General features: G+C 63.9%; 83 protein-coding genes and 7 pseudogenes. 47 read left to right on the top strand and 43 right to left on the bottom strand.

Annotated features, from left to right (window positions below):
• The 4 genes and pseudogenes from FFS60_RS15020 to FFS60_RS15035 all read right to left on the bottom strand — a co-directional run.
• Nucleotides 1-1,652: pseudogene (locus FFS60_RS15020) on the bottom strand (glycine dehydrogenase (aminomethyl-transferring)); the annotation flags it as partial.
• 12 nt (nt 1,653-1,664) lie between these two features.
• On the bottom strand, nt 1,665-2,042 hold the full coding sequence (gene gcvH / locus FFS60_RS15025; protein ID WP_137822412.1) for a glycine cleavage system protein GcvH: 378 nt from the start codon (nt 2,040-2,042) through the stop codon (nt 1,665-1,667).
• Between the two features lie 316 nt (nt 2,043-2,358).
• A complete protein-coding gene (locus tag FFS60_RS15030; RefSeq protein ID WP_028626742.1) occupies nt 2,359-3,885 on the bottom strand; it encodes a sigma-54-dependent transcriptional regulator in 1,527 nt (508 codons plus the stop codon).
• The gene (locus FFS60_RS15035; protein WP_028626741.1) at nt 3,885-4,820 is read right to left on the bottom strand and encodes a LysR family transcriptional regulator; all 936 of its coding nucleotides are present in this window, start codon (nt 4,818-4,820) and stop codon (nt 3,885-3,887) included. The genes FFS60_RS15030 and FFS60_RS15035 overlap by 1 nt, the downstream gene beginning before the upstream one ends.
• Nucleotides 4,821-4,978: 158 nt before the next feature.
• Between FFS60_RS15035 and speB the strand changes: the two genes are divergently transcribed.
• Nucleotides 4,979-5,953: an agmatinase gene (gene speB / locus FFS60_RS15040; RefSeq protein WP_028626740.1), complete on the top strand. Its 975-nt coding sequence runs from the start codon at nt 4,979-4,981 to the stop codon at nt 5,951-5,953.
• A 167-nt stretch (nt 5,954-6,120) separates the two neighbouring features.
• Here speB and FFS60_RS15045 read toward each other — a convergent pair whose 3' ends face one another.
• Nucleotides 6,121-6,879 carry an SDR family NAD(P)-dependent oxidoreductase gene (locus FFS60_RS15045; RefSeq protein WP_028626739.1) on the bottom strand — a complete coding sequence of 253 codons (759 nt, stop codon included), beginning with the start codon at nt 6,877-6,879 and terminating at the stop codon, nt 6,121-6,123.
• A 128-nt stretch (nt 6,880-7,007) separates the two neighbouring features.
• Here FFS60_RS15045 and FFS60_RS15050 point away from each other — a divergent pair.
• From FFS60_RS15050 to FFS60_RS15075, 6 genes and pseudogenes are all read left to right on the top strand, one after another.
• Nucleotides 7,008-7,118 (top strand): annotated as a pseudogene (locus tag FFS60_RS15050) (LysR family transcriptional regulator); the annotation flags it as partial.
• Nucleotides 7,119-7,303: 185 nt separating this feature from the next.
• The gene (locus FFS60_RS15055; protein WP_137822413.1) at nt 7,304-8,434 is read left to right on the top strand and encodes a PilT/PilU family type 4a pilus ATPase; all 1,131 of its coding nucleotides are present in this window, start codon (nt 7,304-7,306) and stop codon (nt 8,432-8,434) included.
• A gap of 198 nt (nt 8,435-8,632) precedes the next feature.
• Nucleotides 8,633-9,139, top strand: coding sequence for a cytochrome C (locus tag FFS60_RS15060; protein ID WP_171016528.1), 507 nt, complete (start codon nt 8,633-8,635; stop codon nt 9,137-9,139).
• 277 nt (nt 9,140-9,416) lie between these two features.
• On the top strand, nt 9,417-9,626 hold the full coding sequence (locus FFS60_RS15065) for a cold-shock protein (protein ID WP_028626730.1): 210 nt from the start codon (nt 9,417-9,419) through the stop codon (nt 9,624-9,626).
• Between the two features lie 93 nt (nt 9,627-9,719).
• Nucleotides 9,720-9,899, top strand: a complete 180-nt coding sequence (locus tag FFS60_RS15070; protein WP_028626729.1) for a hypothetical protein — start codon at nt 9,720-9,722, stop codon at nt 9,897-9,899.
• A 189-nt stretch (nt 9,900-10,088) separates the two neighbouring features.
• On the top strand, nt 10,089-10,643 hold the full coding sequence (locus tag FFS60_RS15075) for a hypothetical protein (RefSeq protein ID WP_028626728.1): 555 nt from the start codon (nt 10,089-10,091) through the stop codon (nt 10,641-10,643).
• Between the two features lie 46 nt (nt 10,644-10,689).
• Here the strand turns inward: FFS60_RS15075 and FFS60_RS15080 are convergent, their stop codons facing one another.
• Nucleotides 10,690-11,628 (bottom strand): LysR substrate-binding domain-containing protein, encoded by a 939-nt coding sequence (locus tag FFS60_RS15080; RefSeq protein WP_137822414.1) that lies wholly within the window; start codon nt 11,626-11,628, stop codon nt 10,690-10,692.
• 128 nt (nt 11,629-11,756) lie between these two features.
• Here FFS60_RS15080 and FFS60_RS15085 point away from each other — a divergent pair, with 128 nt between their 5' ends.
• The gene (locus tag FFS60_RS15085; protein WP_137822415.1) at nt 11,757-12,692 is read left to right on the top strand and encodes a DMT family transporter; all 936 of its coding nucleotides are present in this window, start codon (nt 11,757-11,759) and stop codon (nt 12,690-12,692) included.
• Nucleotides 12,693-12,895: 203 nt separating this feature from the next.
• On the opposite strand, the gene FFS60_RS15090 is transcribed toward FFS60_RS15085, so the two are convergent.
• The gene (locus tag FFS60_RS15090; protein WP_137822416.1) at nt 12,896-13,810 is read right to left on the bottom strand and encodes a c-type cytochrome domain-containing protein; all 915 of its coding nucleotides are present in this window, start codon (nt 13,808-13,810) and stop codon (nt 12,896-12,898) included.
• Between the two features lie 285 nt (nt 13,811-14,095).
• Between FFS60_RS15090 and FFS60_RS15095 the strand changes: the two genes are divergently transcribed.
• Nucleotides 14,096-14,422, top strand: a complete 327-nt coding sequence (locus tag FFS60_RS15095) for a hypothetical protein (protein ID WP_028626724.1) — start codon at nt 14,096-14,098, stop codon at nt 14,420-14,422.
• A gap of 46 nt (nt 14,423-14,468) precedes the next feature.
• On the opposite strand, the gene FFS60_RS15100 is transcribed toward FFS60_RS15095, so the two are convergent.
• Nucleotides 14,469-14,729 carry a DUF3509 domain-containing protein gene (locus FFS60_RS15100; RefSeq protein WP_137822417.1) on the bottom strand — a complete coding sequence of 87 codons (261 nt, stop codon included), beginning with the start codon at nt 14,727-14,729 and terminating at the stop codon, nt 14,469-14,471.
• A gap of 266 nt (nt 14,730-14,995) precedes the next feature.
• A complete protein-coding gene (locus tag FFS60_RS15105) occupies nt 14,996-15,832 on the bottom strand; it encodes a S1 RNA-binding domain-containing protein (RefSeq protein WP_028626722.1) in 837 nt (278 codons plus the stop codon).
• A 273-nt stretch (nt 15,833-16,105) separates the two neighbouring features.
• Between FFS60_RS15105 and FFS60_RS15110 the strand changes: the two genes are divergently transcribed.
• On the top strand, nt 16,106-18,436 hold the full coding sequence (locus FFS60_RS15110) for an LTA synthase family protein (protein WP_137822418.1): 2,331 nt from the start codon (nt 16,106-16,108) through the stop codon (nt 18,434-18,436).
• An 87-nt stretch (nt 18,437-18,523) separates the two neighbouring features.
• Here the strand turns inward: FFS60_RS15110 and FFS60_RS15115 are convergent, their stop codons facing one another.
• The gene (locus FFS60_RS15115; RefSeq protein ID WP_051246342.1) at nt 18,524-19,204 is read right to left on the bottom strand and encodes a TetR/AcrR family transcriptional regulator; all 681 of its coding nucleotides are present in this window, start codon (nt 19,202-19,204) and stop codon (nt 18,524-18,526) included.
• Between the two features lie 82 nt (nt 19,205-19,286).
• Here FFS60_RS15115 and FFS60_RS15120 point away from each other — a divergent pair, with 82 nt between their 5' ends.
• Nucleotides 19,287-19,520 carry a DUF2855 family protein gene (locus FFS60_RS15120; RefSeq protein WP_028626720.1) on the top strand — a complete coding sequence of 78 codons (234 nt, stop codon included), beginning with the start codon at nt 19,287-19,289 and terminating at the stop codon, nt 19,518-19,520.
• A gap of 194 nt (nt 19,521-19,714) precedes the next feature.
• Here FFS60_RS15120 and FFS60_RS15125 read toward each other — a convergent pair whose 3' ends face one another.
• Both FFS60_RS15125 and FFS60_RS15130 read right to left on the bottom strand, forming a co-directional pair.
• The gene (locus FFS60_RS15125) at nt 19,715-21,007 is read right to left on the bottom strand and encodes a phospholipase (protein WP_137822419.1); all 1,293 of its coding nucleotides are present in this window, start codon (nt 21,005-21,007) and stop codon (nt 19,715-19,717) included.
• 183 nt (nt 21,008-21,190) lie between these two features.
• Complete coding sequence (locus FFS60_RS15130; RefSeq protein WP_371926431.1) at nt 21,191-22,228, bottom strand: haloacid dehalogenase-like hydrolase; 1,038 nt, start codon at nt 22,226-22,228, stop codon at nt 21,191-21,193.
• Between the two features lie 237 nt (nt 22,229-22,465).
• Between FFS60_RS15130 and FFS60_RS15135 the strand changes: the two genes are divergently transcribed.
• Nucleotides 22,466-23,443 (top strand): zinc-dependent alcohol dehydrogenase family protein, encoded by a 978-nt coding sequence (locus tag FFS60_RS15135; protein WP_028626717.1) that lies wholly within the window; start codon nt 22,466-22,468, stop codon nt 23,441-23,443.
• Between the two features lie 283 nt (nt 23,444-23,726).
• On the opposite strand, the gene FFS60_RS15140 is transcribed toward FFS60_RS15135, so the two are convergent.
• Together FFS60_RS15140 and FFS60_RS15145 are read right to left on the bottom strand one after the other, a co-directional pair.
• The gene (locus tag FFS60_RS15140; RefSeq protein ID WP_028626716.1) at nt 23,727-24,014 is read right to left on the bottom strand and encodes a DUF1294 domain-containing protein; all 288 of its coding nucleotides are present in this window, start codon (nt 24,012-24,014) and stop codon (nt 23,727-23,729) included.
• A 3-nt stretch (nt 24,015-24,017) separates the two neighbouring features.
• A complete protein-coding gene (locus FFS60_RS15145) occupies nt 24,018-25,349 on the bottom strand; it encodes a DEAD/DEAH box helicase (protein ID WP_028626715.1) in 1,332 nt (443 codons plus the stop codon).
• A gap of 137 nt (nt 25,350-25,486) precedes the next feature.
• Here FFS60_RS15145 and FFS60_RS15150 point away from each other — a divergent pair, with 137 nt between their 5' ends.
• Nucleotides 25,487-26,032 (top strand): dihydrofolate reductase family protein, encoded by a 546-nt coding sequence (locus FFS60_RS15150; RefSeq protein WP_028626714.1) that lies wholly within the window; start codon nt 25,487-25,489, stop codon nt 26,030-26,032.
• Nucleotides 26,029-26,433: an NUDIX domain-containing protein gene (locus tag FFS60_RS15155; RefSeq protein ID WP_137822421.1), complete on the top strand. Its 405-nt coding sequence runs from the start codon at nt 26,029-26,031 to the stop codon at nt 26,431-26,433. The genes FFS60_RS15150 and FFS60_RS15155 overlap by 4 nt, the downstream gene beginning before the upstream one ends.
• Here the strand turns inward: FFS60_RS15155 and rarD are convergent.
• From rarD to FFS60_RS15170, 3 genes are all read right to left on the bottom strand, one after another.
• On the bottom strand, nt 26,401-27,297 hold the full coding sequence (gene rarD / locus FFS60_RS15160) for an EamA family transporter RarD (protein WP_028626712.1): 897 nt from the start codon (nt 27,295-27,297) through the stop codon (nt 26,401-26,403). The two genes, FFS60_RS15155 and rarD, sit on opposite strands and share 33 nt — an antisense overlap.
• Before the next feature lie 411 nt (nt 27,298-27,708).
• Nucleotides 27,709-28,308: an FMN-dependent NADH-azoreductase gene (locus tag FFS60_RS15165; RefSeq protein WP_137822422.1), complete on the bottom strand. Its 600-nt coding sequence runs from the start codon at nt 28,306-28,308 to the stop codon at nt 27,709-27,711.
• A 161-nt stretch (nt 28,309-28,469) separates the two neighbouring features.
• Nucleotides 28,470-28,784: a hypothetical protein gene (locus FFS60_RS15170; RefSeq protein WP_028626710.1), complete on the bottom strand. Its 315-nt coding sequence runs from the start codon at nt 28,782-28,784 to the stop codon at nt 28,470-28,472.
• 109 nt (nt 28,785-28,893) lie between these two features.
• Between FFS60_RS15170 and FFS60_RS15175 the strand changes: the two genes are divergently transcribed.
• The 5 genes from FFS60_RS15175 to FFS60_RS15195 all read left to right on the top strand — a co-directional run bounded on the left by FFS60_RS15175 (nt 28,894) and on the right by FFS60_RS15195 (nt 33,701).
• On the top strand, nt 28,894-29,820 hold the full coding sequence (locus tag FFS60_RS15175; RefSeq protein WP_028626709.1) for a LysR family transcriptional regulator: 927 nt from the start codon (nt 28,894-28,896) through the stop codon (nt 29,818-29,820).
• A 13-nt stretch (nt 29,821-29,833) separates the two neighbouring features.
• The gene (locus FFS60_RS15180) at nt 29,834-30,643 is read left to right on the top strand and encodes an alpha/beta fold hydrolase (RefSeq protein ID WP_028626708.1); all 810 of its coding nucleotides are present in this window, start codon (nt 29,834-29,836) and stop codon (nt 30,641-30,643) included.
• Complete coding sequence (locus FFS60_RS15185; RefSeq protein WP_137822423.1) at nt 30,637-31,191, top strand: peptidylprolyl isomerase; 555 nt, start codon at nt 30,637-30,639, stop codon at nt 31,189-31,191. The genes FFS60_RS15180 and FFS60_RS15185 overlap by 7 nt, the downstream gene beginning before the upstream one ends.
• A gap of 57 nt (nt 31,192-31,248) precedes the next feature.
• Entirely contained in the window at nt 31,249-33,081 is a 1,833-nt protein-coding gene (locus FFS60_RS15190) for an ABC transporter ATP-binding protein (protein WP_137822424.1), read from the top strand.
• 335 nt (nt 33,082-33,416) lie between these two features.
• Nucleotides 33,417-33,701 carry a DUF2790 domain-containing protein gene (locus tag FFS60_RS15195; RefSeq protein WP_137822425.1) on the top strand — a complete coding sequence of 95 codons (285 nt, stop codon included), beginning with the start codon at nt 33,417-33,419 and terminating at the stop codon, nt 33,699-33,701.
• Here FFS60_RS15195 and FFS60_RS15200 read toward each other — a convergent pair whose 3' ends face one another.
• The 5 genes from FFS60_RS15200 to FFS60_RS15210 form a co-directional block, all read right to left on the bottom strand.
• A complete protein-coding gene (locus FFS60_RS15200; protein ID WP_137822426.1) occupies nt 33,702-34,829 on the bottom strand; it encodes a GNAT family N-acetyltransferase in 1,128 nt (375 codons plus the stop codon). It lies immediately after the preceding gene.
• A 103-nt stretch (nt 34,830-34,932) separates the two neighbouring features.
• Nucleotides 34,933-35,049, bottom strand: a complete 117-nt coding sequence (ccoM, locus tag FFS60_RS29250; RefSeq protein ID WP_028626703.1) for a cytochrome c oxidase subunit CcoM — start codon at nt 35,047-35,049, stop codon at nt 34,933-34,935.
• Nucleotides 35,050-35,326: 277 nt separating this feature from the next.
• Nucleotides 35,327-35,491, bottom strand: coding sequence for a hypothetical protein (locus FFS60_RS28695; protein ID WP_169338765.1), 165 nt, complete (start codon nt 35,489-35,491; stop codon nt 35,327-35,329).
• Nucleotides 35,488-36,084, bottom strand: a complete 597-nt coding sequence (locus FFS60_RS15205) for an alpha-ketoglutarate-dependent dioxygenase AlkB (RefSeq protein WP_137822427.1) — start codon at nt 36,082-36,084, stop codon at nt 35,488-35,490. The genes FFS60_RS28695 and FFS60_RS15205 overlap by 4 nt, the downstream gene beginning before the upstream one ends.
• A gap of 41 nt (nt 36,085-36,125) precedes the next feature.
• Nucleotides 36,126-36,422, bottom strand: coding sequence for a hypothetical protein (locus tag FFS60_RS15210; RefSeq protein WP_028626701.1), 297 nt, complete (start codon nt 36,420-36,422; stop codon nt 36,126-36,128).
• 155 nt (nt 36,423-36,577) lie between these two features.
• On the opposite strand from FFS60_RS15210, the gene rapA reads away from it, so the two are divergent.
• Nucleotides 36,578-39,427: an RNA polymerase-associated protein RapA gene (gene rapA, locus FFS60_RS15215; RefSeq protein WP_137822428.1), complete on the top strand. Its 2,850-nt coding sequence runs from the start codon at nt 36,578-36,580 to the stop codon at nt 39,425-39,427.
• Between the two features lie 165 nt (nt 39,428-39,592).
• Here the strand turns inward: rapA and FFS60_RS15220 are convergent, their stop codons facing one another.
• Nucleotides 39,593-40,918: an MFS transporter gene (locus tag FFS60_RS15220; RefSeq protein WP_137822429.1), complete on the bottom strand. Its 1,326-nt coding sequence runs from the start codon at nt 40,916-40,918 to the stop codon at nt 39,593-39,595.
• Between the two features lie 284 nt (nt 40,919-41,202).
• On the opposite strand from FFS60_RS15220, the gene FFS60_RS15225 reads away from it, so the two are divergent.
• Nucleotides 41,203-43,404: a bifunctional diguanylate cyclase/phosphodiesterase gene (locus FFS60_RS15225; RefSeq protein WP_137822430.1), complete on the top strand. Its 2,202-nt coding sequence runs from the start codon at nt 41,203-41,205 to the stop codon at nt 43,402-43,404.
• 9 nt (nt 43,405-43,413) lie between these two features.
• On the opposite strand, the gene mnmH is transcribed toward FFS60_RS15225, so the two are convergent.
• Genes mnmH through FFS60_RS15245 form a run of 4 tightly spaced genes read right to left on the bottom strand, consistent with a single transcriptional unit; the run spans nt 43,414 to nt 47,279 of the window.
• Nucleotides 43,414-44,520, bottom strand: coding sequence for a tRNA 2-selenouridine(34) synthase MnmH (gene mnmH / locus FFS60_RS15230; RefSeq protein WP_137822431.1), 1,107 nt, complete (start codon nt 44,518-44,520; stop codon nt 43,414-43,416).
• The gene (gene selD / locus FFS60_RS15235) at nt 44,520-45,554 is read right to left on the bottom strand and encodes a selenide, water dikinase SelD (protein WP_028626696.1); all 1,035 of its coding nucleotides are present in this window, start codon (nt 45,552-45,554) and stop codon (nt 44,520-44,522) included. The genes mnmH and selD overlap by 1 nt, the downstream gene beginning before the upstream one ends.
• Nucleotides 45,555-45,606: 52 nt before the next feature.
• Nucleotides 45,607-46,392 carry a hydroxypyruvate isomerase family protein gene (locus tag FFS60_RS15240; RefSeq protein ID WP_137822432.1) on the bottom strand — a complete coding sequence of 262 codons (786 nt, stop codon included), beginning with the start codon at nt 46,390-46,392 and terminating at the stop codon, nt 45,607-45,609.
• Nucleotides 46,392-47,279 carry an NAD(P)-dependent oxidoreductase gene (locus tag FFS60_RS15245; protein WP_137822433.1) on the bottom strand — a complete coding sequence of 296 codons (888 nt, stop codon included), beginning with the start codon at nt 47,277-47,279 and terminating at the stop codon, nt 46,392-46,394. The genes FFS60_RS15240 and FFS60_RS15245 overlap by 1 nt, the downstream gene beginning before the upstream one ends.
• 125 nt (nt 47,280-47,404) lie before the next feature.
• On the opposite strand from FFS60_RS15245, the gene FFS60_RS15250 reads away from it, so the two are divergent.
• Genes FFS60_RS15250 through phnE form a run of 4 tightly spaced genes read left to right on the top strand, consistent with a single transcriptional unit; the run spans nt 47,405 to nt 50,641 of the window.
• Nucleotides 47,405-48,256, top strand: a complete 852-nt coding sequence (locus tag FFS60_RS15250; RefSeq protein ID WP_028626693.1) for a putative selenate ABC transporter substrate-binding protein — start codon at nt 47,405-47,407, stop codon at nt 48,254-48,256.
• The gene (locus FFS60_RS15255; protein ID WP_028626692.1) at nt 48,253-49,059 is read left to right on the top strand and encodes a phosphonate ABC transporter ATP-binding protein; all 807 of its coding nucleotides are present in this window, start codon (nt 48,253-48,255) and stop codon (nt 49,057-49,059) included. The genes FFS60_RS15250 and FFS60_RS15255 overlap by 4 nt, the downstream gene beginning before the upstream one ends.
• A complete protein-coding gene (locus FFS60_RS15260; protein ID WP_137822434.1) occupies nt 49,053-49,880 on the top strand; it encodes an ABC transporter permease in 828 nt (275 codons plus the stop codon). The genes FFS60_RS15255 and FFS60_RS15260 overlap by 7 nt, the downstream gene beginning before the upstream one ends.
• Entirely contained in the window at nt 49,877-50,641 is a 765-nt protein-coding gene (phnE, locus tag FFS60_RS15265) for a phosphonate ABC transporter, permease protein PhnE (protein ID WP_137822435.1), read from the top strand. Before FFS60_RS15260 ends, phnE begins: the two co-directional genes overlap by 4 nt.
• Nucleotides 50,642-50,787: 146 nt before the next feature.
• Here phnE and FFS60_RS15270 read toward each other — a convergent pair whose 3' ends face one another.
• Both FFS60_RS15270 and FFS60_RS15275 read right to left on the bottom strand, forming a co-directional pair.
• A complete protein-coding gene (locus FFS60_RS15270) occupies nt 50,788-51,156 on the bottom strand; it encodes a DUF5064 family protein (RefSeq protein WP_028626689.1) in 369 nt (122 codons plus the stop codon).
• 149 nt (nt 51,157-51,305) lie between these two features.
• Nucleotides 51,306-51,623 (bottom strand): DUF2288 domain-containing protein, encoded by a 318-nt coding sequence (locus tag FFS60_RS15275; RefSeq protein WP_028626688.1) that lies wholly within the window; start codon nt 51,621-51,623, stop codon nt 51,306-51,308.
• Nucleotides 51,624-51,926: 303 nt separating this feature from the next.
• Here FFS60_RS15275 and FFS60_RS15280 point away from each other — a divergent pair, with 303 nt between their 5' ends.
• The 7 genes from FFS60_RS15280 to FFS60_RS15310 all read left to right on the top strand — a co-directional run bounded on the left by FFS60_RS15280 (nt 51,927) and on the right by FFS60_RS15310 (nt 59,416).
• Nucleotides 51,927-53,048, top strand: coding sequence for a branched-chain amino acid ABC transporter substrate-binding protein (locus tag FFS60_RS15280; protein ID WP_028626687.1), 1,122 nt, complete (start codon nt 51,927-51,929; stop codon nt 53,046-53,048).
• A 115-nt stretch (nt 53,049-53,163) separates the two neighbouring features.
• Entirely contained in the window at nt 53,164-54,087 is a 924-nt protein-coding gene (gene livH, locus FFS60_RS15285) for a high-affinity branched-chain amino acid ABC transporter permease LivH (protein ID WP_028626686.1), read from the top strand.
• Nucleotides 54,084-55,340: a high-affinity branched-chain amino acid ABC transporter permease LivM gene (locus FFS60_RS15290; protein ID WP_028626685.1), complete on the top strand. Its 1,257-nt coding sequence runs from the start codon at nt 54,084-54,086 to the stop codon at nt 55,338-55,340. Before livH ends, FFS60_RS15290 begins: the two co-directional genes overlap by 4 nt.
• The gene (gene livG, locus FFS60_RS15295) at nt 55,337-56,104 is read left to right on the top strand and encodes a high-affinity branched-chain amino acid ABC transporter ATP-binding protein LivG (RefSeq protein ID WP_137822436.1); all 768 of its coding nucleotides are present in this window, start codon (nt 55,337-55,339) and stop codon (nt 56,102-56,104) included. The genes FFS60_RS15290 and livG overlap by 4 nt, the downstream gene beginning before the upstream one ends.
• 3 nt (nt 56,105-56,107) lie before the next feature.
• Entirely contained in the window at nt 56,108-56,809 is a 702-nt protein-coding gene (locus FFS60_RS15300; RefSeq protein ID WP_137822437.1) for an ABC transporter ATP-binding protein, read from the top strand.
• 532 nt (nt 56,810-57,341) lie between these two features.
• The gene (locus tag FFS60_RS15305; RefSeq protein ID WP_137822438.1) at nt 57,342-57,635 is read left to right on the top strand and encodes a hypothetical protein; all 294 of its coding nucleotides are present in this window, start codon (nt 57,342-57,344) and stop codon (nt 57,633-57,635) included.
• Between the two features lie 167 nt (nt 57,636-57,802).
• Nucleotides 57,803-59,416 (top strand): FMN-binding glutamate synthase family protein, encoded by a 1,614-nt coding sequence (locus FFS60_RS15310; RefSeq protein WP_028626681.1) that lies wholly within the window; start codon nt 57,803-57,805, stop codon nt 59,414-59,416.
• Nucleotides 59,417-59,463: 47 nt separating this feature from the next.
• Here the strand turns inward: FFS60_RS15310 and FFS60_RS15315 are convergent, their stop codons facing one another.
• A complete protein-coding gene (locus tag FFS60_RS15315) occupies nt 59,464-60,246 on the bottom strand; it encodes an SDR family oxidoreductase (RefSeq protein ID WP_028626680.1) in 783 nt (260 codons plus the stop codon).
• Between the two features lie 126 nt (nt 60,247-60,372).
• A complete protein-coding gene (locus FFS60_RS15320; protein WP_028626679.1) occupies nt 60,373-61,836 on the bottom strand; it encodes an aldehyde dehydrogenase family protein in 1,464 nt (487 codons plus the stop codon).
• 159 nt (nt 61,837-61,995) lie between these two features.
• Between FFS60_RS15320 and FFS60_RS15325 the strand changes: the two genes are divergently transcribed.
• Together FFS60_RS15325 and FFS60_RS15330 are read left to right on the top strand one after the other, a co-directional pair.
• Nucleotides 61,996-62,877, top strand: a complete 882-nt coding sequence (locus FFS60_RS15325; RefSeq protein WP_137822439.1) for a LysR substrate-binding domain-containing protein — start codon at nt 61,996-61,998, stop codon at nt 62,875-62,877.
• Nucleotides 62,878-62,995: 118 nt separating this feature from the next.
• The gene (locus tag FFS60_RS15330; RefSeq protein ID WP_028626677.1) at nt 62,996-63,277 is read left to right on the top strand and encodes a peptidylprolyl isomerase; all 282 of its coding nucleotides are present in this window, start codon (nt 62,996-62,998) and stop codon (nt 63,275-63,277) included.
• 367 nt (nt 63,278-63,644) lie between these two features.
• Here FFS60_RS15330 and FFS60_RS28870 read toward each other — a convergent pair.
• Nucleotides 63,645-63,929, bottom strand: a pseudogene (locus tag FFS60_RS28870) (hypothetical protein); the annotation flags it as partial.
• Nucleotides 63,930-64,165: 236 nt separating this feature from the next.
• On the opposite strand from FFS60_RS28870, the gene FFS60_RS15340 reads away from it, so the two are divergent.
• Nucleotides 64,166-64,378 carry a DUF4287 domain-containing protein gene (locus FFS60_RS15340; RefSeq protein WP_137822440.1) on the top strand — a complete coding sequence of 71 codons (213 nt, stop codon included), beginning with the start codon at nt 64,166-64,168 and terminating at the stop codon, nt 64,376-64,378.
• Nucleotides 64,379-64,726: 348 nt separating this feature from the next.
• Here the strand turns inward: FFS60_RS15340 and FFS60_RS15345 are convergent.
• The 3 genes and pseudogenes from FFS60_RS15345 to FFS60_RS15355 form a co-directional block, all read right to left on the bottom strand.
• Nucleotides 64,727-64,915: pseudogene (locus tag FFS60_RS15345) on the bottom strand (hypothetical protein); the annotation flags it as partial.
• A 112-nt stretch (nt 64,916-65,027) separates the two neighbouring features.
• Nucleotides 65,028-66,236: an MFS transporter gene (locus tag FFS60_RS15350; RefSeq protein WP_137822441.1), complete on the bottom strand. Its 1,209-nt coding sequence runs from the start codon at nt 66,234-66,236 to the stop codon at nt 65,028-65,030.
• 12 nt (nt 66,237-66,248) lie between these two features.
• Nucleotides 66,249-66,875, bottom strand: coding sequence for an isochorismatase family cysteine hydrolase (locus FFS60_RS15355; protein WP_137822442.1), 627 nt, complete (start codon nt 66,873-66,875; stop codon nt 66,249-66,251).
• Between the two features lie 219 nt (nt 66,876-67,094).
• Here FFS60_RS15355 and FFS60_RS15360 point away from each other — a divergent pair, with 219 nt between their 5' ends.
• The gene (locus FFS60_RS15360; RefSeq protein ID WP_137822443.1) at nt 67,095-67,592 is read left to right on the top strand and encodes a helix-turn-helix domain-containing protein; all 498 of its coding nucleotides are present in this window, start codon (nt 67,095-67,097) and stop codon (nt 67,590-67,592) included.
• 144 nt (nt 67,593-67,736) lie between these two features.
• Here the strand turns inward: FFS60_RS15360 and FFS60_RS15365 are convergent, their stop codons facing one another.
• Nucleotides 67,737-68,108 carry a hypothetical protein gene (locus tag FFS60_RS15365; RefSeq protein ID WP_137822444.1) on the bottom strand — a complete coding sequence of 124 codons (372 nt, stop codon included), beginning with the start codon at nt 68,106-68,108 and terminating at the stop codon, nt 67,737-67,739.
• A 555-nt stretch (nt 68,109-68,663) separates the two neighbouring features.
• On the opposite strand from FFS60_RS15365, the gene FFS60_RS15370 reads away from it, so the two are divergent.
• Nucleotides 68,664-68,960, top strand: a complete 297-nt coding sequence (locus tag FFS60_RS15370) for a hypothetical protein (RefSeq protein ID WP_051246340.1) — start codon at nt 68,664-68,666, stop codon at nt 68,958-68,960.
• A 475-nt stretch (nt 68,961-69,435) separates the two neighbouring features.
• On the opposite strand, the gene FFS60_RS15375 is transcribed toward FFS60_RS15370, so the two are convergent.
• Nucleotides 69,436-69,885 (bottom strand): hypothetical protein, encoded by a 450-nt coding sequence (locus FFS60_RS15375; protein WP_036996738.1) that lies wholly within the window; start codon nt 69,883-69,885, stop codon nt 69,436-69,438.
• Nucleotides 69,886-69,989: 104 nt separating this feature from the next.
• The gene (locus FFS60_RS15380) at nt 69,990-70,343 is read right to left on the bottom strand and encodes a hypothetical protein (RefSeq protein WP_256658094.1); all 354 of its coding nucleotides are present in this window, start codon (nt 70,341-70,343) and stop codon (nt 69,990-69,992) included.
• 213 nt (nt 70,344-70,556) lie between these two features.
• On the opposite strand from FFS60_RS15380, the pseudogene FFS60_RS29065 reads away from it, so the two are divergent.
• The 5 genes and pseudogenes from FFS60_RS29065 to FFS60_RS15400 all read left to right on the top strand — a co-directional run.
• Nucleotides 70,557-70,655, top strand: a pseudogene (locus FFS60_RS29065) (integrase); the annotation flags it as partial.
• Between the two features lie 149 nt (nt 70,656-70,804).
• A complete protein-coding gene (locus tag FFS60_RS15390; protein ID WP_028626673.1) occupies nt 70,805-71,488 on the top strand; it encodes a DJ-1/PfpI family protein in 684 nt (227 codons plus the stop codon).
• A 154-nt stretch (nt 71,489-71,642) separates the two neighbouring features.
• Nucleotides 71,643-71,819: a hypothetical protein gene (locus FFS60_RS28875; RefSeq protein WP_218570600.1), complete on the top strand. Its 177-nt coding sequence runs from the start codon at nt 71,643-71,645 to the stop codon at nt 71,817-71,819.
• Between the two features lie 18 nt (nt 71,820-71,837).
• Nucleotides 71,838-72,251, top strand: a pseudogene (locus FFS60_RS29440) (M20/M25/M40 family metallo-hydrolase); the annotation flags it as partial.
• Nucleotides 72,252-72,541: 290 nt separating this feature from the next.
• Nucleotides 72,542-73,453, top strand: a complete 912-nt coding sequence (locus FFS60_RS15400; RefSeq protein WP_245586463.1) for a GlxA family transcriptional regulator — start codon at nt 72,542-72,544, stop codon at nt 73,451-73,453.
• An 819-nt stretch (nt 73,454-74,272) separates the two neighbouring features.
• Here FFS60_RS15400 and FFS60_RS15405 read toward each other — a convergent pair.
• Complete coding sequence (locus FFS60_RS15405; protein ID WP_137822447.1) at nt 74,273-74,479, bottom strand: hypothetical protein; 207 nt, start codon at nt 74,477-74,479, stop codon at nt 74,273-74,275.
• A 576-nt stretch (nt 74,480-75,055) separates the two neighbouring features.
• On the opposite strand from FFS60_RS15405, the gene FFS60_RS15410 reads away from it, so the two are divergent.
• On the top strand, nt 75,056-75,712 hold the full coding sequence (locus FFS60_RS15410) for a hypothetical protein (protein ID WP_028626669.1): 657 nt from the start codon (nt 75,056-75,058) through the stop codon (nt 75,710-75,712).
• An 87-nt stretch (nt 75,713-75,799) separates the two neighbouring features.
• Here the strand turns inward: FFS60_RS15410 and FFS60_RS15415 are convergent, their stop codons facing one another.
• Nucleotides 75,800-76,696: a DUF2950 domain-containing protein gene (locus tag FFS60_RS15415; RefSeq protein WP_137822448.1), complete on the bottom strand. Its 897-nt coding sequence runs from the start codon at nt 76,694-76,696 to the stop codon at nt 75,800-75,802.
• Nucleotides 76,697-76,709: 13 nt separating this feature from the next.
• Complete coding sequence (locus FFS60_RS15420) at nt 76,710-78,218, bottom strand: DUF3300 domain-containing protein (protein WP_137822449.1); 1,509 nt, start codon at nt 78,216-78,218, stop codon at nt 76,710-76,712.
• A 219-nt stretch (nt 78,219-78,437) separates the two neighbouring features.
• Between FFS60_RS15420 and FFS60_RS15425 the strand changes: the two genes are divergently transcribed.
• From FFS60_RS15425 to FFS60_RS15440, 4 genes and pseudogenes are all read left to right on the top strand, one after another.
• Nucleotides 78,438-80,180, top strand: coding sequence for a copper resistance system multicopper oxidase (locus FFS60_RS15425; RefSeq protein ID WP_137822450.1), 1,743 nt, complete (start codon nt 78,438-78,440; stop codon nt 80,178-80,180).
• An 11-nt stretch (nt 80,181-80,191) separates the two neighbouring features.
• Nucleotides 80,192-80,464: a hypothetical protein gene (locus tag FFS60_RS15430; RefSeq protein ID WP_051246338.1), complete on the top strand. Its 273-nt coding sequence runs from the start codon at nt 80,192-80,194 to the stop codon at nt 80,462-80,464.
• Entirely contained in the window at nt 80,454-81,359 is a 906-nt protein-coding gene (locus FFS60_RS15435; RefSeq protein ID WP_137822451.1) for a copper resistance protein B, read from the top strand. Before FFS60_RS15430 ends, FFS60_RS15435 begins: the two co-directional genes overlap by 11 nt.
• Before the next feature lie 10 nt (nt 81,360-81,369).
• A pseudogene (locus FFS60_RS15440) lies at nt 81,370-81,972 on the top strand (cytochrome c); the annotation flags it as partial.
• 87 nt (nt 81,973-82,059) lie between these two features.
• Here FFS60_RS15440 and FFS60_RS15445 read toward each other — a convergent pair.
• Together FFS60_RS15445 and FFS60_RS15450 are read right to left on the bottom strand one after the other, a co-directional pair.
• A complete protein-coding gene (locus FFS60_RS15445; RefSeq protein WP_028626662.1) occupies nt 82,060-83,556 on the bottom strand; it encodes a TolC family protein in 1,497 nt (498 codons plus the stop codon).
• A gap of 51 nt (nt 83,557-83,607) precedes the next feature.
• On the bottom strand, nt 83,608-93,870 hold a 10,263-nt coding region (locus tag FFS60_RS15450), incomplete at its 5' end, for an Ig-like domain-containing protein (protein WP_137822452.1).

Here is a 93,870-nt window from a genome sequence, read left to right on the forward strand (position 1 = left end):
TCCAGCTCGGTGGTCAGCTCCAGGTAGCCCTGGGACTGCTCGGCCGGCGCGAAGGGGTGCAGGGCGCCGAACTCGGCCCAGGTCACCGGAATCATCTCGCTGGCAGCGTTCAGTTTCATGGTGCAGGAACCCAGCGGGATCATGGTCCGGTCCAGCGCCAGGTCCTTGTCCGCCAGCTTGCGCAGGTAGCGCATCAGCTCGGTTTCCGAGTGGTAGCGGTTGAACACCTCATGCTCGAGGAAGCGCGATTCGCGCAGCAGATCCAGCGGCAGGAAGTCGCCCGTGCGGGCCGCCAGTTCGGCGAAGTCCGGCAGGTCCTGGCCCTGGCTGGCGAATACTCCCCAGAGCGCCTCGATGCTGGCCTGGTCGCAGGTTTCATCCAGGGAGATGCCCACGCGAAGCTCATCCACAACCCGCAGGTTGATCCGCGCGGCTTGGGCGGCCCCCTGCACCTCGCCCACCGGGCGGGCGGTGACGACGCTGAGGGTGTCGAAAAAGTGATGCTGCTCGACCTTCTGGCCCAGTTGCACCAGGCCCTGGGCCAGGATGGCGGTGAGACGGTGCACACGCCGGGCGATGCCGGCCAGGCCCTGCGGGCCGTGGTAGACGGCGTACATGCTGGCGATGTTGGCCAGCAGCACCTGGGCGGTGCAGATGTTGCTGGTGGCCTTCTCGCGGCGGATGTGCTGCTCGCGGGTCTGCATGGCCAGGCGCAGGGCCGGCTTGCCGTGGCGGTCGATGGACACGCCGACCAGGCGGCCGGGCATGTCGCGCTTGAAGGTGTCGCGGGTGGCGAAGTAGGCCGCGTGCGGACCGCCGAAGCCCAGCGGCACGCCGAAGCGCTGGGCGCTGCCCAGCACCAGGTCGGCGCCGAACTCGCCGGGCGGGGTGAGCAGGGTCAGGGCCAACAGGTCGGCGGCCACGGCCACCAGCGCGCCGGCCCCATGGGCGCGTTGCACCAGGGCACGATGGTCCGGCACATGGCCTGTGCTGGCGGGGTATTGCAGCAGCAGGCCGAAGTAGCCGGACAGGTCATCCAGCCCGGCCTCGTCACCAATGACCACCTCGATGCCCAGCGGCTCGGCGCGGGTGCGCAGCACATCGAGGGTCTGCGGATGGCAATGGCTGGAGGCGAAGAACGCCGGTGCCTTGTTCTTGGCCAGGCGCTTGCAGAAGGTCATGGCCTCGGCGGCAGCGGTGGCTTCATCCAGCAGGGAGGCGTTGGCGATCTCCATGCCGGTGAGGTCGCTGACCAGGGTCTGGAAGTTCAGCAGGGCTTCCAGGCGGCCCTGGGAAATTTCTGGTTGGTACGGGGTGTAGGCGGTGTACCAGGCCGGGTTTTCCAGCAGGTTGCGCAGGATCGGCGTCGGCGTGTGGCAGGGGTAGTAACCCTGGCCGATGTGGTTGCGGAAAATCTGGTTCTTCGCGGCGATAGCCTTGATCGCCGCAAGCGCCTCGGCCTCGCCCTGCCCGGCCGGCAGGTCGAGCACGCTGGTGCCCTTGATGCTGTCGGGAATGACGCTGGCGATCAGCGCGTCCAGCGAGGCATGGCCGGTCAGCGCCAGCATGGTGGTGATATCCGCGTCACGCGGACCGATATGGCGGGCAACGAACTCGTTGTCGGTGCCCAAGGAAAGATGTGATCTGGTCATGGCGGCCCCGGCTCAGGCGTTGTCGGCGAGAAAACGGTCATAGGCGGCCTGGTCCATCAGCCCGGCGAACGCTTCGGGATTGTCCGGGCGGATGCGGAAGAACCAGCCGTCGTCCATGGGCGCCTCGTTGACCAGCTCGGGGTTGTCGGCCAGGGCCTGGTTCACCTCGATCACCTCGCCGGTCAGCGGCATGGTGATATTGCTGGCAGCCTTCACCGACTCCAGCACCGCAACTTCCTGCCCCTCGTCGTAGCGACCGGCATCCGGCAGCTGCACGAAAACCACATCCCCCAGGGCCTCCTGGGCGAAGCTGGTAATGCCGACGGTCAGTTCACCGGAGGCTTCAACGCGCAGCCATTCGTGCTCGGGAGTAAAACGCAGCGTGCTCATGGATCGTCCTCTTGTTATCAGGTGGGGGCCCGAGCGTTGTGTGGGCTCGGCTGACTGAACAAGAGCAAGGGCGATGCCAGTTTATAAAAACACTTATAAATCAAATGCTTAAATTATTATTCATGGCATGCCTTCGCCACATCGGAACGATATCGCTCCACTTTCTTATGGAGCATCGATCGGCCTGGATGGCGCAAAGCCCCGAGAATCAGGGCCTTGAAGCAAATGGAGCGAAATCGCTCCAGCGGAACGTAATCGAACCGCGGCCCCTGCCGGCACGGAGCCGCCAGGTCATTCGCGCCTCACAGAGAACCACTCAGCCACGCGAGATACCGTACTTGCGCAGCCGTTGGCCGATGGCTGTGTGGGAGGTATTCAGCCGTACAGCCAGCTGCCGCGTGGAGGGATAGGCCGCATAGAGGCGCTGCAGCAGGTTCTTCTCGAAGCCCTGGACAGCCTCCTCCAGGCTGGTCACGTCCAGCGGGTCGCCCTGCTGGGGATTGAGGGCGGTGCCGGCCAGTTCCAGGCTGTCGCAGTCGATCAGCTCGCCTTCGCTGATGGCTGCGGCGCGGAAGATCACGTTCTGCAGCTGGCGCACGTTGCCCGACCAGCGATTGCCCAGCAGCACCGGGTAGGTGGCCGGGGCCAGGCGGCAAGGCGGGCGCTGGATCTGCGCGCAGGCCTGGCGCAGGAAGTGCTCGGCCAGCAGGAGGATGTCCTGCCCGCGCTCGCGCAGGGGCGGCACCATCAGGTTGAGCACATTGAGGCGGTAGTAGAGGTCTTCGCGGAAGCTGCCCTCCGCCACCATGCGCTCCAGGTTGCGGTGAGTGGCGCAGAGCACGCGCACGTTCACCTGTACTTCGCGGTCGCCACCGACACGGCGGAAGCAGCCGTCGCTGAGAAAGCGCAACAGCTTGGCCTGCAGGTAAGGCGACATCTCCCCCACTTCATCGAGAAACACCGTGCCGCTGTCGGCCAGTTCCAGCAACCCCGGCTTGCCGCCGCGCTGGGCGCCGGTGAAGGCGCCGGCCGAATAACCGAACAGCTCGCTCTCGGCCAGGCTTTCCGGCAGTGCTGCGCAGTTGAGCGCGAGGAAGGGGGCGTCGCGGCGCGCGCTCATGGCGTGACAGGCGCGGGCCACCAATTCCTTGCCGGTGCCGGTTTCGCCCTGGATAAGCAGCGGCGCGTCCAGACTGGCCACCTTGCGCAGCCGCGCCTTGAGCGCTTTCAGCTCGGCCGACTTGCCCAGCAGCGCGTCCAGCCCCTCGGCATGGTCGTGGTGCAGAGACGCCAAGCGCTCGCCGATCCGGCTCGGCGGGTAGAGGGTCAGCAGGCCGCCCACCAGGGCATCCGTTCCGCCGCTGATGGGCGTGGCATCCAGCAACAGGGCCTGGCCCTGGAAGCTCACCTCGCACATGGGCAGGCGGAAGCCCTTGTCGATCAGGGTCTGCGCCAGGTTCGCCTCGGCGAACAGGCTGGACAACGGTTCCCCGGCCGGCTCGCGGCCATAGAGCCCGACCAGGGCCGGATTGGCCAGCAGCACATGGCCGCCGGGGTCCACCGCCAGCACCGGGTCGCTCACCGCGGCAAGCAAGGCATCCAGCTGCAAGTGCCGGCGCTGGCCGGGGAGGATGTCGACAAGCTCCACGGCCCGCACGCCATCCACTCGCAACAGGGCGTCGTAGAGTTCGTCCAGCACGGCCTGTGACAAGGCCGGTGCGTCGATGTAGACGTTGGGCGGGATCATCTCCACCGCGTCCAGGTTGAGGTTGCGCGCGCCCAGCAACGCCAGGACTTCCTGGGTAATGCCGACGCGATCGATGAAGGTGACGTGGATTCGCATTACTGGCCCCGGTCGATCTTGTTCTGCGCCGCGAGGGTGCGGGCGCCATTCAGCAGTTCATCGAGGAAGGCGCGCAAGATCATGGGCGCCACCACCCCGCGTCGGGTGATCGTCTCGAAGGCGGAGAGCAGTTGCAGACGGCCAGGCCCCAGGTGTTCCAGGTCGCCCGCCTCCACCCATTGCCGCGCGTAGTGCTCGGGCAGGAAGCCGGCATAGGCCCCCGAGAGAATCAGCATGGCCTGGGCCTCGACGTTGTCGACCGTGGCAGCGGCCTTTTCCACACCCAAGGCCTGAAGGTCGCGCTGCTGCAGGTAACCACGCGCCACCACGCGGCTGGCGGCGATGCGCTCCAGCAGATCCACCTTGGGCGCAGTGATGCCGAACAGCGCGTGGTTGCGGCCGCAGTAGAAGCCATGGCTTTCCTGGTACAGCGGCGAATAGGACAACCCCGGCACGCGAAACGGGAAATGCCCCACCGCCAGGTGCAGGCGACCATCCAGCACCCGTTCTTCCAGCTCGGCCGGAGTGCCGATGTAAACGTGCAGGTGAACGTCGTGGCCGCGCTGGACGAAACGCTGGGTGGTCGCTTTCAGTGGGCAGGCCGGGTCGGTGATGGTGGTGTCGATCACCCCGAGGTTGAGGGTGCCGCTGACCTGACGCTTGAGCACATCGGCATCCACGCAGAAGTCCTCCACCGCGCCCAGCAGGCGCAGGGTGGCCTCGTGTATCGCCTGGCCCTGCTCGGTCAGGCGGAAGCCGCTGCGCCCACGTTCGCAGAGCTTGACCCCGAGCCGCGTCTCCAGGTGCGCCATCTGCTCACTGATGGTGGATTGGGCAACGTTGAGGGCGGCCTGGGCAGCCGAGAATCCCCCGCACTTGACGATGGTGTTGAAGACTCTGAGCAGCTTCAGGTCCACGTCGTGCAATTGAATCATCCTGCACCTCACAGGCAAGGGATTACATCGGTTATGACGATTTGCGCATCGCATCATCGTCATTTTTCAAGGCGCAGGTAAAGCCCAGGATAAGGCCATGGTCGAGGTGCGAGCACCCTGCCGGTCACCCTACAAGAACAACGTGGAGTCGCCTGAACATGTCCAGCAACAGCTATGAAAACGGTCGCCTGAATCTGCCCTTCGTCGGCCATTGCACCTTCGCCAAGTCGCCCGTCTGCACCGACTGGGACGCCCTGAACGCGGACGTTGCCGTGCTTGGCGCGCCCAACGACATGGGGACCCAATGGCGCTCCGGCGCGCGTTTCGGACCGCGCGGCATTCGCGAGGCATCCACCCTGTTCTCCTTCGGCCACAGCGGCGCCTACGACTTCGAGGACGACGTGATGTACCTCCAGCAGGAGGATGTGCGGATCGTCGACGTGGGTGATGCCGACATCGTTCATACCGATATGAATACCAGCAACGCCAACATCGAGTTTGCCGTGCGCAAGCTGCTGGAAGCCGGCGCCATGCCAGTGGTGCTGGGCGGCGACCACTCGGTGCACGCGCCGGTGATGAAGGCCTTCGAGGGTCGTGGCCCCATCCATATCATTCACTTCGACGCCCACCTGGACTTCGTCGACGAACGCCACGGCGTACGATTCGGCCACGGCAACCCGCTGCGCCGCGCGTCGGAGATGGATCACATCGTCGGCATGACCCAGATGGGTATCCGCAACGTGTCCTCCTCCAACCGCAGCGACTACAACGCCGCTCGCGAAGCCGGCTCGAAGATTCTCTCGGTGCGCGACGTGCGCAAGCTTGGCCGCGATGGCGTGCTGGACCTGATTCCCGAGTGCGAGTCCTACTACATCACCATCGACATCGACGGCTTCGACCCCTCCATCGCCCCCGGCACCGGCACGCCGAGCCATGGCGGCTTCCAGTACTACGAGGTGCTGGAAATCATCCAGGGCTTGGCCAACCGCAGCCAGGGACGCATTGTCGGCATGGACCTGGTGGAAGTAGCCCCCGCCTACGACCCGACCGGCATGACCTCGATCCTGGCGGCGCAGCTGCTGATGAACAGCATCGGCTTCGTCTTCCATGCCCGGAAGCAAGCCAAGGGGTGAAGCGGAACAAGGTGCAATGCGCCACGAGTCCCCTCCTCTCCCATCGGGAGGGGGCTGGGCGCGAGGGATACTGCGCTTCACGGACTTCCGTGGGCAGGACTGCGTCCTGCTTGGCGATTGAAATCGCCCCTACAGATGCAATCGCCGTCTACGGAATGCGTTAGCCGCTATAGGAACATGCCGCCCGACGCCTCCACCCGCTGGCCGTTGATCCAGCGGCCGGCGTCGGAGAGCAGCATGGCCACCGCGGCGCCGATGTCTTCCGGCAAGCCGACGCGCCCCAGGGCGGTGTTGCTGGCAATGAAGGCATTCACCTCGGAGTTGTCGCGCACCACGCCACCGCCGAAATCGGTCTCGATGGCGCCGGGGGCCAGCACATTCACTGAGATACCACGGGCGCCCAGCTCCTTGGCCTGGTAGCGGGTCAGCACTTCCATTCCGCCCTTCATTGCCGCGTAGGCGGCGTAGCCCGGCAGGGCGAAGCGCGCGAGGCCGGTAGAGATATTGAGGATGCGCCCACCGTCGGCAATCAGCGGCAACAGCTTCTGGGTGAGGAAGAACGGGCCCTTGAGCTGGACGTTCACCAGGTGGTCGAACTGCTCTTCAGTGGTTTCGGCGAAGCTGGCGCGGATGCCGATACCAGCGTTGTTCACCAGGAAGTCGAAGCTGTCGCGGCCAAATTCGTTCTTCAGCAAGCGGCCCAGACTGGTGACGAAGTCGTCGAAAGTGCCGCTCTTGCTCACGTCCAGCTGCAGCATCGCAGCGTGGCCACCGAGGTCCAGGATTTCCCGGCTGAGGGATTCGGCGTCCTCCAGCTTGCTGTGATAGGTGCCGATGATGTCGATGCCCTGGGCAGCCAGGTGCTGCGCCATGCTCTTGCCAAGGCCGCGGCTGGCGCCGGTGATGAGTGCGATCTTGCGGGTCATAGCTGTGCTCCTGGTGACAGGTGGGGAAGTGGTGAGGCGCTTATTGTCCGGATTAAGTGCGATAAAGAGGCTGATCTCGGAAGCACTGATCGGCACATTCGAACAATCCGGAAAGAGGCACCGCACGGATGAACAAGCTGGAGCTACTGAGAACCTTCGTACGGGTCAGCGAACTGTCAAGTTTCACCCAGGCCGCCGACAGCCTCGGCCTGCCCCGCTCCACCGTATCCGACCAGGTGCTGCCCCTGGCGGTCCCCCTGCTCTATGCCCACCGCCGCCTGCCACAACGGGTGCGCGCCTTCATGGATTGGCTGGAGGGACTGATCGACCTGGAGGTGCGGCACGACCACAAAAACGATTGATGGGCATCAGGTCAGTCGCCGGCCGCCGCTGCTAGGCTTTCCATCGCCAACGAGGAGCCACGATGAACAACTCGACCACCCACCCTGACCGTGATGTGTTTCCCCTGCTCCAACTTTTGCACGACCGGGGCGGTTCCGACCTGTTCCTGAGCGTGGGTGCCATGCCTCATCTCAAGGTGGAAGGACGCAGCATGCCGGTCGGTGACCAGCCGCTGAAATCTGGCGAAGTGCAAATGATGGCCTATCAACTGATGACCCAGAAGCAAGTTGCCGAGTTCGAGCGCGAGCTTGAAATGAACTTCGCGGTCAGCATCCAGAACAACGGGCGCTTCCGCATCAACGTGTACTACCAGCGCGGAGAGGTTTCGATGGTAGTACGGTTGATCAAAAGCGAGATTCCCGGCATCGAAGCATTGGGCCTGCCCGCCCTTCTGGAGAAGTTGGTGGTGCAGGATCGCGGCCTGATCCTGGTTATCGGGGCCGCCGGCTCCGGCAAGTCGACCACCTTGGCGGCGATGCTGGATTATCGAAATCGCCATCGCGATGGCCACATCGTCTGCATCGAAGACCCGATCGAGTTCCTTCATTCGCATCAGCGCTCGATCATCGACCAGCGGGAAGTCGGCCTGGACACTCACAGCTTTTCCGACGCCTTGCGCAATGTGCTGCGAGAAGCGCCCGATGTGATCATGCTCGGGGAAATACGCGACCTGGAAACCATGCAGCATGCCCTGCATTACGCCGAGACCGGGCATCTCTGCCTGGCCACCCTCCACGGCACGAGCAGCAGTCATGCGATTGAACGCATCTCCCGCTTCTTCCCCGACGAGGCACGGCGACAAGTGCTGGCCGACCTGTCGCAGAACCTGCTGGCGATGATCGGCCAGCGCCTGGTTCCGGGCCTTGCCCAGAAGCGCGTAGCCGCCGTGGAGTTGATGCTGGGTACGCCTTACATCAAGGACCTGATCCTGCGGGATCAACTGGACGATCTGAAGTCGGCTACTGAGCGAGCCCTGGAACAAGGCATGCAGACGTTCGACCAGCACCTCTTCGCCCTGTTCGAGGCGGGTCGCATCACCCTGACCGACGCACTCAAGTTCGCCGACTCGCGTACCGACCTCGGGCTGCGCATCAAGCTCGAGCGCGGATTCAGCGCCGCGGACTCCGACCTGAAAGTACTGCGTGATAGCTAGACGAATGCGTCATTCGACGTAGGTGCAGCGATAGCGGCCATCGTGCTCGTCATCGCCAGCCACCGGGCCCTGCTCCTGGGGGCGGTCCAGCCGAGGTAGCCGACGCGTTGACGCGCATCAATCCGCTGGCCCACGGCTCGACCGGCCGTCTTATGGGCTATGTTTTTCCAGGTCTCCATCTTCCCTGTGGATGCCACCATGACCCCGAAATCCGTCACCCCACAGGACGCTCCAGGCGCATTGGATGCGCGTTGTTTCACCCTCCTCCCCGCCCTGCTTTTGCTGCTGGCCACTCCCGCCCTGGCCGAGAGCGACGATGTGGCGCGCGGGCGTTATCTGATTCAGATTTCCGGCTGCAACGACTGCCATACGGCAGGATGGATGGAGTCGGCCGGCCAGGTGCCGGAGGATCGCTGGTTGACGGGCAGCCCGTTGGGCTGGCGAGGCCCCTGGGGTACCACCTATGCCTCGAACCTGCGACTGGTGGCGCACAACCTGACAGAGCCGCAATGGCTGGAGCACGCCCGCCGGGAATGGCGGCCGCCGATGCCCTGGTTCAACCTGCGCAAGATGGAAGATGACGACCTCATCGCCATCTATCGCTATGTCCGCCACCTCGGCGCAGCGGGTGAAATGGCACCAGCCTACCTGCCACCGGACAAGACGCCGCAGATGCCCTATGCGGTATTTCCAGGCGTGAAGTGACGAAGTGCGTCCTGTGCCAGTGCGAATCCGTTCGTCGGCGAGCCACCGTGCCGTGGCTCGCGCTTGACCTTCGGCGACCTGATCGGACGGCCGGCGAATAAAAGGTTAGGCATTCCTCGAAAGCACAGGTATTGTGTCGAGCGCTGTGATGCATGTGTCACCGGGAAACGGTCTGTACTTTAGCGGTCCCCTCTTCATCGGTTGCCGACTCTCTGCACTCAGTGACAGGCTGGAACGATCCAGCCCAGCAATAACTCAGTTTCTAGGAGACATTCCAATGTCCGAGCGCCAAACCGGCACCGTCAAGTGGTTCAACGATGAAAAGGGCTACGGCTTCATTACCACCGATAACGGTCCCGATCTGTTCGTTCACTACCGTTCTATCCAAAGCGCCGGCTTCAAAAGCCTGAAGGAAGGCCAGAAGGTCTCCTTCGTAGCTGTGCAGGGCCAAAAAGGCATGCAAGCCGACGAAGTGCAAGTGCTGTAAGCACGAGCCGAAAAAGAACCGGCCTTCGGGCCGGTTTTTTTTTCAGTGGTTTCAGATGGCCTCTTCCGGGCCACTACGTACAGAGAAAGTGAAATGCGCATCAAGACCTCCCACAGCAGCACCCCCAAGCCGCCGGCAGCCACCACTAGCAGCGAAGCCCTGGAAGCTCAGATTGCTGCCTTCCTGAACAAGGGTGGCGAGATCCAGGAAATCGCCAAAGGCGTGAGCGCCCAGGTGGCACCGAGCCGCCATATCCGCATCGGTAACAAGTAAGACCCTCCTGGCGCCCCTGGGCGGACAGGTGCAAGACCTGCCGCCCGGCGCCATCGCTCCGTCCTGCCAATGGGCGGATGCCACGTGCTGAAAGACTCACCGGACTAAACTCCCACGCAGGCCGACAGCGGCCGGAACTGGGGGTAATAGCCGGAGGGGGCCCGGCGCCAGCCAGATGGGAGGTGTCCCATGCAGCGGCACTACTACATCAGCGACAACCTGAAAGACCTGGAAAGGGTCGAAGACGAGCTCGAGGCCCTGGGCATCGACCACGAGCAGATCCATGTGCTCAGCGAACGCGACGCCGACGTCGAGCATTACCATCTTCATGATGTTTCCTCCGTGATGAAGCGCGACATGGTGCATTCCGGGCTGATCGGTGTCGGCATCGGCCTGGCCCTGGCAGCCCTTGTGATGCTGGTAGCCTGGCTCAGCGGCTGGACCGGCACGGCAGCGGGCTGGATTCCCTTCATCTTCCTGGCCATCGCATTGTTCGGTTTCAGCGTCTGGGAAGGCAGCCTGTTCGGCATACAGACGCCGAACGCCGTGGTGAAACGCTTCAAGCCCACGCTGGACGAAGGCAAGCATGTGTTCTTCGTCGACGTGAAGCCGACGCAGGAGCCCATCCTCGCCCGCGTCGTCAGTCATCACCCGATGCTCCGGACCGCAGGCACCGGCCAGGCCACACCGGATTGGGCCGAGGGCCTGCAACACCGGCTGCATCAGTGGCGCAAGATGATGTAACCCCGCCTGGCGGCGGCGGATGCAACGCCTGGCGTCATCCGCCGCTTCAACTCCTCCCCACACTGCCCTGCCCCGGCACAGTGCTGGCGCGGGCTTCGGCCATCAGCCAGTCGATGAGACGGCGCACCTTCTCCGCCGGAGGCGACCTGCGGCTCCACGCAAGACGATAGGCCCAGGGCGTCGACAGGCGGCAGCGTTCGCCGAAAGGCAGCACCAGCCGACCGTTGTCGATGTCGTCACAGGCCAGTGCGGTTGATCCCAGGGCGAAGCCCTGGCCGCTCACAGCGCCCTGGATGGCGTGGCCGATCAGGCCGAAACGCATCCCGCCTTTCGTCGGTCCCGGCTCGCCCACGTAGGTGGCGAACCAGTCCTCCCAGCTCGGCAGGTGGAGGTTGGCGGTGTTCTTCCAGTGGGTGTGGATCAGTCGCGCACCCAGCATGTCCCGTGGTTCGCGTACCGCGCCGAACTGCTCCAGATAACTCGGGCTGCACACCGGGAAGAACTCCTCGAGAAACAGCAGCTCGCTGGCCGGCATGGGCGCATCGGTGGCGGTGAAGCGAATGGCCAGTGTCGCCTCGCCGCGCTCCAGGTCCACCAGTTGCTCGGTGGCTTCCAGGCTGAGGGTGATGTCCGGGTTGATTGCGGCGAACTGATTGAGCCGACGCATCAGCCAGTGGCTGGCAATGGAAGGTGCGCAGGTGATGTGGATGGGGCCTTCGTCCTGGCCACGCAGTTCGTCGGCGCCACGGGTGAGCAACTCGAAGGCCTGGGTGACGGTGGCCGCCAGGCGACGACCATTGTCATTGAGCGTGACGGTGTTGCGCGTGCGGTCGAACAGACTCACGCCCAGCTCGCCTTCCAGCAGGCGGATCTGTCGGCTCACGGCTCCCGGGGTCACGGATAGTTCCTGGGCGGCTTCGGTGAAGTTACGGCTGCGGGCGGCGACCTCGAAGGTGCGCAGGGCGATGAGTGACGGGAGACGCATGGCAGGTTCGCTTTGAGTTCAAGTCAAAGCATGATGACAAATCATCGTTTGAATGCAAGGCGGTCGAGGACCGATCCTGCCACCCATTGGCGGCCTCTGCCGCGCCCCTCTGCCTTGCGAGTCGAACGATGAAACCCTCCCGCCTTCCCCTGGACTGGTTCGCCTGTGGACTGATGTTCGTCCTCTGCATCTGCTGGGGTTTCCAGCAGGTGGCGATCAAGCTGACCCTGGATGACGTGCCGTCCATCCTGCAGCTGGCCATCCGCTCCGGCGGTGCGGCCCTGGTGCTGGGCGCCCTGGTGCTGTGGAAAGAGGGTCGTGGCGCTTTCACCGATGGCACCCTGCTGCCGGGCATCGCCGTTGGCACGTTGTTCGCCCTGGAATTCTTGTTCATCGGTGAAGGGCTGAACCACACCAGCGCCTCGCACCTGTCGGTGTTCCTCTACACCGCGCCCATGTTCGCCGCCCTCGGACTGCACCTTATGTTGCCCGAGGAACGTCTCTCGCCCGTCCAGTGGCTGGGGGTGCTGGTGGCGTTCGGTGGTATCGCCACCGCCTTCCTCGGCCAACCCGCCGGCGCGCCCGGCAATGTGCTGCTGGGCGACGCCTATGCCCTGTGCGGCGCCCTGGCCTGGGGTGCCACTACGCTGGTGATCCGCGGCTCATCGCTCTCCGAGGCCAACCCGGTGAAGACCCTGTTCTACCAGTTGTTCGGCGCAGTCCTGCTGCTGACGGTGGTGGCCTTCAGCACCGGCAAGACCGACATGCAGCTGACTCAAAAGGCCGTGATCAGCCTCGCCTTCCAGGTGGTGGTGATCGCCCTGGTGAGCTACCTCGCCTGGTTCTGGCTGCTGCGTCGCTACCTGGCTACGCGCCTGTCGGTGCTGTCCTTCATGACCCCGTTGTTCGGTGTCACCTTCGGTGTGCTGGTGCTGGGGGAGACAATCGACACGTCCTTCGCCATCGGCGCCACCCTGGTGCTGGGAGGCATCGTCCTGGTCAGCGGCGCCGAGCTGCTGCGTGGCCGCCAGCAACGCAAGGTGCTCGCCCCTTCCGAGGCCTGATCGGGCTCTTCTAGCCTCGCGCTTCTCCCGCTAAGTGAGGGAAGCACGTTGAGAGCGCTATTCCCGGGATTGCGCCTGCTGCCATTGACGGCGACGGCACAGGTCTGTCGCCTGGATGGTACGACCAGCTCCTCAGCCCTAAGGCCGTCGCAGGAAGAGCGGTTGCCGTAACGCTTAACAATGGGAAAGCGGCTCCCCCCCGATCAACGCCGGCGGATTCGTTCCACCAGCACCCTGCCGTCCGCCCCCCAGCGCCCACGCACTTCCACGTAGTCCCCCACATCGGGCGACTTGTCGATGCGCGTGCCGGGACCGACCACCAGCTGCAACGAGTCAAGGGTCCAGCCCTCTCCCAACACCCCCTGCAACCGCACCCGCGCGCCAACCGGGCTGGGCGACGGCTGACCGTTGGCGTCGCGAGCTCCCTGATCGATCCAGTCCACGATCAGCTGGATTTCCTCGTCGCTGAGAAAGGGTGGACCGTCGTAAGGCATCTGCGGCCGCGACTGGCCACGGATGCGGCGCACCAGTTCACTGGCACCCGCGGCACCCGGTACCACCCGCACACGTTCGTCGCGGTCGAGGATGGCGGAATACGCGTTCAGCAACAGGCCCTCTGGAGCCGAGCCCATCAGACCGTAAGGGGAATGGCACTTCACGCAGCGACTGGCAAAGATCGCCGCGACATGTTCATAGGTCACCGGCTGTCCCGCTGGCGGGCGTTGCAGCGGCAACGCCGAGAGGGTGGCGTCGGCAGGCTGGCTACCGGCCTGCAGGCCACCCGCGATCCAGCGCTCGAACAGCGCGATCTCGGCGTCACTGAGAAAGGGCGGCCCGGTCATGGGCATACGCGGCTGACTCTGCCCTTTGAGGCGCCGGATCAACTCGCTGTCCGACGGGTCGCCGCGCGCTACCACCTGGCGGCGGATACTGCCTTTGAGCAGTTCATCGAGACTGGTCAAGCGCAAGCCAAGCGGTGCCGCTTCGCCGGCGTGGCACATCACGCAGCGTGCCTGAAGGATCGGCCGGATATCGTCGAAGCTCACGTCCTGCGCCATGCCCAGCGCTGGTACCAGGAGCAGCGAGCACAGTTTGACCCGCGCCAGGACTTTGCCCATTTCGACTCTGCCTCCAGTGTGGGTTGCCTCGCTAAGCCTAGTGAAACAACTCAAACTGCGTAGTCTCGCGGAACCCCTCTGCAATCCGCCGGTCAGTCTATTCGAGGCCGGCGGATGCCGACCCCAGGCCCCGGGTTCCTTACAGTCGCCGCTGTGGGCCCCGGGGCTTTCTTATGAGCGCAACGTCAGAAACGTCCGCACACAGAATCGCCGCGCGGGCGTGTTTCCTCGGCGCCTGCTGTAAGCAATGATGGCCGCCGCGTGTCGCAACTGGAGAATCACTGCATGAAACCTGTCCCCCGCCTCACCGCCCTGCTGCTTAGTGCCGGCCTGTTGGCCAGCCTCGCGGGCTGCGACCTGGCCGAGGAGTCGGCCAACAAGCTGGCGGAGAAAGCCGAGTCAGCCGCCCAGGAGATCGCCCGGGAAGCCATCGGCGAAGCGGTCAACGAGCTGAACAAGAAAGTGGACGAAGCCCAGGCTTCGGCCAAGGAACTGCTGGGAGAACAACAGCAGAAAGACGAGGCGCGCGATGAGCCACCGCGTACGCCATCGAACAAGGAAGGGGAAAAGGAAGGGGACGCCATGCTGCCACCTTCCGGAATCGAAACCTGATCGTTCAAGTCTCCGGCCGCGACGTCCCAGTCGCGGCCAACCCGCCTCAGGCGCGCAGATAGCGCGGCAAAGGCTTCCGATGCAACACCTTCAGCGACTCCACCGGCGGCACTTCACCCTGCTCCAGCGCCAGGTCGCGCTTGAGCGTACTGACCAGCCAATCCAGCTGTACCGTCGCCGCCACCACGCGCTGAAAGAATTTTCCCTCGCGTTCCAGCGTCAAGACGAAACCACCATCGGGCCGAGGTTTGGTACTGAGTTCGTATTCCGGAAAGGCGCTGATCAGCTTGTCGAAATCCAGATCCATGTCTTCTCTCCTAGAAAAATGATTGCTCCTGCACCCCACTTGCAGCGTGCATGCCGGACCTAAGACAACTGAAATCCCAAATAAATCAGTCTGTTACATTTTTTTTGAACAAGTTTTTCCATGCATTGCGCACGATTCGGCCATTCGCCAGCGTGCAATTTGCAAGGCCAACACAATGCAAAGCCCCCGTCTGGAGCAACTCCAGAATCGGGGGCTTTGTATTCAAGGCCGCGCGGGACGTGGCCTGAGGGGATTTCAGTGGCGGCTCAGACGAGCTCGATGCGGTCGTCTTCGATGCGGATAAGTCCCTGCTTGAAAAGGCCGCCAATGGCCTTCTTGAAGTTGCCCTTGCTGACCCCGAAACGCTGGCTGATGACCTCCGGCGGACTCTTGTCGGACAGGTTGAGTACGCCGCCTTCCGCACGCAGCGCGGCAAGGATCTGCTCCCCCACGCCACTCACTGCCTCTGCGCCCTGCGGTTGCAGGCTCAGGCTGATCTTGCCGTCGGGACGAATTTCCTTGATGTAGCCCTTCTCGCGCATGCCATTACGCAGGAACTTGAAGACTTCGTTCTTGTGAATCAGGCCCCAGTGCTGGCCGTTGATGATGGCCTTGAAGCCCAGGTCGGTCTTCTCCACCACCAGCAGGTCCACCTCCTGGCCCGTCTTGTATCGCGGTGGAGTGGTGTCCAGGTAGCGGTCCAGGCGAGCGGTGGCGGTGATGCGCCGGGTGCGCTTGTCGAGGTAGACATGCACCACGCAGTAGTCGCCTACCTGCAGCGGGCGCTTCTCTTCCGAGTGCGGCAGCAACAGGTCCTTGGGCAGGCCCCAGTCGAGGAACAGGCCAACGCGGTTGATTTCCACCACTTTGAGGCTGGCAAAGCCGCCGACCTGCACCTTGGGTTTGAGGGTGGTAGCCAGCGGACGGTCTTCGCTGTCCAGATAAAGGAAGACGTTCAGCCAGTCCCCGACTTCGCTGGGCTCATCCTTTGGCACATATCGATTGGGCAGCAGGATCTCACCATCCGGACCGCCGTCCAGGTACAGGCCGAAGTCGGTGTGCTTGACCACCTGAAGTGAATTGAACCGCCCGATAAGTGCCATCTTCGCTACCTCTGTATGTCGAGGCGGCATTCTACCTGCTGGCCGGTTGGCGAACCACGAGCATCCGTAGATTGCGGCGGCGCTCCGTGAAGCCAGGCAAACGCACCTTTCATCGGCGATTGAGGCACAAAAAGGCGCCTGAATTTTCATTCTGCAAAACTGTCTACTGGCCGCTAGCACAACGATGTTTCAGAATCGTGTCGTCGCAAGTGCGACCTCCATGTATTCCGGCATCACTCGACGGATTCTCACTGTCACATCTCAGGAGTTCCTGTGCGCCCATTCAGCCAATGGCTGTCGCAGTCCCTATCGCTCGCAACGCTTGGCGTGCTCTTCCTGGTGATTCCCCTCGCCAGCCGCTACTGGCTGGGTTGGTCAAATCCCTTCGGCTACCTGTCCGACCTCGCTTTTGGCAGTTTCCTGCTCGCATTGCTCTATGGCCGTTCGCTCTGGCTGGCGCTGCCACTGATGCTGCTCTGGTGCGTGATGATCCTGGGCAATGCCGAACTGGTCGGCGCAGTTGGCCGGATGCCGGAACCGGGTGATCTCAAGTACCTGCTCGACCCGCAGTTCGTCAGTCACTCCACCCAGGGCGGCGGCATTGCCCACCCCTACCTGGGCATCACCCTTGGCGCCAGCGTGCTGGCCTGCCTGCTGTGGTGGCGCCGCCGGCATCGCCCGCTGAACTGGAAATGGTTCGCCGCGCCGGCCGCCCTGTTGATGGGGCACGTCACCCTGCAGTCCGTGCAGCCCAGCGACGCCGACCAATGGCAACAGTTCAACCTGCCCCACAAGCTGATGGCCAGCGCCGTGAACAGCGGCCAACTGGCGGTCGAAGACTGGCTCGATGGCGACCAGCCCGATACGCCACCGGACATCGCCGGCCTGGCACGCCTGGACCTCGACGGCATGCCCCTGCTCCAAGGCCCCGGCCGCGCACGCAATGTGCTGGTGATTGCCCTGGAAGGCATCCCCGGCGCCTACATCGCCGCCAACCGGGCGGCAATCAACAGCAGCTACCAGGACTCGCTGATGCCCAAGCTCAGTGCCTGGGCCGAACGCGCCATGACCACGCCCGATTACGTGCTGCACAGCCACCAGACCATCCGTGGCCTGTACGCCATGCTCTGCGGCGACTACAGCAAGCTGGACTCGGGCACGCCCAAGGGACTGGAACTGCTGCACAACCCGGCCCGCTCCAAGGCCTGCCTGCCCTCGCAGATGCATCAGCAAGGCTTCAGCACCCATTTCCTTCAGGGCGCCGGACTGCGCTTCATGGCGAAAGACAAAATCATGCCGCAGATGGGATTCGACAAGACCCGCGGGCGTGACTGGTTCCCCAACAAGGCCTACCTGGAATTTCCCTGGGGCATGGACGACAAGGCCTTCTTCGAAGGTGCGCAGACCTACGTGAAGCAGCTGCGCCAGCAGAAGAAGCCCTGGATGCTCACCTTGCTCACAGTCGGCACCCACCAGCCCTACTCCGCTCCGACCGAGTACCTGATGCGCTATCCGGACGCCAAGAAGGCTGCCATCGCCTACCTGGATGACGCAGTAGATACCTTCCTCATCGGCCTTGAAAAACAGGGCGTACTGAAAAACACCCTGGTGATCGTCACTTCTGATGAATCCCACGGCATCGAGAATGTCCGCCTCGCCTCAGCCTGGGGCTTCAACCTGGTGCTGGCCCCCGAGCAGGCCTCGCTGCCACCCATCAAGAGCGGCGTCTATGGCCACGTCGACCTGACCACCTCGATCCTCGACTACTTCGGCTACCGGGTACCGCAGAACCTGTCTGGCCGCTCGCTGTTCCGCGACTACGCCAGCGGCCGCGAGATGATGTCCTATACCAACGGCAAGCTGCGCTACCACGACGGCAAGGACACGTTCACCGAATGCGACTTCCGCCAGGTCTGCCGGCGTTACCAAAGCGAAGGTTTCATTGCCGACGAAGCGCGCTACCTGGGCAGCGACAGCGGCAAGAAGGCCCGACTGGTTGCCCAGCGCGCCATGCTCCTGGACCAGTCACTGCAGGGCGGCACCCTGGGTCAGGAGTACCAGTTCGCCACGCGTGAACGCATCCGCCTGAAGGAAAAAGCCAAGGATGACTGGGCTGACAATCTGATCGGCGCACAGTACATGGAACTGCCGAAGCACAGCCGCACCAGTGTGCAGATGACCATCAAGGTGCTGCGCATGGACAAGCAAGGTGCCCAGCTGCGGCTGAAGGCCAAGGAGTTCGAGCGCGACGTGGCCCTGCCGATTCCGGAGATGCCACTGCTGAAACAAGGCAAGCCGCTGAAGGTCAACTTCGCCTTTGACAACCCCGAAGCGCGCAAGGCTTTCTCCTTCCACCTGCTCGCCGAAGGCCGTGGTGTGATCGAAATCAGCGATTTCCGAGTCACCACTGAACCGCTACCGCCCCCTGCCGTGGCCGCCGACAGCGGTCAGGTGGCGCAGAAGCGCCCACTGCACCCCATCACCACCCTCTTTGGCCTGCTGGCCCGCCAACAGGACGCCGTGGAGGGCGACCTGGAGAATCCGGGTGAAGAGCGTGCTGTGCTGCCGGAAAACACCGAGTTGAAGCTGCAGCAGTATCACTGAGCCCTGCTGATTCCCAGGAACGAAATCGATCGCGATGGGCGGCCACGCCGCCCCATCGCTCCTGCGGACCGGCGATTGAGCGGGGGTCTAACCCTTAAGGTTCAAGGAGGGCGGTGACTTCAGGGCGTCCGCTGCGCGTGCAAGCTCCATGAGGATGCGTGCGCAGCATAGTTCCTCCATCTCCAGCAACCAGGCCTCGACCTGTTGTCCGGATAACTGGGCGGTCAGTCCGTAGCGGCGTCCGCCCCAGACGGCGATAAAAAGCGCATCGATGCTCTCCGGACGCGGCTGGCGCGGCAGGTCGGCGCACGCGGCCACCGCCTCGCGCCACTTGCCGGCCAGTTCCTGATACACCCGCTGGTGGTGCCAGGGCTCGGCGATGGCACGCTCCAGTTCCAGGAGTTCGGCATCGAAGAAAGGCCGCGCCTGTTCATCCAGCTGCCCGCAGGACAATCGCACCAGACGTCGTACTCGGGTTTGCCAGTCGAGTCCGGTGGCCAGAACCACCTCGCGCTCCAGACGCTGCATCAAGAGCTCGACCTGATGGCGAATGTAGCCGGAGAGCAAGGCTTCCTTGCTGGGAAAGTAGTCATAGAGGGTACCCACCGCGACGCCCGTTTCCAGGGCCACTGCACGGGTGGTCACGCCACTCCAGCCGCGCTGGCGGAGAATCCGAACAAAGGCGTCGAAGATGGCTTCCACCGTGAAACGGGCACGTGCCTGGGTGGGGCGCTTGAGCGGTTTGTTGCGGGGCTTTGCAGGTTGCATGGGGACCTCTGCCGGTTTCCGAACCCGCGGTGCGGGAGCCCTTGTTAGCCTGTTCCGACCTCTTCCACAGCCGGAGCCGGAAATGCCAAACCGCAGCACAGTATCACGTCTTTTCACCCGTAAGGACGCCCTCCATCAGACCCGTCTGGTGTGCCAGGAAACGAGCCTTGAAGCCGCCGAGGGCAAGATTGTCCTGCGCCTGGACCTCTTCTCCCTGACCACCAACAACATCACCTACGCCGTCTTCGGCGACTCCATGCAGTACTGGCAATTCTTCCCCACCGGAGAGGAAGGCTGGGGCCACATTCCGGTGTAGTGGGGCCCGGAACAGGTCAGCCGGCACATTGGCGAAGGGCTGCTGGATTTCTACCAGCAGGTCAGCCGACCGCCCCGCCCCTGGCCAAGCGTGGTGGAAGGCCAGGGTTACGAAGCGGCGCAGGCCCTGATCGCCGACCTTTTCCACGGCCGGGTGGCCGCAGACGAAGGTCATGTGATCCGTCTCTGAGAGGTTCAGGGCAAAGTGGCCCGCGTGGCGTTGCGGCTGTGAGCGCCAAAATGGCGGATCAGCCGCACCAGCGCCTGGTTGAGCTGGACGTCCTCGGGCAACGGTGCGAGCTGGTTGCCCTGGCTGAAGCCACTTTGCGCCTGCCCCCCAGCCAGCCAGTGGCCGATGCGAGCGTCGAAGTCGTCCGCGGCATCGTAGGACTCCTGTGACACCACCCTTCGCAGGGACTCGCCATCAAAGGGTGGATAGTCACCGTCCGTGCGGTTGTCGGCGTAGGCGCGCAACAGCGGGCTGTCGTTGCTGCCTTCCCGCAGCAGCTTGCGCAGCCAGTCGGCCTGGTACTGCTCCACCTCGGTGTGCCGGTTAGCCACCTGTTCGATAGCCGCCAGCTTGTCGCTGTCCAGACTCACGGCGGCCTTCAGCGCGACCCAGATCAGCCGCGGCGTGCCGTGCCCCGGCAGGGCCTTGGCGTGGTAGGGCTGGGTCAGGTCCTGGATGTAATGCAGGCCCCAGCCGAGGAAGCGATAGCCCCAGTAAGGGTGGCCACTCTCGAAAGCGAAGCGCGCCAGGCCCAGATACTGGTAGACCCGCACCTCGGGATAGGTTCGCGCCAGGTAGGGTGCGGCGTGGTAAATGATCTCGTCCTCGTGGTAGTAGCCGATATGGAACGGCGCCTGGGACGAGTATTCGAAGCGGGCATCACCGAAAGGCTGCTTGCCGAAGTTGTAGCGGGCACCCACTTCACCCGGATTGTCGCTGAACAGGTTGATGTCGTGACCGTAATCCGGCTCATCGGCGGCGCTGGCCACCACTGCCAGGGCCGGCAGCATCTCGCCGGGATGCACCTGGTAGAAGCGCCATTCGCGCCACAGGCTGAGCTTGCGGAAGACCAGCACGTCGGATGCATCCAGCGGCGCCCGCCCGCTCCAATCCATGCCTGGCAGGGCCTGGACGAAGTAGGCCAGCTTGATCTCCGGATTCACTCGCAGCGCCATCAGGAACGCCTTGCGACGGTCACCACCGTGGAGAGGGATCCAGCGCAGGTCGTCGGGCCGGGCTGGGTAACCCGACAGGTTGTCGCGGAAGAATTCTTCTTGCTCGTCCAGCAACTGCTCCAGAGCCACACCCTCCTCTTCCAGGAAGGACTCCAGGCTTTCCACCTGCACCGGCGGCGCGTCCTTGATCTGCGGCAGGCCGGCCAGCGCCAGGGTGGTCCCCAGGGCATGGTTGGACCAGGCCAGCGCTGCGGATGGCAGGCCGGCAAGGCTCAGGCTGAGGGCGAGCGCCAGGTGCTTCATCGATCACTCCATGACAGGGGTTCGAGCAAGGCCCGGCAGGGTACCAGCCACGGCGGGCAGCTTCACTGTCCAGCCAGGACAGCCAGACTCACCGATCAAGCCGACAGGAACGACTTCAGTGCAAAGCGCGCAAGCGAAGCGGCCGCCCAAGGGCGGCCGCTGCTGTAAAGCCGGTTCAGGATCTCACTGAATATCTTCGGGGATGACCACTACCCAGTTCTTGTCGGCCGTCACCGGCAGCCCCTGCCTGGCCTGGGCTTCGGCATTGCGCTTCTGCATGGCAGTGATCTGGTCCATGTACTTGGCCTTGCGGTTGACCCACAGGTTGATACCGCCCTTAGCGACGTCGGTGCCGTGGAACATCATGTAGCCGTCACTGATGGGCGTGTCGCCGGCGGCCAGGATCGGCTTCTTCCACTCGTCGATGTAGGTCAGGATTGCCGCGTACTTACCGGACATCCAGGTGGCCGGAGTCCAGAGGTACGGGGTCAGCTCCAGGTCGAGGTTAGCCTTCTCGTCGTACTTGCCATCGGTGATCTGCTTGCGGCTGGTGGTCACGGCCCCCGTCTTGCGGTCCTTCAACAACGTGGTAACGCCGATGACGTTCTCAGGTTTCACGTTGTAGCCGTACCGCGGGTCGGACGCGACCATGCGCACCAACTCTTCCAGGGCGGCGGTAATGATGTACACCTCGATACCGTTCTCGCTGAGCTTGTTCATCAGCTCCTTCTGGCCGGTGAAGATCTTCGGTGGGTTGATCTCGATGGTCTTCACCTCGTCCCCGTCGTAATAGGTGGTGGGGATTGGCTTGCCATAGGCCATCAGCTCGTCGACGTAGCCCTTCAGCTCACGCAGGGTAAAACCGGAAAACACCTGGGCGACCCAGGGGTAGCAAATCAGGTCGTCCGCTTCGCAAAGGCGGTAGTAGTAGCTGTTCAGGCTTTCCTTGTGGCCTTTCACGTCCTTGAAAGGAATCAGCTTGAGCGAAGGGTCCAGCTTTTCGCGGGTGAGTACGCCCTTCATCTCCAGGAACGGCAGCAGGGACTCCTCCAGGTCGTAGCGGTAACTGGTGTTATCCATGTCGAACACAGCGAAGTTGCCCTGATTGGCGTGCTTGGCGATTAGCGCATCCAACTGCTTGGCGGCGGGCTCCGGCCAGTGCTTCAGCTCGGTGGCGGCCTGGGCGGCGCCGGCCAGTCCGAGGCACAGCACGGCGGACATCAATGTCTTGGCGATCTTCATCTTCTTATCCCTTTGATGGGTTGCGTGAGCGTACGGAAGCCCTACTCCAGCTTCGCCGCCGAACCTAGCAAAGGCCCCGCCCGACTCCAGTTCCAGAGCGACCTCCGCCGTCCTCATCGCGCCACCGCATCACTGATGCAAATGCCGGGGGATTCAGCGCCTCTCGCCCGCCAGCGGCTAGACTCAAGGCCCCTCAGAGCCGCCAGGAGAAGCGTCATGCTCAAAGCCGAATACCAGACCCGTGGCCCAGTGCCCCAGGACGTGATCGAAGCCGTGGAGTTCGAGCTACCGCCGGTGGGTGCTGGCCAAGCGCTGGTGAAAGTGCTGGCGGCGCCGATCAATCCTTCAGATGTACTCACGCTCACCGGCGAGTACGGCATGCTGCCGCCGCTGCCCGCCATTGGCGGTAACGAAGGCGTGGGAGAAGTCGTGGAAGTGGCCGCCGATGTGACCAACCTCAAGCCCGGCCAGACCGTGCTGCTGCCGGTGGGCTGCGGCACCTGGCGCACCCACCTGATCGCTGACGCCAAGCAGCTGATCCCGCTGCCCAGCGCCGACCCGAAGCAACTGGCGATGCTCACCGTCAACCCGCCCACCGCCTACCTGATGCTGCGCGACTTCGTCGAGCTGCAAGCAGGTGATTGGGTGATTCAGAACGCCGCCAACTCGGGGGTCGGCAGCTACCTCATACAGCTGGCGAAGATTCGCGGACTGAAGACCATCAACGTGGTGCGCCGCGACTCGGCAGTGGCCAGCGTACAGGCCGAAGGCGGTGACGTGGTGCTGGTAGACGGCCCAGACCTGCCCAAGCGTGTGCGCGAGGTCACCGGTGGCTCGCCGGTGAAGCTGGGCATCGACGCCGTGGGCGGCGCCTCCACCGACCACCTGGCAGCCAGCCTCGCAGAAGGAGGTGTGCTGGTGAACTACGGCCGCATGAGCGGCGAGCCCTGCCAGGTCAACCCCGGTTCCTTCGTGTTCCGCGACGTGACCCTGAAGGGTTTCTGGTTGGCCCGCTGGTTCCGCCAGGCCACCCCGCAGCAGCAGATGCAGCTGTTCGGTGAGCTGATCCAGCTGATCGCCAGCGGCAAGCTCAAGGCACGCATCGCCGCCACCTATGACATCAGCCAGATCAAGGAAGCCGTCGCCGCCGCAGCCAGTGGCGAGCGCGAGGGGAAGATCGTCCTGGTGCCATAAGCGCCCTCACCCCAGCCCTCTCCCGCAAGCGGGAGAGGGCGCAGCGCGTGGCCTATCCGAACTTCGACGCTTTCCAGAAGGGGCGAATTTATTCGCTCTGTCTGCGTTAGCTATTGCGAGAGATTGACCATCGGGCCAAGAGCCTTGTAGGAGCTGGCTTGCCAGCGAAACGCCGCGATTCGCTGGCAAGCCAGCTCCTACGGGCGATGCAGGTGCTTGCAACACGTAATGCAGACACAGCCAATTCATTCGCCAAGCGGGCCGCAGGTCAGCCGCGCTCGCCTCAATGCAATACCCAGAACCCCAGCAAGCCCAGGTGCATGGCCACTATCAGCCAGAATTTCACCTGGTAGGCGACCTTGCGGTTCTTGTGGCGGATCAGCCTCTGTGCCAGCAGGCCGCCCGGCCAGCCGCCCAGTAGTTCGTACAGGTGGAGGCGGGACTCGGGAGTACGTTGTGCTCCGGCCACGGCGAAGCGCTTGTCGCGCCAATAGGCAACGAAGCAGACCAGGCTCATTGCCGGATAGATGAACAGCAACGCCTGGGCGGGCCAGGCGAGCTCGATTGGCACGCGTTACTCCGCTGCCGGCTTCTTGCGCTTGAGCGGCGCCAGGCCGTCACCGCTCACCACGCGGGATTCCTCTCGCGGCTTGCTTGGCTTGCGCTTGGGCGCAGCAGACTTGGCGGGGGCTTTCTTGTCGCCTTTCTTGTCGGTCTTTTTCTTCTTGGTGCCAGCGGCCTTGCCAGATGCCTTGACCTTCTTCGGGCCGGTGTAAGTGCCCTTCAGCTCCTTGATGACCCGGCGCTCGAACGTCTGCTTGAGGTAGCGTTCGATGCTGGACATCAGGTTCCAGTCGTTGTGGCAGATCAGCGAGATGGCCAGGCCCTCGCCACCGGCACGACCGGTCCGGCCGACACGGTGCACATACTCGTCGCCGGAGCGCGGCATGTCGAAGTTGATCACCAGGTCCAGGCCTTCGATATCCAGGCCACGGGCGGCGATGTCAGTAGCCACCAGCACTTTGGTGCCGCCCTGCTTCACCCGTTCGATGGCCAGCCTGCGGTCCTTCTGGTCCTTGTCGCCGTGGAGTACGAACGCCTTGTAGCCACCCGCCACCAGGTGCCCATAGAGACGATCGGCCTGGACGCGGGTGTTGGTGAAGATGATCGCCTTCTGGTAGGTCTCATTGGCCAGCAGCCAGCGCGCCAGCTGTTCCTTATGTTCAGGATGATCGGCCGTGATGATCTGCTGGCGGGTGCTTTCGTTGAGCTGGTCGACGCTGTTCAGGCGCAGGTGCAGGGGGTCGCGCAGCACGCTGGCAGACACATCGCGCAACGCGGCGCCACCGGTGGTGGCGGAGAACAGCAGGGTTTGCTGGCGGCTGGCGCACTCGTTGGTCAGGCGTTGCATGTCCTCGGCGAAACCCATGTCAAGCATGCGGTCGGCTTCGTCCAGCACCAGCACTTCCACCTCCTTGAGGTCGAGAGTACCGGCATTGAGGTGCTCGATAAGGCGCCCCGGGGTTCCCACCAGGACGTCCGGCAACTTGCGCAGCATCGCCGCTTGCACCTTGAAGTCCTCACCGCCGGTAACGATGCCGGACTTGATGAAGGTGAACTGGGAGAAGCGCTCCACTTCCTTCAGGGTCTGCTGCGCCAGCTCACGGGTCGGCAACAGGATCAGCGAACGGATGCGCTCGCGCGGCTTGGCCTCGCCGATCAGGCGGTTGAGCAGCGGCAGGACGAAGGCGGCGGTCTTGCCGCTGCCGGTCTGGGCGGTCACCCGCAGGTCGCGCCCTTCCAGGGCCGGCGGAATGGCCGCCGCCTGCACCGGGGTCGGCTCGACGAATTTGAGTTCGGCAACGGCCTTGAGCAGACGTTCGTGCAGGGCGAATTGGGAAAACACAGGGCTACCTCGATCGAAAGCGTAAATAGCTGCATAGGTTACCCGGAGTCGCGAGCAAACGCCCGAATTCCGAGCGACGCAGCGACGGAAATACCTCGCCGGTATACGCTCACTCCACCCGATCCCGGAGCCCGACCATGCGCGCAGCCCTGATCTACTACGTCGCCGCCAGCCTCGATGGCTACATTGCCCGCCCCGATGGTCGCGTCGACTGGCTGAAGCCCATTGAAGAAGCAGGCGACGACCACGGCTACCAGGCTTTCTACGACAGCATCGACGGTCTGTTGATGGGACGGGTGACCTACGAGACCGTCCTGGCCTTCGGCGGTGACTGGCCCTATCCCGGCAAGCCCTGCACCGTACTGACCCGCGGCGACCTGCCGCAAGCCGCTTCAGATGTTCGGATCTGCCATGACACGCCGACCCAGGCCATCGAGCAAATGACTGCCGCCGGCTGCAAACGCATCTGGCTGGTGGGAGGTGGATCGCTGGCGGGGACCTGCTACTCTGCCGGCCTGCTCGATGAACTCGTGGTCAGTTTCATCCCCCACCTGCTGGGCGCCGGTATCCCGATGTTCGCCACCGGCCTGGAACGCCGACTCCAGCTCCGCGAGCAGCGCAGCTTCCCCACCGGCGTGGTGCAGCTGCACTACCAACTCCTGCCCGAAGCCGAATTACCATGACCACCCTGAATATCGCCGCTGCCTGCCTGCTGGACCCGCACGACCGCTTACTGCTGGTACGCAAGCGTGGCACCCACGCACTGATGCTGCCCGGCGGCAAACGCGAGGCGGACGAAAGCCCGCTCCAAGCCCTGCAACGTGAACTCTGGGAAGAACTCCAGCTGCGCCTGGACGCATCGGCCCTGAAACCCCTGGGCCGCTTTCGCGCGCCTGCCGCCAACGAGGCGGATACCTGGGTGGATGCCGAAATCTTCGTCGCCCGCCTGCCCCACGCCGTGGAGGCCGCAGCCGAGTTGGAGGAACTGGCCTGGCTGGAGCCCGGGGAACCCCATCCGGAGAATCTGGCCCCGCTGCTGCGGGACCACGTGCTACAGGCCCTTCCGGGCCTGCTTGCGAAGTAGGTGGGCGCTGTCCCAGCCGATCAGCAGCACGGCCAGCCAGATTGGCAGGTAGGTCCAGAGCTGGGCAGGGTTGAAAGGCTCGCCCAGGAAAGCTACCGCCACCGCGAACAGCAGCACCGGTTCCACATAGCTGAGAATCCCGAAAAGCCCCAGGGGCAATAGCCGGCTGGACGCCATCATGGCGGCGAAAGCGAGAGTGCCCAGCAGCCCCAGCCCAGGAATCAGCCACCAAAGCTGCGGCGCCTGGCTGAACGCCCCCGGTGGCGAATAGCTCGCGATCAGCCAGATGGCCAGGGGCGCCAGCACCGCCATCTCCAGGATGAAACCGGACAGCGCATCCAGTCTCATCCAACGACGCAGCATGAAGTAAGGCGGGTACCCCAGGGCGGTAGCCAGGGTAAGCCAGGAAAAGGCACGGGTCAGCCAGAGCTCATGGAGCACACCTGCCAGCGCACAGAGCACCGCCAGCAGTTGCAGTGGTCGCAGATGCTCAGCGTAGAACACCCGGCCAGCCACCACCATTGCCAGGGGCAGCAGGAAATAGCCAAGTGACACTTCCAGCATTCGCCCCTGCAACGGCGCCCAAAGGAACAGCCCCCATTGCAGGCCAATCAGCGCCGCCGCCAACGGCAGGGCTGCCAGCAACAAGGGTTCGCGCCGCAGCCGACCAAGTACCGAGATGAACGTCGACCACTGTCGGGTCAGCATCAATAGAAAGAGCACCGCCGGAATCGACCAGAGCACCCGTTGGGCGAAAATCTGCACGCCATCCAGGGGCGCGAGCTCACCCACGTAACCCGGCATCAGGGCAAACAGGACCGACGCCGTCAGCGACAGCGCGACACCACGGCCCGACAGTCTCATGACCGCCTCGACACGTAGGAAAGGGAATGAAGCGAACTCATCTGGGGCCTCACAAAGCAGCCGGCGAACATACGCCTTCCTTGCCGCGAGCGGAAGCTTAACAAGGGGCAAAGTTGACCAACCGGGCAGACCCGTCGTCGGCATTGTTGAAAACGGCATGGCGTGGGAATCCAAACCGGGCACAGGCCCCCTCCTCCCCAAACCGCTCCCAGCGAGAATAGGCTCGGCGTGCCATGACTTACCGCCAAGCCAGGCAGGCATGCTGGTGTGAACCCGCTCATTCGCGAAAGCAGGTCGCCGGCCTTAATCTCTCCATTCCTCAAATAAAAAAGCCCGACCTGAATCAGGCCGGGCAGTCAGCAGGCGTCCACGGAGCGGTGGAGCACCTGGCGGAGTTGGGGAGCTAACGGATCAAGCCACCTGGGCCAACTGAGCCCTGGCCGAAGCCAGGCCTTTTTCCTGGAACTCACCGCCCAAGTTCAGGCCTTCGGCGTGGATAAAGGTCACGTCATGGATACCGATGAAGCTCATGGCCTGGCGCAGGTAGGGTTCCTGGTGGTCCATCGGACTACCGGAGTAGATGCCGCCGCGAGCGGTCAGGACGATCGCGCGCTTGCCGGTGAGCAGGCCTTTCGGGCCGGTTTCGGTGTACTTGAAGGTGACGCCGGCACGCAGCACATGGTCCAGCCAGGATTTCAGGGTGCTGGGGATGGCGAAGTTGTACATGGGGGCCGCCATCACCAGTACGTCGGCAGCCAGCAGCTCTTCGGTCAGCAGGTTGGAGCGCTGCAGGGCAGCCTTCTCGCTTTCGCTCTGCTGGTCGGCGGGTTTCATCCAGCCACCCAGCAGGTCGGCGTCCAGGTGCGGTACCTGGTCCACCGCGAGGTCGCGAACGGTGATTTCATCGGCTGGGTGAGCAGCTTGCCACTTGGCGATGAAGTCCTGGGTGAGCTGGCGGGAAACGGAACCTTGCTGGCGGGCGCTGCTTTCGATGACGAGTACACGGGACATTTGGGCTACCTCCATCGCGGGGTTGATTGCGTCGATGGGGCGCAGATTATGTCGTCACAAATCGATAAAAAAGCGTAAATATCCGCTACAACATATCAAGAAAGTTGATTTGTAGCAGGAGGGGCACTAGGCTGGTTCCTGTGCCCGAATCCGCGTCCCGGCTACCTCGGATTGCAAGTCAGCTTGATCCGCAGCTTGATCACCGCGCGAGTGAAATTGGCGGTCAGGTAGGCGCTCTTGCCGCTCTCGATGAGCGCCTTGCGCACCCTGGGAGTCTCCGGGCCGTTGACGAACACTGCCTTGCACTCGGCCGTGGTCCCGCCCAGGTTCTGGATATTGATGGCGGCCAGGTTGTTGTCGATGTCGGTGGTGTCGTAGACGATCTCCGCGCCGTTGTACTGCTTCTCCACCTCGATGGGGTAGGCGAAGGCCAGGGTTGGCAGCAGGGCGAACAAGGCACAGCACAGTTTTTTCATGGGCGATCTCCAGTGCAGAGAACGCGAGCTTAACAGAGCGCCGCAAGCGACATCAGCGCCATGGGCGCGCGCAATTTGCCGGCATAAGTAGCTAGAGGAGCAGGACAGCATGAAAGCCCCGCGCGTTACCCTGGACCAGTGGCGCACCCTCCAGGCCGTGGTGGACCATGGCGGCTTCGCCCAGGCTGCCGAGGCTACGCACCGTTCGCAATCCTCGGTCAGCTATACGGTCGCGCGCATGCAGGAACAACTGGGCGTCCCCCTGTTGCGCATCGAAGGGCGCAAGGCGGTGCTGACCGAAGCAGGCGAAGTGCTGTTGCGTCGTTCGCGGCAGTTGGTCAAGCAGGCCAGCCAACTTGAAGAACTCGCCCACCACATGGAGCAGGGCTGGGAGGCCGAAGTACGCCTGGTCGTCGACGCGGCCTACCCCAACGCCCGCCTGGTGCGGGCACTGTCCGCCTTCATGCCGCAGAGCCGCGGTTGCCGAGTGCGCCTGCGTGAGGAAGTGCTGTCCGGTGTCGAGGAGGTGCTGCTGGAGGGCTCCGCGGACCTGGCAATCACCACCCTGGACATCCAGGGCTACCTGGGTGCCGGCCTCGGTTCGGTGGAGTTCATCGCGGTCGCCCATCCCGACCATCCCCTGCACCGACTGCAACGCCAGATCAACTTCCAGGACCTGGAGAGCCAACTGCAAGTCGTGATCCGCGACACCGGGCGCACCCAGCCACGCAACGTCGGCTGGCTGGGCGCCGAACAACGCTGGACGGTGGGCAGCCTGTCAACCGCCGCCAACTTTGTCAGCAGCGGCCTCGGTTTCGCCTGGCTGCCACGCCACCTGATCGAACGGGAACTCCAGGAAGGCCAGCTCAGGCCCTTGCCCATGGAGCAAGGCGGCAGCCGCCATCCCTCCTTCTATCTCTACGCCAACAAGGACAAGGCTCTTGGGCCGGCCTCGCAGATCCTGGTCGAACTGATCAAGACCTTCGACTCCGCGCCACTCGACGTTGCCTTCGCGGCACCGGTTTCCAGCATCTGACAGGAGGTCATGCATGTCCTACTTCGAGAATGATGGTTGTCAGCTTCACTACGAGGATTACGGCCACGGCATGCCGGTAGTGCTGGTCCACGGGCTGGGTTCGAGCACCCGAGATTGGGAGTACCAGGTCCCAGCCCTGGCCGCCCACTACCGGGTGATCGTCCTCGATGTGCGTGGCCACGGCCGCTCCGACAAGCCCCGCGAGCGTTACAGCATCGCTGTTTTCTCCGATGACGTGACGGCACTGATCGAGCACCTCGGGCTGATCGACGTCCATCTGGTGGGCATCAGCATGGGCGGCATGATCGGTTTCCAGCTCGGCGTCGATCATCCCGAATTGCTGCGCAGCCTGACCATCGTCAACAGCGGACCCGAGGTGAAGCCCCACTCGCCGAAGGACTACCTGGAAATCGCCAAGCGCTGGATCTTCTCGCACCTGCTCAGCCTCGACCGCATTGCCAAGGCCCTGGGCAGCCTGTTGTTCCCACTGCCCGAGCAGGCCGACCTGCGCCGCAAGATCGAGGAACGCTGGCCGCAGAACGACAAACGCGCCTACCTCTCGGCCTTGAACGCCATCATCGGCTGGGGCGTACGGGATCGCCTGCGACGCATCCAGTGTCCTACCCTGGTGATCACCGCCGACCGCGACTACACCCCGGTTTCGCAGAAAGAGGCCTACGTAAAGGAGATGCCCAACGCTCGCCTGGTGGTCATCGAGAACTCCCGTCACGCCACGCCGCTGGACCAACCCGACCGCTTCAACACCACCCTGCTCGACTTTCTGGCCGAAGTGGAGCGCAACAAGGAACAAAACCCATGCTGAAGAAACTCGTCCTGGGCGCCTGCGCCCTGCTCGTCTCCCTCACTGTTATGGCCGCCGACAAGCCCCATGTGCTGTTGACCACCAGTGCTGGGGAAATCGAAGTGGAACTGGAGGCCGATAAGGCCCCGGTCAGCGTGAAGAACTTCCTCGACTACGTGGACGCCGGCTTCTACAACGGCACCGTGTTCCACCGCGTGATCCCTGGGTTCATGATCCAGGGCGGTGGTTTCGACACCGACATGAGCCAGAAGGACACCCGCGACCCGATCAAGAACGAGGCGGACAATGGCCTGCGCAACCTGCGCGGCACCCTGGCCATGGCCCGCACCCAGGTAGTGAACTCCGCCACCAGCCAGTTCTTCATCAACCACAACGACAACGCCTTCCTCGACCATGGCAGTCGCGACTTCGGTTACGCCGTGTTCGGCAAAGTGGTGCGCGGCATGGACGTGGTCGACCAGATCGCCAACGTGCCCACCGGAAACCGTGGCATGTTCCAGAACGTCCCAATGCAACCGGTGGTGATCCTCTCCGCCAAACGGCTCTGATCCTCTTGGCCCGGGCAGGACGCCCGGGCCAACCGCTCTTCCTCGGATGGACTCGCCATGCTCTTCCAACGCTTCGAGCGCCTGATCGACACGTTCCGCCAGGCGCCAGACGAGATGCCCCCGCGCAGTGTGCTGCGCTTCTATGTCCATTACCTGCGCCAGGTCTGGCCGATCTTCAGCGCCCTGTTGCTGGTCGGGCTGATCGTTGCCCTGATCGAGGTCGCGCTGTTCAGCTTCCTGGGTCGCGTCGTCGACCTGGCACAAAGCACACCCAGCGGGCAGTTCTTCGCTCTGCACGGCCATGAACTGGCCTGGATGGCCCTGGTGGTCCTGCTGCTGCGCCCGCTGTTCAACAGCTTGCACGACCTGCTGGTCCACCAGGCGATCACCCCCAGCCTGACCAACCTGATCCGCTGGCAGAACCACCGCTACGTGCTCAAGCAAAGCCTGGGCTTCTTCCAGAACGACTTCGCCGGACGTATCGCCCAACGCATCATGCAGACGGGCAACGCCCTGCGCGACTCGGCGGTGCAGGCGGTAGATGCTCTCTGGCACGTCCTCATCTACGCCGTCAGTTCCCTGGTGTTGTTTGCCGAGGCCGACTGGCGCCTGATGCTGCCGCTGGCGATCTGGATCGCCGGCTACATCGCCGCCATCGCCTACTTCGTCCCCAAGGTCAAACAGCGCTCGGTGGAGTCCTCTGACGCACGTTCCAAACTGATGGGGCGTATTGTCGACGGCTACACCAACATCACTACCCTCAAGCTCTTCGCCCACACCCGCAAGGAAGAGGACTACGCCCGCGAGGCCATCGACGAACAGACTCGCAAGACGCAGATGACCGCACGGGTGATTACGGCCATGGACGCCACCATCACCGGCATGGGCGGCGCACTCATCGTCACCACCTGCGGCCTGGCCCTGTGGCTGTGGAACCAGGGACTGATCAGCGTGGGCGCCATCGCCCTGGCGGCCGGTCTGGTGATGCGTATCAACAGCATGTCCGGCTGGATCATGTGGGTCGTCACCGGCATCTTCGACAACATCGGCCAGGTCCAGGACGGTATGCAGACCATCGCGGTGCCGCGCCAGGTGACCGACAGCAGGAGCGCCAAACCGCTCGAAGTCAGGCGTGGCGAAGTGCGCTTCGAGGATGTCGCTTTCCACTACGGCAAAGGCAGCGGTGTGATCGAGAACCTCGATCTGCGAGTGCGCCCCGGCGAGAAGATCGGCCTGGTCGGGCCCTCGGGCGCCGGCAAATCGACCCTGGTCAACCTGCTGCTGAGGCTCTACGACCTGGAGGGCGGGCGCATCCTCATCGACGATCAGGACATCGCCCTGGTTACCCAGGAAAGCCTGCGGGCGCAGATCGGCATGGTCACCCAGGACACCTCGCTGCTGCACCGCTCCATCCGCGACAACTTGCTCTACGGCCGCCCAGGAGCCAGCGACGCCGAACTGCAGGATGCCATTCGCAAAGCCCGAGCCGATGAATTCGTGCCGCTGCTCTCGGATGCCAGTGGGCGCTGCGGCTTCGACGCCCATGTCGGCGAGCGTGGCGTGAAGCTGTCCGGCGGCCAGCGCCAGCGCATCGCCATCGCGCGCGTATTGCTCAAGGACGCGCCCATCCTGATCCTCGACGAGGCCACCTCGGCACTCGACTCGGAAGTGGAGGCCGCCATTCAGGAAAGCCTGGAAACCCTGATGCGCGGCAAGACGGTGATCGCCATCGCCCACCGCCTTTCCACCATCGCCCGTATGGATCGCCTGGTGGTGCTGGACAAGGGTCGCGTGGTCGAGAGCGGCAGCCACACGGAACTGCTGGAGCACGGGGGCCTGTACGCACGCCTCTGGCAGCACCAGACCGGCGGCTTCGTCGGCGTGGAATGAGCCCCGCCGCGCCGCACTACTGACAACCCGACTTCATCCTGTAAATCGGGCATTTCGATCGTCACTGGCACAGCCGATGATTCATGACCACGCCCTAAGGACGTGGCTTCCCAATTTCAAATGAATTGATCGGGACCGTGAACGCTCCGCTAGACCAGGAAAGGGAAAATTTCCAGAAGTGCGACAAACGGTCGCAGCGCTTCTAGTTCGGGCAATTCCGGGCGATCAAAAAACGCTCAAAACAGGATCATCGAAGGGGGTCACTGAACTAACCGTTCTCGATGGGTCAGATAAAGTCCCTTGTAAGCGAAACCCAACAGAGGAATACAAGCCTTATGAAAATGGCCTCAGTTGTCAGCGCCCTGCTCTCCAGCCTCGCGCCCAGCGTATTCGCCCAGGATGGCCTTCAGAATCAAGGTGCCGGAGTGGCGCCAGTGGACTACCACTACGGGATGGAGATCGACGTCCAGAAAGTGCTGCACCGCACCGATACCTCCCAGAAAATCGGCGTCGTGCCGGTCACCCTCGTCTACGAAGACAGCGAAGGTGAAGTCCGCAAGATCCGCTTCCTCGAGTGGGGCGGCAGCACCGTCACCCCCGACACCCCCCAGATCGGCTGATCAGTCTCGCCGATAGGGCAGCAGGCCACGCGCCTCTTCCGCGTAGGCCAGCACCCCACCCCGCTCCTGCACCAGGAAATCGTCCACCGCGGCACGCAAGCCAGGATGGGCCAGCCAGTGCCAGGAGCGGGTGATCACCGGCTCGAATCCTCGAATCAACTTGTGCTCACCCTGGGCGCCAGCATCAAAGCGTTGGAGTCCTGTGGCAATGGCCTGGTCGATTCCCTGGTAGAAGCAGGTTTCGAAATGCAGCCTGTCGAACTCTGCCAGACACCCCCAGTAGCGCCCGTAAAGGGTGTCGCCCCCCTGTAGCGAAAACGCCATGGCAACCGGTCGGTGCGATTGCAGCGCCAGCACCACGCGAATGGCCTCCGGCATCCGTTCGGCCAGCAGGCTGAAGAAGGCACGCGTCAGGTAGGGCGCCTGGCCCCGCACTCGATAGGTGTTGGCATAACAGGCGTAGATGAAATCCCAGTCCGATTCCTCCAGTTCCTGGCTGCGGCGCCACTGGAACTCGATCCCCTGCCCCGCCACCTGCTCACGCTCCTTGCGGATCTGCTTGCGCTTGCGCGAACTCAGGGCGTCGAGAAAATCCTGGAAGTCCCGGTAGCCGTGGTTGCGCCAGTGGAACTGGCAGCCCAGGCGTTCTAGCCAGCCTTCACGGCCACGCAGGTGATGGTCGGCAAAGGCATCGGTGAAGTTGATGTGCAGCCCCGATAGATCGTCAGCGGCGACATCGGCAACCACTGCATCGAGCAGTTCGCCGGCCGCCGCGTCATCCACCGCCAGCAACCGCGCACCACCTACCGGAGTGAAGGGTACCGCCGCCAGCAACTTGGGATAGTACGGGATACCAGCGCGCTGGCAGGCATCGGCCCAGGCCCAGTCGAAGACGTACTCGCCGTAGGAATGGCTCTTGAGATAGGCCGGCAGAGCAGCCTTCAGCTCGCCGTTCGCCCCGCGTAAAAGATGATGGGCCGGGTGCCAGCCGCTGCGGCCGCCCACGCTGCCGCTTTCTTCCAGGGCGCAGAGAAAGGCATGCTGCAGGAATGGCTGGTCGTCCGGCAGCAAGGCATTCCAGTGCTGCGGATCGATTTCAGAAAGGCGGGAAAGGGTCTGGATCGGCATGGCGCCAGTCTGGCGCGGGCCGCGATGGAAGAAAAGCGGGAACAAAAAAATGGGCGACCGAAGTCGCCCGAGGTGCCTTGCGTGCCTGTAAACCCGGAGTGACTCAACGCGGTTTGCGTTTCTGCGAGTCCTTCCAGATGAAGTAACCAACCCCGGCGAAGAAAGCGACCATGAGACCGACGGTGCCTATACCGGCGAGAACCACTGTATCGACGAACATGATCTGCCTCCTGCGTGTGGCGTTGTTGCTTCGATGGGTTCAAGGTACCCGCGCAGCAGGACGCGAAAATTGATTTGGATCAATAGCTTCCAAGGGCCCGCGGAAAGGCGGTCGGGATACTGATCCAGGTCAATTTTCGGAGGGTGTGAGACAGCGGGAAGGGTTGGAACAGCCGCTTTGCGGGAGCCAATTCATTCGCAAATGAATTCGCTCCCACAAAGCAGTGGACAGAATCTCGGTGGATCGCCGATCGGAGTGCGGGGAAGGCCGGGAGATCTCAGCGCTTCTTTGGCTTCTTGCCGCCCTTCTTGCCCTTGGGCTGAGACAGGGGCATGGCCTGCTCGAATGCCTTGCGCATGTCGTTCAGGCGTTTTTCGTGGACGTCATGGATGCGCTTGTCGCGCTCGGCGCCGAAGTCGATCAGATTTTCGTCGTTGCTCATAAGCGGATCCAACGGAAGGTGAGATTGAGCCGGGGGGCGCAAGGGATACGGGTCTTCGCCACTTGATGCTGCCAATGATGCTGCGTTGGCCCGCTCATGACCAGTAGCGCGCCATGGCCCAGCTCCAGGGAATGCTCGATGCGGCTCGCGCCCTTGCGGCGCAGGTCGAATCGGCGGGTGCCACCCAGATTGAGCGAGGCAACCAGCGGATTGCGCCCGAGCTCGGGTTCGTCGTCGCTGTGCCAGCCCATGGAGTCCTGGCCGTCCCGGTAATAGTTGAGCAGAACGCCATTGAGAGGCTGCCCCACTGCCTCTGCAACCCGTGTGCGGATCTCCGCCAGCAGTGGCGTCCAGGGCAACGGCTGGTGGGTCAGGCCGGAATAGCGGTAGCTGGCCTCGGGGTCGCCGTACCACGCGACTAGCCGTGGCACGGGATAGTCGCGGCCATGGAGACGAACTTCGGGCTGTTCCCAGGGCGTTTCAGCCACCAGCCGGGCCAGCCAATCGTTCGCCTGCGCCGAAGTAAGGAAGTGCGGCTCAAAGCGCAATTCGGCGTCGGGCAACTGGAGAGGGATATCGTCGAACAGGTCCACCGGTGTCGGCTCAAGGAAGAATCAGGCCCATTGTGCTCGGCTCAAACCTCCACATCCACCCACAACCCCTGACGCGGCAACTCGTCCAGCACGGCCTGGTCTGCTTCAGCCACTTCCCCCGTGGCCAGTTCCTGGGGCGTGTAGCCTCGCCGTTGGCGCCGCCGCTGCTCCTCGCGCAGCAGTTCCTCGGCCTCCTGGGGATGGCGCTTGTCCAGGCTGACGGCACTCTCTTGCGCGCTCTCCTGCACGGGCGTGACCGGCGGAATGTCGGGGCGCGGCTTGACTACATCCTGCTGGGCGGTAACAGGGACCAGGCCTTGCGGAATGGGTGGCAACATGTTGAAGCCCTCCTTTGGTCAGTCTGTCGGCCGTCTTTGGCGCTTCTTTACCGGCGCTCGCTACACTTTTGCGGATATACGGGCCGAATCCGGCGTCGCCCTGCGCCCTCGGTTCCGTTAACATACGCGGCTTTTTTCATCTCAGGGAGACACGCATGGCGCAGCAGTATCAACCGGGGCAACGCTGGATCAGTGACAGCGAAGCAGAGCTTGGGCTCGGGACCATCCTGACATCGGATGGCCGCCTGCTCACCGTGCTCTACCCGGCCACTGGCGAGACCCGCCAGTACGCGCTGCGCAATGCGCCGCTGACCCGCGTGCGCTTCGCTCCGGGCGACGAAATCACCCACTTCGACGGCTGGAAGCTCAACGTCCAGGAAGTCGAGGATATCGACGGCCTGCTGATCTACCACGGCATCACCGCGCAGAACGAGCCCCGCATCCTGCCGGAAACCCAGCTGAACAACTTCATCCAGTTCCGCCTGGCCAATGACCGCCTGTTCGCCGGCCAGATCGACCCGCACAAGTGGTTCGCCCTGCGCTACCACACCCTGGAACACCGCTCGCGCCTGCTGCAATCCTCCCTCTGGGGCCTGGGCGGCACCCGCGCCCAGCCCATCGCTCACCAACTGCACATAGCCCGTGAAGTGGCCGACCGTGTGGCACCGCGCGTCCTGCTGGCCGACGAAGTGGGCCTGGGCAAGACCATCGAAGCCGGCCTGGTCATCCACCGCCAGCTCATCTCCGGTCGCGCCAGCCGGGTGTTGATCCTGGTACCGGAGAACCTCCAGCACCAGTGGCTGGTGGAAATGCGCCGTCGCTTCAACCTGCAGGTCGCCCTGTTCGACGCCGAACGCTTCGCCGAAAGCGACGCCAGCAACCCCTTCGAGGACAGCCAGTTGGCCCTGGTTTCCCTGGAGTGGCTGAAAAGCAGCGAGCGCGCCCAGGATGCCGCCTTCGCTGCCGGCTGGGACCTGCTGGTGGTCGACGAAGCCCACCACCTGGTCTGGCACCCGGAACAGGCCAGCCCCGAATACCGCCTGGTGGAGCAACTGGCCGAAACCATCCCTGGCGTGCTGTTGCTCACTGCCACCCCGGAACAGCTGGGCCAGGAAAGCCACTTCGCACGTCTGCGCCTGCTGGACCCGAACCGCTTCCACGACCTGGAAGCCTTCCGCGCCGAAAGCGCGAACTACCGCCCGGTGGCAGAAGCCGTCCAGGAACTGCTGGACCAGGGTCGCCTGAGCGCCAAGGCCGAAGCGACCATCAAGGGCTTCCTCGGCGAAGAAGGCGAAGGCCTGCTCAAAGCCCTGGCCGCTGGCGACGAGGAAGCCGCTCCGCGCCTGGTGCGCGAACTGCTGGACCGCCACGGCACCGGCCGCGTGCTGTTCCGCAACACCCGCGCCGCCGTGCAGGGCTTCCCCGAACGTAACCTGCACCCCTATCCGCTGCCCAACCCGGTCGAGTACATGGAGTTGCCGATCGGCGACCACCCGGACCTCTACCCGGAAGTCAGCTTCCAGTCCCAGCAGGACAGCGGCGATGACGCCGAACGTTGGTGGCGCTTCGACCCGCGCGTCGAGTGGCTGATCGACACCCTGAAGATGCTGAAGAAGTTCAAGGTGCTGGTGATCTGCGCCCACGCGGAAACCGCCCTGGACCTGGAAGACGCCCTGCGTGTGCGCTCCGGCATCCCGGCCACCGTGTTCCACGAAGGCATGAGCATCCTCGAGCGCGACCGTGCCGCCGCCTACTTCGCCGACGAAGAATTCGGCGCCCAGGTGCTTATCTGCTCGGAGATCGGTTCCGAGGGCCGCAACTTCCAGTTCGCCCATCACCTCGTGCTGTTCGACCTGCCGGCCCACCCGGACCTGCTGGAACAGCGTATCGGCCGTCTCGACCGGATCGGCCAGAAGCACACCATCCAGCTTCACGTGCCCTACCTGGAAACCAGCCCGCAGGAACGCCTGTTCCAGTGGTACCACCAGGCATTGAACGCCTTCCTCGCCACCTGCCCCACCGGCAATGCCATCCAGCATCAGTTCGGCCCGCGCCTGCTACCGATGCTCGAAGGCGGCGACGACGATGCCTGGAACGCCCTGGTGAACGAAGCCGAAACTGAGCGCAAGCGCCTCGAAGGTGAAATGCACAACGGCCGCGACCGTCTGCTGGAACTCAACTCCGGCGGTGCCGGTGAGGGTGAGCAACTGGTAGAGGACATTTTCGAACAGGACGACCAGTTCGCCCTGCCTATCTATATGGAGTCGCTCTTCGAAGCCTTCGGTATCGACAGCGAAGACCACTCCGAGAACGCCCTGGTACTCAAGCCCGGCGAGAAGATGCTCGACGCGGGCTTCCCCCTCGGCGACGACGAAGGCGTGACCGTCACCTACGATCGCAACCAGGCCCTTTCCCGCGAGGACATGCAGTTCCTCACCTGGGAACATCCGATGGTGCAGGGCGGCATGGACCTGGTGCTCTCCGGCTCCATGGGCAACACCGCCGTGGCGCTGATCAAGAACAAGGCACTCAAACCCGGCACCGTGCTGCTGGAGCTGATCTATGTCAGCGAAGCGGTGGCCCCGCGCGCCCTGCAGCTCAGCCGCTTCCTGCCGCCCAAGGCCCTGCGTTGCCTGCTGGACGCCAATGGCAACGACCTGGCCTCCAAAGTGTCTTTCGACACCCTCAACGACCAACTGGAAAGCGTGCCGCGCGGCAGTGCCAACAAGTTCGTCCAGGCCCAGCGCGACGTGCTCGCGGCACAGATAAACGCCGGCGAAGCCAAGATCGCCCCGCGCCATGCCGAACGCGTAGCCGAAGCCCAGCGCCGCCTGAAGGCCGAACTGGACGAGGAGCTCGCGCGCCTCACCGCGCTCCAGGCAGTGAACCCGAGCGTACGCGACAGCGAACTGGAAGCCGTTCGCCACCAGCGTGACGAGGGGCTTCAACTGCTGGACAAGGCGGCCCTGCGCCTGGAATCGATCCGAATCCTCGTCGCAGGCTAAGGGTGGTTCGTAGGATGTGGCGGGCGGAGCTCCGCTTGAACGAAGGGATACCCATCAGCAGGAATTGATGGGTATCGCTCAACCCGTCCTGCCGGGCACCCTGGCGATTAACGCACCTCAAAAAAACGGCCCGCAATTGCGGGCCGTTTTGCATTCGGGCGTCGATCAGGCTGCAGCCGCCAGCCCTTCACGCATGTTCGCCGCATCGCGCACGAAGCAACGCGCCGCCTGGAACAAAGCCAGCATGGTCAGGGTCAGCGCTACCGGCACCAGGAACATGGCGTTGTGCAGGCCCACGGCCTTGAACGTCTCGTTCATCTCGCTCGCGCCAGCCGCCAGCATCGCCGCCTGGGAGTAGTGGTCCGACAGAAGCCCCACGACCACCGGGCCAAGCCCCCCGCCCAGCAGGTAGAGACCGGCGAAGAACAGCGCCATGGCGGTCGCCCGCAGACGCGGCTCCACCACATCCTGGATGGCGGTGTAGACGCAGGTGTAGAAGTTGTAGGCGAACAGCCAGCCCAGACTGAAGATGGCAACGAACAGGCCGATCTCGATACGCCCGGCCAGCAGCGCATAGCCGGTGCAAACCGCCGCCACGAGCATGCTGAAGGCCGCCAGCAGAAGGCGGCCGCGCTCGGACTTCTGGTGCACCTTGTCCGCTACCCAGCCACCCAGCGTCAGCCCCACCAGGCCGGTGAGGCCAGTGATGATGCCTGTGGCGATGGCCGCCTGCTCCAGCGGCATCAGAAAGTAGCGTTGCAGCATCGGCACCATGAAAGAGTTGGTGGCATAGGTGGCGAAGTTGTAAGTGAGACCTGCGAGGGTCAGCCACCAGAAGGTGCGGATCGCCAGCACCCGGCGCAGCGGTTTGTCTACCGGCGTTGCGGAGGACACCTTCACGGCTTCGGCGGCGCCGCGGGCAGGCTCCTTGATGAAGAACATGAACAGCGCCAGGATCAGCCCCGGCACGGCGGCGATGAAGAACGGCGCGCGCCAGCTGTCGAAGGCCTTGACCATGGCGCCGATAGTGAAGAAGGCCAGCACCAGGCCAAGTGGCAGACCGAGCATGAAGATGCCCATGGCGCGGGCGCGCTTGTGGGCGGGGAAAAGATCGCCAATCAGCGAGTTGGCCGCTGGCGCGTAGCTGGCTTCACCAATGCCGACCCCCATGCGCACCAGCAGGAAGCTCCAGAAGTTCCAGGCCAGGCCGTTCACCGCGGTCAGGCCGCTCCAGACCGCCAGGCCCCAGCCCATGATCTTTCTTCGCGCGCCGGTATCGGCCATGCGCCCCAGGGGTACGCCGGCGACCGCGTAGACCAGCGTGAAGGCGGTTCCGATCAGGCCCAGCTGGAAGTCGCTCAGGCTCCACTCATGACGCACCGGCTCGATGATGATGGCCGGGATGGTGCGGTCGAAGAAGTTGAACAGGTTCGCCAGGAACAGCAGGAAGAGCACGCGCCAGGCATTGGCCGCTTGAGGAGATTGCTGCATGAGTCGGTCTCGTTGTTGTTGTCAGGCCCCCGGGTAACCGCAAGCCGGGGTCGATACTGCAATCTAGAGGGTCCAGCCGACCACTGTCTGCGAAAATTAGTTTGATTTATGTAACCCGATGCGGCGGCGATGAAGGCCCACCCCTGCCGGCCATCCCCCACCGACGACCGTTCAGCGCCCAGGTACGGACGTCCAAACCAGGACACCCACGCTGGCTATACTGACGGCATTGTGCCAGCAACCCCCTCCCCCGAAGTCTAACCGTCTGCATGGGAATCCCCTCTATGGACTGGCTGGGCCTGCGTTTCGGTACTGCACTTCCCGCGGATGGCCAGATATTGCTGGCATGCACCCACAACAGCTGGCTTGTGCTGCTGGCCTTCCTCGTGGCCTCGGGTGCCAGCTACTGCGCCTTCGACATGGTCGAGCGGGTCGCCCATGCCCAACAGCCGGAAACCCGGCGACGCTGGAGTTGGCTCGGCGCCGGCTGCCTGGGTGGCGGTATCTGGACGATGCACTTCATCGCCATGCTGGCCTTCGAGGCACCGATCGCCATCGACTACGACATCCCCACCACTACGCTTTCCCTGCTGATCGTAATCGCCGCCTCATTGGTGGGCATGCACACCCTCGGCCGCTCCGAGGTCGAACCGCATCACTATATGGCTGCGGCCCTGGCCGTTGGCCTCGGCATCGCGCTCATGCACTACTGCGGCATGGCCGCCATCCGCTCGGTGGCGACCCAGTACTACCACCCCGGCATGGTCGCCATCTCGGTAGGCGTCGCCATCGCTGCCAGCATGGCCGCCATGCTTCTGTCCACCTTCTTCCGCGAGCGCGGCGAAGGCCACCAACTGCTCAAGATCCCTGCCAGTCTGACCATGGGGGGCGCCATTTGCAGCATGCACTTCACCGGCATGCTGGCCCTGCAACTGGCGGTACCGGAGGGCACCGAACTGTATCTGGAGCGTGCGGACAATGCCGTACAGCTTGGTTCCAGCCTGGCGGTAATTGCCAGCATGGTGCTGCTTTTTGCCCTGTGCGTGGCCTGGGTCGACAAGAAACTGCAACGCAAGGAACTCGATCTGCAGCATGTCAGCAACCTGCTGGGTGAACTGGAGCAGGTGAAGGTGAAACTGCAGAATGTTGCCCATTTCGACCCTTTGACCAACCTCCCCAACCGGCGTGCCTTCAACGAGTACTTCGTGGAGAAGCTGCAAACCCACGCCGAGTTCAAGCAGTCACTGGCGGTCATGTTCCTCGATGTCGACCACTTCAAGCGCGTCAACGACAGCCTGGGCCACGACGCGGGCGATGAGTTGCTCAAGGTGGTGGCCGACCGGGTACGCAGCGTGCTGCGTCGCGAAGATGTGATCGCGCGGCTGGGAGGCGACGAATTCTGCGTGCTCGCCAGCCTGGGCAACCTGATGGAGGCCAAGACCCTGTCCCAGCGCATCATGGAGCGCATGAAGGAACCCATCACCCTGGCCGGGCGCAACGTCACCATGACCACCAGCATTGGCATCAGCCTCTACCCGGACGATGGCGAAACCTGCGAGGAACTGCTCAAACATGCAGACCTCGCGCTCTACCAAGCCAAGAGCAGCGGACGCAACAACCTGCACTTCTTCAGCCGCCACCTGAAGAACAAGGCCACCTTCGAGCTGCAACTGGAAGAGGAACTGCATCTCGCGCTGGCCAAGGATCAGGGCCTGTTCCTCAGTTACCAGCCGATCCTCGACCTGCACACTGGCCAGGTGACCAAGCTGGAAGCCCTGGTGCGCTGGCAACATCCACAGCTCGGCCTGCTGCCCCCGGATCGTTTCATCGGCGTGGCCGAGGCCAACGGATTCATCGCCCAGTTGGACACCTGGGTGCTGCGCCAAGCCTGCCGGGACCTGGCCAAACTGGCCGCTCAGGGCTTCCAGGACCTGCGCGTTGCAGTCAACTGCTCGGCGCTGAACCTCTGCCGCGACGAGTTGGCGGACGAAGTGCAACGCGCCCTGCGGGAGACCGGCGTACGGCCGCAGCGGCTGGAGCTGGAAGTCACCGAAAATGCCCTGATGCACAACGTCAACCAGGCCCTGCACCTGCTGGAGCGCATCCGCAATCTGGGCGTAAGCATCTCCATCGACGACTTCGGCACCGGCTACTCATCGCTCGCCTACCTGAAGCGCTTGCCCCTGGATACCCTGAAGATCGACCGGTCCTTCGTCATGGACATTCCCGGCAGCCATGCCGACATGGAGATCGTCCAGGCCATCATCGGCATGGCCCACACGCTGCACCTGCAGGTGGTCGCCGAAGGGGTGGAGACCCGCGAACAGCTGGACTTCCTGCGCGGCCATGGCTGCGACTACATCCAGGGCTATCTGCTCAGTCGTCCCCAACCACTGGCCAGCATCGAAGAATTCCTGCGCCACCCCCACAGGCTGGGCAGCAGCAATGTGCAGCCCCTGAGGCCGGTGGATTCGAATCCGGCGTGAAGGGCTGAATCAGCCCCGCGCTGGCCGACGCTGCCGCAAATACTCCAGCACCGCCGCCTGTTCCCCGGCGAACTCGATACGCGACGCTTTGCTCTCGCGCTGAAACGCGTACATGGGGTCGTAGTACTCGCGCAACAGGCCTTCGATCCAGCCCCGGTGCAAGTCCACGTTTCCGGTCGCTTCCTGCTCGACCAGGGCCTGGTCCATCAGCGCCGTCATGCGCTGGTGGCGTTCACCGCCCAGGCGCCGGACGATGTTGTCCAGGCTCTGGCGCAACCGTTCGGCGAAGCGCGTGAAGCCATGCTCGTCGCCGTGGGTCGCGATGAACTCCGCGCACAGGTTCACCACGTAATCGCGCAGGATGCGCTCCACCCGGTCCTCGAAACTGTCGTCGAGCCAGACCAGCGGGAATGCCTGCATGCCCTGGTAAAGCTCCAGCGGAACCGAGCAACTGCCAACGATGCGCCCTTCGTCCTCCAGCACGAACTGTTCATGACCCGCTGCACGCTTCTTCAGGATGTCGATGGCCAGCGCGTTCTCGAAGTCGATCTGCGCCGGTTGCGGGGTTGCGCGCTTGCCGAAACTGGAACCGCGGTGGTTGGCGTGGCCCTCCAGGTCCAGGCTGTTGGCCAACTGGGCAATCACGTCGGTCTTGCCGGTACCGGTGAGGCCACCGACCAGCACGAAGTCGCACTGGGTCACGGCATCCTGGGTGGTTTCCAGGAGGAAGGTCCGCATCGCCTTGTAGCCACCTTTCACGCGCGGATACTCGATGCCCGCTTCCGTCTTCAGCCATTGCTGAACCAGTTGTGAACGCAGCCCGCCACGGAAGCAGTAGAGATAGCCCTGGGGATTGGCGCGGGCGAAGGCGGCCCAAGCCTCGATGCGCTCCGCCTTGACGGCGCCGCTGACCAATTGGTGGCCAAGGGTGATGGCAGCGTCCTGGCCATGCAGCTTGTAGCTGGTGCCCACTTTCTGCCGCTCGATGTCGGTCATCAGCGGCAGATTGACCGTATGCGGGAAGGCGCCCTTGACGAACTCCACCGGCGCGCGGGCGTCCATCATCGGCAGGTCATTGAGGAAGATGTCGCGGTAATTCGAGGTGTCCGGACGCATCAGAACACCTCGACCGCGAGACTCTGTCGCTCGTGCAGCTTGCCAATAGGCGCCAGTTGCAGACCAAGCTCCTCGGCCACTGCGAGGAATTCCGCCTCCCCTTCCGGAGTCACCGCCACCAGCAGGCCGCCGCTGGTCTGTGGATCGCAGAGCAGCAGCTTCTGCACCTCGGCCAAAGGTGCCAGGCGATCGCCGTAGCTGTCGAAGTTGCGCAGGGTGCCGCCGGGCACGCAGCCCTGTTCCAGGTAGTACTCCACGCCAGGCAGGCTGGGCACCTTGGCGTACTCGACACGGGCGGTGAGGCCACTGCCGTCGGCCATTTCCACCAAGTGGCCGAGCAGGCCGAAACCGGTGACATCGGTCATCGCCTTGACCCCTGCCAGTTTGCCGAAGCGGCTACCGGGCTTGTTCAGGGTGCACATCCAGTCGCGGGCCAGCCCTACATCGGCCTCGCGCAACTTGCCCTTCTTCTCGGCGGTGGTGAGGATGCCGATGCCCAGCGGCTTGGTCAGGTAAAGCTTGCAGCCGGCGGTGGCGGTGTCGTTGCGCTTCATGTGGCGCTTGTCCACCACGCCAGTGACGGCCAGGCCGAAGATCGGCTCGGGAGCATCGATCGAGTGCCCACCGGCCAGGGGAATGCCCGCCTCGTCGCACACCGAGCGGCCACCACGTATCACTTCGCGAGCCACTTCCGGCGGTAGCAGGTTGACCGGCCAGCCGAGAATGGCGATGGCCATCAGCGGGTCGCCGCCCATGGCATAGATGTCGCTGATGGCGTTGGTGGCGGCAATGCGGCCGAAGTCATAGGGGTCGTCGACAATCGGCATGAAGAAGTCGGTGGTGGACACCACACCGCGCTCCTCGTCCAGGGCGTAGACTGCAGCGTCGTCCTTGGAGGCGTTGCCCACCCAGAGCTTGGGGTCGAGGTTCTGCGCGCCGCTGCCGGCGAGGATCACCTCCAGCACCTTGGGGGAAATCTTGCAGCCGCAACCAGCACCATGGCTGTACTGGGTGAGGCGAATAGGGTCGTTCATGGTGTTCTCTCTACAAAATGCCAAATCATTTCGCTGTGGGGGCGCCGGCAGCTCAGGCCAGTCGGGCCTTCCACTCCGGCAGCCAGCCGAGGGTATCGGCGGTCACACCGGCAGGTTTGTATTCGGCCCCCATCCAGCCGGGGTAATCGTCTTCCTGCAGGGCGCGCAGCGCCGGGCCGAAGTCGGTGTTGCCCGTACCTGGCTCGCCACGGCCGGGGCAGTCGGCGAACTGCACATGGCCGATGCGGCCGGCCAGCAGGCGAATGCCCGCTGCTGCGTCTACGCCCTGGCGGGCCATGTGATAGAGGTCGTACTGGGCGCTGAGGTTGGGATGATCCACATCGCGCAGCAGCTCATCCAGTTGCTCCGGGGTGTTGATCAGGAAGCCCGGCATATCCAGCGGGTTGATCGCCTCGCAGACCACACCGATGCGCAGTACGGCGAAGGCCTCGGCCGTCTTGCGCAGGTTAGCGGCCAGACAGGCCAGCGCCCGCTCCCGAGTCACACCGTCGGCCTTGCGCCCAGCCAGCACGTTGACGAAGCGCGGGCGGGTCATCGCGGCATAGGCCAGCGCCTGCGCCAGGGCATCGTCGAACTGCTCCTGGCGCTCCGGCACCGCTGCCAGACCGGGGCCACCTTCCATCAGGTCGCCAGCCGGCAGGTTGAACAGGATCAACGGCAGGCCGGCCGCTTCCAGCACTTCCTTCATGCGGATAGCCGGCAACTCATAGGGAAACTGCACTTCCACGCCATCGAAGCCGGCGACGCGCGCAGCGATCACACGCTCGATCAACGGGCGGTCGGTGAATAGCAGTGAAAGGTTGGCGGCGATCTTCATCAGTGATCCTCCCGGTACATTTCCACCAGCGTAGCCGGATCGCGCTCCAGATTGCCCTGGCTGCCGTGCAGACGCATCAGTTGCGCTGCCAGGCCGCTGAGGGGCGTCGCCGAGTCGTGCTCGCGGGACAGGCGCACGGCGGTGTCCAGGTCTTTCAGCAGCGTGCGCACATGCCATTTGATCGGCTCGAAATGGCTCTCGGCCATCTGCGGCGCGAGGATCTGCAGCGGCTTGGAGTCAGCGAAACCGCCGGCCAGCGCCGGGGCAATCAGGCTGGCGTCCACCCCGGCCTTCTCGGCCAGGGCCACCACTTCGGCGATCACCAGGGCATTGCAGGCCACGATCATCTGGTTGCACACCTTGGTCACTTGCCCGGCACCTACCGCGCCCATGCGGGTCAGTCGCTGGCCCAGGTGAGCGAGGATCGGCCGCACCCGTTCCACGTCGTCTTCATGCCCGCCGGCCATGATCACCAGAGTGCCGGCCTCGGCGCCGGGGGTGCCGCCAGAGACGGGCGCATCCATCCAGCGCATACCGGTGCGGGCTTCGAGTTCGGCGGCCATCTCACGGGTGGCGGCCGGTTCCAGGCTGGAAAAGTCCACGAGCAGTTGCCCGGGCTTCGCCCCTTCGACAATACCGCCCTCCCCGAATACCACCTTGCGCACCACGCGGGTGTCAGCCAGGCAGAGCATCACGATATCCGCCTCGGCACAGAGCTCGGCCGGCGTCATCACACGGCGGGCGCCTTGCTCCAGCAGCGGCGCGCACTTTTCCGGGGAACGGTTCCACACGGTCAGCGGGAAGCCGGTAGCCAGCAAGCGGCGGGTCATGGGCAGGCCCATCAGGCCGATACCGGCAAAGGCAATGGAAGGCAGGGGAGCGGTCATGCCATAACTCCAGGCGGTTGGCGAAACGCACATCTTAACTGCCTGCTGAGCGAGATGAAGCTACCAAGCGATCGTCCGATCACTATAATCCGCCTGCCTTTTCCGCTATTGAACCGGAGAATCCCATGTTCAAACGCTCCTTGGCCCTCGCGGCCGGCTTCGCCCTGTCCCTGTCCGCCGTTGTTTCCCAGGCTGCCGACGTCCTCAAAGTCTCGGCTATTCCTGACGAAGCCCCCACCGAACTGCTGCGCAAATTCAAGCCCCTCGGCGCTTACCTCGAGCAGCAACTCGGCATGAAGGTCGAGTTCGTGCCCGTGGCCGATTACGCCGCGGTGGTGGAGTCCCTGGCGGCCGACCGCCTGGACATGGCCTGGCTCGGCGGCTTCACCTTCGTCCAGACCCGCCTGAAAACCGGCAACGCCGTTCCGCTGGTACAGCGCGAGCAGGACGAGAAGTTCACCAGCAAATTCATCAGCGCCGATCCGGCGGTGAAGTCCCTGCAGGACCTCAAGGGCAAGACCTTCGCCTTCGGCTCGGTGTCTTCCACCTCCGGTAGCCTGATGCCGCGCTATTTCATGCAGAAGGACGGCGTCGTGCCCGAGGAGTTCTTCTCCCGCGTCGCCTACTCCGGCGCCCATGACGCCACCGTGGCCTGGGTCCAGGCTGGCAAGGTGGATGGCGGCGTGCTCAACGCCAGCGTCTGGCAGAAGCTTGTGGACGCCGGCAAGGTCGACACCAACAAGGTGACAGTCTTCGCCACCACCCCGCCCTACTACGACTACAACTGGACCGTGCGCGGCACCCTGGACCCGGCCCTGGCCGAGAAGATCAAGCAGGCCTTCCTCGCCCTCGACCCGGCCAACCCGGAGCACAAGGCGATCCTCGACCTGCAGGCCGCTACCCGCTTCATCCCGACCAAGCCCGAGAACTACCAGGGCATCGAAGAAGCAGCACGCTCGGCCGGCCTGTTGAAGTGAGCCTGTCGCTACACGGCGTGGACCTGGTCCACGCCAACGGCCTGCCTGCCCTACAGGCTATCGACCTGAGCGTCGCCAGCGGCGAACGGGTAGCCATCATCGGCCCTTCCGGTGCTGGCAAGACCAGCCTGTTGCGCCTGCTCGCCACCAGCCTGAAACCCGCCACCGGGCAGTTCCAGTTGCTCGGTGCGGCGCCCTGGACGCTCTCTGCGCGGGAGCGCCAGCGCCTTCGCGCGCGCATCGGACTCGTCCACCAGGCCCCGCCGATTCCTCCGCGCCAGCGGGTGGTCACCGCCGTGCTGGCCGGCAAACTCGGCCAATGGTCCCTGGCCAAAGGTTTGCTCAGTCTGCTGCACCCACTGGACCGCACAGGCGCCCAAACAGCCCTTGCCCGCCTCGATCTCGCCGACAAGCTTTTCGAGCGCTGCGACCAACTCTCCGGTGGCCAGCTACAGCGCGTAGGCATCGCCCGTGTGCTCTACCAGGCCCCAGAACTGATCCTCGCCGACGAACCGGTTTCGGCCATGGACCCGGTGCTGGCCGACCACACCCTCGGCGTGCTCTGCGCCGATGCCAGTCGCCGCGACGTCACCCTGCTGGCCAGCTTGCACGCGGTGGAACTGGCGCTGGCACACTTCCCACGCATCGTGGGTGTGCGAGACGGGCGCATCGCCTTCGATCGCCCACGGGAGGCCGTTAGCCAGGCCGACCTGGACGCCCTCTACGCCAACGAGCAATTACGCGGCGACGTGCCGTCTTCTCCGCCCGTGGCGGCCCCCGCGCTGCATATTCCACGATGCTGAGATCGGCGCCTCGCGACCCTGCCGCGCTGCCCCGCCTGCTGCTGACCCTGCTGGCCGTGGCGCTGCTCTGGCCCGGCCTGAAGCTGAGCGAGCTGAACCCGGCCGTGCTGCTGGACGAAGGCAACGCCCGCACCATGGGACAGTTTCTTTCCGCCTTCTGGCCGCCCGAGCACGGCGAGGAGTTTCTGCTTCTATTAGGCCGCGCCACCCTGGAGACGCTGGCCATCGCCACCGCCGGCATGAGCCTGGCGCTGCTGATTGCCCTGCCCGCCTCGCTCTGGGCCAGCCGCGCCCTGTCGCTCTCCGCCCTGCCCCGTGGCGGCCGTCCGGCCTGGTGGGCCCAGGCCCTGCGCTGGCCGGTGCGTGGCCTGCTGATCTTCCTGCGCAGCGTGCCGGAAATCGTCTGGGCGCTGCTCTTCGTCCGCGCCGTGGGCTTGGGCCCCACCGCCGGGGTCCTGGCCATCGCCATCACCTACAGCGGCATGCTGGGTAAGGTCTATGCGGAAATCTTCGAGTCCGTCGACCCGCGCCCCACCCGCGCCCTGCTCACCGCCGGCAGCCCGCGCCTGGCCGCATTCGCCTACGGCGTGCTGCCCAGCGCGGCGGCGGAGATGATTTCCTACACCGTCTATCGCTGGGAATGCGCAGTGCGCGCCTCGGTGGTAATGGGTTTCGTCGGGGCTGGCGGACTCGGTCAGCAGATGGACCTGTCCATGCGTATGTTCGCCGGCGGTGAAGTCGCCAGCATGCTGCTGACCTTCCTTGCCCTGGTGCTGTTGGCCGACCAGCTCAGCCGCTTCCTGCGCGGGAGGTTCGCATGAGAGTGGGCAACATCCTGGTGATCCTCGCCCTGCTGGCGGCCGCGGCCACTTCCTTTATCTGGCTGGGCATCGACCTGGGCGCGCTGGTCAGTGGCGACGCCCTGCAGCAGATGGGCAGCTACGCGGCGCGCTTCCTCCAGCCGGACTTTTCCAACGCCCACCTCAGGGCCATCGGCTGGGGCGCCCTGGAAACCCTCGCCATGTCGGCACTCGGCACCCTGCTGGCGGCGCTATTGGGCCTGCTCATCGCCCTGCCTGCGGCTGGCCGCTTCGGCAGTCTGGCCCAAGGGACCGCGCGCCTGCTGCTGAATGCGCTGCGCGCCGTGCCCGAACTGGTCTGGGCTGCCCTGATGGTGCTGGCCGCGGGCCTCGGTCCCAATGCCGGCACCCTGGCACTGGCCCTGCACACCGCTGGGGTACTGGGCCGCCTCTTCGCCGAGGCCCTGGAGAACACCCCGCCGGAACCCGCCGAAGCCATCCGCCTCAATGGCGGCGGGCGCGTTGCAGCGTTCTGCTACGGCACCCTGCCCGCCGTATGGCCGCAACTGGTGGCCTACATGCTCTATCGCTGGGAGAACAACATCCGCATGGCCAGCGTGCTCGGCTTCGTCGGTGCCGGCGGCCTGGGGCAAATGCTTTACGTGAGCCTCAGCCTGTTCCAGGAGGCGCAAGCGTCCAGCGTGATCCTTGCCATGCTGATTCTGGTGTTGGGTGTGGATGCCCTGAGTGGCTGGATGCGCCAGCGTTGGGTCAGCACGTAGAGGGTCGTTGGGTTTCGCTTCGCTCTACGCCAACCTACAGCTGACTTCGCAGTCGTAGGATGCGGTTGAGCTAAGCGATACCCATCGATTCAGATTGGCCAGGCAGAAAGGTGGAAACCACGCCGTGGCCTCCACCGGGACGAAGGTCAAAGGCCGTCCTTCTCCAGATGATCGAAGTTCACCGCCTCGCCCGGCTCGGCGCCAAGCACGCGACGAATATCTTCGAAGATCAGGTCGTATTCCTTGTGATTACGCATGATCAGCGTGTTGTTGGGGTTCAGGCCGTTCTTAACCGCCACCTTGGAAACCACGGCAGCGAAGTTGAATGCCGTGTCGCGGTGCATCTCGAACTCCTCCTCGAAAGGCTTGCCCGCGATCTCGCCCACCATGCGGAAGTGCAGCATGGTGCCCTCCTTGGGGTTAGGACGAGCTTCGTAATAAAGGTCGATGGAGAATTCCTGCTGCCCCGGAATACCGGGGATATTGGCCCGGTGTACATGGCCTGGTTCGAACATGATGGCACTCCCTGTGGATATCAAAGAGAAGTAGAAGGTGGGTTGAGTCTAGCTCGCCCCACCGATTTCGCCGCTGCCCCTGACTAGTGCAGGACCGGGCATGCGGCACACTCCTGGAGCCCCTCCCTGGGCTCCATCCGCGCGCTCCGTCAGTGACGGGTCGGCGCTTCGTCCCGCTCCTGGATCAGAACCCAGGGCGCTACCACCACAGCCCAGAGCTTCGGATCGCGGGCCAGCAGGTCCTGGGCACGGTCTTCCTCCACCTTGCTGAGCTTGCCGGCGGCCAGAAAGGCCGCGACCTGAGCCTTGTCGTCTTCGGCCACGGCCAGGGCAACGGCCACCAGATCTTCGGCGCCATCGACCCAGAGCAGCGCGCCACGGGCGAAGAAGGGCTGCAGCTCTTCCCAGGTAATGGCGGCGGTTTCGCCAAGCAGCTTGGCATAGAGGGTGCTAGCGTTATCGTTCATGGCTTGTTTTGTGTTGGTTGGTAACGAATGGATTGGGGGGCGCAATGATAGCGTCGAGCAACATTCAGACAAGCCCGCCTTGACGACGCCAGCCACACGCGAGACACGCCGTATTTCTATACGTTTGTTTCGATTAAGCGACACAAGATCATTCCGCCATCAAAACCCGACTTTTCAAGCCGCAAATCAGCAATCTACACTGTTCCGGTACAGTTGCCGGGGAGTGTTGGCGGGGTGCAATTCCCTGTCCCGTAGCCTCGGCAATCAGGACAACAACAATGAAAAACACAAGAGTGGAGCACTATGAATAAGGCTACCAAGCAGATTTCCAAACTGTTCGCCGCCATGGCTCTCGCCGGTGTCGCCAGCTACTCCGTAGCAGCTGACACCATCAAGATCGCCCTGGCTGGCCCGGTGACCGGTGCGGTTGCCCAGTACGGTGAGATGCAATTCATCGGCGCCAAGATGGCGATCGAGCAGATCAACAAGGCCGGCGGGGTGAACGGCGCTCAGCTCGAAGGCGTGGTCTATGACGACGCTTGTGATCCGAAACAGGCTGTTGCCGTAGCCAACAAGATCGTCAACGACGGTATCCACTACGTAGTTGGCCACCTCTGCTCCAGCTCCACCCAGCCCGCGTCCGACATCTATGAAGACGAAGGCATCCTGATGATCACCGCGGCTTCCACCAGCCCGGACATCACTTCCCGTGGCTACCAGTTGGTGTTCCGCACCATCGGCCTGGACAGCCTGCAAGGCCCGACCGCCGGCAACTTCATCGCTGACCACGTCAAGCCGAAGACCGTCGCTGTCATCCACGACAAGCAGCAGTACGGCGAAGGCATCGCTACTGCCGTGAAGCAGACCCTGGAAAGCAAAGGCGTGAAAGTCGCCCTGTTCGAAGGCATCAACGCCGGCGACAAGGACTTCTCCACCATCGTTTCCAAGCTGAAGCAGGCTGGCGTGGACTTCGTCTACTACGGCGGCTACCACCCGGAACTCGGCCTGCTGCTGCGCCAGTCGGCTGAAAAAGGCCTGAAAGTACGCTTCATGGGTCCGGAAGGCGTAGGCAACAAAGAGCTGTCCGCCATCGCTGGCCCGGCTTCCGAAGGCCTGCTGGTCACCCTGCCGAAGTCCTTCGACCAGGATCCGAAGAACCAGGCCCTGGTAGACGCCTTCAAGGCCAAGAACGAGGACCCGAGCGGTCCGTTCGTGTTCCCGGCCTACGCTGCCGTTCAAGTCATCGCCGAAGGCATCAAGAAAGCTGGCGAAGACGACACCGCCAAGGTAGCTGCCGCCCTGCGCGCCAACTCCTTCGCTACCCCGACCGGCAACCTGGCCTTCGACGAGAAGGGCGATCTGAAGGACTTCAGCTTCGTGGTGTACGAGTGGCACAAGGACGGCACCAAAACCGAAGCTAAATAAGCTTCCCGCCTGAACGCAAAGCCCACTGCTACGGCAGTGGGCTTTGTTTATCCGTGTTTTACGGGCTCCGCTGCGCCACAAGCGCCGCTTTTCGTGATGCCCGAGGAGTTAGGGAATGCCTGATCTCTATCACTATCTGCAACAGCTGGTTAACGGGCTTACCGTTGGCAGCACCTATGCCCTGATCGCCATCGGCTACACCATGGTCTACGGCATCATCGGCATGATCAACTTCGCCCACGGCGAGGTTTACATGATTGGCTCGTACGTAGCCTTCATCGTGATTGCCGGGCTCACCATGCTCGGTCTGGAAAGCCTTCCGATCGTTATCGTCGCGGCATTCGCTGCGAGCATCATCGTTGCAAGTGCTTACGGTTACAGCATCGAACGGGTCGCCTATCGTCCCCTTCGCGGCAGCAACCGCCTGATCCCGCTGATCTCCGCGATCGGCATGTCGATCTTCCTGCAGAACGAAGTACTGCTGACCCAGGACTCCAAGGACAAGGCGATCCCCAACCTGATTCCGGGCAACTTCGTGTTCGGCGAGAGCACCATGAATGGCGTGGTAATCTCCTACATGCAGGTCCTGATTTTCGTGGTCACCTTCCTGGTCATGTACGGCCTCACGATGTTCATTTCGCGTTCGCGCCTGGGCCGTGCCTGCCGCGCCTGTGCCGAAGACATCCGCATGGCCAACCTGCTAGGCATCAACACCAACAACATCATCGCCCTGACCTTCGTCATCGGTGCCACCCTGGCCGCCGTGGCCGCGGTGCTGCTGGGCATGCAATACGGCGTGATCAACCCGCACATCGGCTTCCTCGCCGGTATCAAGGCCTTCACCGCAGCCGTGCTCGGCGGCATCGGCAGCATTCCGGGCGCCATGCTCGGCGGCCTGGTGCTGGGCGTGGCCGAAGCCTTCGGCGCCGACCTCTTCGGCGACCAGTACAAGGACGTCGTGGCCTTCAGCCTGCTGGTTCTGGTCCTGTTGTTCCGGCCGACCGGCATCCTTGGCCGTCCGGAGGTGGAGAAGGTATGAACACTCGACTCAAAACGGCGTTCTTCAGCGCCCTCCTGGTGCTGGCCGTCGCCTACCCCATCCTCGGCCTGAAACTCAGCGTGGTTGGCGTGGGCCTGGTGGTCACCGGTGCCGACACCCCCACCCTGCTGGCCATTGCCGCGTGCGCCGTGGCCATGTTCTTCTGGCAACTGATGCGTGAAAAAGTCCAGGGGGCCTGGGCCTCTGCGCCCAAGCTGCCGGGCATGTCGAAGGGCACCGCGAACTTCCTCACCCTGCCCTCCACCCAGCGCTGGTTCATCCTCGGCCTGATCGTGCTGGCCCTGGTCTGGCCGTTCTTCGGCTCCCGCGGCGCCGTGGACATCGCCACGCTGATCCTGATCTACGTGATGCTCGGCCTTGGCCTGAACATCGTGGTCGGCCTGGCGGGCCTGCTGGACCTGGGTTACGTCGGCTTTTACGCCGTCGGCGCCTACAGCTATGCCCTGCTCTCGCACTACTACGGCCTGGGTTTCTGGGTGTGCCTGCCGATCGCCGGCCTGATGGCGGCCTTCTTCGGCTTCATCCTCGGCTTCCCGGTACTGCGCCTGCGCGGTGACTACCTGGCCATCGTGACCCTCGGCTTCGGCGAGATCATTCGTATCCTGCTGCGCAACATGACCGAGCTGACCGGCGGCCCCAACGGCATCAGCAACATCGACAAACCGACCCTGTTCGGTCTGTCGTTCGAGCGCCGTGCCGAAGAAGGCCTGCAGACCTTCCACGAGTACTTCGGTTTCGCCTACAACTCGGTGAACAAGGTGGTCTTCCTCTACCTGATCGCCCTGCTGCTGGTGCTGCTGACCCTGTTCGTGATCAACCGCCTGCTGCGCATGCCGCTGGGCCGCGCCTGGGAAGCCCTGCGCGAAGACGAGATCGCCTGCCGCGCACTGGGCATGAACCCCACCGTGATCAAGCTTTCCGCCTTTACCCTGGGCGCCTGCTTCGCAGGCTTTGCCGGCAGCTTCTTCGCCGCGCGCCAGGGCCTGGTGACGCCTGAGTCCTTCACCTTCATCGAGTCGGCGACCATCCTCGCCATCGTCGTGCTCGGTGGCCTGGGCTCCCAGTTGGGCGTAATCCTCGCGGCCATCGTGATGATCCTGCTCCCCGAACTCATGCGTGAGTTCAGCGAGTACCGGATGCTCATGTTCGGCGCTCTGATGGTGCTGATGATGATCTGGCGCCCGCAAGGTCTGCTGCCGATGCAACGTCCCCACCTGGAGCTGAAACAATGAGCCGCCCGATTCTCGAAGTAAGCGGTCTCACCATGCGCTTCGGCGGTCTGCTGGCCGTCAACGGGGTGGGGCTGACCGTACAGGAAAAACAAGTCGTCTCCATGATCGGCCCGAACGGCGCCGGCAAGACCACCGTGTTCAACTGCCTGACCGGTTTCTACCAGCCGACCTCCGGCAGCATCCGTCTGGATGGCGAGCAGATCGAAGCCCTGCCGGGCCACAAGATCGCTCGCAAAGGCGTGGTGCGGACCTTCCAGAACGTTCGCCTGTTCAAGGAAATGACGGCGGTGGAAAACCTGCTGGTCGCCCAGCACCGCCACCTCAACACCAACTTCCTCGCCGGCCTGCTGAAGACTCCGGGCTTCCGCAAGAGCGAACGCGAGGCTATGGAGTACGCCGCCCACTGGCTGGAAAAGGTCAACCTGACCGAGGTCGCCAACCGCCCGGCCGGCACCCTGGCCTACGGTCAGCAACGCCGCCTGGAAATCGCCCGCTGCATGATGACTCGCCCGCGCATCCTCATGCTCGACGAGCCGGCCGCCGGCCTCAACCCGCGTGAGACCGACGACCTCAAGGCGCTGATCGCCATGCTGCGTAACGAGCACAACGTGACCGTGCTGCTGATCGAGCACGACATGAAGCTGGTGATGAGCATCTCCGACCACATCTACGTGATCAACCAGGGCACCCCCCTGGCCGACGGCACGCCGGAGCAGATCCGCAACAACCCCGACGTGATCAAAGCCTATCTGGGGGAGGCCTGAGCCATGCTTACTTTCGACAAGGTTTCCACCTTCTACGGCAAGATCCAGGCGCTGCACAGCGTCAGCATGGATGTGAAAAAGGGCGAGATCGTCACCCTCATCGGTGCCAACGGTGCCGGCAAGTCGACCCTGCTGATGACCCTGTGCGGCTCGCCGCGCGCGGCCAGCGGCAGCATTCGCTATGAGGGCGAAGAGCTGGTGGACCAGGAATCCTGCGACATCATGCGCAAGAGCATCGCCGTCGTGCCGGAAGGCCGCCGCGTGTTCGCCCGCCTGACCGTCGAAGAAAACCTGGCCATGGGCGGCTTCTTCACCGCCAAGGGCGACTTCCAGGAGCAGATGGACAAGGTGCTGCACCTGTTCCCGCGCCTGAAAGAACGCTTCGAGCAGCGCGCCGGCACCATGTCCGGCGGCGAACAGCAAATGCTCGCCATCGGCCGCGCGCTGATGAGCAAGCCCAAGCTGCTGCTGCTCGACGAGCCTTCGCTGGGTCTGGCACCCATCATCATCCAGCAGATCTTCGACATCATCGAACAGCTGCGTAAGGACGGCGTGACCATCTTCCTGGTGGAACAGAACGCCAACCAGGCGCTCAAGCTGGCCGACCGTGGCTATGTGCTGGAAAACGGCCACATCGTCATGCAGGGTAGCGGCGACGACCTGCTCAACGACCCCAAGGTCCGCGACGCCTACCTCGGCGGCTAACGACCTCGCTGTACAAGAAACGGCCCTTCGGGGCCGTTTTCTTTTTTCGGCTCCCTGCGGTGCCTCAACCCATCCTACGAACCCGTAGGTTGGCGTAGAGCGCAGCGAAACCCAACAATCCGCGCGCCCTGCCACTCCGCCTGATGGGTTTCGTGCCTCAACCCATCCTACAGACCCGTAGGTTGGCGTAGAGCGCAGCGAAAACCAACGATCCGCGAGCCCTGTCACTCCGCCCGATGGGTTTCGCTTTTCCGTAGGGTGGACCACGCTCTACCGGTCCACCATTGGAGGCTGGTTCCGCCGCGCAGGGTGGGCATGAAAATCGATGTCCACCCTACAAGCTTGCTCCGGTCTGACGCCGTCATCGGCACGTCTGGCGGGAAGAAGCAACACAAGACATTGATATTGATGAATTTAGTCAACCATCAACGGCGTTGATGGTCTCTATCGCGCGTGATCACTTTTTAATCAACCCCCTATCCGTAAGATTGGCCCCGTACCCAGTTTCCAGCCCCCTACGAGGAGCCAGACCATGAAAACCCAAGCCTTCGCCGCCCTGTTCATCGCCGCCCTGAGCAGCTCTGTTTTCGCTCTGCCATCCTCCTCCCAGGGCACCGACCCGGTTGCCGCTGAAGGCAGCTACATGGTCCTGGATCGCGTCGCCGAAGGCGGTTCCGACCGCACCGGTGCCAACCGCATCGCCGAAGGGGGCTCTGACCGCACCGGCGCCAACCGCATCGCCGAAGGGGGCTCCGACCGTACCGGCGCCAACCGCATCGCTGAAGGCGGTTCCGACCGTCTGCTGCAAGCCCAGCGCGTCAGCTGATCCCAACTCGCTCAAACTCTCGAAACCCGGCTAATGCCGGGTTTTCGTTTTCCTGCCACATTGCGAACCGCATTCCTGTAGGACAAGACCCCATTCTTGAGCCCCGGCAAGGCAATCCCCGCCCATTCGCACTACTCTGTGCCGGTACCTGCACACAAGGAATCCGCATGAGCCTCTCGCTGCTGAGTCGTTACGCCTTCTTCGCCTTCTGCGTACTGTTCACACTGTTCAGCCTGCCCTTCACTGACCACGACTGGGTCTGGCCCTTCACGCTCCTCGCTGCCGGGCTCAGCGTGCTGGGCGTATTCGACCTGATGCAGTCGCGCCACGCCGTGCGGCGCAACTACCCGATCCTGGGCAACATCCGCTACCTGGTCGAAGGCATCCGCCCGGAAATCCGCCAGTACCTGCTGGAAGCCGACGACGACCGCCTGCCCTTCTCCCGCGCCCAGCGTTCGCTGGTCTACGCACGGGCCAAGAACGAGGGCGGCGACAAGCCCTTCGGCACCCTGATCGACGTCTACAAGGCCGGCTATGAATTCATCGGCCATTCCATGCGCCCGGCGCCGCTCAGCGACCCGTCCAGCTTCCGTGTGGTAGTCGGCGGGCCGCAGTGCACCCAGCCCTACTCGGCCTCGGTGTTCAACATCTCCGCCATGAGTTTCGGCTCCCTTAGCGCCAACGCCATCCGCGCCCTGAACCGTGGCGCCAAGCTCGGCAACTTCTATCACGACACCGGCGAAGGCAGCATCAGCCCCTACCACCGCGAGAATGGCGGTGACCTGGTCTGGGAACTGGGCAGCGGCTACTTCGGCTGCCGCACCAGCGACGGCCAGTTCGACCCGGAACGCTTCGCCACCCAGGCGCGCAGCCCACAGGTGCGGATGATCGAAATCAAGCTCTCCCAGGGCGCCAAGCCCGGTCACGGCGGCATCCTGCCCAAGCACAAGGTCACCGAGGAAATCTCCCTTACCCGCGGCGTGCCCATGGGCGAGGACTGCATCTCCCCGTCACGTCACAGCGCCTTCTCCACCCCCATCGAGATGATGCAGTTCATCGCCAAACTGCGTGAGCTGTCCGGCGGCAAGCCGGTGGGCTTCAAGTTCTGCCTGGGCCACCCCTGGGAGTTCATGGGCATTGCCAAGGCCATGCTGGAAACCGGCATCCTCCCCGACTTCATCGTCGTCGACGGCAAGGAAGGCGGCACCGGCGCGGCGCCCCTGGAGTTCACCGACCACATCGGCGTGCCGCTGCGCGAAGGTCTGCTGTTCGTGCATAACACCCTGGTGGGGCTGAACCTGCGGGACAAGATCAAGCTCGGCGCCAGCGGCAAGATCATCAGCGCCTTCGACGTCGCCAGCGTGCTGGCCATCGGCGCCGACTGGGCCAACTCGGCGCGCGGTTTCATGTTCGCCATCGGCTGCATTCAGTCGCAGTCCTGCCACACCAACAAATGCCCCACCGGCGTCGCCACCCAGGACAAGCTGCGCCAGCGCGCCCTGGTGGTACCGGACAAGGCCCAACGGGTGCAGATGTTCCACCGCAATACCTTGAAGGCCCTGGCGGAAATGCTCGCCGCAGCCGGCCTCGAGCACCCCAACCAACTGGAGCCCCGCCACCTGGTGCGGCGTGTTTCAGACAAGGAGATTCGCCTGTTCTCGCAGATCCACGTCTTCCTCAAGCCGGGAGACCTGCTCAACGACAGGATCGAAGCGGACTTCTACGAACGCATGTGGGCAATGGCGCGGGCCGACAGCTTCGAGCCGTCGTGCGCGTGGTGATTCCTTGGGGCCGCTACGCGGCCCTAGCAGGCCAAAGGCCTGCCCCATCAACCTTTCAACACCCCACCATCCACCGGGATCAACGTCCCGGTCACATAGCTGGCCAAGGGGCTGGCCAGGAAGGTCGCCACCGCGCCGAACTCTTCCGCAGCCCCGTAGCGCCCCACGGGAATCGCCGCCTGCTCCCTGGCCATCAGGCTCTGCACTGATGTACCGCTGCGTTCGGCGGCGCGGAGCAGCAAGGTTTCCGTGCGCTCGGTCCAGAACGAGCCGGGCATCAGGGTATTCACCGTCACGCCATCGGCAGCCACCTCGGCGGACAGGGTCTTTGCCCAGTTGGCCAGGGCAGCCCGCAAGGCGCTGGACAGCACCAGCCCCGGGATGGGCTCCACCACGCTGGTGGACGAAATCATCAGGATGCGGCCGAAGCGGCGCTGGCGCATACCGGGCAGGAAGGCATTGGTCAGGGCCAGGGTGCCGAGCAGCATGGCGTCCAGCTGCTGATGCCAGAGCTTCGGGTCGAAATCCACCGCATTGACCGGCGGCGGCCCGCCGTTGTTGGCCACGAGAATGTCCGGCGCACCAATGGCCGCCACCACCTGCTCGATGGCCATGTCCACAGCGCCCAGGTCATTCAGGTCCACCGCGACCGCTTGTGCCTCGCCGCCCTCCTTGCGGATGCGTTCCACCGCCAACTCCAGTTTCGACAGGTTGCGCGCCAGCAGGCAGACCCGCACCCCCTCCCTGGCCAGAGCCTCGGCCACGCCGAAACCCAACCCGGAACTGCCGCCGCATACAAGGGCACTGCGGTTTTCCAGTTGAAGATCCATGATCAGCACTCCCTATCCAGATTCACCCGCCAGTGTGCGCCTTCACCGGCCAGGTACAAGCAAAGCACTGCAGGGGCGACTTGATTCGCGACCGAAGTCGCCCCCCACAGAGGCGCTCGGCCGGTGTCAGACCGCCCGTACCACGTGCTTCAGCTCCTGGAACGAAGCCAGGCCCCACGGGCCGAGCTCACGGCCAATGCTGCTCTGCTTGTAACCACCCCAGGCGGTCTGCGGGAAGATCACCTGCGGCGAGTTGATCCACACCATGCCGGCCTGCAGGGCGTTGGCAACGCGCTCGGCGGCTTCGCCATTGCGGCTCACCACACTGGCCACCAGGCCGAATTCACTGTCGTTGGCCAGTTCGATCGCCTCTTCCTCGGTAGCGAAGCTGCGCACGCAGAGCACCGGACCGAAAATCTCTTCCTTCCACAGGGCGCTGTCCTTCGGCACATCGGTGAACACCGTCGGCTTGAGGAAGAACCCGCGCTGCAGCTCCGCCGGACGCTCGCCGCCGCACACCAGGCGGGCACCCGAGGCAATGCCGCGCTCGATATGGCCACGCACGCGCTGGTACTGCGCCTGGTTCACCAGAGCGCCCATTTCCACGCCTTCACTGAAGGGGTCGCCGACCTTGGTCGCCTCGGCACGGGCCTGCACGCGAGCCAGGAAGTCCCCTACCAGGGGTTCAGCTACCAGCACACGGCTGGTGGCCGAGCACATCTGCCCGGCGTTGAAGAACGCACCACCGCAGGCCAGCTCGACGGCCAGGTCCAGGTCGGCCTCTTCCAGCACCAGCAAGGACGACTTGCCGCCCAGCTCCAGGCTGATGCCCTTCACCGTTTCCGCCGCGCGCTGCATCACCTGCACGCCCACCGCGTTGCTGCCGGTGAAGGACACCTTGGCCACCTTCGGGTGGGACGACAGCGGCGCACCCACGGCCAGGCCGGTGCCGCACACCACGTTGAGCACGCCAGCCGGCAGACCGGCCTCCGCGATGATGCGAACCAGTTCCAGCTCCGCCAGTGGCGTCACCTCGGAGGGTTTCAGCACCACGGCGCAACCGGCTGCCAGGGCTGGGGCGAGTTTCCAGGCGGTGGTCACCATGGGGAAGTTCCAGGGCACGATCAGGCCCACCACGCCAACGGCCTCACGGCGCAGGCGCGCGGTGAAGTCTTCGCTGGGCAGCGCCACCGGACGGTCCTGCTGGGCGTCCAGCCCTTCGGCCAGGCCGGCGTAGTACTCGAACGTGCCGATCACGTCGTCCACGTCGATGCCCGCTTCGAACAGCGGCTTGCCGTTGTTGAGCGACTGCAATTGGATCAGCGTTTCACGACGCTGGCGCACACCTTCGGCAATACGGCGCAGCGCCGCGCCGCGCTCGGCGCCGCTGCTGCGGGCCCAGGCCGGGAAGGCTTGGCTGGCGGCCTGCACGGCCTGCTCGACGCTGACCGCATCGCCGGTGCCAATGGTGGCCAGGCGCTCTTCGGTAGAGGGGTTCACGACATCCAGAACGGCGCCACCGGGCAGCCACTGGCCGTTGATGTATACGCCGGCCAGGGTCTCGGGAAAGGTCGGAAGGGTATTCGACATTGCATGGGCTCCATGAGCGAGGCTAAGGGCGGCCACTCCCTGAACACAGAACCGAAACGTCTGGAGGGCCACGAGTGGCGCCCATTGAGCCGCCAGGTGGCGCGACTGACAAGGCAAAAATCGTCATACTAGCCATGTCTTCAAGTCATGGCTCGAATGATGAAACGCCTGCCTCCCCTGCCCGCTCTGCATACCTTCCTGATCACCGCCCAGTGCTGCAACTTCACCCGGGCCGCAGAAATGCTGCACATCACCCAGGGCGCAGTGAGCCGGCAAATCGCCGGACTGGAGAGCCATCTGGGTTACCCGCTGTTCCTGCGCCAGGCGCGAGGGCTGGCCCTGACCGAACAGGGGCGCGACCTGTACCCGCGCATCCAGCAAGTGTTCGCCCTGATCGATGAGGCCGTGGAAGAAGTGGGCGCCAGGCGCAAGGCCCTGCAACTCAAGGCACCCACTTGCGCCATGCGCTGGCTGCTGCCGCGCCTGATGAAGTGGCAGGCCGAGCGCCCCGATGTCCCCGTGGAGCTGACCACGACCATCGCCTATGGCGTGGACTTTCGCCGCGACCAGTTCGACGCGGCAATCATCTACGGCACTGCGCCCTCCGGGAACGTCACCGCCCACCACCTGTTCAATGAACAACTGACGCCAGTCTGTACCCGGCAATACCTGGAACGATCAGGGCCGCTGGCAACCCCAGCCGACCTGGAGCACCACGTGCTGCTGCACCCGGCGCGCGACAAACACGACTGGGAAACCTGGCTACGCACCGCCGGCCACACCCCCGGCCCACTGAGCGGCGGGCACCACTTCGACACCATGGACCTGGCCCTGTCCGTCGCGGCCCAGGGCGCCGGCATTGCGCTGGGGGACTGGTCACTGATCGGCGATGACCTGGCCAACGGCAACCAGGTCGCCCCCTTCGACCTCAAGGTGCCAACTGGCGGCGCCTACTTCATGGTCTACCCCGAGCGCACCGGTCCCAGTCCGCAGCTGCGCGAACTGGTGGACTGGCTGACCGCAGAGGCACGCGCGGCCTGAGCCTCTGCAAAGTCGCCAACCGCCCCGCAGAAAGTGCGCCGCCGCCGACAAACCACCTTGAATCAACCGCCAATTCCGCTAGTCTCTGCCCCCTCAAACGAGCAAGGAGTACCCCACCATGGCACGCGCCACCGCCCGCCACATCCTGGTTTCCACCGAAGCCAAGTGCAACGAACTGAAAGCCGCCATCGAAGCCGGCGCCGACTTCGCCGAAGTCGCCAAGCAAAACTCCACCTGCCCCTCCAGCCGCGACGGCGGCAACCTCGGCTCCTTCGGCCGTGGCCAGATGGTCAAGGAATTCGACGCCGTCGTATTCAGCGCCCCGCTGAACGTGGTGCAAGGCCCGGTGAAAACCCAGTTCGGTTATCACCTGCTGGAAGTCACCAGCCGCCAGGACTGATGACTCCAAGGCGCCGTCGCCCGGCGGCGCTTTCTACGCCCATCTGACTACACCGCGACCACCATCGATTCCGATGCCAGATTCCCGCCGCAAGGCCGGCGAATCAGAGGCTGCCTTCAGACCCCGTATAGCTCGCACCTTGCACCTTGCCATTGGCATCGGAGAGGCACGACCAGGGCGCGTCCGCACCAGGTACCTTGATCGTCACGCCAATGCCCGCTTCGGCCGTCAGGACGTCGACCACTGAAAGCTTGCTGCTGGCCACACCGGTCTTCTTCGCCACCTCGGCCAGGCAGGCTTTCTCCGCCTTGCCGGTAGCCGAGCTGCCGCCGGTATTGCTCGTGCTCGCAGCCCCCGTTGACGCAGGCTTGCAGACCCCATTGGCCCCGCCTTTGCCGGTGTAGGAAATGTCCAGGGACTCGTCCGGATTCTGCATGATGGAAATCGTTACGTTGGAACCCTTGGCCTCGTAATAGGTGTCGCTGAACTTCTGCAGCTTGGCCTCTTTGCCATTGATATAGACCGGTCCTCCCTGATCGGCATGTACCGCAATATTGGTCGGGCAATCGTAGTTGAGCTGCGGAATCCCAGCGCTCGCGGAGGTGGCAACGAGCAAAGCGGAAGTTCCCAGCAGAAACCGTTTGAGATTCATGTCGAGGCTCTCTTTTCGATTGAGATAGATGGACATTGCGGCACGCACACCATGCCCGTGCGACAGGGCAGGCAAGGCCGAAGTTGGGAACTTCCAAATACATCCGCTTCGGTGGCAGAGCATCGGCAGTATAGAAGGAGGAAGGCAACGTCACTGATTTCGCTCGCCGGGCTCGCGGAAAGCTATGCTCGTGCGACCTGTTGTTTCCATCGTTATGCCGAAAAGGAGTTTGCATCGTGGCCGAAGAGACCAAGGTAAAAGGACCCACTTCCTACTTCCCATCAATCGAGAAGAAGTACGGGCACTCGATCGCTCATTGGCTGGATCTGCTGGGAGCGTTGAAGGGCAAGAAGCACATGGAAATGGTGGCTTGGCTCAAGACTGAGCATGGCATGGGCCATGGCCACGCTAATGCGTTGGTTGCGCATTATCTGGCATCTGCAAAGTAGGGGCCGAGTGAGTCCCGAACTTTCTCGCCCGGCACCCGACTACCCCCAGAACAGCTCAGCCTTACCCTCTGTACGCAAAGCCCCGTCTCGCACGCGGGGCTTTGTGTTTCTTGCCATCCCTTCCGAACTTCGCCTTGGCTAGCCGGCAAAGCGCCATTCTTATTTAAAGGGGCGATTGTTGGGACGAACCTGTTTCGGCCTGAACCAAACGGACACTCGTGCCCAATGCTTGCGGGCGACTTCTGTCGGTGACGATTGGCAGAGATGGCCAAAATCGGACTAATCCGCCATGACTAAGCAGGCCCCCTTTGAGGTTTGGAGGCTTCCTGGAAAGTGGGAGCGATTCACCGGGTCAGTCGAGGGGCGGCCGATGGTACTGAAGAAATCCGCCAGGTGGGCGCGCAGATCGCTAAGGTCCGGGCACTGGTTGATGCTGCGCAGGAAGTGCTGGGGCGGGACGTGCTCTTCCAGATTGGACGAGTAGAGCAGGCGCCGTTGTCCCCCGGTAGTCACCCCATCATGCAGCCTATACCCCATGCTCGCTCAGCGCGTGATTTTTTCGGCGGCATGGGGCGGTGGCTACATCTTCAAAATAATCGTCCCATGGCTGCAGGCCGTTATTGCTTTATGCGCTTGCTGAGAGGTTGGCTCATGGACGAGCCCCGGCGAGCGTTGAGCTCGACTCACGGGGGGAAAGGGCATTGATCACTGTGGCTCCAAGGGCAAGCAAGGCGCCAACTGCAGCAAGGCCGATCCAGCCGGCCCGGTGTACACCATAGTTCCCCAATGCAGCGCCGACCGCTCCGCCCAGGAAGTACGATCCCATGAACAGGGTATTGAGTCGGCTTCGGGCCTCGGGACGCAGGGTGAATACGCGTGCCTGGTTGGCTACCAGGCCGGCGCGATTGCCGAAGTCGAGCAGCAGCATACCGACGATAATCCAGCCAAGGCTTTGGCTGCCCGCAGCGACGAATGCGAAGCCGGCGGCAAGGGTGATCGTACCGGCGAGAACCATGGCGCGTGCGCCCAGGCGATCAGCCAGGGCGCCGATACGTGGCGAGGCGGCAATGCCTAGCAGTGCGACCAGACCAAACAGGCCGATGGTGGCAGAGTCGAACCCGTAGGGTGACTGTGCCAGCAGCGCGGCGAGACTGGCCCATAGCGCGCTGAACGCAGCGAACATCATCAGGCCGCTTGCTGCGCAGTAGCGCAGCACACGTTCCTCGCGGACCAGGCTGACCAGCGAACGCATAAGCCGGGCATAGCTGATCGCGGTCAGGCCGGTGGTGGTGGGCAGGCTCCTGGCAACGACGAGCAGCAGCAGTACATCGATGAGCGAGGCCAGCACGAACACGGCTCGCCATCCCGTTTGTGCACCGACGAAGCCCCCGATCGTGCGCGCCAGCAGAAGGCCTGCCGAGAGCCCACTTAGCAGGCTGCCGACGATTCGACCGCGTTCAGCCGGTGTGGCCAATCCCGAGAGCGCTGGAATGATGATCTGCGCTGTAATCGCGGTCACACCTACCACGAGGCTGCTCATACACAGCAGCGTGAAGCTCGGGGCGGCGGCGCAGATGATCAAGGCGACAGAATTCGCAGCGATGGCCAGCAGCGCGAGCCGGCGTGGCTGCCGGCAATCGGCGAGCGGCACGATGAGCAGCAGGCCCGCCGCATAGCCGAGCTGTGTCAACGTGGCAACCAGGCCTGCCTGTGTTGGCGCTAGGCCAAACGACGCGGCTATCTGTGGCAGCAATGGCTGGTGGTAGTAGATGGTCGATACGGCAAGCGCGCAACACAAGGCCATCAGCGCGACAAGGCGATTGGAAATGCCCTGCGGGGCTGTTGAGGAGACTGACATGGAGCAGCCCCTTCACTGCTGCTGCAGAGCCAGAAGAAGCCCTCGGGTGTCGACGATGCTGTGAGCAAAGGTCGGCCCGTTCAGTTCGTGCGCCGCGTGCATCATATCCTTGCTGAATGCCGCTGTCGCATCGCGTACCAGCGTGACGTGATAACCGAGCTCCATGGCGAAGCGCGCTGTCGACTCGATACAGGTGTTCGCCAGCAGACCGACGACGATCACATGCGTGATGCCTTGCTGCTTGAGGCGGAAGTCGAGGTCGGTATTGGCGAACCCGCTCTGGCCCCAGTGCTCCTGGATGATGACGTCGCCTTCCTGCGGTACGAAATCGGGATGCCATTCGCCGCCCCAAGTGCCTTTGGCGAAGGTATGGCGCTGCTGGATCAGTCGTTGGGTCGGGTTGGGGTGACCCCAGTGATCGTAGTCGCCGGGCTGCCAGCGGCGATGCGGTACGTAGAACACCTGGATGCCATGTTCCCGTGCGGCGACGACGGAGGCGCGCAGGTTGTCGAGCAAGTGAACGTCATCCGCGACACCTTTCAGCATGGGAAACAGCTTGCCACCATCGGACAGGAAATCGTTATAGGGGTCGACCAGCAACAGGCCGGTCCGCGCCGGGGAATACACAGGATGAGTCATGGCAGTGCTCCAGTTGAAAGGAGATCGGAGTGAGAGGCTCGCCTGTACGGATATCTGCCTCTATTTCCCGCTGCGGCGACTTGAGCCTCAGCATGGCTCATATTAACTATGAAAATCATAGCGTAAACGGGAATGATGGTTTGAGGACGACTCCTTGGGACGTTGCAGTCCAGGCTCTGTTACTATGAAAACAATAGTTTCAAGTGGGCGAACAGCGCGATGGCAATGCAGGACAAGACGACCGATACGGTCTGCCCGGTGGCACGCTCGGTGGAAGTAGTCGGCGACAAGTGGACGATCCTGGTCCTGCGCGAGCTGTATATGGGTGCGACACGTTTCGAAGAAATGCAGATTCAGACTGAAGCTACGCCGCAGATGCTGACCTCGCGTTTGAAAGCGCTGGAAGCCGATGGCCTGGTCGAGCGCCGGCCCTACAGTGAAAAGCCGCTGCGCTACGAATACCAGCTCACCGACAAGGGGTGGGACTTCTACCCCGTGATCTATGCGATGCGCGCCTGGGGCGAAAAGTGGTGCAAGAGCGAGGGTGAGGGATTAGCAGTGCATTTCGTGCATCGCGAGTGTGGGCATGACGTTGGTGTGGCCAGCGTTTGTCCTCACTGTGGCGTTCCGGTGAAGCGCAAGGACCTTGAAGCGTCGGTGAGCAATCGCTTCCTTGGCGAACGTGAGGCGCGCCGGGAGGCCTTCAAGCGCAGGTAACTGAGGCTGACAGACTATCCCGAATTGGCGACCGTTTTGATTACTCAAGCGGCTGCTCCTGGCTCAGCCGGAAACAGCCTGTGGCGAACGGCAGCTACTCTCCGGATTTCAAATCCGACGCTCCATTCCCACCGGCAAAGCCGCTTAGTACCCGCCTACATCCGTCCCCACGAATATACCCAGCCTCGGGTCGTAGTACTGAATGACGATTCGCGGACTGCCGTAGCGTTGGTAGTAATAGGGCCGTTCGCCCAGGTAGTAGCCGCCATAGTAGCGAGGGGCGTAGATGACGCGCGGGCCGTGGCCGTAGTAGCCACGGTGACGGTGGAAGTGTTTGTGGTGTTTGTAGCCATTACCGTGGCGATAGCCGTTGTGGCGTCCACCGCCGTGACCGCCGCCGTTCCAGGCGAGCAGGGTCTCACTGGCGTTGCTGGTGGTGGGCCAGGGTTGCTGGGCAAGGAGATGCCCGCTGCCAGCGCAGGCCAGGAAGATGATCAGCAGCTTGAGGATACGCATGGCGAGCCCTCCTGAATGGTCCCCCCACAGTTCACCCCCGCACTCCCAGTATAGTTTTTGACCTGTTTCACCCCGGGCAGGGCACTACCTTGCGTCGGCGGAACTGGCCCCGGCGACATACGGTGAAGGCCGCTTCCTACAGCCTTTTCTGTACTCCAAACCCAGCTGCCTACAGAGAAACTTCCTACGAGCCTTTAGCCTTGAGCGCCTACAAGCGCTCTGGCTAGAGTCCTGCCCGTCACGGTCAATCCCGTGACCTGGGCGTAGGACCCCTGTTTTCTAACCAAGACGCGGTAGCGACATGGCTGCTGGCACAGGCTTGATGCTGTCCAGCACATCTATGGCGGGCCGTGCGAGGAGGCCTTTAAGGCCTGCCCGGATCTTGGTTGCCGGGGCTCCTACCCTTGCACGGCCCTGCCACCCAACCCGTAGGACGGTTACTGGCAGGCAAAGAAGGCCCAACCAAGGTGCTTGCCATGGATAGCAATTTCCCGCCTTTTACCCCCGCGCGCCTCCGCGCTTTTTTCAGCTCTGCCTCCACCCCGGGGGTGCGCCATGCCTGACCTCAAGGCCTTTACCTCCCCTTCCCAGCCCTATCCCGACGTGATGTTCTTCAACGCCGCGGCCAGCCCTGCCCACCTCTTCGAAACCGCCCACCAGCGCATGTCCGCCGTGCTGGACCTGCTGCAACTGGTGGAACACGCGGAGAACGGCGACTTCGTGCAGCGCGAAGCGGCGCGTTTGTCCTTTGCGGTGGGTTTGCTGCTGGGGGATGCGCGGTCGCTGTACGAGGCCGCATATGAGCGGGCGATGCAACTGGGCGGCGAGGAGACGGCGGGAATGGCGCCATAGGATGTGGTGGGCGCCGGCACGACACCCGGGTGGTAGGCAGCCGTAGCCCGGAGGGAATCCGGGGGCTGTTGCAGGTCTTCCCTGGATTGCATCCAGGCTACTGGGTGGCACGGAGCGAAGCCCGTCGGCGAGGGTGATGGGTTTCGCTTCGCTCTACCGCATCCTACGAGTTGATCGGGCGCAGGCACGAAGTTCGGTTGGTAGGCCGTAGCCCGGAGGGAATCCGGGGGCTGTGGCAGGTCTTACCTGGAGTGCATCCAGGCTACTGGGTGGCGCGGAGCCAAGCCCATCGGCGAGGGTGATGGGTTTCGCTTCGCTCTACCGCATCCTACGAGTTGATCGGACGACGGCACGATGTCCGAGTCGTAGCGGCGGAAGACCGCAGAATTGGAAGGCAGGCTGAACGGGCATTGTGGAAGTGTCCGCCTGGGGGCGCTTCCGCCAACCAGGCCGACACCGAGGTCGTGCCAAGTGCTTATTGGGCAGGCTTCTGGGCCGGCTGCTCCATGGGCTTCTGCATGGGCATCCCCCCCATGCCCGGCTGCGAGCCCATCATGCCGGCGTGCTGGTCCATCATCCGCATCATCATTTCCATCATCTGCGGGCCCATCATCTTCATGTGCTGGCCCATATCCTTGCCGGGGCAGCCGCCCTGCATCATGCCGAGACCTTCCTTCATCGCCTGCATGCCTTCGCGCATGGCCGCCTGGCGCTCCTCCGGGGTCTTGGCGGCCGCGATCCTGTCGTGAATGGACTGCATCTTCTGCATTTGCTCGGCCATGGCCTTTTCCCGGTCCTGGGTGGTTGCCGACGGGCTCTCGGCGTTCGCCGGAGCCTGCTCGGGGTGATGTTCTTCGACGGCCGCGGCGAGCAGCGGGCTGCTGATCAGCAGTGCGGCAACGAGCGATTTGATGGTGATGTGCATGGCGATCTCCGACTGTTTCAAAGGGTGGGATGCAGCGGTCCACGCCTGCTCGTGCAGGCGTAGCAAGACTGTGCGTCCGGAGGCCCGGGCGCACAGAAGACGGGTCAATCGTTGAAGCGGACGAAGCGCAGACGTGCCGGCGGCCGTGGCGGCGCAGGCAGGTGGAAGGCGAGTGCGGCGAAACGTGGGGGTATGACGGCAGGCAGGAGGGCTACCGGAAGTAGCAGCAAGAGGGGCCAGAATATCTGGTCGAGGAGAACCTGGCCCGACGCCAGCTTCAACGCCGTCGCGCCGTCCTCGCAGAACTGCAGGCACCCACTGGCATGCAGCTGGTGAGATCGTTCATGCAGGCTGGACGACACTTCATCATGACCGCTCGCCAGATCGTGAGGCAGGTAGGACAGGCAGCCATGGTTTGCCGCGACCCCAAACGCCAGCAACCACAGCACCAGGGCCATGCGTAGCAACGAGCGTTGATGAAATCGTAACCAGGACATCTGCTCAGTCCGCCGGGATATCAAGTTCGACACTAGCGCCTAGGGCAATGCCGCGCTTGATCCACATCAAGTCTCGGCAGTCTAGCTGCCAGCTTGGAGGGCTGCTTTGGGTTGGTTGGCGGCCATGCACTGCAACTGATCCACCGTTGTCCTCCCCAACTCGGAGGACAAGCCATGAACACCAATACTTCGTACAGCCATCAAACTTGGAGCAAGGGGAAGCTTGCCGGACAGAAAGCCCCGCTTCGATTCAGAGACCTCTGGGCCATTCGTTAATGACTCAGACCGAGATCCGCAATCCTGGCATCGCGTTCGGCACGATTTGGCTTGTATGGCAGAAAAAGCTGTAAATGTGACATTGCAGCCATTGCGCCGGGCGATGATTCTTGGGACCTGTCCCCATTACGTCGCCAGGTGCCACGATGAACTCCCCCATTCACATCGGATTCCTGCTCTTCCCCTATGTCACCCAGCTCGACCTGACCGGGCCGGCCCAGGTACTCAGCCGTGTGCCGGATGCAAAGGTGCATCTGGTGTGGAAGACCACCGATCCGGTGGTCACCGACGTTGGCTTCGAGATCGTGCCGACCACAACCTTCGACGACTGCCCACCACTGACCGTGCTGTGCGTGCCAGGTGGCTTCGGCATCGGCGACCAGCTCAACGACAGCCAGACGCTGGACTTTTTGCGCCGCCACGGCGAGAGCGCGCGCTACGTCACCTCGGTGTGCAACGGCGCACTGTTGCTCGGCGCCGCCGGGCTGCTGCAGGGCTACCGCTCGGCCTGCCACTGGATGTGGCGCAAGTACCTGCCGAGCTTTGGTGCGGAGCCTGTGGCACGGCGCATCGTCCGCGATCGCAATCGCATCTCGGGCGGCGGGGTGACGGCTGGCATCGACTTTGGCCTCGCACTGGCCGCCGAGCTGGCCGGTGACGACGTGGCCAAGACACTGCAGTTGGCCTTCGAGTACGACCCTGAGCCGCCGTTCGATTGCGGCACGCCCGAGAAGGCCGGCCCCGCCTTGGTCGAGCACCTGAGCGCGCTGCAGGCCGACCGTGTGGCTTATGTCGAAGCCCGCATCGCCCAAGCGGTGGCACGGCTGTAGCAGCGCGCCGGCGATCTCCGGGTCAGGCTTCCTTGTGCGGCTTTCATCGAAGCCGGGGCCTGCCGAAGCATGACCCGTGAGCCGCAATCGAGCAGTTTCGTGGAGGAGCTCATTGATGTTGAAGTAATCGTTACCAGGGCTACTGGCGACTCTGGTGTTCCTGGCGCTCGTGCTGGTGGCGAACACCAACCGCAAGGAGTCGAAGCAGATTGAGGTACAGGCAGAGCCCGAGTTCCTCAAGCTGCACAAGCACCTGCAGCAAGTGTTTCCGCTGGTGCACCGCACGCTCAAGCGTGAACTGGTGGGAGGCTACAGCCTGCTCTGCACCTGAGAGGGGCGCGACCCGAAGGCCAAGCCGTTCATGTTGATGGCGCACCAGGATGTGGTACCCATCGCCGAAGGCACGGAGAAGAATTGGTCTGTCGATCCATTCGCGGGCACCATCAAGGACGGCTACATCTGGGGCCGAGGTTCCCGGGACGATAAGGGCAACCTGCGGTCCATGCTGGAGGCCATAGAAGTCCTGCCGGCCCAGGGCGTCCGGCCGGAGCAGACGATCTACATCGTGGCCGGCCACGACGAAGAAGCCGGCGGCAGACGCTTGGCCGGCGAGTCGCACGGCTATGCCGCGCAGATGCGACGGCTCGTGATGCCTGGGCCTCAAGCGTGTCCATATCGCCGGCAACTCGATGGGGGGCACCTCGGCCGCGCTGCTCGCGATAGGCGAACCGCGACGTGTGGCCGGTCATACGCCCAGCGGTAGCGTAGGCCATTGGCCCAGTGCCGGTTGCAGCTCGCCGCGGGCTAACGTGTCCTTGGCGAAGCAATGCAGCAATAGCTGCCATACCCGAGGTACCGTGGCGGCGCTTCAAGAAAGCTCATCAGCCAGCTCATGCGGCTCTCCAGCTGTAAGTAGTCATTGCCATTGAAGCCAGTTCCGCCCTTCCCGCGGAGGGAGGGGCAGACCGTTTTGACGCGGCTAGCGCCGTGGACTAACGTACCGGCTGAAACTCCAGCTAGACCTCTATTTCTGCCATGTCGCACCGCGTTGCAATGCTTGTGTTTCCGGGCTTCCAATTGCTCGATGCTGCCGGGCCAATCGCGGCCTTCGAGGCGGCGGGGGGCTACGCCATCCAGGTGGTCGCCCTCCAACCTGGTCTGGTGCTCAGTTCGTCGCGCGTGACCTGGCAGGCCGAGCAGCTGCCACGGCTGTCCGACATCGACACCTTGCTGGTATCAGGCGGTGATGGCGTCGATCAGGCAATGAACGACGAGCGCCTGCTGGATTTCGTGCGCCGCGCGGTGGCCCGACAGGTGCGCGTTGCCAGCGTGTGCTCGGGCAGCCTGCTGCTTGCCGCGGCAGGTGTGCTCAATGGGCGCAGTGCGACTACGCACTGGTCGCGCACCGGGCAGTTCGAGCGCCAGTTCCCGAACGTGCACCTCGACGCCGACCGCATCTTCGTCAAGGACGAGTCCGTGTGGACCAGTGCTGGTATCAGCGCCGGCATCGACCTCGCGATAGCTATGATTGCCGAGGACCATGGCCACGAACTCGCTCGCAGCGTCGCGCAGGAACTGGTCGTCTACTACCGTCGGCCAGGCGGGCAGTCGCAGTTCTCCGCGCTGCTCACGATGCAGGGATCGCACGACCGCTTCGACGTGCTGCTCGACTATGTACGCCGCCACCTCGCACAGCGACATGGCGTCGAAGACCTCGCCGCCATAGCCTGCATGAGCCCGCGCCATTTCGCGCGGGAGTTCCGCGCAAAGACTGGTGTGACCCCGGCCAAGGCCGTGGAGCGCCTGCGCGTGGAGGCCGCTCGCACGGCGCTGGAGAACGGTGCCAACTCCGTGCAACGCGTGGCCACCGAATGTGGATTCGGCGATATCGAACGCATGCGCCGCAGCTTCATGCGCTTGCTGGGGGTGCCCCCGTCGTCGCTACGACGCTCGGCCGGCGATTGACCTTACCTCTGCGGAACGCTCAACAGTCGCGGCCGATCATCTGAGATGCACGCCTCCGCGCGGCTGCGCCGAGCTGTCGCTGAGTCTTTCCCTGTAGTAGCAATGCCGGCGAGATCAGGTCAGTGCCGAGGTTTGAGGCCGCCCAGGTGGCAGCTTTACGGCCCGCCCATTAATAAAGCGCCCTACCCGCCTACATCAGTCCCCGCGAAGATCCCCAGCCTCGGGTCGTAGTACTGAATGACGATTCGCGGGCTGCCGTAGCGCTGGCAGTAATAGGGCCGTTGCCCAGGTAGTAGCCGCCATAGTAGCGAGGGGCGTAGATGAGGGGCTGTGGCGAGGTACGGTGAAGGCCTCGGTCTGGACGGTTTCCTTCGTAACCAGTATTTCGACTTCCGCACGGCCCGCCACCTCTTGCCGAGTCGAAACGGCATGTGGCGGCTCCTTTGGATACGGCTGAGTGCTTCCTCGCCTCCCGATGCCTTTCGCCAGCCGTAGCCCGGATGGAATCCGGGGGCTGTGGCAGGCCTTCCCTGGATTGCATCCAGGCTGCTGGGTGGCACGGAGCGAAGACCGTCGGCGAGGGTGATGGGTTTCGCTTCGCTCTACCGCATCCTACGAGTTGATCGGGCGCCGGCACGAAACCCGATTGGTTGGCGCCGTAGCCCGGATGGAATCCGGGGGCTGTGGCAGGCCTTACCTGGATTGCATCCAGGCTGCTGGGTGGCGCGGAGCGAAGCCCGTCGGCGAGGGTGATGGGTTTCGCTTCGCTCTACCGCATCCTACGAGTTGATTGGGCGCCGGCACGAAGTCCGCGTGCACCTATAGCCTGGGCCGGGTCTGAAGGGTCCCGGTCAGGTACAACCCGCCGAGCACCAGGCTGGCCAACGAGCTGACGATCCAGAAGCGGGCACCGTTGTAGCCGGGTTTGAACCGGGCAATGGCCAGGCCTGCCATCCCGCGCACCAGCAGAGCGGCGGCGAGCGCAGTGCCCGCAGCGGCCAGCAGTAACCAACCGTTGCCTTCCATAGGGAGCCTCCGGAATCGAAGCCTGATATTGGCGGTGCGCCGTGAAGGGAGCAATGCGGCGCAAAACCGCAGAATGGGTACGAATGGATAGGTATTCCGGATGTACCCGCGGGTTGATGGTTGGGATTACGATGGCGCGGCAAATCAGCCATCAAATGGCTTATTTGCCACCCAGTGATAGTCAAAATTTCGGAAGCGTCCGGAGGGGTTCCGGGGGTGCCGGAAACCACCGGTTTAGAGGCGATCCCTTACTTTTTGCAGGGCTGTTATAACCATCGCCGTCACTGCCGCCGGTCGGGGCTTTGATCGTTTTTTGAACAAAAACGGGATGTTGCGATTATTATGCACCGGCGATCAGGACGCGACTTGCCATCAACACCACTGATGGCGCGACTGACTTCTACATAAATCCGGAACGACTCCACAGTGCATGAGAGTTCATGTGCCGGGGATTTTTCGTCCCGGAAAAAGGCCAAGGGTAGGCCTTCGTTCGCAGACGGCGAACATGCAAATACATAATTCCAATGCCGCTGTTGCATCAGTACAGCCGCTCAAATTGTTAGAAAGAGGTAAACCATGGAGCTTTTTCATCTTGTTGCTTCCCTGTTCCAACAGCCGGCAACCATGGAGCTGACTCGCATGGGCGTGGTCTACGCCCACCTCATCGCTTGCTGCGTGGCTATCGGCATGGTGCTGACCAGCGATATCGCCATGATCAAGCAACTGTTCCAGGGCCGTGATTCGACCGCTGCCGACAAGGAACATCTGCATGCGCTGAAGCAGACCGTACTGCTTTCCCTCGCAGCACTCTGGGTAACCGGGATCGGTATCGTGGCGCTGGACTACTCGCAGAAGGGGGCGGTGTATTTCCTCAACCCCAAACTGCAGGCCAAGATCCTGGTCGTCGCACTGCTGACCCTCAACGGCTGGGTACTGCACAGTGTGGTGATGCCTGCGATGGACAAGGCCGGCAGCCTGCTCAAGCTCGACATCAATGCCCGTAACCTCGCGCTGTTCTCGGGTGTCGTTTCCGGGGTGTCCTGGTTCTACGGCGCGATGCTGGGTATCGCCCGTCCGCTGAGCTGGAAATACTCCCTGAGCGACATCATGTTCGCCTACCCGGTGCTCATCTGCCTTGGCTTCGCCGCGATGACCCTGCTGGTCAAGTGGGCCGCCAACCGGACTACCACCCAGGTTCCTGCTCGAATGAACCCCGCGCTCGCCTCCTGGTAAGCGTGGGCGGGCAAGGAAGCCCGACCTTATAAAAGAGCCGCAGGGTGCCCACGTGCCCCTGCGGCTTTTGCTTTTCGGGCAAACGCCTTACGAGCCCGGCGCGTCCTGCGGCTGAACTTCATCCCAACTGCTGTCCGGGTCGAAGGTCTTCATGGCCTTGGCGATCTTTTCGCTATCGCGGCCAAGGTCCTTCTGAAAGACCTGGCCCTCGTGGCTGATCGTGAAGCTCATCACGCCGCTGTCGCCGTATTGGGCGGGCCAGGCGACCAGGGCGAAGCCACGGCTCATGGCCTTGCCAAGCATGTAGTCGTAGGCGCCACCGGGGGCCGAGGGGCCTTGGGCAGTCAGAATGCGGAAGTGATAACCGTGCCAGTCGTCGCCCTTGGTCTGGCCGCCGAATAGCGGACCGAGGGGACTTTCGTCGGTGCCGTCTTCATCGGCCCAGTACAGGCCGTCGTGCTGGCCGTCGGTGCTGATGAACTTCTGCGCGTACTCGAGCACGCCATCGCCGTTGCGGTCGACCTCGGCGTAGTCCATCTGCGCGTCGTGGTACGCCTCTGCAGCCTCGATGGCCGACAGCTCGTTGCGACCGATACGGCGCAGGCGAATCTCCTCGCCACCGGCCTTGGCGTCGAAGCTCCAGCCTTGTTTGTCCTGAACGATAGGGATGGGCAGCGTCCAGGGGTCGTTGCCGACGACTATGTGGGCGCGGCCTTTGGTGGCGATGTCAATCTCGTGCTTTTCCTTGTAGTGGGCGATGAAAGCGTCGACGTCCTTGCGCTCGATGCCCTTGGTGGGGATGTAGTCCCGCCAGTCGGCGCCGAGCAGTGCAGCCAGGCGATCGGCATCGGCCTTTTCGGTTCCGAGGGCGGCGACGAAGGATTCAGCTGCGGCCTCCGGGGTCTTGAAGCGTTCGTTTGCATTGACGCTGATGGCGCAGACGGCCAGCGACAGCAGGGCGAGGATGCGGTTTACGCGATTCATGGGCTGTCTCCTTTCAGCGCCTACGGCCACCACCGCCACGAGACGGTGCGTGGGCTGGACGTTGTACCTGCCGGCCGGCAGAAGCCTTTTGGGGGCGCGAGGCAGAGGCCCGACTGGCCTCGCCCCGACTGGCAGCCGCGCGCGTCTGGGACGGCTGACGAGCGCCATCAAAGGCGTTATTGCGCGGTGCCTGCTGGCGGGCTGCGGTGTGTTGCTGACGGGCCTGTTGCCGTACTTGCTGGTTGTTCTGCGTGCGCGGGCGCTGTTGCGGCCGGTTGGCATCGGTGCGCTGGCGCTGCTGCACCGCACTTTCGGCGCGCTGGCGCGCCTGCGGGTCGTTGCGCATATCGCGGCTGGCAGCCTGGGCTCTCTCACGGGCTTGCTGGTTGCTGCCGGCGGGCGCCTGGATGCCCCGTTGCTGCATGCTCTGGCTGGCGCGCTGGCGTTGCGCGGTGCGATCGGCGTCGTACCCACGCAGGGGCTCGCGCTGCTGACTGCCATTGAGGCGCAGGCCGTTCTGCTGACGGTTGATGTTGTCGCGGTAGGGCACGCCCTGGCGGTTGACGGGGTTGTGGACGAACTTGTTCTGGTTGGCATTGATCTGCCGGTTGGTGTTGATGTTGTTGTAGCGATTGACGTCGATGTCGACGTCGCCGCCACCCCAGTCGCAGTCGCCCCAGAGGGAATTGACGATGCCCACGCCGACGCCGAAGGCCAGGCCCGTCGCCAATGCGGTGGCAACTGGATAGCCATAGCTGGGCGGCGGCGGGTAGTAGGGCGGCGGGTAGGACGGATAGGACCAACTGCCATAGACCACGGTGGGGTTGTAGCTGGGCACGTACACGACTTGCGGGTCGGCGGGCTCGATGATGATGGTCTGGGTGCTGGCGGCCGGCTGCACCACGGTGGTGGTGGAGCTGGGTGCGGGCGCGGCTTGCTGGACACTGACTGTCTGCTGTTCATTGGATTCCAGGTTGCCAGCGGCCTGAGCCTGGCGCCGCAGGCGCTGGACGGAATCCATTACATCATTGGGCTGGGCCAGGAAGGCATCCCCCACGCGCTGCACCCAGGCCGGGTCCTGCCCGAGGGTGGCAAGCACCTGCGGAAAGGCCACCAGGGATTGCACGCTGGGGTCCCAGGGCTGGTCGGCCACCTGCTTCACAGCCGCATCGCCCTGGACGTCCGGATGGGCCTTGGACCAGGCGACGGCGTCGGCCACGTTGCCCGGGTAGGTCGCTGCCATCAGCACCTGCGCCAGCAGGGAATCCGGATAGAGGGCGATGGGCGCCATCATCTGGTCGAGTTCTTCGGTCCTGAACACCGCCTGCGTGGCGGCGGGTTGGGTCGCTGGCGAGGCGGCTGCCGGTGCGGCGTCAACCGCCGGGGCTGCGGAAACGCCAGCCGTGGGGGCGTCATCGCTTTCGGCGGCGGAGATGCCGGCATCCGTGGCGGCAAAGGCCAGGTTGACGCCGCAAGCCAGCAAGGCCAGCAGCACGGCGCTGAATCGGGTGCGGATAGACATGGCGTTTCTCCCGCCAAAAGGAGTGGTTGTCCCTGAACCCGGCAAAGGGCTGAGCCTTACCGCTGCCGTGGAGAAACGATAGCCCAGAGGCCAGCACCGAGCCCGGCCAAACTGACAGAAATGTAATCACCCGCCGTTCTTCGATATGGCAGTTTTACATGTGAGCCGCGCAGCAGACCGTTGCGCGGCGCCCTTTCTGACTGACTGGATTGAAACGGCATGCAGTGCAAAACCTCGCGGCGGACCTTCGTCAAAGGCCTTGCCGCTGGCGGCATACTCGGTGGCCTGGGGCTGTGGAAAGCGCCTGTCTGGGCGGTGACCAGCCCGGGCCAGCCTGCGGTGCTCAGCGGCACCGAGTTCGACCTGTTCATTGGCGAGACGCCGGTGAACCTCACCGGCAAGGCGAGAATCGCCAAGACCATCAACGGCACCCTCCCCGGCCCGCTGCTGCGCTGGCGCGAGGGCGACACCGTGACCCTGCGGGTGCGCAATCGCCTGGCTGAAGACACGTCCATCCACTGGCACGGCATGATCCTGCCCGCCAACATGGACGGCGTGCCGGGCTTCAGCTTTGCCGGCATTGCGCCGGACGGCATGTACGAATACCGCTTCCAGGTGAAGCAGCACGGCACCTACTGGTACCACAGCCACTCCGGCCTGCAGGAGCAGGTAGGTGTGTACGGCCCCATCGTGATCGACCCGAAGGAACCGGAGCCTTTCCAGTACCAGCGCGACTACGTGGTGATGCTGAGCGACTGGACCGACGAAGACCCGGCCCGCGTGATGGCCAAGCTGAAGAAGCAGTCGGACTACTACAACCAGCACAAGCGCACCGTCGGGGACTTCATCAACGACGTCAGCGAGAAAGGCTGGTCCGCCACCATGGCCGACCGCACGATGTGGGCGGACATGAAGATGAGCCCCACCGACCTCGCGGACGTCAGCGGCGCCACCTACACCTACCTGCTCAACGGCCAGGCGCCGGATGGCAACTGGACCGGGCTGTTCCGGCCGGGCGAAAAGATCCGCCTGCGCTTCATCAACGGCTCGGCCATGACCTACTTCGATGTGCGCATCCCCGGCCTGAAAATGACGGTGATCGCCGCCGACGGGCAGCCCGTTGAGCCGGTGAGCGTGGATGAGTTCCGTATTGCCGTGGCCGAGACCTATGACGTACTGGTGGAGCCCTCGAGCGACGAGGCCTATACGATCTTCGCCCAGTCCATGGACCGCTCCGGTTACGCCCGCGGCACCCTGGCGGTGCGCGAAGGGCTGAGCGCACCCGTGCCAACCCCCGACCCACGCCCGCTGATCAGCATGGCCGATATGGGTATGGACCACGGTGCCATGGGCCACGGATCGCAGGATGGGGACGACATGGCAGGAATGGACCATTCCGCCATGCAGGGCATGGACCACTCGCAGATGGGTGGCCAGATGCAGGCCCACCCGGCATCGGAAGCCAACAACCCGCTGGTGGACATGCAGACCATGACGCCAGCCCCCAAGCTGGACGACCCCGGCATCGGCCTGCGCGACAACGGCCGCCGCGTGCTGACCTACGCCGACCTGCGCAGCACCTTCCCCGACCCTGACGGCCGTGAGCCGGCGCGCACCATCGAATTGCACCTCACCGGGCACATGGAGCGCTTCTCCTGGTCGTTCGACGGCATCCCGTTCGCCGACGCGGAGCCGCTGCGGCTGACATACGGCGAGCGCCTGCGCATCACCCTGGTCAACGACACCATGATGACCCACCCCATTCACCTCCACGGCCTGTGGAGCGACCTGGAGGACGAGCAAGGCAACTTCCAGGTACGCAAGCACACCATCGACATGCCCCCCGGCACACGACGCAGCTATCGCGTCACGGCCGATGCACTGGGCCGCTGGGCGTACCACTGCCATCTGTTATTCCACATGGACATGGGCATGTTCCGTGAAGTCCGCGTAATCGAATGAAGGAGAAACCTATGAACAAATCGATGCAGCCCCTCACTGTCGCCACCCTGGTCCTTGCCCTGCTGGCGCCGGCCGCCTGGGCCGGTGAGAACGACAATGACGACCACCAGAAACCCCAAGTCGACAACACGCAGAAGATGAATCACGGGCAGATGGATCACGGCCAGATGCAGGGCATGGACCACACCCAGATGCAGAACATGGATCACAGCAAGATGGGCCACGGCGCCATGCATCCGGCCCAAGACGCCAAGCCCAAGGCGGACAGCAAAGATGATCGATAGCCTCAAGCGCCCTGCCCTGCTCGCCCTGGCCGTGGCCCTTGGCTCGGCCGGCAGTGCACAGGCGGCCGAAACCATGGATCACGGCCAGGTGCAGCATGGCCAGATGGACCACGGCGCCATGGATCACAGCCAGATGAATCACGGCTCCATGGAGCACCCGCAGAAACAGCCCGACGGCTATGGCAGTCGCGCGCCCATCCCGGTGCCAACCGACGCCGACCGCGCCGCAGCCTTCCCGGACCTGCCGCCCCACACCATGCATGCCGGCGGGATCAACAGCTACTTCCTGCTGGACCAACTGGAGTACCAGGACGCCGACGATGCCAGCGTGCTGAGCTGGGACGCTTCGGGCTGGATCGGCGGCGATATCAATCGGCTGTGGCTGCGTTCGGAAGGCGAGCGCGGCAACGGCACCACCGAGGAAGCCGAGGTCCAGGCCCTCTACGGCCGCGCCGTGAGCCCCTGGTGGGAGCTGGTGGCCGGAGTGCGTCAGGACTTCAAGCCCGGCTCGCCGCAAACCTGGGCGGCATTCGGGGCACAGGGCATGCCCTTGTATGGCCTGGAAACCAAGGCCACCGCCTACCTCGGCGAAAGCAGCCAGAGCGCACTGCGCCTGGAGGCCGAATACGACATCCTGCTGACCAACCGGCTGATCCTGCAGCCCCTGGCGGAGGTGAACCTCTACGGACGCAACGACCACGAGCGCGGCGTCGGCTCCGGCCTGGCCAATACCGAGCTGGGACTGCGCCTGCGCTACGAGATCGTTCCCCAGTTCGCCCCTTACGTGGGCGTGACCTGGAACCGCAACTACGGCAACACCGCCGACTTCGCACGCGAAGAAGGTGAAGACAATGACGAAGCCCGCTTCGTCGCCGGTATCCGCTTCTGGTTCTGAGCCCCTGACGATGAAAAGAACAATAAAAACCCTGGCCCTCGCTGGCCTTATGGTCGCCGCTGGCGTGAGCGGCGTGGTGTATACCGGCATGGTGAACGTCGCTGCCGACGACCCGCACCACGCCCTGGTACATGCATTCCTTACCGCCGCCCGAGACCGCTCCATCGAAATCCGGGCACGGGACATCCCCGTTCCACCACTGGACAATGCAGAGCTCATCCGCGCGGGTGCAGGCAATTACGACGCCATGTGCGTCGGCTGCCACCTGGCCCCTGGAATGGCAAATACCGAGCTCAGCCAAGCCCTCTACCCGGCTCCGCCGAACCTCAGCCGGCAAGGTGTGGGCGGCGACCCCGCGGCGGCTTTCTGGGTGATCAAACACGGCATCAAGGCCACCGGTATGGCAGCCTGGGGCAAGAGCATGAGCGACGAGCACATCTGGGGTATGGTCGCGTTCCTCCAGCAGTTACCGGAGCTGGACGCAGACGACTATCGCCAACTGGTGGCCAGCAGTGATGGGCATCAGCATGGCGGAGGGGAAAGCACCTCTCAAGGGCATGAGGAAGAGGTGGCAGAGGAAGAAGGGCACGGGCATGGGCATGCGGAAGGTCATGCGCATTAGTCCGCAGACTGGGCTGAGCGCGGCGAAACCCAACAGCTCCATTACCTGTGTTGGGTTTCGCGTCGCTCTACACAGTATCTACTTGGCTGTACTGATATCCCCGCTCTCCCAGCGCGACTCGCCGCTCTCCAGCGCATTGGCGATGGTGGCGAGCTTGTCGTCCGGGAGCGTCTCGGGCAGCGGGTCTACGCCTGCGCTGACGAACAGTTGGGCGTAGGCGTTGCGCAGTTCGGCGTAAGACAGGTCTCGCTTGAGCTGCGCCTGCAGGGTGTTCAGCTCACCCTGGATCAGGTCCAGCTCGCCGATGCTCTGGGTCTTGTAGCGGTTGCGCAGCTGTTCGGCGATCTGTCCGTCCAGCTTGGCCAGTTCTTCGCTGGTCTGGAACTGTCGCTGCGCCTCGTGGAAGTTGGCGTTCGCCACGTAGAGCTGCGCGAGCACGGCCATGGACATGGCCTGGCGACGGGCAGCGGCGACGGACTCGCCAGCCCTGGCGACGTCGATGGCGGCCGGACCGGAGAGGACGTTGAACAGGTTCCAGGTAACCTTCACGCCGTAGTCGGCCCAGCTCTGGTTCACCAGGAAGGAGTTGCTGTCGTAATGGCCGCCAGCGGAGAACTCCAGGCCCGGCAACAGGCGCAGCATGGCCTTGCGGGTCTCGGCAGCGCTGATGCGCGCCTGGTAGTCCTGCTCGCGCAGTTCCGGGCGGCTAGCCAGGGCTTCTTCTTCCAGGCGGTTCATGTCCACCTTGAGTTCCGGCACCTGGTAATCGTCTGTGGCGGCCAGGGTGAAGTCGGTGTTCAGCGGGAGGTTGATCAGCGCGGCCAGTTCGGTCTTGGCCAGGGATAGCGCGCGGCGCTGCTCTTCCAACTGGCGGGTGGCCTCGATCAACGCTCGCTGGTAGCTCATGGCCTGCACCGGGTCGCCAATGCGCTCCGAGCTCATGCGCTGGCTGCTGGAGCGAGCCTCATCGACGCGCGCCATCAGGCTGTCGATCTGCTTCAGCAGGCGGTCGGCCGCCACGGCACGCCAGTAGGCCGAGCGCACGTCCTGGATGATGGTGTGGACCACCTTGCGGCGACGTTCCTGGACGATCAGGCGCTGGTCGGCCTGCTGCTTGGCGCTGACGTAGCTGACGCCGAAGTCTAGGACGTTCCACACCATGGTCAGGTCCGCCACGCCACGGTCACGGTCCTGGGAGGTGGAAGGTTCCAGCGACTGGGTGTTGGTCAGCACGCTCTGGCTGCTGGAGGCGCTGACGTTGCTGCGCCCGGCGTAGCCCGCTTCCATGGCCATGCGCGGCAGCATGTCGAAGCTGGCCAGATCGACCTGGCGCTTGGCCAGGGCTTCCTCCATCACCTTGAGGCGTGCCTCCAGGTTGTACTTCACCGCACGGGCCATGGCCTCATGCAAGGTAAGGGGCCCGCTGAGGGGTTCCTGGTCCTTGAACATGGTGGCCAGGTCCGCGCGGGCGCGCTGTTCGCTGACGCTACGGTCGATGGGCTGGCTGGTCACCGCACAACCGGTGACCGCCAGCGCCAGTACGCTTACGGTGAAAAGCTTCGCTGCTTTGCTCATCCTTGGGCCGCCCCCTAGACACGGCACTTACAGATTTCTAATTCGTTGTTCTTAAGCCTGCGGGCGATCCACCTGGATCTGTCCCAGTGCCATGGCCAGCTCCCTGACCTGACGCTGCTCGTTGTCCTTGATGTCCTGCAACTGCTGGCCAAGCGAGGGCGCCCCGAAGATGCCCTGGCCGCTCCCCCCGGAGCCGCCCTTCCATTGCTTACCGTCGAACAGCTTCATTTCTTCGGAGTCCTGCGGCACATCCTTGTCGAAGAAGCTCGACAGGCTGCTGCTGCCGAACACACCACCATCGCCCCCGCCAAAGCCGAGGAAGCCCGAACCGGAGCCATCGCCGAAGCCGTCGCTGCTGCCGAATACCTGGGCGATGAAGCTGGGCGCCAGGGCCCCCTGGTTGATGAAGATATTGCCCAGGGTCGGAATGCCGCTGCCCAGCGTCGGCTGCTCGAACAGCGGCGGCGGAATGAGCGGCGAGGTGAACGGCGGCGGTGGCGGATTCGGCAGTACCGTATCCACCGGCACCGTCGGCTCCGGCGGCACGATGACCGGCGGATTGGCGCGGAACTCCGGATCGCCATCGTTCTGCGGAACGCTGTAGGTCTGGGCCGGCAGCCCGCTGAGCATGGCGTTGCCTGCGGTATCGGTGATCAGCGTACCGGTGGCGTTCAGGCCGAGGTTGAGCGTGCCGGCACCTGCCACGTTGCTGACGGTGACCAGGAAAGTACGGCTATCGACCTGCACCAGCGATTGCAGGGTGCCGCTGACATTGCCGGTGGTCACCAGGTTGAAGTCGCCGAGGTCGATGCCGCTGACGTTCTCGTCGAAGGTCACGGTGTACTGCACGCTGCCGGGTGTGGGCAGCGGCGTGACTGTCGCGCTGGCATTCGGCGCAGTGGTATCGACGATCACACCGCTGGTGTTGCCGACGCCGTTCAGCGCCAGGTTCATCGAGTTGCCGATGGCATCCCGCAGGGTCGCGCCATTGGCCACCAGGCCCGTGACAGCGATGCCGTTGGCATCGTTGTCGCCCGCGCGGACGGTGTACTGGAACACCAGTGTGCTGCTGCCCGAGCCCGCCACGTAATCGGCGAACACCGTGGTGCCGCCCATGTCGATGGCCAGGCGCGGTACGCCGTTGACGATGACCGCTTCACTGGCGTTGACCACGAAGGTCAGGGTGTCGCCAGCGTTGTAGTGCACGCCGACCGGCACGCTGACGCCGGTGACGGTGGGCACATCGCGGTCGACGCTGTACACCGCGCCGGTAAGGCCGCCGCTGAGGGCGTTGCCGGCAACGTCGACGATGCCGGTACCGGAACCGTTGAGGTTGAACCCCAGGGTACCGGTGCCGCTCACGCCGCTGACAGTGAGCTGATAGGTGCGGGCGTCGATTTGCACCAGGCCGGTGAGGCTGCCGCCTGCGCTGCCTGTGGTCACCAGGGTGAAGTCGCCGAGGTCCACACCGCTGACGTCTTCGCTGAAGGTCACGGTGTAGCGCACGCTGCCGGCATTGGTCGGCGACGGATCGACGCTGACGATGCCGCTCGGGTTGGGCGCGACGGTGTCGACGATCACGCCACTGGTGTCGCCAACGCTGCTCAGCGTCAGCGTCATGGCGTTGCCAGCGGCGTCCAGCAGGCTGCCGCCATTGCTGGCGAGACCGGTCACGGCGATGCCGTTGGCGTCGTTGTCGCCCGCCTGGATGGTGTACTGGAACACCAGGGTGCTGGTACCGGAACCGGCCACGTAGTTGGCGAAGACCGTGGTACCACCGATATCCAGGGACAAGCGCGGGACGCCATTGACGATCACCGCTTCGCTGGCGTTGACCACGAAGGTCAGGGTATCGCCGGCGTTGTAGGGGATGCCCACCGGCACGCTGACGCTACCCACCACCGGCACCACGGCATCCACCCGCACACCCGTGGTGCTGGCGACATTGTTGAGGCTGGTGTTGGCGTCGTTACCCACGCCATCGCGCAGGGTGCCGCCGTTGGCCTGGATGGTGCCGCCGACGCTGATGCCATTGGTATCGAGCTGGCCGCTGGCGACGGTCAGGCGGAACACCAGCGCCGTGGTGCCGGAACCGCTCAGGTAGTCGGCGAACACAGTGCCGCCGCCGTCCAGGGTGATGGCGATGCGCGGCGTGCCGCCAGTGGTGTCGACGGTCACCGCTTCGCTGAGGTTGACGGTGAAGTCCAGGTTCTGCCCGGCCACGTAGGTGCCATTGGCCGGCACGCTGACGCCGGTGACTTGCGGCACCACACCGTCGATGACGATGCCATGCTGCCCGGCGATGGAGTCGGCGCCGCCAGTGGTCGGCAGCGTCAGGATGGCGCTGGCGTTGCCGGCATTGCGGATGCTGCCACCGTTGAGCGCCAGGGCACCGCTGGACTGGTAATCCAGGTCGGCGCTGAGGTCACCCGCCTGCACGGTGTAGCTGAAGCTCAGGGTGTTGCTGCCCGAGCCGGAAACGTAGGTGACAGTGCGGTCCAGCAGGCCGGTTTCCAGCAGCAGCGTGGGCACGCCGCCGGACGTGTCGACGATCACCGCCTGATCAAAGGTGACGGTGATGGTGATGACGTCGCCCACCTTGTAGCCGCCATCCGGGTTGCTGACGCCGATGTCGGTGATCACCGGGTTGATCGGGTTGACGGTGATGGCGAGGGTGTCGGTGTCGGTCTGGGCCCCGCCGCTGCCTGTGCCCCCCAGGTCGCTGGTGCTGATCTGGATACTGGCCGGCCCGTTGTAGCCGGTGGTTGGGCTGAAGGTCAGGCCGTTCAGGGCGTTGTTGATATCCGCCAATGTGCCGGTGAAGGTCATGCTGCCGTCGGCGGTACCGTCGCCGTTGCTGAAGCTGAGACCACTGATACCGCTCAAGGAAATCAGGCCGTTGGTTGCAGTCAGGGTGACCTGCAGGGTGCCACCTCCGACGTCCACATCGCTGATGCTGATCAGGTTGCCATTACCCGCGCTGAACACCAGGTTCGCATCCTGGTTGACGCCCTGCCCCACCGGCAGGCTGTTGACCGGTGCATCGTTCACCGCACTTACCGCCAGGGTGACGGTGGTGCTGCTGGCTTCCGAGGTGCCGGTGCCGGAGTTGCCTGGATCGGTACCCGTATTGCCGCCATCGTCGATGCCGATGGTCAGGGTCACGTTGGCCGTGGCATTGGCTGCGGCGGTGAAGCTCACGCCATTGGCGGCGATGAAGGCATTGATATCGCTGATGCTGCCCACGAGGGTCAGGGTACCGGTGCCGGAACCGGCCACGGTCACGCCGCTGCCGCTGATGGCGCCCAGGCTGCCGCTGGCCACGCTGAAGGTCACGGTGACGCTGCCAGTGCTGGCATCCACGTCGCTGAAGGAAATGCCGGTCAGGGCCTGGGCAAGATCTTCGGTGACGCCAATGGAACCCGGGGCAGTAATGACCGGTGCATCGTTGACCGCTACCACATTCACGGTGGCCGCAATCGCGAGGCTGCTGGTGTCCACCCCGCCATTGCTGGTGCCGCCGCTGTCACGAATGCTGGTCAGGGTGACCACGCGGCTACCGGCAGCAGGCGCTTCGCTGCTGTTGCGATAGGTCATGCCATCGATCACGCCTTGGGCACTTGCAGTGCTCAGACCGGCATGGGTCAGGGTGACGGTGGCGGTGCCGCCCACCAGGCTGACGCTGTAGCCGATGCCATTACTGGCAGTAGTGCCACTGGCGCCGTTGACCAGCAGGACGTCGGTACCGTCGATGCTCAGGATCTCGCTGGCGCCGTTGGCGACGTTGCTGACGGTCAGGGTCAGGCCGGTGATGCTCTGGCCCGCTTCGACCGTGCCGATGCTGATGCCGCTGAACAGATCGACGGCGGCGCCATTCTCGGTATAGGTGGGGTTGCCACCGGTGGCGGTGGCGGTTGGTGCGTTGTTCACCGCCACTAGGTTGACCAGCGTACTGCCGAAAGCAGTGGCGCCCAGCTCATCGGCGAAGGTCCAGCTCAGGGCGACGCTGGCGACCGGGTCGTTGGAGCTGTTGGCATAGGTCAGTTGCTGGAGGATGTGGTTCACGTCCGCCGTGGTCGGAATCTGGCCGTTGGCGTCGGTGAAGGTCAGGGTCAGTTGGCCGCTCGTGCTGGTGTCGAAGCTGCCGATCACCTGGCCGTTTTTGACTAGGCTGCTGCCCACCAGGGTGATGCCGTTGCCATCGAGGAAGCCGAACAGGTCGCTGGCATTGGCGCCGCCATTGCGCACCACGACCAGGGAGGCGCCGTCGTAGTTGCCGCTGCCACCGTTGAGCAGGTCCAGGTCCGCATCGGACACGCTGGCATCGGCATCGATCACGATGGCCGCACCACCCTCGGTGTAGCTGCCGCCACCATTGACGTTGCCCAGCACCGGCGGTGCATTGGCTTCCACTGCACCGATATCGACGGCGCTGCCGGTGGCCCGCACGTTGCCTATGGCGTCGATCGGCAGCACCTCGGTGGTATTGCCATCGTCATCCAGGTCATAGGTGTCGAGCGGCAGGCCGGCATTGCTGCCAGCGTCGAGCAATGCACTGCCTGCCTGGGGCTTGTGGGTCTGCACCGATCCGCCGTTATTGGCCAGATTGCCCAGCAGCAGGTTGGCGGTGCCCTGGTTGTTAAGCACACCGCTGGCAGTGGTGATACCGACGTTGCTGCCGAAATAGCTGTTGGTGGCGGTCTCGACTGTCGAGGCCACGTCGTCTGCGATACCGCCCGTAGCCAGCGGCGAACCGCCTACTGCCGCGGCGGCGCCGGCACCGGAGGTGTTGCCGGCGACCACGGTGTTGACCAGCGTGTCGGTGCCATTGGCGTGAATACCGCCACCGCTGCCGGACGCGGCGTTGCCGACCACTGTGGTGTTGTAGATGAAGGACGTACCGCTGGTGACACGGATACCGCCCCCCAGCGAGCCGGCGCCAAGGACGGCGTTGCCGCTGAAGGTGCTGTTGATGATCGTCAAACCGCCGGTACCGCCGAACTGGAGGCCGCCGCCGTGAGCGCTAGCGCCGGTGGTGGTATTGCCGGTGACGGTGCTGTTGAGCATCGTCAGCGTGCCGCCAGACCCCACCACACGAATACCGCCGCCGAACGTATTGCTGGTATTGCCGCTGACGGTGCTGTTGACCATCGTCAGGTTCGCGCCACTCCCATAAATGCCGCCACCGCCGAGACCACTATCCGCGCTGTTGCTGACGACCGAATCCCGAAGGGTCACGCTGGAGCCGAAGCCGATACTGAGACCAGCGCCTCCCCCGCCCGTATTGCCCTGTGTCAGCACCAGGCCGGAAATCTCGACGCCGGCGAGGCTGTTGCCGACTTGCATCACCCGACTGGCGCCGTTGGCGGAGAGGGTCACGTCGGCGACGCCGTCATCGTTCAGGTCACCGTCCAGGCGCAGGTTGCTGTAGTTGATGTCGAGCTGGCTGCCGCCAAGGACGATAGTGCCGCCCTGGTTGCCGGCCAGCGCGCCGTTCAGGTCGAAGGTGATGGTGTCGCCCCCGCGCGCCCAGAACAGCGCTTCGCGAATGCTCAGGCCACCGCCGTCAGCCTGATCGGCCGCCATGTTGCTGGACGCAGTCTGGTCGTCACCGGAATCCAGGTTGGACGTCACCAGCAGGGTGCTGTTGTTCACGGTCACGGCGACGCTGTCGCTGTCGATGTTGCCGGCGGCATCGGTGGACTGGATGCTGATGCTGGTACCACCGGCCGCTGCCGGGGTGTAGACCAGCCCTTCCAGCGCGGCGTTGATCTCTGCTGCCGTGCCACTGATGGTCACGCTGCCGGTGCCATTGTTGCTGATGATCGCGCCGCCACCGGCGGTGGCACTGAGGGTGCCGCTGGCCACCGAGACAACGGTGGTCAGGTTGCCACCCTCGGTCACGGTCAGGGCATTGCCGTTACCACTGCTGAACACGATTGGAGTCACGGTGTTGGTGACCTGCGCGCCCGGCACTGCGTTCAACGGAGCCTGGGTATCGACGGCATAGTTGTTGGAGTCGGTGCTGCCGATGCCGGTATTGCCAGCGGCGTCGATCACACCGGTGTTGTCCAGGCTGATGAGATTGCCGCTGTCTTCGACGCTGGCGCTCGGTGTCAGGGTGGCCGTCCAGGTGGTGCCGCCATCCGTGCTCGAAAGGTTGCTCAGGCTGCCATTGGCGACGGTGAAATCGGCCAGGTCCAGCCCCGTCACCGCTTCGTTGAAGGTGATGGTGACCGTGGTGGTTTCGCCCACAATCAGCGAGGTATCGGCCACGACTATGGTGGCGTTGGGACGCTGGGTATCGATGGCGTAGTTGTTGGAATTGGTGGTGCCGGAACCCGTGTTGCCGGCCTGGTCGATGTAGCCGGTGTTGTCCAGAGTGATCAGGTTGCCGGCGTCCTGGACATCAGTATCCGGCGTCAGGGTGGCGGTCCAGGTGATGCCGCCATTGGACGAGCTCAGGCTGCTGAGCGTGCCATTGGCGACAGTGAAGTCGGCGGTGGTGAGGCCGTTCACCGCTTCGCTGAAGGTGATGGTGACGGTGCTGGTTTCGCCGGCCTTCAATGCGGTGTCAGCCACCACGATGGTGGCTGTTGGGCGCTGGGTGTCGATGGCGTAGTTGTTGGAATCGGTGGTGCCGACACCGGCATTGCCGGCCAGGTCGGTGTAGCCGGTGTTGTTCAGGGTGATCAGGTTGGCGGCGTCTTGGACATTGCTATCCGGCGTCAGGGTGGCGGTCCAGGTGATGCCGCCGTCCGAGGTGCTGAGGTTGCTGAGTACGCCGTTGGCCACGGTGAAGTCGGCGGTGGTGAGGCCCGTCACCGCCTCGCTGAAGGAGAGGGTGACGGTGCTGGTTTCGCCAGCGCTCAGTGCTGTGTCGGCAACCACGATGCTGACGGTAGCCGGCGCTACGGTCTCGACCACCGCGACTGTTACATCGGCATTGCTGGACGTGGCGCCATCGCCGTCATTGACGGTGATGCGGACCGTGCGATCCGCCTGGCCGATGCCGTTGGTGGCGTTGGTGTTGTTGTAGCCGAGATTGCGAATCAACGCCTGGACGGCCACTGCATCGGCCGAGCTGTTCAGGCTGATGACCAGATCGGCCCCGGCGCTGCCACCGGTGAAGCTGCCGATGATGGTGCCTTGGTACGTCACGTTGCTTCCGGAGACGCCGATCTGCCCCGCGCCGGTGCCCTGGTTGCGAATGCCGAGCACATCCTCGCCGGCTACGCCATTAGTGACGATGGACACGGTCACGTTGCCGCCGTCGAAATCGGGCGAATCGGAGTCGATGACGGTGGCGTTGCTGCCGCCGTCGAGCAGGACGGTGCCGCTGCCCTGGGTGAAGGTGATGCTGTCGCCGTTGAGGCTGCCGACAACAGGCGCTGCGTTGATCGGCGCGGTCAGGGTGAAGTCGTTACCGGTGCCGCCGATGTAGCTGGCGGTCAGTACCGTGCTGTTGCCACCTGCGGTGGTGGTAGCACCCTCGGCCAGACCGCTGAAGGTACCGGTGACGGCATCGGCGGCATCGTTGGAGATGATGGTGTAGGTGTCGCCGTTGCCCGGTGCATAGCCGTGATTGACAGCCAAGGTCGCGCCGGAAACGTCCACCGTGCCAGTGACCACCAGCTGATCGAAGCCGGTACCGGCAGTGGTGCCGTTGATATCCACTGCCAAGGTGCTGCCGGTGGCCATGCCCAGGTTGCCGTTGATGGTCAGCGCGCCTGCGCCGGAATTGCCGGGAGACAGAATGCCGCCGCTCTGGATGGTCACGGCACCGCCCAGGGTGCCACTGCCGGCCAGGGTTCCGCCGCTGGCTACGGTGGTGGCGCTGGTGGTGCTGCCATTCACGGCGAGCGTGCCTGCCGACACCGTCGTGGCACCGGTGTAGTTATTGGTTCCCGACAGCGTCAGTGTACCGGTGCCCGTCTTGGTCAGGCCGCCCGAGCCGCTGATGACGCCGGAGAGGGTGGCCGCCGCACTGGTGGCCAGACTGGCGGTGCCGCTCAGATCGATAGCGTTGTCGATCGTGGTGTTGCCCGTGATGCTCAGGGTGGTCCCGCTGAACAAGCTCACGGCGCCGCTACCCAGGTTCTGGTCACCGGTAATGCTCAGGGTGCCGACTCTCACACTGGTGGTGCCGGTGTAAGTGTTTGTGCCACTGAGCGTAAGGGTGCCCGCCCCGAACTTGCTGAAGTTGCTGCCGCCGCTGATCACGCCCGACAGGGTGACCGCGTTGGTGTTGGTCAGCGAGATATTGTCCCCCAGGACAATGTCGTTATCGATGGTGGTCGCACCGGTCACCGTCAGCGCCCCGCCGCTGTGTAGGCTCACCACACCACTGCCCAGGTTGGCATCACCGGCAATACTCAGGGTGCCCAGACTCACTGTTGTGGAGCCCAGGTAGCTGTTGGTTCCCGTCAAAGTCAGCGTACCGCCACCGAATTTGTCCAAGTTGCCGCCACCGCTGATGGCGCCAGCCAGCGTTACCGCTCCGCTGTTGCGGACGGTGGCGAAGCCATTGAGAGTGATGGCGTTGTCGATGGTAGTGGGGGCCGTGACCGCTAGCGTGGCGATGTTGTTCAGGACGACGACGCCGCTTCCCAGATTGCCATCGCCACTGATAGACAGAGTGCCCGCATTGACCGTGGTCGTCCCGGCGTAGTTGTTGCTGCCGCTGAGCTGCAGAGTGGCCGTCGCGGCTTTGGTCAAGCTACCGGAACCGGAAATCACGCCGCTGAAGTCGGCGATATTGGTGCCGAAGTCACCGCCGACGCTGATGGTGCCGCCGCCCGCTCCCAAGGTGACCGCGTTGGCGACGGTGGTGGTCGTCCCTGCCGCCCCCGTCACGGTCATGGCCAGGGTGCCGCCATCCAGGGTCAGGTTCCCACTCGACAAGCGCGAGCCTGTATCGGCATTGAGGGTACCGCCGGTTACCGACATGGCGCCGGACCAGCCACCGTTGTTGCTGGTGGAGCCAAGCGTCAACGTACCCGCGCCGGACTTGGCCAGCGCGCCGGTCCCCGCCAGGGTGCTGTTGAAGCTGACGCTGCCACTGGCGTTGGTGAAACCTGTGGTGGTGCCGCCGCCCAGGGTGATGGTGCTGCCAGTGATGATCAGGCCGGTAGCCGAATCGCCATTGAAGCTCAGGCTCTCGCCCAGGCTCAGGCCGCTGCCAAGCGTGATGGTCTGGCCCGCCACGCCGCTGCCGAGAATGATGGTCTGCGTACCCGTTACATCAGCCGCCGCGATGGCTACCGCCTCACGCAGGCCCACGCCATCGCTGGCGCCGATGGTGGCGGTATCACTGGTGTTGGTGACGTAGATGGTGTCGCTGGTGACCGTGACATCGGCCGTGGTACTGGCGACACCGTCGCTCAGGGTGAAACGAACGCTGGCATCACCTGCCGGCGTGTCGTTGCGGTAGGTGATGTGCTGGACAACGTCATTCACCAACGCGGAAGTCGCAGGGGTAACGCTGCTGGTGAAGGTGATGGTCAGCACACCGCCAGTGTTGGTAAAGGTTGCGAAGGTCTGCCCGCCGGACTGCAGGTTGCTGCCGCTCACGGTAAAGAGCGCACCGGAGGTATTGAAGCCGAAGGTATCCGCGCTGACGGCAGTGCCGTTACGCTGCACGGTCAGGCTCGCGCCCGACCAGTTGCCAAAGCCGCTGTTGAGGGCCTCCAGATCGGTATCCCCGAGGTCGGCGTTGCCACCGGAATCCAGCACGACAGTGCCGCCGACGCCTGCCCAGGCGACGCTGTCGCCATTGAGGCCGCCGGTGGTCGGAGTGGCATTCGGGACGTAGTTGAGGTCTTGAGTGCCACCGCCCGTCGTCGTGATGCCCGAGACCGCGCTACCCGAATTGCCATTCGAGCCGCCCGTCACTGCCAGGCCGCCGGAGCCGCCCGCGCCCACGTTCCCGGTGGCGAGGGTGCTGTTGGTGGCGCTGTCGATTCTTACGGTGCCGCCAGCGTTCCAGATGCCCCCCACGCCCCCGCCGCCATTACCACCGCTCCCGTTGCGGGCGTAGTTGGCGGCCTGGTAAGAGGACACACCGCCACCGCCACCGCCGCCGGCACCAAGGTTGTTGGTGATGCTGGAGCCGGTGATGGTGAGCGTGCCGGTGTTGTAGATGCCGCCGACTGCCGCTGCGCCCTTGCCACCCGCTGCAGAGGCGCCACTACCGCCGCCGCCGCCACCGATGCTGGTACTGCCGTTGTTGGCCGTGCCACCGGCACCGCCGGCCGTGTAACCAGCCGTATTCGCGCCATTGCCGTAATAGCTGCCGCCCGCCCCCCCATTGGC

Origin of the sequence: Pseudomonas sp. D(2018) (assembly GCF_005502555.1) — a bacterium.
Classification (GTDB): Bacteria; Pseudomonadota; Gammaproteobacteria; order Pseudomonadales; family Pseudomonadaceae; genus Metapseudomonas; species Metapseudomonas resinovorans.

Excerpts from the sequence above, each read along its gene's own strand:
- gcvH (WP_137822412.1), bottom strand. The coding sequence starts at position 2,042 with ATGAGCACGCTGCGTTTTACTCCCGAGCACGAATGGCTGCGCGTTGAA.
- FFS60_RS15030 (WP_028626742.1), bottom strand. The coding sequence starts at position 3,885 with ATGCGAATCCACGTCACCTTCATCGATCGCGTCGGCATTACCCAGGAA.
- FFS60_RS15035 (WP_028626741.1), bottom strand. The coding sequence starts at position 4,820 with ATGATTCAATTGCACGACGTGGACCTGAAGCTGCTCAGAGTCTTCAAC.
- speB (WP_028626740.1), top strand. The coding sequence starts at position 4,979 with ATGTCCAGCAACAGCTATGAAAACGGTCGCCTGAATCTGCCCTTCGTC.
- FFS60_RS15045 (WP_028626739.1), bottom strand. The coding sequence starts at position 6,879 with ATGACCCGCAAGATCGCACTCATCACCGGCGCCAGCCGCGGCCTTGGC.
- FFS60_RS15055 (WP_137822413.1), top strand. The coding sequence starts at position 7,304 with ATGAACAACTCGACCACCCACCCTGACCGTGATGTGTTTCCCCTGCTC.
- FFS60_RS15060 (WP_171016528.1), top strand. The coding sequence starts at position 8,633 with ATGACCCCGAAATCCGTCACCCCACAGGACGCTCCAGGCGCATTGGAT.
- FFS60_RS15065 (WP_028626730.1), top strand. The coding sequence starts at position 9,417 with ATGTCCGAGCGCCAAACCGGCACCGTCAAGTGGTTCAACGATGAAAAG.
- FFS60_RS15070 (WP_028626729.1), top strand. The coding sequence starts at position 9,720 with ATGCGCATCAAGACCTCCCACAGCAGCACCCCCAAGCCGCCGGCAGCC.
- FFS60_RS15075 (WP_028626728.1), top strand. The coding sequence starts at position 10,089 with ATGCAGCGGCACTACTACATCAGCGACAACCTGAAAGACCTGGAAAGG.
- FFS60_RS15080 (WP_137822414.1), bottom strand. The coding sequence starts at position 11,628 with ATGCGTCTCCCGTCACTCATCGCCCTGCGCACCTTCGAGGTCGCCGCC.
- FFS60_RS15085 (WP_137822415.1), top strand. The coding sequence starts at position 11,757 with ATGAAACCCTCCCGCCTTCCCCTGGACTGGTTCGCCTGTGGACTGATG.
- FFS60_RS15090 (WP_137822416.1), bottom strand. The coding sequence starts at position 13,810 with ATGGGCAAAGTCCTGGCGCGGGTCAAACTGTGCTCGCTGCTCCTGGTA.
- FFS60_RS15095 (WP_028626724.1), top strand. The coding sequence starts at position 14,096 with ATGAAACCTGTCCCCCGCCTCACCGCCCTGCTGCTTAGTGCCGGCCTG.
- FFS60_RS15100 (WP_137822417.1), bottom strand. The coding sequence starts at position 14,729 with ATGGATCTGGATTTCGACAAGCTGATCAGCGCCTTTCCGGAATACGAA.
- FFS60_RS15105 (WP_028626722.1), bottom strand. The coding sequence starts at position 15,832 with ATGGCACTTATCGGGCGGTTCAATTCACTTCAGGTGGTCAAGCACACC.
- FFS60_RS15115 (WP_051246342.1), bottom strand. The coding sequence starts at position 19,204 with ATGCAACCTGCAAAGCCCCGCAACAAACCGCTCAAGCGCCCCACCCAG.
- FFS60_RS15120 (WP_028626720.1), top strand. The coding sequence starts at position 19,287 with ATGCCAAACCGCAGCACAGTATCACGTCTTTTCACCCGTAAGGACGCC.
- FFS60_RS15125 (WP_137822419.1), bottom strand. The coding sequence starts at position 21,007 with ATGAAGCACCTGGCGCTCGCCCTCAGCCTGAGCCTTGCCGGCCTGCCA.
- FFS60_RS15130 (WP_371926431.1), bottom strand. The coding sequence starts at position 22,228 with ATGTCCGCCGTGCTGTGCCTCGGACTGGCCGGCGCCGCCCAGGCCGCC.
- FFS60_RS15135 (WP_028626717.1), top strand. The coding sequence starts at position 22,466 with ATGCTCAAAGCCGAATACCAGACCCGTGGCCCAGTGCCCCAGGACGTG.
- FFS60_RS15150 (WP_028626714.1), top strand. The coding sequence starts at position 25,487 with ATGCGCGCAGCCCTGATCTACTACGTCGCCGCCAGCCTCGATGGCTAC.
- FFS60_RS15155 (WP_137822421.1), top strand. The coding sequence starts at position 26,029 with ATGACCACCCTGAATATCGCCGCTGCCTGCCTGCTGGACCCGCACGAC.
- rarD (WP_028626712.1), bottom strand. The coding sequence starts at position 27,297 with ATGAGACTGTCGGGCCGTGGTGTCGCGCTGTCGCTGACGGCGTCGGTC.
- FFS60_RS15165 (WP_137822422.1), bottom strand. The coding sequence starts at position 28,308 with ATGTCCCGTGTACTCGTCATCGAAAGCAGCGCCCGCCAGCAAGGTTCC.
- FFS60_RS15170 (WP_028626710.1), bottom strand. The coding sequence starts at position 28,784 with ATGAAAAAACTGTGCTGTGCCTTGTTCGCCCTGCTGCCAACCCTGGCC.
- FFS60_RS15175 (WP_028626709.1), top strand. The coding sequence starts at position 28,894 with ATGAAAGCCCCGCGCGTTACCCTGGACCAGTGGCGCACCCTCCAGGCC.
- FFS60_RS15180 (WP_028626708.1), top strand. The coding sequence starts at position 29,834 with ATGTCCTACTTCGAGAATGATGGTTGTCAGCTTCACTACGAGGATTAC.
- FFS60_RS15185 (WP_137822423.1), top strand. The coding sequence starts at position 30,637 with ATGCTGAAGAAACTCGTCCTGGGCGCCTGCGCCCTGCTCGTCTCCCTC.
- FFS60_RS15190 (WP_137822424.1), top strand. The coding sequence starts at position 31,249 with ATGCTCTTCCAACGCTTCGAGCGCCTGATCGACACGTTCCGCCAGGCG.
- FFS60_RS15195 (WP_137822425.1), top strand. The coding sequence starts at position 33,417 with ATGAAAATGGCCTCAGTTGTCAGCGCCCTGCTCTCCAGCCTCGCGCCC.
- FFS60_RS15200 (WP_137822426.1), bottom strand. The coding sequence starts at position 34,829 with ATGCCGATCCAGACCCTTTCCCGCCTTTCTGAAATCGATCCGCAGCAC.
- ccoM (WP_028626703.1), bottom strand. The coding sequence starts at position 35,049 with ATGTTCGTCGATACAGTGGTTCTCGCCGGTATAGGCACCGTCGGTCTC.
- FFS60_RS28695 (WP_169338765.1), bottom strand. The coding sequence starts at position 35,491 with ATGAGCAACGACGAAAATCTGATCGACTTCGGCGCCGAGCGCGACAAG.
- FFS60_RS15210 (WP_028626701.1), bottom strand. The coding sequence starts at position 36,422 with ATGTTGCCACCCATTCCGCAAGGCCTGGTCCCTGTTACCGCCCAGCAG.
- rapA (WP_137822428.1), top strand. The coding sequence starts at position 36,578 with ATGGCGCAGCAGTATCAACCGGGGCAACGCTGGATCAGTGACAGCGAA.
- FFS60_RS15220 (WP_137822429.1), bottom strand. The coding sequence starts at position 40,918 with ATGCAGCAATCTCCTCAAGCGGCCAATGCCTGGCGCGTGCTCTTCCTG.
- FFS60_RS15225 (WP_137822430.1), top strand. The coding sequence starts at position 41,203 with ATGGACTGGCTGGGCCTGCGTTTCGGTACTGCACTTCCCGCGGATGGC.
- mnmH (WP_137822431.1), bottom strand. The coding sequence starts at position 44,520 with ATGCGTCCGGACACCTCGAATTACCGCGACATCTTCCTCAATGACCTG.
- selD (WP_028626696.1), bottom strand. The coding sequence starts at position 45,554 with ATGAACGACCCTATTCGCCTCACCCAGTACAGCCATGGTGCTGGTTGC.
- FFS60_RS15240 (WP_137822432.1), bottom strand. The coding sequence starts at position 46,392 with ATGAAGATCGCCGCCAACCTTTCACTGCTATTCACCGACCGCCCGTTG.
- FFS60_RS15245 (WP_137822433.1), bottom strand. The coding sequence starts at position 47,279 with ATGACCGCTCCCCTGCCTTCCATTGCCTTTGCCGGTATCGGCCTGATG.
- FFS60_RS15250 (WP_028626693.1), top strand. The coding sequence starts at position 47,405 with ATGTTCAAACGCTCCTTGGCCCTCGCGGCCGGCTTCGCCCTGTCCCTG.
- FFS60_RS15260 (WP_137822434.1), top strand. The coding sequence starts at position 49,053 with ATGCTGAGATCGGCGCCTCGCGACCCTGCCGCGCTGCCCCGCCTGCTG.
- phnE (WP_137822435.1), top strand. The coding sequence starts at position 49,877 with ATGAGAGTGGGCAACATCCTGGTGATCCTCGCCCTGCTGGCGGCCGCG.
- FFS60_RS15270 (WP_028626689.1), bottom strand. The coding sequence starts at position 51,156 with ATGTTCGAACCAGGCCATGTACACCGGGCCAATATCCCCGGTATTCCG.
- FFS60_RS15275 (WP_028626688.1), bottom strand. The coding sequence starts at position 51,623 with ATGAACGATAACGCTAGCACCCTCTATGCCAAGCTGCTTGGCGAAACC.
- FFS60_RS15280 (WP_028626687.1), top strand. The coding sequence starts at position 51,927 with ATGAATAAGGCTACCAAGCAGATTTCCAAACTGTTCGCCGCCATGGCT.
- livH (WP_028626686.1), top strand. The coding sequence starts at position 53,164 with ATGCCTGATCTCTATCACTATCTGCAACAGCTGGTTAACGGGCTTACC.
- FFS60_RS15290 (WP_028626685.1), top strand. The coding sequence starts at position 54,084 with ATGAACACTCGACTCAAAACGGCGTTCTTCAGCGCCCTCCTGGTGCTG.
- livG (WP_137822436.1), top strand. The coding sequence starts at position 55,337 with ATGAGCCGCCCGATTCTCGAAGTAAGCGGTCTCACCATGCGCTTCGGC.
- FFS60_RS15300 (WP_137822437.1), top strand. The coding sequence starts at position 56,108 with ATGCTTACTTTCGACAAGGTTTCCACCTTCTACGGCAAGATCCAGGCG.
- FFS60_RS15305 (WP_137822438.1), top strand. The coding sequence starts at position 57,342 with ATGAAAACCCAAGCCTTCGCCGCCCTGTTCATCGCCGCCCTGAGCAGC.
- FFS60_RS15310 (WP_028626681.1), top strand. The coding sequence starts at position 57,803 with ATGAGCCTCTCGCTGCTGAGTCGTTACGCCTTCTTCGCCTTCTGCGTA.
- FFS60_RS15315 (WP_028626680.1), bottom strand. The coding sequence starts at position 60,246 with ATGGATCTTCAACTGGAAAACCGCAGTGCCCTTGTATGCGGCGGCAGT.
- FFS60_RS15320 (WP_028626679.1), bottom strand. The coding sequence starts at position 61,836 with ATGTCGAATACCCTTCCGACCTTTCCCGAGACCCTGGCCGGCGTATAC.
- FFS60_RS15325 (WP_137822439.1), top strand. The coding sequence starts at position 61,996 with ATGAAACGCCTGCCTCCCCTGCCCGCTCTGCATACCTTCCTGATCACC.
- FFS60_RS15330 (WP_028626677.1), top strand. The coding sequence starts at position 62,996 with ATGGCACGCGCCACCGCCCGCCACATCCTGGTTTCCACCGAAGCCAAG.
- FFS60_RS15350 (WP_137822441.1), bottom strand. The coding sequence starts at position 66,236 with ATGTCAGTCTCCTCAACAGCCCCGCAGGGCATTTCCAATCGCCTTGTC.
- FFS60_RS15355 (WP_137822442.1), bottom strand. The coding sequence starts at position 66,875 with ATGACTCATCCTGTGTATTCCCCGGCGCGGACCGGCCTGTTGCTGGTC.
- FFS60_RS15360 (WP_137822443.1), top strand. The coding sequence starts at position 67,095 with ATGGCAATGCAGGACAAGACGACCGATACGGTCTGCCCGGTGGCACGC.
- FFS60_RS15365 (WP_137822444.1), bottom strand. The coding sequence starts at position 68,108 with ATGCGTATCCTCAAGCTGCTGATCATCTTCCTGGCCTGCGCTGGCAGC.
- FFS60_RS15370 (WP_051246340.1), top strand. The coding sequence starts at position 68,664 with ATGCCTGACCTCAAGGCCTTTACCTCCCCTTCCCAGCCCTATCCCGAC.
- FFS60_RS15375 (WP_036996738.1), bottom strand. The coding sequence starts at position 69,885 with ATGCACATCACCATCAAATCGCTCGTTGCCGCACTGCTGATCAGCAGC.
- FFS60_RS15380 (WP_256658094.1), bottom strand. The coding sequence starts at position 70,343 with ATGGCCCTGGTGCTGTGGTTGCTGGCGTTTGGGGTCGCGGCAAACCAT.
- FFS60_RS15390 (WP_028626673.1), top strand. The coding sequence starts at position 70,805 with ATGAACTCCCCCATTCACATCGGATTCCTGCTCTTCCCCTATGTCACC.
- FFS60_RS15400 (WP_245586463.1), top strand. The coding sequence starts at position 72,542 with ATGCTTGTGTTTCCGGGCTTCCAATTGCTCGATGCTGCCGGGCCAATC.
- FFS60_RS15405 (WP_137822447.1), bottom strand. The coding sequence starts at position 74,479 with ATGGAAGGCAACGGTTGGTTACTGCTGGCCGCTGCGGGCACTGCGCTC.
- FFS60_RS15410 (WP_028626669.1), top strand. The coding sequence starts at position 75,056 with ATGGAGCTTTTTCATCTTGTTGCTTCCCTGTTCCAACAGCCGGCAACC.
- FFS60_RS15415 (WP_137822448.1), bottom strand. The coding sequence starts at position 76,696 with ATGAATCGCGTAAACCGCATCCTCGCCCTGCTGTCGCTGGCCGTCTGC.
- FFS60_RS15420 (WP_137822449.1), bottom strand. The coding sequence starts at position 78,218 with ATGTCTATCCGCACCCGATTCAGCGCCGTGCTGCTGGCCTTGCTGGCT.
- FFS60_RS15425 (WP_137822450.1), top strand. The coding sequence starts at position 78,438 with ATGCAGTGCAAAACCTCGCGGCGGACCTTCGTCAAAGGCCTTGCCGCT.
- FFS60_RS15430 (WP_051246338.1), top strand. The coding sequence starts at position 80,192 with ATGAACAAATCGATGCAGCCCCTCACTGTCGCCACCCTGGTCCTTGCC.
- FFS60_RS15435 (WP_137822451.1), top strand. The coding sequence starts at position 80,454 with ATGATCGATAGCCTCAAGCGCCCTGCCCTGCTCGCCCTGGCCGTGGCC.
- FFS60_RS15445 (WP_028626662.1), bottom strand. The coding sequence starts at position 83,556 with ATGAGCAAAGCAGCGAAGCTTTTCACCGTAAGCGTACTGGCGCTGGCG.